The organism is Rothia sp. HMSC062H08 (genome assembly GCF_001810775.1).
Lineage (GTDB): Bacteria > Actinomycetota > Actinomycetes > Actinomycetales > Micrococcaceae > Rothia.
In genome coordinates, this window is the sequence record NZ_KV802651.1 from 217,256 (window position 1) to 298,320 (window position 81,065).

Sequence of the window (81,065 nt, forward strand, 5' to 3'; positions counted from 1 at the left end):
GGGGGGGGGGGGTCTCTTGCCAGTACTGCGGCAAGTCTGTCGTGGAGGGACATTAAAGCGTAGTAAAATATTAATATCTATCTTCTTTGTTTGACACATTGTTTGATAGATTTCTCGAGGCCCCTTCAGTTTCTTATGCGTCAGGAACTACACGAAGGGGCCTCCTGCTTTAAGTGTCAAATAAGGGGCCTTCTCAATCGATGGTGATGTGGGGTATGGGGTTTTTGCTCTCTAAGCCCGGCTATCCCCAGAGATAGGGTGGAGGAGACTGAAATCATAGTCGGCAAACTCTTGCGCTACATACCTGCTTCCTGTACAGTGTTAAGACTGTGTGGCTGTATCCAAATAGCCGCACAACCACGGGCTTCTCGTGCCAGTGCATAATGCCGCTATTTACGGGTGGGATACGCCCGCTTCACGCGGGTCCAAATGCTTCTGGCATGGGTTTGCCCCAGGCGTTTCCGCTAACCCCTTCCATAGAGTTGGGGCCCGGGGCGTCAACCAATCCCGTAAAAATGTTCCGCAAGGCTGGCTCGCGCCTAAAGCGAGTCGGAACCGGCGAGACGACAGGAGAAATATGATTCAGCAGGAGTCGCGACTGAAGGTCGCCGACAACACTGGTGCGAAGGAAATCCTGACCATCCGTGTTCTCGGTGGTTCCTCGCGTCGCTACGCAGGCATTGGCGACATCATTGTCGCAACCGTCAAGGATGCAATCCCCGGCGGTACCGTAAAGAAGGGTGACGTTGTTAAGGCAGTCGTCGTCCGCACCAAGAAGGAAACCCGTCGTCCCGACGGCTCCTACATCAAGTTCGACGAGAACTCCGCAGTGATCCTGAAGAACACTGATGGTGATCCCCGTGGTACCCGTATCTTCGGCCCCGTGGGTCGTGAGCTTCGCGACAAGAAGTTCATGAAGATCGTTTCGCTGGCTCCGGAGGTGCTCTAATTCATGGCTAAGATCAAGTCCGGCGACCTGGTTCAGGTTATTTCCGGTGCAGATAAGGGCAAGCAGGGCAAGGTTCTGAAGGTTCTCCCCAAGGAAAACCGTGTGATTGTTGAGGGCGTCAAGGTCGTCACCAAGCACACCAAGGCTAACCCCCTGACCGGCGCAGCAGGCGGCATTCAGAAGGTTGAGGCACCGATCCACGTTTCTAACGTTGCGATTGTTGACCCCGAGACCAAGAAGCCGACCCGTGTTGGTTTCCGCCTCGAGACTGTAGAGCGTGACGGCAAGGAGCGCACCGTTCGCGTGCGCGTTGCTAAGCGTTCGGGTAAGGACATCTAATGACCGAAACCAAGATCACCCCCCGCTTCAAGACCAAGTACGCTGAGGTCGTCGTTCCCGCTCTGCAGGAAGAGTTCAAGTACGAGAACGTCATGCAGACCCCGAAGATCGTTAAGGTCGTCGTAAACATGGGTGTTGGCGAGGCAGCTCGCGACGCAAAGCTCATGGACGGCGCAATCCGCGATCTCACCGCAATCACCGGTCAGAAGCCGATTGTTACCCGCGCTAAGAAGTCCATCGCACAGTTCAAGCTGCGCGAAGGTATGCCCATTGGCGCACACGTCACCCTGCGTGGCGACCGCATGTGGGAATTCCTGGACCGCCTCGTCACCCTGGCACTGCCCCGAATCCGCGACTTCCGCGGCCTCTCGGACCGCCAGTTCGACGGTAATGGTAACTACACCTTCGGTCTGACCGAGCAGTCCATGTTCCACGAAATCGATCAGGACTCGATCGACCGCGTGCGTGGTATGGACATCACCGTGGTGACCTCCGCGAAGACCGACGAAGAAGGCCGTGCAATCCTGAAGGCACTGGGCTTCCCGTTCAAGACCAACTAACGACTACGTTGTAGGTCCAGACCCCGTTACCGCGGGGTAGGGAAACCACAACGAGGAAGGGCTAAAGCCCACAATGACTATGACTGATCCGGTCGCAGATATGCTGACCCGTTTGCGTAACGCAAACTCCGCATACCACGACACCGTATCCATGCCCTACTCCAAGCTGAAGGCTCGCATTGCTGAGATCCTGAAGGCTGAGGGCTACATCGCCGACGTGAAGGTTGAGGATGCAAAGGTCGGCAAGACCCTGACCCTCGTCCTCAAGTACGGTCCGTCCCGCGAGCGTTCCATCGCTGGCGTGCGTCGTATTTCCAAGCCGGGCCTGCGTACCTACGCAAAGTCCACCAACCTGCCCCAGGTTCTGGGTGGCCTCGGCATCGCAATCCTGTCCACCTCTTCGGGTCTGCTCACTGACAAGCAGGCTGCGAAGAAGGGCGTGGGCGGCGAAGTCATCGCTTACATCTGGTAGTCGGTTAGAAGAGAAAGGAAGAGAATAATGTCACGTATTGGACGTCTCCCCATCTCGGTTCCCGCCGGCGTTGAGGTTAAGGTCGATGGCAACCTGGTTACCGTTAAGGGCCCGAAGGGCGAGCTCTCCCACAAGGTAGCTTCCCCCATCACCGTGGCTCTGAACGAAAACGAGATCGTTGTATCTCGTCCGAACGACGAGCGCCTGTCTCGCTCGCTGCACGGTCTGACTCGTACCCTGATTCAGAACCTGATTATCGGCGTTACCTCCGGCTACGAAAAGAAGCTGGAAATCGTTGGTACCGGTTACCGTGTGACCCCGAAGGGTAACGACCTGGAGTTCGCTCTGGGCTACTCCCACCCGATCAACATCACCGCTCCCGAGGGTATTACCTTCGCAGTGGAGGGTGCTAACAAGCTGACCGTGTCGGGTATCGACAAGCAGCTCGTTGGTCAGGTTGCAGCAAACATTCGTGGTCTGCGTAAGCCCGATCCCTACAAGGGTAAGGGTGTTCGCTACGCAGGTGAGCACATCCGCCGCAAGGTCGGAAAGGCTGGTAAGTAAACATGGCTATCAAGTCGAAGGCAGCGCAGCGTGCACGTCGTCACGCTCGCATCCGCAAGTACGTTTCGGGTACCGCTGCGCGTCCGCGCCTGTGCGTCACCCGTTCGACCCGTCACATGTTCGTTCAGGTTATCGACGATGTCAAGGGCGTAACCCTGGCATCCGCTTCCACCATGGAAGCAGAGCTGCGTGCAGCTGACCTGGACAAGACCGCTAAGGCAAAGCGCGTTGGTGAGCTCGTAGCAGAGCGCGCCAAGGCAGCTGGTGTTGAGGCAGTCGTGTTCGACCGCGGTGGTAACAAGTACCACGGCCGTGTTGCAGCCGTTGCTGACGGTGCACGCGAGGGAGGTCTTGCACTCTAATGAGCGAGCAGAACGTAAAGGAAACTCAGGTGAGCGAAGCAGTAGTAGCTGAAACCGCTGAGACCTCCAACCAGCGCGAGGAGCGCCGCAACAACCGCGGCGAGCGTCGTGGCCGTGGTGAGCGCCGTAACAACCGCGCTCGCGAGGAGGAGAAGGACAAGTACATCGAGCGCGTTGTGACCATCAACCGCGTTTCCAAGGTCGTCAAGGGTGGTCGTCGCTTCAGCTTCACCGCACTGGTCGTCGTTGGTGACGGTAACGGCCTGGTCGGCGTTGGCTACGGTAAGGCTAAGGAAGTTCCCGCAGCAATCTCCAAGGGTGTCGAGGAAGCAAAGAAGAACTTCTTCCGCGTTCCCCGCATCGAAGGCCGCACCATCCCGCACCGTGTGCAGGGTGAGGCAGCTGCAGGCGTTGTGATGCTCCGCCCGGCAACCGCTGGTACCGGTGTTATCGCAGGTGGCCCCGTGCGTGCAGTACTCGAGTGCGCAGGCATTCACGACGTGCTGTCCAAGTCGCTCGGTTCCTCCAACCAGATCAACATCGTTCACGCAACTGTTGCAGCACTCAAGGAGCTCGAGGAGCCCCTGGCAGTGGCAGCCCGCCGTGGCCTGCCCACCGATGAGGTTATCCCCAGCTACCTGCGCAACACCAAGTCTGAAAAGGCAGGTGCGTAGTAATGGCCAAGCGTATTCAGCCCAGCGACGCAAAGCTGGAAATCACCCAGGTCAAGTCCTATGTTGGTCAGAAGCAGAACATGCGCGACACCCTGCGTTCCCTGGGCCTCAAGCGCCCCGGCAACAAGGTAGTCCGCACTGCTGACCCCGTCACCGTTGGCATGGTTAACACCGTTGCTCACCTGGTGAAGGTTGAGGAGGTCAAGTAAAGATGGCAGAAGCTATCAAGATTCACGATCTGCGCCCGGCACCGGGTGCCCACAAGGCAAAGACCCGCGTTGGCCGCGGTGAAGGCTCCAAGGGTAAGACCGCAGGTCGCGGTACCAAGGGTACCAAGGCACGTTACCAGGTTCGTGCAGGCTTCGAAGGCGGCCAGCTGCCGCTGCACATGCGCCTGCCGAAGCTGCGCGGCTTCAAGAACCCCTTCCGCACCGAGTACCAGGTTGTTAACCTGGACCGCATCCAGGAACTGTTCCCCAACGGTGGCGACGTCACCGTCGAGGCACTGGTTGCTAAGGGTGCCGTTCGCAAGAACGAGCTCGTGAAGGTTCTGGGCAACGGCGAAATCTCCGTCAAGGTGAACGTTGTTGTTGACAAGGCATCGGCTTCCGCTATTGAGAAGATCGAGGCCGCTGGCGGTTCTGTAACCGTTAAGTAGTCTTCAAGACGAGAAAGCCCCCGTCCGTACACTGTACGGCGGGGGCTTTTTGCTGCTCGGAAAGACTCACAACGGGATATATTCCTGTATTCGTATATTTGAACGCTTGGTGTGCGCCACATTTGGCGTTCAAAAATCACGCTAAGAGAATATAAAAGCTACATAATCTGCTAGGGAGTTATCGTTACCCGCTCCAAACACGATAGACTGGAAGATGTGTTTACTGCGCCCTAAAACTCTTTGAGAGGGATGGGCGCCCCATAGACTTACAGGAGGACATGTGCTGAGCGCATTCGGGCGAGTCGTCAAGACCGCCGATTTGCGGCGTAAGCTGCTGTTTACCCTGGCAATGATTGTGCTGTACCGCGTGGGCACTTTCATCCCCGCGCCAGGCGTTTCCTACGGAAATGTACAGCAGTGTCTGAACGCCAATGTTACAAGCGGTGGCGTCTACGATATCGTCAACCTCTTCAGTGGTGGCGCACTGCTGCAGCTTTCGATCTTTGCCCTCGGCGTGATGCCGTACATTACCGCGTCCATTATCATCCAGCTGCTACGCGTGGTCATCCCGCGATTCCAGGAGCTGCACGATGAGGGCGCGCAGGGTCAGGCAAAGCTCACCCAGTACACCCGCTACCTGACCATCGCTCTTGCTCTGCTGAATGCAACCACCATCGTCTCGATGGCACGCTCTGGCGTTCTGCTGGGTAACTGCCCGGGCATCATCCCCCAGGACGACGTACTGCACATCCTGCTGATTATCGTCACCCTGTGTGCAGGTACCACCGTCATCATGTGGATGGGTGAGCAGATTACCGAGCGTGGCGTCGGCAACGGTATGTCCCTGCTGATCTTCACCTCCATCGCTTCCTCCTTCCCGAGCGCTCTGGGCTCCATCCAGCGCACCCACGGTTGGGGTATCTTCGCGGCTGTCTGCGGTATTGGCCTGCTGGTCATGCTTGCCGTGGTCTACGTGGAACAGTCCGTTCGCCGTATCCCCGTGCAGTATGCAAAGCGCATGATTGGTCGACGCACCATTGGCGGCACCAGCACCTACATCCCGCTGAAGGTCAACATGGCCGGCGTGATCCCGCTGATCTTCGCGTCCTCCCTGCTGACCCTGCCCGGCCTGATTGCCCAGTTCAACACCCCCACCGACGGCTCCACCCCGCCGGACTGGGTCAACTGGATTAACGCATACCTGGTGCGCGGCGATCACCCGCTGTACATTGCTCTCTACTTCTTCATGATTATTGGCTTCGCGTACTTCTACGTGGCGGTCACCTTCGACCCGGTAGAAGTAGCGGACAATATGAAGAAGTACGGTGGCTTCATTCCCGGCATCCGTGCGGGTAAGCCCACCGCGCGTTACCTCAGCTACGTACTCAACCGAATTACGTTGCCTGGCGCACTTTACCTGGGTGTAATTTCCATGATTCCCCTGGTAGCGCTTATCCTATTCAACGCAAACCAGAATTTCCCGTTCGGCGGCGCCTCGCTGCTGATCGTGGTGGGTGTTGGTCTTGATACTCTCAAGCAGATCAACGCTCAGCTCCAACAACGAAACTACGAAGGACTGCTCCGATGAACCGTCTGCTCATCGTCGGCCCTCCCGGTGCAGGTAAGGGCACCCAGGCCGTCAAGATCGCTGAAGCGCTGAAGATTCCCGCGATTTCCACCGGTGATATCTTCCGTAAGAACATCAAGGAAGAGACCGAGCTGGGCAAGGAAGCGAAGTCGTACATCGACTCCGGCAACCTGGTTCCCGACTCTGTCACCAACAACATGGTGCGCGCACGTCTGGAGGAAAGCGACGTCGTCAACGGCTTCCTGCTCGACGGCTACCCCCGCAACACCTCCCAGGTGCACGAGCTAGACTCCATCCTCGAAGCCAAGGGTGAGAAGATCGATCGAGTTCTCCTGCTGGTTGCAGACAACGACGAACTCGTTGAGCGTCTGCTCAACCGCGCAGCAGAGCAGGGTCGTACCGATGACAACGAAGAGGTCATTCGTCACCGCCTGAAGGTCTACGAAGAAGAGACCGCACCGCTGATCGCAATCTACCGCGAACGCGGCATCGTCAAGGAAGTTAACGGCCTCGGCGAGATTGCTGAAGTCACCGAGCGCATCCTCGACGCTCTGAAGTAATCTTCTGCTGTACCCCCGCAATTTGAGGTGCATGATGCATCACAAAGACTTGCGGGGGTACAGTGCTGTCTGTAGAGTTCTAAGCTTGGGCGCACCGCCCCTATACCTAAGGAGCCAGAATGGCACGAGTCGAAATTAAAACCAATGCACAGCTTCAGCAGATGGCTCGTGCAGGAGTCATCACCAGCCGCGCGCTCGATGCGGCAGTGGCGGCAGCTCGCCCCGGCGCAACCACCGCAGAGGTGAACGCCGCTTTTGAACGCACCATGCTGGAACTGGGTGGCACCTCCAACTTCTACGGCTACTACGACTACCCGGCAACCGTATGCACCTCCGTCAACCATGAGGTCGTTCACGGCATCCCCGGCGACTACGTGCTCAAGGACGGCGACATCCTTTCTATCGACGGTGGCGCATACGTTATCGACCCCGCAACCAACCGCCAGTGGCACGGCGACTCGGCACGTACTGTGCTGGTCGGTGACAATGTGAGCGAAGCACGCGCAGAGCTCTCCGCCGTCACTCGCGAGGCAATGTGGCACGGCATCGCCGCTCTGGCAACCGCAAAGAAGGTCGGCGAAATCGGCCTTGCCATCGAAGCATATGTGACCGAAGAATACGGCGATAAGTACGGCATTATTGAAGACTACGTGGGCCACGGCATCGGTTCCCAGATGCATATGGCACCGGACGTACTGAACTACGCAGTGCGTGACATGGGGCCGAAGATCAAGCCCGGCATGGCTTTCGCTATTGAGCCGATGCTTGTGACTGGTTCCATCGAGACCAAGGTGCTCTCCGACGACTGGACCGTTGTAACCGTTGACGGCTCCGATGCCTGCCAGTGGGAGCACTCCGTTGCTGTGCATAGCGAAGGTATCTGGGTCCTGACTGCAGAAGACGGTGGTGCAAGCGAACTTGCTCGCTTTGGCGTAACCCCGGTTCCGATCCCCGCCTAAGTCCCACCACTAGGGGAGGGGTATCCACCTTTAGCTGCCCCACCTCCACCCGAAGAAACCGGCGAATCCGGTCCGGTGCGTGATAGCGCATCCGAAAGCATCCACATCACAAGGAAGAAGCTCCATGAGCGAAACTCTCAATAGCGGCGAGGCAACCGCACCCGCTGCGACCAAGGTGCCGGTTGAAATCTCGAACGTTCGCCCCGCACCCGGCCAGATTGCCCTGAAAGCACCGCGCCGTGCGAAGCCGCCCAAGCATATCGCTGACTTCGACATGGCTGGCCGCCGTGAATTTCTGAAGGAACTTGGCTACCAGTCGTTCCGTGCATCCCAGCTGTCCAAGCACTATTTTGAGCGTCTGGTCACTGACCCCGCTGAGATGACTGACCTGCCGGCTAAGGACCGCGAGCAGATGGTTGCACAGGCGATGCCTCAGCTTCTGACCCCGGTCCGTACCCTCGAGGCTGACGGTGGCGACACCCTGAAGGTTGTGCACCGCCTCTTTGATGGTGCGCTCATTGAGTCTGTCATCATGCGTTATGACAACCGCGTGACCATGTGCATCTCTTCGCAGGCTGGCTGCGGTATGAACTGCCCCTTCTGTGCGACCGGTCAGCAGGGTTTGACTCGCAACCTGTCCACCGCGGAAATTGTGGAGCAGGTCGTTGCCGGTGCCCGCTACCTGAAGCAGATGAAGGGCCTGGAAGAAGCAGAAGGCGGTTCTGAGGATACTCGTCCGCTGCGTGTTTCCAATATTGTCTTCATGGGTATGGGCGAGGCGCTTGCTAACTACAAGGCAACCATGGGTGCTGTGCACCGCCTGATTGACCCTTCGCCCGAGGGCCTCGGTATTTCTGCTCGCGGTCTGACCATGTCGACCGTGGGCCTGGTGCCGGGTATTCGTAAGTTTGAGCTGGAGAAGTTGCCCATTACTTTGGCGCTGTCTCTGCACGCTCCGGATGATGAGCTGCGTGATGAGCTGATCCCGATTAACCAGCGCTGGAAGGTCGACGAGACTCTGGACGCTGCGTACGACTACTACCGTACGACCGGCCGCCGCGTCTCCATTGAGTACGCGCTGATTCGCGATATTAACGATCAGGGCTGGCGTGCGGATCTGCTCGGTAAGAAGCTGGCGCAGCGCGGCCGTGGTTGGGTGCACGTGAACCCGATTCCGCTGAACCCGACCCCGGGTTCGAAGTGGACGGCATCCCGTAAGGGCGTTGAGCAGAACTTTGTGGAGCGTCTGCGTGCCCACGGTATTCCGACGACTATTCGTGATACTCGCGGTTCCGATATTGATGGAGCATGCGGTCAGCTTGCCGCTAAGGAAGACTAAGCAGTTGAGCTGTGACCGGTGAACGGTGCCCCTTTCCTGCGGAGGGAAGTCAATAAGACTTTCAGGAACGTGGGGGAGGGGCTTCTTCCTTTTAAACATTAAGTGCCTGATGTCATAAAAATCACGGTTGTTTTTCCACGGCCTTTGCCGTAGAGTTAACAGTTGGTTGTTTGTGCCAGTGTTAAGTGCGCCTTAAAACGCCCTATCGCCTCACCGAGGTGAGCTCACAAACAGAAGATACAATTGCCCGCCGCACCTGCGACGGGCACCGACGTTAGCGGAGGATATGGCTAAGAAAGACGGCGTCATCGAGATTGAAGGCTCTGTGGTTGAAGCTCTGCCCAACGCGATGTTCCGTGTTGAGCTGGATAACGGCCACAAGGTTCTCGCACACATCTCGGGCAAGATGCGTCAGCACTACATTCGCATCCTGCCTGAGGACCGAGTAGTAGTGGAACTGAGCCCCTACGACCTTTCCCGAGGTCGTATCGTCTACCGTTACAAGTAAACCCGAGATAAACGTCGCCCCTGGCGGCGTTTAAATCGTGTTCAAAGGGATAACGCAGTTCCCCAACGTAAGTGAGGGAACCTCTTATCTCGCCAGTAATCAAGTTGCAATCAAAAGGAATGCGATGAAGGTCAAGCCGAGCGTTAAGCCGATCTGCGATAAGTGCAAGGTGATCCGCCGTCACGGTGTGGTCATGGTGATCTGCGAAAACCCGCGCCACAAGCAGCGCCAGGGCTAATCCCTAGCAGCTGACTTCATAACCGCCCCAACAGGGGGCGGAATTGTCATAGGCACCGCTCCGAAGCAACGCCCACGAGGCGACTTCGGATACCTCCGGACTCAGAGGCCGGGGACCGGGTCAGAACAACCCGGGCAGTGATGCTATAGACCTCTGGAAAACAACAAGGAGAAGCCAGTATGGCACGTCTCGCTGGAGTTGATATTCCCCGCGAAAAGCGCGTGGAAGTTGCTCTCACTTACATCTACGGCGTGGGCAAGACCCGTGCACACGAAACCCTCGCTGCTACCGGCGTCAACCCTGACACCCGCGTCAAGGACCTGACTGACCAGGAGCTCGTGGCACTTCGTGACTTCATCGAAGGCAACTACAAGGTTGAAGGTGATCTTCGCCGCGAGGTTGCAGCTGACATCCGCCGTAAGGTTGAAATCGGTTCCTACCAGGGCCTGCGCCACCGCCGCGGCCTGCCGGTTCACGGTCAGCGCACCAAGACTAACGCACGTACCCGCAAGGGCCCGAAGCGTACCGTCGCAGGTAAGAAGAAGTAAGCAACGTTGCTCTGTTGGATATCTCTATCCGACCAACGTATTAGAAAACCTTTGTAGGAGAATCAAAAATGCCTCCCAAGACTCGCGCTGCGGCAGCTCGTAAGACCAACCGCCGCAAGGTTAGCAAGAACATCGTTGCTGGTCAGGCTCACATCAAGTCGACCTTCAACAACACCATCGTCTCCATCACCGATCCCACCGGTGCAGTGATCTCCTGGTCCTCCGCTGGCGACATGGGCTTCAAGGGCTCCCGTAAGTCCACCCCCTACGCCGCACAGCTGGCTGCTGAGGCTGCTGCAAACCGCGCCAAGGAGCACGGCGTCCGCAAGGTTGACGTGTTCGTCAAGGGCCCTGGTTCCGGTCGCGAAACCGCAATCCGCTCCCTGCAGGCTGCAGGCCTCGAGGTCGGTTCGATCCAGGACGTTACCCCCGTTGCACACAACGGTTGCCGTCCCCCGAAGCGCCGCCGCGTCTAATTAGGTCCCTGACCTAATCCCTCGACGGGTACGCTCCACGGAGCTGTACCCGGAGAGTACAGACACCCGTCTGCTTCCTAAGATATGTTTTCCCCAACCTGTGGGCTCATATAGCGGAGCTCACCGAAAGGAAACAAAGTGCTTATTGCACAGCGCCCCACTCTGACTGAAGAGGTCGTAGCGCCCAACCGCTCGCGCTTCACCATCGAGCCTCTGGAGCCCGGTTTCGGCTACACCATGGGTAACTCCCTCCGCCGTACTCTGCTGTCCTCCATCCCCGGCGCCGCTGTTACCAGCGTCCGCATTGATGGCGTACTGCACGAGTTCAGCACCGTTCCCGGCGTGACCGAGGACGTCACTGAGATCATCTTGAACATCAAGAAGCTCTCCATCTCTTCTGAGAACGACGAGCCCGTCGTGGCCTACCTGCGCAAGCAGGGCGAAGGTGAACTGACCGCAGGCGACATCGAGGTTCCCGCTGGCGTGGAGATCCACAACCCGGAACTGCACCTGGCAACCCTGAACGCCTCGGCAAACTTCAACGCTGAGCTGGTTATCGAGCGCGGTCGCGGCTACGTGACTGCAGCTCAGAACAAGGTCGGCGATGGCGAGATTGGCCGTATCCCGGTTGACTCCATCTATTCCCCGGTTCTGAAGGTTACCTTCAGCGTGAACGCGACCCGTGTTGAGCAGCGCACCGACTTCGACAGCCTGACCCTGGACGTCGAAACCAAGGAAGCCATCGCACCGCGTGACGCCGTTGCTTCTGCAGGCAGCACCCTGGTCGAGCTCTTCGGCCTGGCACGTGAGCTGAACATTGCAGCTGAGGGTATCGAAGTTGGCCCGTCGCCCGCCGACGAGTCCATGGCCGCTGATCTGGCGCTGCCGATCGAGGACCTGAACATGTCCGTCCGCTCCTACAACTGCCTCAAGCGCGAGGGTATCCACACCGTGGGTGAGCTCGTGACCCGCAGTGAAGCTGACCTGATGGACATCCGTAACTTCGGTGCTAAGTCCATTGACGAGGTCAAGGCAAAGCTCATCGAGCTCGGCCTGGCCCTGAAGGACTCCCCTCCCGGTTTCGAGCCTGCTGCACGCCCGCTTGATGACGAAGACGGTTCCGGCGAATAATTTCGACCGAATAGTTCACCCGGTTCCACCGGGATCAGTCAAACTTGATTCCCTAAGAGGCTCCGCTGCTGGGGCGTTAGGGAACGCAACTATGGAGATTTAACTATGCCTACTCCCACTAAGGGTCCCCGCCTCGGCGGTTCCCCGACCCACGAGCGCCACATGCTCAACAACCTGTCGGCGCAGCTGTTCCAGCACAAGCGCATCACCACCACCCTGACCAAGGCAAAGCGCCTGCGTCCGGTGGCAGAGCGCTTCATCACCTTCGGTAAGAAGGGCGACCTGGCTGCTCGCCGTCGCGTGCTGCGTTCCATCACCGACAAGTCCGTCGTGCACGAGCTCTTCACCGTTATTGCTCCGGCAATGGCAGAGCGCCCCGGTGGTTACACCCGCATCATCAAGATCGGTAACCGTAAGGGTGACAACGCTCCCATGGCAGTCATCGAGCTCGTCATGGAGCCCGTTGCAACCAAGGGTGCAGTTGCTGAGGCAACCAAGGTTGCTGAGAAGGCAGCTGAGGCTCCCAAGGCTGAAGCAGCTGAGGGCCTGCCCGCAGGTTCTCACGCACCCCTGGAGTCCGGCGAGGCTCCCGAGGGCTTCGAGGTTAAGGGTAACGCCGATTCCATGAAGTACCACGTGCCCGGTTCCCGCTGGTACTCCAGCACCAAGGCTGAAATCTGGTTCGACTCCGCTGAGTCGGCAGAGGCTGCAGGTTACGCCCCCGCAGGTGGCGCAGCAGCACAGAAGGTTTCCGAGTAATACGGATCCCAGCTGATTTAGGCTAAGCCTAAAATATGTCAATCCGCCGTCCACTGTTGTGGGCGGCGGATTGGTGTATCTGCATACTTAACGAGGAGACGGTTCTTTGCGCATTCGCTATACAAGAGCCGGCCCGTATTCTTCAACCGTCCTTTACCGCTGAAAGGCACACCAATGCATAACGCTACTGCTTTAGAGAACCGTGAAGCGCAGCCCTTCACTGCTACGCACCGCGTGCGTATTGATTGTGCCTACGACGGTTCTCTTTTTAGCGGGTGGGCTGCCCAACCGAACCTAGTTACCGTGCAGGGGGTCATTGAGAACGCCCTTGAACTGATTTTGCGGGCGCCTCACCGCGTGGTGGTCGCGGGCCGAACCGATGCCGGTGTGCATGCGGAAGCCCAGACCCTGCATTGCGATTTGAACGATGAGGATTGGACTCGCCTGCAAGGTCGAACGGGGGAGGACGACCCGACGGCTGCCCTGGGGCGCCGCCTCACCGGCGCTCTTCAGCGTTGTCTTTACGATGCGGAAGAGCAGTTGAACTTGCCGAAGAATGTCCGCGGCATTTTGCAGGGCGCTATTCAGATCCACCGCGTGACTGGGGTTCCCTTCGATTTTGATGCGCGCTTCTCGGCTACCGGTCGCCGCTACGTATATCGCATTGCAGATGGCGCGGCGGACGGTCTTAATCCTCTGCACCGTACCTACACCTGGGCGGTACCTGAGCACCTGGATTGTGCTGATCTTAACCAGTCGGCGCAGCAGCTACTCGGCCTGCGTGATTTTCTCTCCTTCTGCAAGCCGCGTGAAGGCGCGACCACGATTCGTGAGCTGCGAGAGCTTAGCTTCACTCGTGCTGAAAGTGGCCTTATTGAGGTGCGTGTGGTGGCTGATGCCTTCTGTCATCACATGGTGCGTTCACTTGTGGGTGCGTTGGTGCTCTACGGCACGGGTAAACGTGACGCGGCCTGGTTGCGTGAGCGGATCGAGAACCCGGGACGCGAAGCTTCGCTGACTCTTGCGCCTCCGCATGCTCTGGCACTAGCTGAGATTTACTACCCTGCCCCGGAGTTGTATGGAGAGCAGGCGGAACGTGCTCGAGCAAAGCGAGAGGACCACGAAGCGCAGAGCGCTTAACGCCCTGTATATATTGAGCCCCGTCACACGCCGGAAGTGATGAGGGGCTCAACGGAGGAGCGCAATCGTCGAGGGTGAATTACACGGATGGAATTTAAAATGTGTTTAAGACAAAAAAGCCCTATTTTTAAGGCTTTGGCGGTGGATTAAGCACTCGACGTCCTGTATAGTCTTGATATGTTGTGCGTGTTCTACCCGAGCGCGCTCTAAATCGCTGTCTAGTTGCAGGACGTTAAGGCGGTCTAGAGTACGGGCAGAACGGGCGGCAGCTCGGTCCTCACCCGGGTGTTCGTCATGCACGTAAGTAAAAGGCGCGATACCCAACTAAGCGCCGTATGTACATTTCGAGACAAAGGCCAATATTTTGCGCACTTATACTCCCAAGCCCGGCGAAGTCGAGCGCCAGTGGCACGTCATTGACGCCACCGACGTTGTTCTCGGCCGCCTCGCAAGCCAGACCGCTATCCTGCTGCGCGGTAAGCACAAGCCGACTTTTGCTCCCCACGTTGACACCGGTGACTTCGTTATCATCGTGAACGCTGAGAAGGTCGCCCTGACCGGTGCAAAGCTCGAGCAGAAGCGTGCATACCGCCACTCGGGTTACCCCGGCGGTCTGAAGTCCGTGAACTACGCAGAGCTGCTTGAGACCAACCCCGTTCGCGCGGTTGAGAAGGCTGTTAAGGGCATGCTGCCCAAGAACAAGCTTGCTGCACAGCAGCTCAAGAAGCTGAAGGTCTACGCTGGCCCCGAGCACCCGCACGCGGCACAGCAGCCCAAGACCTACGAATTCAACCAGGTCGCCCAGTAATTCGGGCCTACGAAGAAACAATAGGAGAAATCGTGGCTCAGAACGAAGAGCAGATCGTAGTCGAGGAAGAGCTGACCAGCTACACCTCGGAGTCCGCTGCCCCCGCAGCGGCTAAGGCAGCACGTCCGGCGCTGACCGTTGCAGGCGCAGCAGTTGGTCGCCGCAAGGAAGCAGTGGCACGCGTTCGCGTTGTGCCCGGTTCCGGCAACTGGACCATCAACGGTCGTAGCCTGGAAGACTACTTCCCCAACAAGCTGCACCAGCAGGACGTCAACCAGCCCTTCAAGCTCCTGGAGCTCGAGGGTGCATACGACGTCATCGCACGCATCAACGGTGGTGGCCCCTCCGGTCAGGCAGGTGCTCTGCGCCTGGGTATCGCTCGTGCACTGAACGAGATCGACCGCGAGAACAACCGCCCCGCACTGAAGAAGGCTGGCTACCTGACCCGTGACGCACGCGTCATCGAGCGTAAGAAGGCTGGTCTTAAGAAGGCACGCAAGGCTTCGCAGTTCTCCAAGCGTTAATCGCTGGTTTTTACGAAGCGTTACGCCCCGCTTCTCCTTCGGGAGAATCGGGGCGTTTTGCGTATCTACTCACTATGAGCGTTACAAGGTTATAGGGTGCATATAACTGTTACGTTTGTTCATCGAAGAGCACACCGGTAGAGTTAAAGAGTCAAAGCAGACAGGAAGAAAAGAGTACTCATGGCAGAGCAGAATCCCTCCACCCAGCCCGAAGAGAAGGCTGTGGAGGCTCCTCAGACTGAAGCCCACCACCACGCCGCTGAAGGCGCACACGCACACACCGGTTCTGAGAAGAAACAAGCCATCAAGGAAGCCCTGAAGCCCCAGGCACGCCGCACCTCCGTTGTCGAGGACTACTCGGCAGAGCTGGACGAAATGGCTTCCCTCACCCGCGCCCTCGGCAAGGACAAGAAGGACGACGAAACCTCGCAGGCATGGAAGAAGGGTTACCCCTACGACACCAAGCTCAGCCGTAAGGCATACGAGAAGGAAAAGCGTGCCCTGCAGATTGAGCTGCTGAAGCTGCAGCTCTGGGCTAAGTCCACCGGTCAGAAGATCCTCATCATCTTCGAAGGCCGTGACGCAGCAGGTAAGGGTGGCTCCATCAAGCGCTTCACCGAGCACCTGAACCCCCGTGGCGCTCGCGTTGTGGCACTGGAGAAGCCGACCGATATCGAGCAGACTCAGTGGTACTTCCAGCGTTACATCAAGCACCTGCCCTCCGGCGGCGAAATCGTTCTGATGGACCGCTCCTGGTACAACCGTGCCGGCGTTGAGCGCGTTATGGGCTACTGCACCCAGGCACAGTACTTCGAGTTCATGCGCGAAGTTCCGGACCTGGAGCGCATGCTGGTGAACTCCGGTATCCACATCATCAAGTTCTGGTTCTCCGTCACCCGCGAAGAGCAGCTTGCACGCTTCACCTCCCGCCGTACCGACCCGGTTCGCCAGTGGAAGCTTTCCCCCACCGACCTGGCATCCCTGGATAAGTGGGACGACTACACCGCGGCGAAGGAAGCAATGTTCTTCTACACCCACACCGGTGATGCCCCCTGGACCGTTATCAAGTCCAACGACAAGAAGCGCGCACGTCTGGAAGCAATGCGTTACGTGCTCTCTCAGTTCGACTACCCCTCCAAGGATGAGGCAGTCGTGGGCGAGCTCGACTCGCTGATCGTCCGCTCTGCATCGCACGTTTTCGAGGATGAGTCCGGTGACTCTCCGGACGGCTTCCCGGTCGTCAAGTAAGCGTTGATAGATAGGGGAGAGCAATAACTCAACCCTGCGGCGATAGAACCGCCAAACAGCTTGCACTATGAAGGTGCCTGCCTCTCTTTTCCCTCTCTGGGAACTGAGAGCAGGCACCTTTACGTGTCTATAGAAACATTAGCTATGAAGCAGATATGTAGCCGCTGAAAATCACTTTCTGATTATGAAGAATTTACGGTGTATGCGCCTAAGCGGAGTTACGCACAACGTAAAATAAAAGGGTGACTGAACGACTTTTTGGAACCGACGGCGTACGCGGTCTGGCAAACGATGTAATTACTCCCGCCCTGGCTATGGAGCTCGCGCAGGCGGCTTCTATTGTCCTGGGCTTTGACACGGTAGAAGAGGGTGTACGCCCCCGTGCCGTGATCGCAAATGACTCCCGCTCCTCTGCAGACTTCATTGTCTCTGCGATGAAGGCTGGCTTCGCTAGCGCAGGTGTTGACGTGCTGGATGCCGGTATCGTCCCCACCCCCGCGGCAGCTTACCTGGTGGCACATACCGGTGCTGACTTCGGCGTGATGATTTCTGCATCGCACAACCCCGCAGCGGACAACGGTATTAAGTTCCTGGCCCGCGGTGGCCAGAAGCTGGAAGACTCCGTTGAGGACGCTATTGAGCGCGTCTACCGCGAGAAGTCCTTCCGCTACCCGACCGGTGGTGCTGTGGGTACCGTCAAGCCCCTGGAGGACGGTACCGAGGCTTACGTGAAGCACCTGGTCTCCACCCTTCCCGAAGGCAAGCCCCTTGCCGGCATGAAGATTGTTCTGGACTGCGCAAACGGTGCAGCCTACGCGGCATCCCCGGCAACCTTCGAGGCGCTGGGCGCAGAGGTCATTGCACTGGCCGTAGAGCCCAACGGCACCAACATCAATGACGGTGTGGGTTCCACCCACCCGGAGAAGTTGCAGGCAGCTGTCGTTGAGCACGGCGCGGACCTCGGTATCGCCCACGACGGCGACTCCGACCGCTGCCAGGCAGTTGACGAAAAGGGCAACCTGGTAGACGGCGACCAGATTATGGCTATCCTGGCTGTTGCGGCTAAGCGCGAAGGTAAGCTCGCAAAGGACACCCTCGTCGCGACCGTGATGAGTAGCCTGGGTCTGGAGCTGTACCTGCGCGAGCACGGTATTACCCTCGGCCGTACCGCGGTCGGTGACCGCTACGTCCTCGAGTCCATGCGCGAGCACGGCTACAATCTGGGCGGCGAGCAGTCCGGTCACGTCATCATGAGCGACTACGCAACCACCGGTGACGGCGTTCTGACCGGCATCCAGCTGGCTGCAGAGGTGGCTCGTAGCGGCCAGACCCTCTCCGAGCTGGCATTGCGTATGCAGCCCACCCCGCAGCGTCTGATCAACGTCAAGGGCGTTGACCGTGCCGCTGTGAAGACCAATGAGGCGCTCGCTACTGCTGTCAGCGAGGCTGAAGGCGTACTGGGTGAAAGCGGCCGCGTGCTGCTGCGTGCATCCGGCACCGAGCCTCTGGTGCGCGTCATGGTTGAAGCTGCAACCCAGGAGCAGGCTGATGAGGTTGCTCAGCAGCTGGCTGACGTTGTAGCTAAGGAACTGGCACTCTAAACGTATTCTTCCGGTGCGAAGACCGCAGTGGAGGATAGAGAAGGGCTGGGAAGGTGTTACCTTCCCAGCCCTTCTTCGTTATCTTGGGCGGGGGAGGGGGGGGGGGACGAGGATACGGAAAACCCCCGTATCCACAGGGGATACGGGGGTCTAAAAAATTAGTGGTAGAGAGCAGAGAAATTACTTCTTTGCCAGAGCGTCGCGGATCTCCTTCAGGAGGTCAAGCTCGGTCTCTTCCTCTTCTTCAGCAGCCTCGTCTTCAGCCTTCTTCTTAGCCAGTGCGAGTTCAGTCAGCTTCTGAGTGGGCACAACAACTGCGAAGTAGACAGCAGCTGCAATCAGGATGAAGTTGACAATAGCGGTTAGGAACACGCCAACCTTGATCTGGCCGAAGACCAGGAACTCGTCGAAGTTGGGGGAGCCAACCAGCATGGAGATAGCCGGCATCAGGACGGCCTGGACAAGCGAGGTCACCACAGCGGTGAAGGCGGTACCCATAATCAGACCAACTGCGAGGTCGATGACGTTACCGCGGATCAGAAAATCTTTAAAACCCTTAAGCATGAGATATAGAATAGCGCCTTTTCACCTCAGAAAATGCCATATTCTGAGAAAATTTTCATTGTAAAGCATGTGTTTTTCTTCACAGTGGTCCTATGGCGCCCGATACTTAAAGTCTAGCTCACATGAACCTGAGCAAAAATCTCTAAAACCTGCGAAAAACCGCGGATTTACGGGGTGTGTATGCGAAAAAATATGCATCTACTGTGCCTATTTATCTCCGGTACGGAAGCTTGAAAGACGATACACATCACCACTTGGCGCACCGACCAAAGCCGAAAGATTAGCCTCGACCCTAGCTCGCACTTGCATAATCGGGTGCCGCACCCGTACCGATAAACTCCTCAAAAGTCTTCGCACCCGAAGACACATACTCCTGGGCAATCTGCACACCCACATAGCGGTAATGCCACGGCTCAAAACGATAACCGGTCACCGATTGACGACCATCAGGGAAGCGCAAAATATATCCGTAACGCGGAGCGTTCTTCGCCAACCACTGACCAGCCAGCGTATCGCGATAACACTCCTCCAAACGGCAACCCTCAGGAGAAGCAAAATCAATCGCCAAGCCCGTCTGATGCTCCGAATAGCCGGGACGAGCCGATAACTGGTCCGCCACCTGTTGACCGTTCACCGAAACCCAATACTGATAGGTCTGCTGCTGCACCGCATACGAACGATACGCGCTAGAAACAAGCAGAGTCACGCCATCAGTAGCAGCCGCATCAATCATCGTATCCGCTGCCTTAGCCGCCTCAGCGCGCAATTGATGACCGTAGAACTCCACCAGGTCATTCGGCTCCCAATCCTGCTGCGCAAAGGGACGCATCTTATTCACGAGGCAACGCAAAGAATCCGGCTGAGACTCAACACTCGGCTGAGCAAGCGCCAACGGGGAAGAAGACACGCTCGCAGAAGCCGAAGCACTTGCAGAAGCACTGGTAGCAGAAGCAACAGGGGAGGGCGCGGCAGAAGATGCCGACGCAGCGGAAGAGGCGCTAGAAGAAGCCGCCGAAGCCGCCGCAGACTCAGAAGCACTCGCAGCAGAAGATGAAGAAGACGCACCCTGACCCTGCGAGCCACAAGCCGCCAACAAGGCGGTACCGCCAACCCCCAAAGCGGCACCCAAGAGAGTGCGGCGGTTCAGCGCAGAACTATTAAGAGACTCCTGAGCGGTAGACGTACGGTGCAGAGACTTCACAATAACTCCTCATCATGGCGTAGATGCAAACAAAAAGCGCCAGAAGCCTAAACCCACCCCGCGAGGGAGTGGAGCCTCCGGCGCCTTCTACTAGAATGCACCACAAACGCGCTACACAGGCAACTAAAAGCCGCACACGAACGATAAAAACCTAAAGAACCTCTAGTTCTTACGCAGAAGAACCTGCTCCACGGTATGCTCGGCGCCCTTCTGCAGAATCAAATGCGCACGAGCACGAGTAGGCAAAACATTCTGCAACAGATTCGGCTCATTCACGCTCTTCCAAATGCCGGTCGCAACCTCAACCGCCTGCTCATCGCTCAGCTCCGCATAACGCTTGAAATACGACTCCGGATTCGCAAAAGCCGAAGAACGCAGAGTCAAGAAACGATTCACATACCAGCGCTCAATATCTTCAGTGCGGGAATCCACATAAATAGAGAAATCAAAGAAATCACTCAGCGTCAGATCAGAAGTCTCCGGCCCCTCAGCCTGAGAAGGCGCCAAAACATTCAAACCCTCAAGAATCAGCACATCCGGTGCCGTGACCTCAATATGCTCATCCGGCATGATGTCGTAATACAGGTGCGAATACTTCGGCGCCACCACACGCTCAGCACCGGACTTCACCTGCGACACAAAATTCAACAGAGCACGGCGATCATAAGACTCCGGGAAACCCTTACGGTGCATAATGCCGCGACGCTGAAGCTCCGCGTTCGGGTACAAGAAACCATCCGTCGTCACTAGCTGAACATTAGGAGTAGACGGCCAGCGACTCAAAAGAGCCTGCAAAATACGCGCCGTGGTCGACTTACCCACAGCAACAGAGCCCGCCACACCAATAATGAACGGGACACGCCGCTGAGACACATGTAGAAAATCATTCGTCATATGGTTCAGTGAAGAAGCAGCAGTCACATACAGATTCAGAAGACGAGAAACCGGCAGATAAATACGCTGCACCTCTTCAAGGTCGACAGTTTCACCCAGGCCTCGAAGAGACTCAATTTCCTCAGCGCTGAGGGGAACAGCAATCTCATCGGCTAGGTGCGACCAACGGGAACGGTCTAGATGCATGAAGCGGTCATCGCTAGAAAAATACGGTGCGGTGCTCATTTATCTAAGTGTACGAACTTTCAGCCCGCGGGGAAAATACCCGCCCTCACGGTTTGTTTGAAGAAATAAATTTATGAGAAGAAAAGGACAAAACCCAATAAAGCTAGGAAAGCCACAATAAACGTGACGTATAACGGTATTTCACCGTGCGCATATCTGGATACTTGTGGGATAAACTTATAGCATGTGTGGAATCGTAGGATATGTAGGTCTGGACACTGCTCCGGACGGTAACAAGTTTGATCACAACGCATACGATGTGGTCCTCGAAGGTCTGCGCCGCCAGGAATACCGCGGCTATGACTCTGCTGGCGTGGCAGTTGTAAGCCCCGACGGCATCGTATTCCGTAAGAAGGCAGGCAAGCTCCTGAACCTTGAGAACGAGGTCAAGGAACACCCCCTGCCGGACTCCCAGATTGGTATCGGTCACACCCGTTGGGCAACCCACGGTGGACCCACCGACAACAACGCTCACCCCCACGTTGTCGACAACGGCCGCCTCGCCGTCGTTCACAACGGTATTATCGAAAACTTCGCCGAACTGCGTGCCGAACTGCTCGCCGAAGGCGTAGAGTTCGCATCCCAGACCGACACCGAGGTAGCTGCAGCAACCATCGCAAGCATCTACAACAAGCTCGGTACCGGTGACCTCACCGAGGCAGTACGCGTCGCATCCAACCGCCTCGAAGGTGCATTCACCATCCTGGCTATCCACGCCGACCACCCGGACCGCGTCGTGGCAACCCGCCGCAACTCCCCGCTGGTCATCGGCCTGGGCGAGAACGAGAACTTCCTCGGCTCTGACGTCTCCGCGTTCATTGACTACACCAAGGAAGCCGTCGAAATGGGTCAGGACCAGATCGTGACCATCACCGGCAGCGACTACTCCATCATCGACTTCGAAGGTAACCCCGCAGAGGGCAAGCCCTTCCACATCGAGTGGGACGCAGCAGCAGCCGAAAAGGGCGGCTACAACTCCTTCATGGAGAAGGAAATCCACGAGCAGCCCGCAGCTGTTGAGCAGACCCTCATGGGCCGCCTCGACGAGAACGGCAACCTGACCCTCGACGAGCTGAACATCGACGACTCGGTGCTACGCTCGATCGACAAGATTATCGTCGTCGCATGTGGTACCGCAGCATACGCAGGCCAGGTGGCACGCTACGCCATCGAGCACTGGTGCCGCATCCCCACCGAGGTTGAGCTCGCACACGAGTTCCGCTACCGCGACCCCATCGTGAACGAGAAGACCCTCATCGTGGCACTCTCGCAGTCCGGTGAAACCATGGACACCCTGATGGCAGTGCGCCACGCACGCGAACAGGGCGCAAAGGTTGTCTCCATCTGCAACACCCACGGCTCGACCCTGCCCCGTGAATCCGACGCTGCGCTGTACACCCACGCAGGCCCCGAAATCGCAGTGGCATCCACCAAGGCATTCCTGGCACAGATCACCGCAGCATACCTGCTTGGCCTGTACCTGGCACAGCTGCGCGGCAACAAGTACAAGGACGAAATTGCTTCGATCCTTGCCGAGCTGCAGAACATGCCCGCAAAGATCCAGAAGGTCCTCGACAACGACACCCAGGTCAAGGAACTGGGCGTCGAAATGAAGGATGCCTCCTCCGTGATCTTCCTCGGCCGCCACGTGGGCTTCCCCGTCGCAATGGAAGGCGCACTCAAGCTCAAGGAAATCACCTACATCCACGCTGAAGGCTTCGCAGCAGGCGAGCTCAAGCACGGCCCCATCGCACTGATCGATGAAGGCCAGCCGGTCATCGTAGTGGTTCCCTCCGCAAACGGTCGCGACTCCCTGCACGGCAAGGTCGTCTCCAACATCCAGGAAGTGCGCGCTCGCGGCGCCTTCACCATCGTCATCGCCGAGGAAGGCGACGAGGCCGTCAAGCCCTACGCAGACCGCCTCATCACCGTCCCGGCATGCCCCTCGCTGCTGCAGCCCCTGCTGGCAACTGTGCCCCTGCAGATCTTCGCATGCGCACTGGCAGAAGCTAAGGGCCTGGACGTTGACCAGCCGCGTAACCTCGCAAAGTCCGTGACCGTGGAGTAGTCCTCAGAAGTAATCATCTGGAGTAATCCTCGGAAATCGCCTCGGCGATAACGAAAGGGCGGTGGTTGAGTTCTCTAAGAACTCAACCACCGCCCTTGTCGTTTAATCGGGCGGTTATTCGTGGATTAACCAACACAAATGACGCTGTGAAACAGGCATCAACCATGCGTCATATTTGACGCTATCCCACCTAAAAGAAACGAATCTCGCTAGACTTAAAACAAGAGAAACCGCAAACAGGACGCGGTTACCACCCCTACCGTAAAAGGTGCAGCTCATGATCATGGGAATCGGCGTAGATACCGTCAACATTGAACGATTCGAGCGAATCGTGACCGAAACACCAGCCTTCGTCCGCCGCGTCTTCACCCCCAACGAACGCACCCGGAACGTACGCTCCCAAGCCGTACGATTTGCCGCCAAAGAAGCCGTCGCAAAAGTACTCGGAGCACCCGCCGGACTCAACTGGCAAGACTGCGAAGTCGCCACCGCCGAAAGCGGCCAGCCCTACCTCATCATTCAGGGCACCATCGCCCGCCGAGCCAAAGAACTCGGCATCAACCGCATCCACCTCTCGCTGACCCACGACGAACCCATGGCCATCGCCATCGCAACCGCCGAATACCTCAGCGACGCAGAACTGGCGCACCTGCAAAAGTTCAACCCCGAAAGCTACCGACTCAGCGTCATCGCCGGCGACGACACCGACGAAAACTAACGCCACCGACGATTAACGCAGAGCCACATCAACACCACACCCGGTGACCCCTAAGGCCCGCACGGTGCCACCCAAGGAGACAGCAATGAAGCTCATCTACACTGCTTCCCAGGTACGCGAAGCAGAAAAGCCCTACATCGAAGCCGCCGACTACGACGGCTACCTCATGCAACGCGCCGCAGACGCCGTCGCAGCCGAAGCACAGGAGCTACTCCACGGCAAAGACACAGCAAAAATCCTGCTGCTCATCGGCCCGGGCAACAACGGTGCAGACACCATCTACGCCGGCGCCCGCCTCAGCGCCAAGGGACACCGCGTTGATGCAGTCATCTTCGACTCCAGCGAAAAGAACCTCGAACTCATCGCCCGCGAAGGCGGCGAAGGCACCCGCGTGCTCGACCCCGAACATACCCTCGAACAGCTTGCAGGCTACGACCTGACCATTGACGGCATCCTGGGTACCGGCTCCAGCGGCGCCGTACGCGGTAGCGCCGGTGAATACCTTGGCGTACTCCGCGCCGCGCAGCTCGACGGTAAGCTCGGCGCAGTCCTCGCCGTCGACACCCCCTCCGGAGTCGACAACAACCGCGGAACCGTGCACGAACCCTCCCTGCGTGCCGACCGCACCGTCACCTTCATCGGTCACAAGCTGCCGGCAGGCACCAGCCACAGCGTCCACTCCGGAGACATCAAACTCTACGACCTGGGCGTGCCCGAAGCCCTCGACGCCCACAAGCCCGCCCTGCGTGTTCTCGACCGCGAAGACTACCGCGAACTCATCGAAATCCCCGACGAGCACTCCCACAAGTACACTCGCGGCGTACTCGGCATGCTCACTGGAAGCCTCGAATACCCCGGCGCAGCCCTCATGAGTGTGCGTGCTGCCCTCAACACCGGCGTTGGTATGGTTCGCTTCGGTGCCAACTCCCACGAGCTACGCCAGCTCATGATTGCCCACAACCCCGAAACCGTCTACTTCAGTGGCGCCCCCGCCCTGCAGAGGGTCACCGTCTGGGCCGGCGGCTCCGGCTCTAGCCACGACTCGCTGGACAAGAACCGCTACCTGCTCCACTCGCCCGAACCCGCCATCCTCGACGCGGGCGCCTGCGACCTGGCGGCAGAATACCTGGCAACCGGTAAGCACCTCGGCTCCCACAAAATCCTCACCCCGCACGCCGCAGAGCTCGAACGCTTCCTGCGTATCGTGCACGAGCTCGCCCCCGAAACTTGGAAGAAGCACCTGGGCGACGCCATCGTACCCAGCCGCAAGGATATCGACGCAGAACCCTTCCGCTGGGTGCGCGCCGCCTCCGAACTTTCCGGCGCCACTGTCATGCTCAAGGGCGGCTACACGCTCATTGCGGCACCCAACGGCGCCACCTACAGCGTTGCCGGAGGAAGCCCCTGGCTCGCCACCGCAGGCAGCGGCGACACCCTCACCGGCATCTACGGCGCCCTGCTTGCCCAAACCGTAGCCGCCTTCGACGTCCGCGGAGAAGCCCTGGAAGACTGCACCTACGCCTCCATCGGTGCGCTCGCAGTCTACCTGCACGGTGAAGCCGCACGCGCCAGCACCACCGGAAGCGTCAAGGACGCGCTGCTGGGTCCCGCCCCGGCAACCCGCGTCGCGGATATGCTCCCCGAAGTCATTGCGCGACTCATCGCCGAATAGGGCAGAGGCGCCCAGTACGCCGCCTCCAAGCTAACGCCCTCAGGCGACCCCTGAGCGTCTCTCAAAGAACTAGGCAGAAGACACAAAGAAGGGGCGTGAATCCACCGGAAATGGATTCACGCCCCTTCTGTGCGTTTATATCAATGGATGATGCCAAGCTGCCTGTGCCGGAACAGCATCTTCAAAAACGGCATACATACCAGCGAGAGACCCCCAACTCTTCTTAGTACGCGCCTTCCTTAGCGAAAACCGCACGGACAGTACGCAGAAGAATAATGAGGTCACCGGTAAGCGACCAGTTCTCAACATAGTAGAGATCCAGACGAACCGACTCTTCCCAAGAAAGGTCACTACGGCCAGAAACCTGCCACAGACCGGTAATACCGGGCTTCACCAGCAGACGGCGGTACGCAATGTCCTCGTACTGCTCAACTTCCTCAACCAGCGGAGGACGCGGACCCACCAGCGACATATCGCCAATGAACACGTTCCACAGCTGAGGCAACTCATCAATCGAGTACTTACGGATGAACTTGCCGATGGGGGTAATACGCGGGTCGTCCTTCATCTTAAAGAGCACACCATTACCCTCGTTCTGCTCCAGGAGGCGCTTCTTAACCTCTTCGGCGTCAGTACGCATCGAACGGAACTTCACCATCTTGAACATTTCACCGTTCAGACCCACACGGTTCTGCAGGAAGAAGACCGGACCGCCATCACGCTTGACCAGCAGCGCCACCACCAGGAACAGCGGAGACAGCAGAATCAAACCCAGACCCGAAGACACAACATCCACAGCGCGCTTGAAGAACGCCGACAGACCGGTAATACGCGGAGTCGACACGTGCACCAGCGGCAGACCATTCAGCGGCTGCATGTGCATACGCGGACCAGCAATATCGGTCGTCGCAGGAGCCATAATCAGCGAAATATGCGCGTCAGCAAGCTTCCAACCCAGCAGACGAACCTGATCCGGGCTCAAGTGGTGACCATTCGTAACCGCGACCATGTGAATATCGTTCTCGCGGATGGCCTCCATAATGTCAGCCGGAGAAGTGCTGTAACCAAGCACCGGAATCGGAGCGCCAGCAACAGTAGTACCCGGGGTGAAACCGGGCAGGTAGAACGCAGCGGGGGACAGGCCGGAAGCAACCACATCCTTCAGGTTCTTGTACAGGTGCTGACCGGTCGTCACATCAGAAATAATCATGACGCGAGTCAACGCACGACCGCGAGTACGCGAACGCACCAGACCCTGACGAATCAGCCAACGCTCAACGAGCAGAAGGAACAGACCCAGCGGGTAAGCAATCAGCAGGTACATACGGGTGACGTCAACCTTAAGGAAGAACGCCACAATAATCAGCAGGCAGAAAAAGTAAGTAGTACCGCGAGTAATGAGGCGGTACTCCTCAGTGCCGAACCCCATGATGCGCAGGCTGCGGGAGCCGTTCACCTGGAGGATAAACCACCAGCCGACAACCATACCAACGCCCAGGAAGATGTAATCAATAGCGGGAATACGGCCATCCAGGGCGTTAATAGGCCAAACGTTCACATAGGGCAGGTCAGCATTCTCCCACCCGAAACGAATCAGATGCGCAGCGACAACCGCAATAGCAATGGCGAGAAAATCGCCAAAGTAAAGGGCACGCTGAACCTTGGGATGCCAGCTTCGCTTGACGACGAAGTCTGAACCCCACATTTTTTTAAGACGATCTTGTACTTTCAACGGTGTAATCTTCCCCGGAAATTTGTCCTGTGTCGTGGACTGAGAGCGGCGAATAGGCACATTTACCCCTAATTATCGGTGAATAGGGAATCGTGTCCTAGTCTTTGTCCTGATGAATGAGTGAACCCTTAATCTTACTGAGTGAAAATAATGGCAGAGACTACGGCAAAGGCGCTGGTAAGACGCCTAGTGGAGCGTTATATGAGCCCACAGAGCGCATAAACGTGTTCCGTAAACTATTCTACGGGGTCGGGGGTCTTCCGTCTCGAAGAATGAAGAGGCAAAGTCGCTCCGGTGTGATGAAATCAATCACAGAAAAAGAAGAGAATAAGAGCCTCCGGGAAGAATGCCTAGTGGAGCTAAGAAACTCCCAAAACTACCGGTATGTTTCACGCACCTGCAGAAAAACAATAACCGGCATATAAAAAGACAAACCCCGGAGGCTCAATAACAAACCCTACGCACACGGCGTAAAAGGGACATTAAGGACGCTCAAGCCCCGCACGATCCAAAATGAAATCAATCATCGGCTCATAACGGCGCGGCGGAACGTTATCGTCCATCGGCACGCACACCGGCAAATCTCCCTGCTCAGCCGCAACAAACAGACCCGGATCATTACAATCCGCAATGCCAATCGTCAGCAGCTTACGAGTAGACGCCGCATAACCACCCATACCGTGATCCGAAACCACCAGGTCCGGGGTCACGCCACGCGCCTTCAACTGATCCAGCGCGATGCGCATCGGGCCGGGGAAATGCGTATGCTGCAGGTTGCCGTACTGCTCAAACATCACGACATCCATAATCTGGCGGACGTCGCCGTCCAGGAAACGCTCGCCCTCCTCAATCTGAAGAACCTCAGCACCAGCAGCCTTCGCCGCCGCAGCCATCACCGCGTACATGGGGAACAGACCCGCCGGGTGACCGGTCGCAAACAGAATACGAGAACCCGCACGCACCGCCTCGCCAAAGATACGGGCGTACTCCTCCAGCGCGCTGATGCACTGCTCGGCACCAATAGTGTCCTGACCGTGAGTATGCGAACGGTCCGGGTTCAGACCCGCGCGGCGGACCATCACCTCAAACACCGAATCGTAATCCCACTCGCGGGTCCACTGCACACCAAACTCAAGGTGCTCATTACCATCCAGGAAACCCTGAATATGGTCCAGGTTATTCTCTCGGGCGGTCGCTACCTCACCGGTAATACGCACCGAATCCAGGTACGCGGCGAACTCATCGCGGCTCATGGAGAAAGACATTAAAACTCCTCACAACGTGAAAAATACATTACTGCGAGATACCCTGACGTACCTCGGCATAAGCTTCAAGGGTTCGGCGCGCCGTCTGATCCCAACCCATCGTGCGGGCACGCGCCGCGGCGTTCGCACCCAACGAATGACGCAGATACGGGGCACGCACCAGACGCTCAATAGCCGCAGCCCAACGCTGCGGAGTACGAGGCGCCACCAGCAGACCCGTACGGTGGTTCTCCACCGCATAGCGCAGACCGTCAGCATCCGTAGCGAGCACCGCCGCGCCGCATGCCTGCGCCTCCAGCGCCACCAAACCGAACGTCTCAGATGAGGACGGGGACGCCACAATATCGGCGGCACGGAAAATGTTCGCCAACTCAGACGCCGGAACCGGGTCCTTCAAATGCACCCGATCCGCCACACCCAGCTCAGCTGCACGCTGCAACAGGCGGCGCTCATAATCCGAATCGGAACGACCAATAATATCTACGTCCACCTGCAAGTCATCGGGGAGCAGCGCGAGTGCCTCCACCAGCAGATGCGGGCCCTTCAACGGCTGAGGCCTACCGGCAAAAACAATGCGGCAACGAGTCTCAGAGGTGTCATTGAGCGGATGCACGCCAGGAATCGTATGGAAAATCGAGGTGTCAACACCCGGCGGGATAGTGGCAAGCTTCTGCGCGTCCGTACCGTAATACTCGCCCATCTGCTGCGCCTCCAGGGGAGTATTCACAATCACCCGGCTCGCGGAGCTACTCATCAGGCGCTCGGCGGCATAGCGCTCCTCGGGTTCGGGCGCCTCACCTTCGCCGCGGCGCGCATCCTTGGCAGCAGCCGTCGTATGCGGAGTAAAAAGAACAGGAACCGGGAAGCCAACGCCCTGAGCCGACCACAGGTCGGATGCACGAGCCGCAGCCTGACCCGACAGCCAATAGTGGGCGTGAATAATATCCGGGGTGTACAGTGCCTGCTCGACGCACGCCTGCGCAAAATCATCGGTGACCGCAGCCAGCTCGTTCTTCGAAAGACCACGGGCGGAGGGCAGATCAAGACTGTGGCGCACAAGGCGCTCGCCGGGCTGAGGAGGCTGACGGAACGGCGAATCGGTCGGAAGCGCCTCACCGCGATCCAGGGTGAAAACCTCAACCCGCAGCTCCGGATCCAGTTCCAGCATGGCATGCACCGACCGGGCAATATAGACGTTCATGCCGCCTGCATCTCCGCTACCGGGCTGCGCAAAAGGGTCGGTGTGCATGGAATACACGTGAACCGTCCGAACCGGCGGCAGAGTGCTCATCGATGCTTTCCTCTCTAAAGGGGTACCTGACCTAGTGTAGCGCGACAGGACTTTCGCACAGCGGGAGGTCTAGAATTTAGTAGAAGAGAGGCTGCTCAAGTACAGCCTGTAGTACCCGCCCGTCAGAAACGAAGGACCATGACTCACCCTCAGCAGCCTGCCGAACCGCTTTACTGCCCGCCCTGCGCTCCCGGCCAGGTGGAACGTAGCGCCACGATTGATCTTGACGCGCTGGAACATAATGTGCGCCGACTCAAGGAACTCATTGGCGACCGCGTGCTCATTGCAGTGATTAAGGCGGATGCGTACGGTCACGGCGCGTACCCGGTGGCACGTTCGGCTATTGCAGCCGGCGCTGACCTGCTGGGTGTGGTGCACGTGAACGAGGCGCTGGAACTGCGTGCTGACGGTATTGATGCGCCGCTCATGGCGTGGCTGCACACTCCCTCCACCGATTTTGAGGCGGCTCTGCAGGAGAAGATCCGTCTGGGTGTTTCCGGTTGGGACCTGGAGGCGGTAGCCGCCGCCGCTGAACGCACCGGCGAGCGCGCTATCGTGCATCTGAAGGCTGATACCGGTCTGGGTCGTAACGGTGCTACCGCGGCGGATTGGCCTGCACTGGTGGCTCGCGCCGCCTCCCTGGAGGAAGCCGGTCTGATTACGGTTGAAGGTATTTTTAGCCACCTGGCGGTTGCGGATGAGCCGACCCGCGCCGAGACTGCACAGCAGCTCGATACCCTGGATACGTTTGTGGCCCAGGCACGCGAGGCTGGCCTGGACCCGAAGATTGTGCACCTGGCGAACTCGCCGGCGACCCTGACCGCCTCCCTGGAGGGCTGGGATACGGAGGAGCGTCTGCTCGGTGACGGTGTGCGTTGCGGCCTTGCTCTGTACGGTCTTTCCCCGCTGCCGGGTGTTACGTCTGAAGACTTGGGTTTGAAGCCCGTCATGACGGTGAGTAGCTACATTGCCGCCGTGAAGGAAGTTCCTGCAGGTCAGGGCGTTTCCTACGGTCTGCGCTACCACACTCCCAAGGCAACCACCCTGGCGCTGGTGCCGCTCGGCTACGCTGACGGCGTGCCGCGCATTGCGGAGAACGCGCCGGTGCGCATCTACCCGGGCGCGCAGAACGCGGAGAACGGCTCCGTGCCTAACAATACGGAAGGTAAGACCTACCGCGTGGTCGGCCGCATCGCCATGGACCAGATGGTCGTTGACCTGGGCGAACCCGGCCTGAGCGACCCCGCCCTGGGCTACCTGGGTGCGCCCGCCATCCTTTTTGGTGCCGGTGAGAACCCGCCCGTGGAAGAGTGGGCGGATGCTGCGCAGACCATTAACTACGAAATCGTGACCCGCATTTCGTCCCGCGTGGAGCGCCTCTACGTTGGCGGCTCCTGGGTTGAAGCTGAGCTGAACGAGCTGTGGGGTACCGGGCAGGAGCAGGAGGGCTAATGAGCGCTGAGTACATTTCTGCCGCACTCGATCTGGATGTGACCGGCCCCGACCATACCCGCCGCCTGGCGCTCACCCTGGCGCAGCACCTGAACGCCGGGGACGTACTGTTGCTCTCGGGCGAGCTTGGTGCGGGTAAGACCACGTTCACCCGCTCCCTGGGTGAAGGCCTGGGCGTGCGCGAAGGCGTTATCTCACCGACCTTCGTGCTCTCGCGCGTGCACCCGAACCTGCCGGACGGCCCCCGCCCCGGCGGCCCCGACCTGGTGCACGTGGACGCCTACCGCCTCTCCAGCGCCGAAGAGCTCGACGACCTGGATCTGGAGTTCTCCCTGCCGCGCTCTGTGACCGTCATTGAGTGGGGCCGCGATAAAGCTGAGCACCTGAGCGATTCCCGCCTGGAGCTGGACTTCACCCGCCTGACCGGCGCGGATGCACGCTTCGCCTACTCGGGCGCCGAAGAGTTCAGCTGGGACGACGAAGACGAGGACGAAAGCGACGAGGACGCGGACACCCCCGAACCTCGCCTGCTGCGGGTGCGCGCCTTCGGCCCCCGCTGGGAGCACGCTTTTGACGCCCTGAAAGAGGCCCTGCAGAGCGCCTAGAGCCCGCGCGTTAGAATGATAGGGTGCTAGTACTTGCCCTTGATTCATCCGCCACCGCATCTGTGGCGCTCGCCCGTGTGCACGGCTCCGAAGCCGGTGCGTCCTTCGAAATCCTTGCCCACTACGAGAGTGAAGATACCCGCTCCCACGCCGAGGTGATGGGCCCCTACGCGCAGGCGGCCCTGCAGGACGCTGGCGTGCGCGGCGAAGATTTGGATGCGATTCTGACCGGTACCGGTCCGGGACCTTTTACGGGTCTTCGCGCCGGTATCGTTACTGCGCGCGCTCTGGGTTTTGCCTGGTCGGTGCCGGTGTACGGCATGATGAGCCTGACCGCCCTGGCTGAGCGTGCTGTGTCTGGCGTGGTTGCCAGTGAAGCTGCCGGGGGCGCAGCTGGAGATACAGCCGGGGAAGAGAACGTAGAACGAGCGTTCGCCTCTGCTGAAAGTGCTGAGCTTGTAGAAGGTGCTGAGCTGCTCGTACTCTCCGACGCGCGCCGCCGCGAAGTCTACTCCGCCCGCTACCGCGTGAATGCCGAAGGCTACAGCCTGGTGGACGGCCCGAACGTATGCCCCGCCTCCGAAATTCTGCCCGGTGGGGCTCCCTCCTATGCCTACGGTTACGGTGCTGGCCTGTACGCCGAGGCCCTCGAAGAGCACGGCTGGACCATCGTTGATTCTGCCCGCGAGGTTCACCCCCACGCCGAGTACCTGGTTGCCGCCGCGGCACGCCTGGGCGTAGAGAACCTGAGCGAGGACACCTCCGCCCAGTACCTGCGCGACTCGGACGCAAAGGTCCCCGCCGCAATGCTCGCCCGCCAGCAGAAGCAGGCCGCGCAGTCCGCCGCACAGGCTGCGCAGACTGCCGCGCAGAAGGAGAGCTAAATGAGCGCTACCGAAAATATCGTGCGAGACGACCTGGCACTGAATAACCTTGCGCTGAATAATCTGGCACTGAGTAACCTGGCTCTGGGCGCCCGCCTGCGCGTTGCCGAACTTGCCGACGTGCAGGCCATGCACCGCATGGAAACCGCCCTGTTCCCCGCCGACGCCTGGCACATCGACATGTTCCTCGAAGAGCTGATCCACCCGACCCGCACCTACTACATGCTCGAGCTGCCGGTGGAGAACCCGGAAAGCGACGAGGGCAGCTGGCGCACTATCGGCTACTGCGGAACCATGGTCGTAGCCGACACCGCCGACGTTCAAACCATCGGCGTGCTCCCCGAATATGAGGGCAACGGCTTCGGCCGCGCCATGCTTGAGCAGATGCACGAGCGTGCCCGCGAGCAGGGTGCCGAGCGCATCCTGCTGGAGGTGCGTGCCGACAACCCGCGCGCTCAGCGCCTCTACGAACGCAACGGCTACCGTGCGATTCACGTACGCCGCGGCTACTACGATGACGGAACCGACGCCATCATTATGGAATGTACGTTCTAAATAGTCCGTTGGGCTAAACGGCAATCCCCTCAATAGGGGCGAGCATTCGCCGCTCTCTACACTTGCCCTCTACGCCACAGCATCCCTACGCCACGGCATCCTTACCTCACTGCAACTAGAAGCACTACGCGCAGACAGCGCAACAGAAAGATGAACTATGAGCACTCGCGAACCCCTCGTTCTGGGCATCGAATCCTCCTGCGACGAGACCGGAATCGGCATTGTGCACGGTGCACAGCTGCTCAGCAACACCATCTCCTCCTCCATGGAAGAGCACGTGCGCTTTGGCGGCGTGATCCCCGAAATCGCCTCCCGCGCTCACCTGGACGCCATGATTCCCGCCCTCAAAGCGGCACTTGCCGAAGCGGACATCACCCTCGATCAGGTGGACGCTATCGCCGTCACCGCGGGTCCCGGCCTAGCGGGCGCACTCATGGTGGGTGTCTCCGCGGCGAAGGCGCTCGCTATTGCCACCGGCAAGCCCCTCTACGGCATTAACCACCTGGTCGCCCACGTTGGCGTTGGTCTGCTTGAGGATAACGGCACCGAGGACGGCTCCGACCTGCTGGCGAATGCCGGTTCCGGTGGTCTGGGTGCGCTGCTGGTATCTGGCGGTCACACCGAAATCCTGCAGGTGCGCGACATTACCTCCGATGTGCGTCTGCTCGGCGCAACCCTCGACGATGCCGCAGGCGAGGCCTACGACAAGGTCGCCCGACTGCTGGGTCTGGACTACCCGGGTGGCCCCGCGATTGATCGCGCCGCCGCCGAGGGTAACCGCAACGCCTTCGTGTTCCCGCGCGGCCTGTCGAACCGCAAGTTTATGGGCACCGCCGAGGAGCCCGGTGCGCACCGCTACGATTTCTCCTTCTCCGGCCTGAAGACCGCCGTGGCGCGCGTGATTGAAAGCTTTGAAGCGGCCGGTGAAGAGGTACCGGTTGCCGATATCGCCGCGTCTTTCCAGGAGGCGGTCGTGGACGTCATCACCAAGAAGGCGATGCTTGCCTGCCGCGAGCAGGGCATGAAGACCCTGCTGCTCGGCGGTGGCGTGGCGGCTAACTCGCGTCTGCGTGAGCTGCTTGCCGCCCGATGCGCCTCCGAGGGGGTGCGCCTGATTATCCCGAAGTTCACCCTGTGCACCGATAACGGCGCGATGGTTGCGGCGCTGGGTGCCCGCCTGGTCGCTGCCGGTCGTGAGCCCTCGGGCGTGGACTTCACGACGGACTCCTCTCTGCCGGTGACCACTGTCTGCTTCTAAACAGCAATGCGAGCCCGTTGATGCGGCTCGCCTCGAAAATACTCATAGAAATGCCTCGGCACAGTCTCACAAAGGACTGCGCCGAGGCATTTTCTGTATTCAAACTTTAGCTGGGGGCGGCTCTAACGCAGCGCTCGCGCACGAGACTGCGCGGCAACATCCAGCGCTACCTCACGCAGAGAGCCGGTCTTCTCAAAGACCGCACGCTGACGATCCGAGCCCGTACCCTCGGCGAGGATGCGGCGCACCTGCGCCAGCTCTACCTCGCAGTCAAGGTCGCGTGCCACCGGCTCCAGTTTGGGCAGAAGCAGCTCAAAATCTTCACGCAGGGTACGCTGTGCCGGCTCGTTGGAGACCACGATCTTAGCCTCCAGGCCGTAGCGGGCAACGCGCCACTTATTCTCCTGCGCGTGCCAGGGGGCGAGCACCTCAATGCTATCACCCGCCTCAATACGGCGGGAGAAGTACTCCACCAGGCACTGCGTGAACGCCACGATCGCCGCAACATCCGGCAGGGAGGCGAGGCCATCGCAATAACGCATCTCAATAGTGCCGTAACGCGGAACCGGGCGAACATCCCAACGGTCCTCGCTCGGGTCGTTAATCACGTCGGTTGCCACGAGTGACTCCAGGTACTCGCTGTACTGCTCCCAGGTATCAAAGTGGAAGGGCAGACCGTTCGTGGGCAGCTGCTGGTAAAGCTGGGTGCGGTGCGAAGCGTAACCGGTATCGACTCCATCCCAGTACGGGGAAGAGCACGAAAGCGCCAGCAGATGCGGACCGTAGTTGGTCAGCGCGTCAATAAGCGGCAGAACCTTATCGCGGGAGTCAATGCCCACGTGCACGTGCACACCGTAAATGACCATGTGGCGACCCCAATACTGGGCGCGCTCGACCACACGCTGGTAGCGTTCCTTCGCCACGACCGGCTGGTCAGCCCAGTGGGAAAAGGGGTGAGTGCCGGCGGGGTAGAACTCAATGCCGAGCTCATCGGTGATTTCACGGATGATGTCAGTGAGCTCCTGCAGTTGACGGCACGCCTCAGCGACGGTGCGGCAGATGCCGGTCACCACCTCGAGGGTGTTCTCCAGGAACTCGCCGGTCACGTGCGCCCGGTCGGAGGCGGGCTCAAGCAGCTCGGGGCGGCGCTCGCGCAGGATGGATAGCACCTCGCTGGCGCGCTGGGTCAGTGCGCCGCTTTCACGGTCGATAAGCGCAATCTCCCATTCCACGCCGAGAGTGGACTGCGGGGAGGAAGCAAAGTCGATCATATGGCCTTTCCTGCGTCTGGAAATAGTGTCGTGCACAGTGCCGACTGCGGAAGCGATTATCGGTGGGCTCTGCCCGGCTGTGCGCTAGCCTGTGAGAGCTGGCTCCTTGAGGGAGTACCTCTACTAGGCCGCGTATCTTTGATCAGGCACAGTATCTTTATCCGGCACCGTATCTAGTGTACGGTCTTGCGGTTCCCAGTGCCCTGTCGAGTGCAGAATCCGGAACGGTACCGTAATGAATCGTCATGAACGGTAACCTGTCCTCGGGGCTGGGCAGTCAGGGTTGAGTAGTCAAGGCTGGTTAGTTAGGGCTGGCGAGGTTGGAGCGGGCGCACGTGCCAGCCGACGCGTCGTGAATCCCTACCCGAACCGATGCGGGTAAAGACCAGCGTTGCCGGACGGTACGAGGACTCCTGAGTACCCGAAGAAGAATTAGCGTTCTTTTTCTGTTTCTTCTTGGAAGGCTTAGAACCCGCAGAACCCAGTAGTCGCGCCCGCAACTGCTCCGGAACAATATCCACGCCACGCTTCTTAATAGTCAGCGCCGTAAAGCCCTGCTCACGCACCCAATGCTTCAGCTGCTTCTCCTGCAGGGGAATCTCCTCCAGCACCTCGTAGCAGGCAACCAGCGGATGCGCCACCGGCTCGGCAGAACACAGGTACGCCAGGTGCTCATCCAGCAGGTGCGCGCCAATACTCTGCGCAAACTCAGCGACCAGGTGCGAGCGCACAATCGCCGGGGCAGGCTCCAACAGGTATTCACCGGGCTGAGGTAGGGACACCGGAACGTCAACGCTCTGCTGTGCCTCTTCCGCCGTCAAGGGGCTGCGGAAGTTCACCGCCTCGTAGGGAGGCAGTAGGGCGCAGGTTTCGGCGGTGCCTCCGGTGGATCCTTCGGTGGAGCCTTCGTTGGGGGTAGCCTCTTCCGCAGGCATCTCGCGCGCAGGGGTTTCATGCACAGAGGTCGCCGTGCGAGCCACCCCCTCCTGAGCCAGCGCGTTAAACCAGAGCACCAACTCGGCGAGGGAACCCTCCGACTGGATCCACTCCGCCTCAACGCGCGGGTTGGGGTTCGCCTCCGACGCAATATCTTCGGGTGAGGGGATGCCCTCATGCGGAAAACCGGGGCCCAACTTCACGCCCATCGGCACGCCCGTACGAGCCAGATTCAGCACGAACGAGAACGGGGGAGAGAACGCCTCCGGATCAAAAAGACGCTCCGTCTGAGCCTTCTTCGCGCCCCGCAACTCGCGGCGTGCCGGGTCCATCCACACAATGCCCACCGGCTCACCGGCTGCGTCCAAAAGCTCACCGTGCGCATAATCGGTCACATCCCCCGAATACACGCGCGCCTGCGGGCAAAACTCTAGGTTCTTCGCCGCAAAAGAAGCCGTCAGCGGGTCCAGCTCCACCGCAACCACGGCACCGCGATCTGCCGCATACACGGCAGAATCCGAGGCGATACCGCACCCCAAATCAGCCACCGTGCCGGTAACCGGGCGCAGACGCTGAGCACGATAGTGCGCAATCACCGGGCGGGTTGCCTGCTCCGCCGCCTCCTGAGTGATCATGAGCGTGCGGGCGCGCTCGCCGAACTTGGCGCGCGCACGGGTACGAGCCTGCGCCAGCGAAATAATCTGTGCAGACTCCTCGGGGCTAAAACCTCGCGAACGCAAAGAAGTAACGGCGCTGAGCGTATCTGAACCCAGCGGGTAGAGCTCGTCGGCTGCCGCGAGTGCTTCGGCGCTGAACGGAAGCTCGGCGGCGGGTGTAAAAGGGGATGCGGGAATAGGCATGCTCCTCATTTTACGGGGTGCCGGTTTTGAGAGGTGGGGAGCCCGATTTGCCCAGCTTTTTGCTCAGCGTTCGCCTTGCGGTGAAACACCCCGGCAGAGGGGTGCTTTTCTTGACCGAAAGCACAGGTGAAACTAGAGTTGAGGTAGCACTCGAGACAGTCATCGGGCGCGCCACTGCGCCGCTGTCTCGCATCAAACGTAAATCCACAACCCGGAGGAACCGATTATGGCTATCAAGCCCCTGGAAGACCGCGTCGTTATCAAGATCGAGCAGGCTGAGCAGACCACCGCATCCGGTCTGGTCATCCCCGAAACTGCGAAGGAAAAGCCGCAGGAAGCACGCGTTGTCGCCGTTGGCCCGGGCCGCGTGGATGAGAAGGGCAACCGCATTCCCGTAGACATCAAGGAAGGCGACGTTGTCGTGTTCTCCCGCTACGGTGGCACCGAGGTTAAGTACCAGGGCGAAGAGTACCTGATTCTCTCCGCACGCGACGTTCTGGCAATCGTCGACTAATACTTTCAGATGCTCATGCGCCGTACCGCTCATCCGGTACGGCGCATGAGCTATCATCTGCCCCTTAAAAATTTCCTTTCTGTGACGCACTAGGAGTAGCGAACACATGGCTAAGCAGCTTGAATTCAACGATGCCGCCCGCAAGTCCCTGCAGGCTGGCGTCGATAAGCTGGCAAACGCGGTCAAGGTAACCCTCGGCCCGCGCGGGCGCAACGTTGTGCTCGACAAGCAGTGGGGTGCACCCGTCATCACCAACGACGGCGTGTCCATTGCTCGCGAAATTGAACTGGACGACCCGTACGAAAATCTGGGCGCCCAGCTGGCGAAGGAAGTCGCCACCAAGACCAACGACGTAGCCGGTGACGGCACCACCACCGCAACCGTGCTCGCACAGGCACTGGTCAACGAGGGCCTGCGCAATGTTACCAGCGGCGCGGCACCCGCCGACGTCAAGCGCGGCATTGAGGCTGCTGTGGAGGCTGTTTCCGCACGCCTGCTCGAGAACGCACGCCCCGTGCAGGGCCCCGAGGTGGCGCACGTTGCCGCTATCTCCGCCCAGTCCGAGCAGATCGGTGAGCTGCTGGCTCGCGCCTTCGAGAAGGTCGGCCAGGACGGCGTCATCACCATCGAAGACGGCTCCTCCACCGAAATCGAACTGGACATCACCGAAGGTATGCAGTTCGACAAAGGCTACCTCTCGCCCTCCTTCGTCACCGACGCTGAGCGCGGCGAAGCAGTGCTGGAGAACAGCCTCGTGCTGCTCTACCAGGGCAAGATTTCCACCATCGCAGAAATCATGCCCGTGCTCGAGAAGATCGTTCAGGCGAAGAAGCCGCTGACCATCATCGCAGAAGACGTTGACGGTGAGGCGCTCTCCGCACTGGTCGTGAACAAGCTGCGCGGCACCATCAATGTGGTCGCTCTGAAGGCTCCCGGTTTCGGTGACCGCCGCAAGGCAATCATGCAGGATTTGGCAATTCTGACCGGCGGCACCGTCGTGACCGGTGAGCTCGGCATTGACCTGCCGCAGGTCACCCTGGAGCACCTGGGCTCGGCACGCCGCGTGACCGTCACCAAGTCCCACACCACCATCGTGGACGGTGGCGGCGACCCCGAGGCAATCGAGGACCGCGTGCAGCAGCTGCGCCGCGAAATTGAGCGCGTGGATTCCGAATGGGACCGCGAGAAGCTCAAGGAGCGCCTGGCTAAGCTCGCCGGCGGCGTGGGCGTTATCAAGGTCGGTGCCGCAACCGAGGTTGAGGCGAAGGAACGCAAGCACCGCATCGAGGATGCTGTGTCCTCCACCCGTGCGGCCCTGGAAGAGGGCATTGTCTCCGGCGGCGGTTCCGCACTGGTTCACGCGCTGAAGGCACTGGACGGCATGGACCTGGGTAACCACGACGCAAACGTGGGTGTACAGATTGTTCGCCGCGCCCTGGTTCAGCCGCTGCGCTGGATTGCTGAGAATGCTGGTGAGGACGGCTACGTCATCGTCTCCAAGGTCTCCGAGCTGCCCGTGGGTCACGGCTTCAACGCCAAGACCGGCGAGTACGTGGACCTCATCGAAGCCGGCGTGATTGACCCGGTGAAGGTGACCCGTTCGGCTCTGCAGAACGCCTCCTCCATCGCGGCTCTGGTGCTGACCACCGAGACCCTGGTGGTTGAGAAGCCCGAAGAAACTGAAGAAGACTAAATAGTGTGTGTGCCCGGTGCCGCCCCTCCATCATGGAGGCGGTACCGGGCACTCGCTGTCGGTAGGCTCGGGTGCGCTCGCCTCTGAGCGTGCTAGAACCTGCCGGCAGCCTCCCTCTGAGGGGCGCTTGCTATGAGTGCTTCTCAGCAAAGAAACCTTTAGCGGTTTACTATAGAAGGTAAGCTGCTCCCGTTTGCGCTCAAACCACCTTGTGAGGTGCGAGCAGACGGGTCGTACCGCATCTTGACATACGCAACGTATAGGCTGAGCTTCTCACCGATGAAGCCAGCATCCGAAAGGTAGACAATGACCATTCCCACCGCTCTGTCCGAGGATCCCTTCGGCTTCACCGGCCTGACCTACGATGACGTGCTGCTGCTGCCCGGCAACACCGACGTCATTCCCTCCGATGCGGACACCTCCACCCGCCTGTCCAAGCGCATCACCCTGAACACCCCCATCATTTCCGCCGCAATGGACACCGTGACCGACTCCGCTATGGCAATCGCTATGGCACGTCTGGGCGGTATGGGCGTTATCCACCGCAACCTCTCCATCGAGGACCAGGCTGCACACGTGGACCGCGTCAAGCGCTCCGAGTCCGGCATGATCATTAACCCCGTCACCATCGGTGCTGACGCAACCATCGCCGAATACGACGAGGTCTGCGGCTACTACAGGGTCTCCGGTCTGCCCGTCGTCAGCGAAGAGGGCGTGCTGGAAGGTATTATCACCAACCGCGATATCCGCTACATCTCCCGCTCCGACTACGAGGGCATTCGCGTCCGCGACATCATGACCCCCATGCCGCTGGTCACCGCGCACCCCAGCGTCACCAAGGACGAAGCATTCGCGCTGCTGTCCCACAACAAGATTGAGCGTCTGCCCCTGGTCGACGACGCAGGCAAGCTCGCCGGTCTGATTACCCTCAAGGACTTCGTCAAGACTGAGCAGTACCCCAACGCCACCAAGGACGAGGACGGCCGCCTGCGTGCCGGCGCCGCTATCGGCTTCTTCGGCGACGGCTACGAGCGCGCAATGACCCTGGTCGAGGCAGGCGTTGACGCACTGTTCGTGGACACCGCAAACGGCCACTCCCAGGGCGTGCTCGACATGATCGCCCGCCTGAAGAAGGACCCCGCCGCAGCACACGTGGACGTCATCGGTGGCCAGGCCGCAACCCGCCTGGGCGCACAGGCAATCATCGATGCCGGCGCTGACGGCGTGAAGGTCGGCGTTGGCCCCGGCTCCATCTGCACCACCCGCATTATCGCCGGTGTTGGTGTTCCCCAGGTGACCGCTATCAACGAGTCCGCTAAGGCAGCAATCCCGGCAGGCGTGCCGCTGATCGCTGACGGCGGTATGCAGCACTCCGGCGAGATCGGCAAGGCACTGGTTGCAGGCGCTGACTCCGTGATGCTCGGCTCCCTGCTTGCCGGTACCACCGAGTCCCCCGGTGAGCTGATCTTCATGAACGGTAAGCAGTACAAGGCATACCGCGGCATGGGTTCGCTGGGCGCAATGCAGACCCGCGGCCGCCACAAGTCCTTCTCCAAGGACCGCTACTTCCAGGCTGACGTCTCCAGCGAAGAGAAGCTGATCCCCGAGGGTATTGAGGGTCAGGTTCCCTTCCGCGGCCCGCTCTCCGCAGTGATTCACCAGCTCGAAGGTGGCCTGCGCCAGACCATGTTCTACGTCGGTTCCCGCACCATCGAGGAGCTCAAGTACAAGGGTCAGTTCGTGCGCATCACCCCCGCAGGTCTGAAGGAATCGCACCCGCACGACATCATGATGACCGTTGAGGCACCGAACTACCGCGCCTAATACGCATCACCAACGATGATTCGCCGCATGGTGTGCACACCATGCGCCGTTGAGCCCGCCCTATACCCGTTCAGGTATCGGGCGGGCATCGGCGCGAATAACGCCCAGCGGCACCCCTCAAACCGAATTCGAAAGGATTCACCCCATGTCTGAAATTCAGATTGGCCTCTCCAAGAACGCCCGCCCCACCTACTCCCTGGACGATGTGGCGCTGGTGCCTACCCGCCGTACCCGCGACCGCCGCGACGTCGACACCTCCTGGCAGATTGACGCCTTCAAGTTCGACACCCCCATCATTGGTGCGCCCATGGACTCGGTCATGTCCCCGGCGACTGCCATTGCACTGGGTAAGCTGGGTGGCCTGGGCGTGCTGAACCTCGAGGGCCTGTGGACCCGCTACGAGGACCCGCAGCCGCTGCTTGACGAGATTGTCGAGCTGCCCGAGGCGGACCCTGCCTCCGCAACCACCCGCATGCAGCAGATTTACTCCGAGCCGATTAAGCCGGAACTGATCACTGCACGCCTGGAAGAGATTCGTGACTCCGGCGTGGTCGTTGCAGGCTCCCTGAGCCCGCAGAACACCCAGGAGCACTACGAGACCGTGGTGAAGGCGGGCGTTGAGCTGTTCGTCATCCGTGGCGCGTCCGTCTCTGCTGAGCATATTTCCACCTCGCACGAGCCGCTGAACCTGAAGAAGTTCATCTACGAGCTGGACGTTCCGGTCATCGTTGGTGGCGTTGCTGGCTACTCGCAGGCTAAGCACCTGATGCGTACCGGCGCAGCCGGCGTGCTGGTGGGCTTCGGCGGCGGTTCCGCACAGACCACCCGCCAGGGCCTGGGCATCTCCGCACCCATGGCAACCGCTATCGCCGACGTGGCTGCGGCACGTTCGGACTACCTGGATGAGTCCGGCGGCCGCTACGTGCACGTGATTGCTGACGGCTCCCTGGGCCGCTCCGGCGACATGGTGAAGGCTCTCGCACTGGGCGCTGACGCTGTCATGCTGGGTGCTCCGCTGGCTCGCGCATCCGAGGCTCCCGGCCAGGGCTGGTACTGGGGCAACGAGGCGCACTCGCTGGACTTCCCGCGCGGCGTGCGCACCCCGCTGGGTGTTGTCGGCTCCCTGGAGGAAGTCCTGTACGGTCCTTCGCACCACGTGAACGGCACCAGCAACATTGTCGGTGCGCTCAAGCGCGCAATGGCTAACTGCGGTTACCTGGATCTGAAGAAGTTCCAGAAGGCTGACCTGACCGTGGTCCCCGCGTACCGCGGCTAAGGTAGCTTCATGAATCACCGCTTGGCGGTTGGCAGGTTTGTGGTCTGCCGGTCGCCGGGCGGTGCTTTCTATACGCACGCTCTACTCCCGTTAGAGCATGTAGCGGCACCCCGGGATGGGGGAGCGGCTACGTACCGTCGGCGGCGTACAGCGATAGCGTAAAATAGATATATCCCCGCGCAAGTGCGCGGATTAGTACCAACACGTTGAGGTAATTTTCGTGACCAACTCTGTGAACCTGGACCAGCTCGAAGAGCGTCCCGTCCTGGTGGTAGATTACGGTGCACAGTACGCACAGCTCATTGCTCGTCGCGTGCGTGAGGCCGGCATCTACTCCGAAATCGTCCCCCACTCCATGAGCACTGAGAAGATGCTCGCCAAGAACCCGGCAGCCATCGTGCTCTCCGGTGGCCCCTCCTCGGTCTACGCCGATGGCGCCCCCAAGGGTGACAAGGCCCTGTTTGAAGCTGGCGTGCCGATCTTCGGTATCTGCTACGGCTTCCAGGTCATGGCCCAGACCCTCGGCGGCACCGTCGCCCAGACCGGTCTGCGCGAATACGGCGCAACCGACGCTGTGATCTGCGCTGAGAACTCCTCCTTCCTGACCGGCACCCCCACCACCCAGAACGTGTGGATGTCTCACGGTGACTCCGTGACCGAAGCCCCCGAAGGCTTCGAGGTGCTGGCAACGACCCCCGGCGCATCCGTGGCAGCATTCGTGGACGAGTCCCGTAAGCTCGGCGGCGTGCAGTGGCACCCCGAGGTGAAGCACTCCGACTACGGCCAGGTCGCCCTGGAGAACTTCCTCTACAATGTGGCAGGCCTGAAGCCCACCTGGTCCACCAACAACATTATTGAGGAGCAGGTCGCAAAGATCCGCGAGCAGGTCGGTAGCGACCGCGTCATCTGCGCGCTCTCCGGCGGCGTTGACTCCTCCGTGGCAGCTGCACTCGTGCACAAGGCTGTCGGAGACCAGCTCACCTGCTTCTTCATCGACCACGGTCTGCTCCGTGAAGGCGAGCGCGAACAGGTCGAGCAGGACTACGCAGCATCCATGGGCATTAAGGTCATCACCATTGACGAGTCGGAGCGTTTCCTCTCCGCACTCGAGGGCGTCACCGAGCCCGAGGCAAAGCGTAAGGCTATCGGCCGCGAGTTCATCCGCTCCTTCGAAGAGGCACAGCGCAAGCTGATTGCCGAGGCTGGCGAAGAGGGCGCAGACATCAAGTTCCTGGTTCAGGGCACCCTGTACCCGGACGTTGTCGAGTCCGGCGGCGGCGACGGCACCGCAAACATTAAGAGCCACCACAACGTGGGTGGCCTTCCCGACGACCTGACCTTCGAACTGGTTGAGCCGCTGCGCACCCTGTTCAAGGACGAGGTTCGCGCTATCGGTCGTGAGCTCGGCGTTCCCGAGAAGATCGTGGCACGTCAGCCGTTCCCCGGCCCCGGCCTGGGCATCCGCATTGTCGGCGAGGTTAATCGCGAGAACCTGGAGACCCTGCGTGCCGCTGACGCTATCGTGCGTGAAGAGCTGACCGCAGCAGGTCAGGATGAGCACATCTGGCAGTGCCCCGTGGTTCTGCTGGCTGGCGTTCGTTCCGTGGGCGTTCAGGGTGACGGCCGTACTTACGGCCACCCGATTGTTCTGCGCCCGGTCTCTTCGGAAGACGCAATGACCGCTGACTGGTCGCGCCTGCCGTACGACCTGCTGGCTAAGATCTCGAACCGTATTACCAACGAGGTCAAGGACGTTAACCGAGTGGTGCTGGACGTTACCTCCAAGCCCCCGGGAACCATTGAGTGGGAGTAATCCCGCTTTGGGCTACCTAGCTTTGTAGCTGGGAGCCCGTGAAGGAGCCGCCCGGTGCATCCGTTTGTGGATGCGCCGGGCGGCTTCTATGTGCGTATGTACGTTACAGGTGCCAGGGAAGAACGAAATATAATGTGCTTATATATGCTTCGTCTGACAAGTGCAAGAGTACTAAACTGACGTCATAAGGAGGAGCTAAAGATGTCAAAATCTGATAACGAGCATAATCAAAAGCAAGAGCATGAATCCTCCCCCTATGAGTTTTTCGTCAGTTTTCCCACCCCTGCAGATGACGCAAACTGTTCTAAAGAATTCCCAGTGGCGGAACGCTCTGCCGCGCAGCGTCCAACCCCAGACTTTTAGCTTATAAGTAAGCCGCCCGGTGCATCCTGTTGTGGATGCGCCGGGCGGCTTCTTGCGTAAGAACATGTAGAAAATTTCTGGGCGGATATTTTTTTGAATTTATAAAAAATCGTCTATTTATTTAAACCGCGAGTCTAAATAAAAACGCACTCCAAATAAATGCCCTAAAAAACTACACCAAGAAATAAAACGGTTTAGTGCGGGTGGTTCGGGTGACGAATCGAATCACGCCAATGAGCGCTCGACCCCAACCCAAAATGCAGAGCAAAAAACGTGCCAAAACAGCAGAACCCAAACGCGCACGCCATGTACACGCCGTAGGTTAGCATCATAAACTCAGAATCGTGACTCACACCCGAGGCGACATTCAACGCCAACGAGACGCCCAGAATCACAAGCCACGCAGCGCTCGCAGCCGCAATCAGCCACGAGATAGCACTCAGCACCGGGTGCGGGACCCTAAACGTACGTTCAGGACCGCTCATAGACGCTACGGGCGCAGCAGAAGCAACAACAGGCTCAGCCACTGCAGTCGAAGCGTTCACTGCTGAGGGGGCCGCAGAAGAGCGCCACGGAATATGCACACCGGCGTGCTGCCCCTGTGCCTCCGCGGGGTTCTTTGCAGAGCGGTGGGGGACGCCTCCAGATTCGGGAGGAGAAGAAAGATACGGTTGCTGCATTGCGGGCTCCTGAGCGTTAACCCTCGCATGAGAAGAAACAACAGCGCGTCTAATGATGCGAGAAAATGAGTGTCGGCGATAGATTGAAAGAATACGGTGAGGACATATTCTTTCTATATTTCAAGACTAGAAGCGAACCGCATAAAAAACGAGGGTTTAGCGGAATATGATGCAATATGACGCGAAAAATCCGAAAACCACAGAGAAAAAATAGTCAACCTCAACCTGAAGGTTCAGGGTAGGGTTATTAGACACACCCCATCGCGGCGAAAAACAGCAGAGCTACAGCGAAAGGAACGAGCATGGGAATTATCCTCCCACTCATCTACCTAGGCATAGGTCTGGGGCTCGCGCTATTGCTACCCGAACGCTGGAGCACCCGCCTCAAAGAAGACGCCTCAACCCTGCTGACCCGCTGGATCATTCCCGCCGTCATCATCTACACTGTCGCAACCAGCCGTCCCGAACTGTTCTTTGTCGCCGCCTCCACCATGGTGTTGATGCTCCTCGGCGTGCTCTGTGCCGGGCGCATCACCGGCGACCCCGTGCAGAAGCTCGCCTTCGTCTACCTGAACGCGGGACTCTTCGGCATCCCTGTGGTTGCCGGATTCTGGGGCGAGGAAGCCGTGCGCGTGTACATTGGCGCGTATATCGGCAACTCCATCATGGGCAATATCCTGGGCACCTCGCTGCTACGCGGTGGTTCCAAGACAGAGGCCGGGGTAGGGGAGGGCAACGCACCGGATGCACGAGCCGCTAGGAGCCGTGGCGGAACCCTCCGCACCGTACTGCGGGGTCTGCGTACCAGCCCGCCCGTTATCGCCGTGGTGGTGGGACTGCTCTGCCTGCCCGCCGGGCCCATCCTGAGCCAGCACGGGGCGGGTTTCTACCGGGTGCTCACCTGGGTTTTCAGCTTTATCGGAATGATCGTGCTGGGCATGTGGCTCGGCGCCGCCAAACTGCACCGCGCCGACCTGACCCGCGCCGCCGGATGGGCTCTCCTACGCGCCGGGCTCGTGAGCGTCTACAGCGTCGGCGTGCTGGCGCTTGCCCGCTGGGCACACGATACGGCGGGCGTGCACTTCGACCAGCTGCTCGCGCATCCGCAGGTGCTCTTCATCCTTGCGGTCCTGCCGCCAGCCGCGAACATCGTCATCTTAGAAACCCACTACCGGCACGAAGGAACCGCGGCCCCCGTCATTGCCGCCGGGGCGGTCGTCAGCGTGGGAATGATTGCGCTCGCCGTACCGATTCTGCAGCTCGTATTCGCCAGCTAAACAGAGCCAAGAAAGCACGCCGGGATCACCAAGAAGACAACAAAAAGACAGCAAAAGGAGGGCGGGGGCATAAGCCTCACCCTCCTTCTACTGTCTATTCACCTTATCGGCACGCGGTAGCACTCAACGAGCTACAGCGCTTAGCGTACGATGTGGTACACCTTCGCCTCGTAGGGGCGCAGGGTCGAACCCGCATCGTCCTTGTAGTTGGAGCTCACCAGCTCAACACGAGCGCCAGCCTCACGAGCCTCGTTCAGCAGGGCGAAGTCACGCTCCTGCTCCTCAGCGGTGAAGTTCGAAACAACCAGCAAAGACTCGTTCGCGGGGCTGCCATCCGCACCACCGGTACGGGTGTACGCGTACACAGCCTCGTCCTCGTTGTGCGGAACCTGAACCGAATCCACCGGAGCGAAGGATGCGTAAACCATCAGGTCCTTCAGCTTGCCGCGGCGCAGAGCCACCAGCTGCTGGTAGTGGTAGAAGATCGAATCCTCATCAGCCAGAACAGCCTCAGCGTTAATCGCCGGGTAGTTCGGGTTCACAGCAATCCACGGGGTCACGCCCTCGGGGCTGAAACCACCGTTAGCGGAAGCATCCCATTGAACCGGAGTACGAGCGTTGTCGCGACCCTTGATGTAGATAGCCTGCATCGCCTCTTCGTGGCTCAGACGCTTGTGGTCAACGTGCATGTCCTCGTAGAAGCGAATCGAGTCACCATCGCGGTAATCCTCAATCGAATCGAACTTCACGTTGGTCATGCCGATTTCTTCACCCTGGTAGATGTACGGGGTGCCCTGCATGAAGTGCAGGGTGGTCGCCAGCTGCTTAGCGGACAGGGTGCGGAACTCATCCGAATCGTTACCGAAACGGGAGACCACGCGCGGCTGGTCGTGGTTGTTCCAGTACAGCGAACCCCAGGCGTTACCCTCCAGAGTGGTCTGCCAGTCGTTCAGGATGCGCTTGAGCTCGGTCAGCTTGTACGGCGCGTAGGACCACTTGCCGCCCAGGGAGCCGTTCGGGTCGTTATCCACGCCCATGTGATCGAAGTGGAAGATCATGTTCAGCTCACCGGTGTGGTAGCCAGCCCACAGCTTAGCGTCCTCGGGGCTGGTTGCGCTGGTCTCGCCCACGGTCATCACGTCGTAGCGGCTGAAGGTCTCGCGGGTGAGCTCCTTCATCCACGGGTGCACCATGGTGCCGTTGGAGATGACGAACGGAATCGAGGAGGTGTGCTTCTCAAAGTCGGTGGAGGGATCATCCGGGAAGCCCTCGGGCTTGGAGATGATGTTGATAGCGTCCAGACGGAAGCCGTCAACGCCCTTGTCCAGCCACCAGCGAACCATGGAGTACAGGTCCTCGCGAACCTTCTCGTTCTCCCAATTCAGGTCGGGCTGCTCCTTGAAGAAGATGTGCAGGTAGAACTGGCCGGTCGCCTCATCCCACTCCCACGCCGGGCCACCGAACTCGGACGCCCAGTTGTTCGGAGGAATCGGGTTGCCGTCCTCGTCGAAGCCCTTGGGGTCGCGCCAAATGTAGTAGTCGCGGTAGGGGTTGTCCTTGGAGGAGCGAGATTCCTTGAACCAGGGGTGCTCATCGGAGGTGTGGTTGGCGACCAGGTCCATCAGGATCTTGATGCCGTGCTTGTGGGCGGTCTCAAGCATCTCGTCGAAGTCTTCCATGGTGCCGAAGTCACTCATGATGGCGAAGTAGTCAGAGATGTCGTAGCCGTTATCCACGTTCGGCGAATCGAACACGGGGGAGAGCCAGATGACGTTGATGCCCAGCTTAGCCAGGTAGGGCAGCTTCTCGGTGATACCCTTCAGATCGCCGATGCCGTCGCCGTTTGCGTCGTTGAAGGAGCGGGGGTACACCTGGTACACCACGGCTTCCTTCCACCACTGGCGGCCCTCGTAGGAGGGAACCTCGTATGCCTCGGAGTTGCTCATAATTGCCTTTCTGTACCGGCGGGTTACGCCGAAGAGGAAAAAGGTGTCTGTGATTGAAGTATAGGGCGAGGGGGACCGGAATGTCTGTGCCGGATCCCCCTCGCGCATTACATTTTTGGGGCGTGCCTACTTAGCGTTACCGAAGAGGTAGACCTTCGCCTCGTAGGGGCGCAGCAGGGTGCCTTCGTCGGTGAACTCGCGGTTCTCATCGCGGTAGTTCGAGCTAATCAGCTTCGGGGTGTTCTCGATTGCCTTCAGCTCAGTCGGGGAGAGAGCCTGCGAGTTGGTCAGCACCACCGAATCCAGGTTGCCGCCCGCGTAGTTCAGCTGCACGGTGTCATCGGTGAAGTTGGCGACGACCAACAGGGCGCGCTCGCCGGTTGCAGCGGCGTCCTCATCGGAGTTCACGCGCAGGTAGGCGTAGACCTGGTTATCCTCTTCATCCAGGAGGCGGTACTCGCCGGTCAGGATGATCGGGTACTCGCGGCGCAGGCTAATCAGATCGCGGTAGTGGTAGAACACCGAATCCTGGTCGGCGAGCTCTGCCTCCGCGTTGATTTCGGTGTAGCGCGGGTTCAGCTTCAGCCACGGGGTGCCGGTGGTGAAGCCTGCGTTCTCACCGGCGGTCCACTGCATGGGGGTGCGTGCGTTGTCGCGGCCGGAGGCACTGATGTAACGCAGCATGTCCTCGGCGGAGACGCGGCCCGACTCTTCAACGTACTTGCGCCAGGAGTCGTGAATCTCCAGGTCGTTGTAGTCCTTCACATCGTCGAAGAAGACGTTGGTCATGCCCAGCTCTTCACCCTGGTAGATGTAGGGGGTGCCCTGCATCAGGTGTAGCACGGTGCCGAGCATCTTGGCGCTGACGGTGCGGTACTCGGGGGAGTCGTTACCGAAGCGGGAGACGGTGCGCGGCTGGTCGTGGTTGTTCCAGTACAGGGAGTTCCAGCCGCGGCCGTGCAGGCCCTCCTGCCAGTGGGTGAGGACCTTCTTGAGGTCAACCAGGTTGAAGCGGCGGTCGGACCACTTGCCGGTCACGCCACCCTCGGAGGCGTCCACATCCATGTGCTCGAACTGGAAGACCATCTGCAGCTCGTTGCGGTCGAAACCGGTGTAGAGTGCGGCGTCGTCCACGGTCACGCAGGGGGTTTCGCCCACGGTCATGACCGGGTACTTGCTCAAGACCTCGTGGTTCATCTCCTGCAGGAATTCGTGCACGCGCGGGCCGTTGGCTGCGACAGCCAGGGAGTTGTCGAGGCCGCCAGCGAGGACTGCCGGGTCCTCGGGGAAGGAGAGGTCCTTAGAAATCAGGTTGATGACGTCCATGCGGAAGCCGTCCACGCCCTTGTCCAGCCAGAAGCGCATGATGTCGTAGACCTCTTCGCGGACCTTCGGGTTTTCCCAGTTCAGGTCGGGCTGCTTGATGGAGAAGTAGTGCAGGTAGAACTGGCCGGTCGCCTCGTCCCACTCCCATACGGAGGGGCTGAAGCAGGAAATCCAGTTGTTCGGCGGGATCGGCTTGCCGTCCTCGTCGAAGCCCTTGGGGTCGCGCCAAATGTAGTAGTCGCGGTAGGGGTTGTCCTTGGAGGAGCGTGCCTGCTTGAACCATTCGTGCTCGTCGGAGGTGTGGTTGACGACCAGGTCCATCATGAGCTTGATGCCGTGCTCGTGCGCGGTTTCGAGCAGCTTGTCGAAGTCTTCCATGGTGCCGAACTCGGTCATGATGGCACGGTAGTCGGAGATGTCGTAGCCGTTATCGTCGTTCGGGGACGCGTAGATGGGGGAGAGCCACAGCACCTGAATGCCCAGGTCGGCGAGGTACGGAATCTTCTCGGTGATACCGGGCAGGTCGCCGATGCCGTCGCCGTTGGAGTCGTTGAAGGAGCGGGGGTAAATCTGGTAGACAACGGGTTCCTGCCACCACTGGGTCTGGGTCGTCATTGTTCTTCCTTCCCTTGGTATGGATGAGTGTTGTGTGGTGCCGCTCTGCGGGCGGCTAACGTCTGATGCCCCTTTAGGACTGGCTGGTGAGGGGCGTAAGGAGGCTCTCCGGCGCCCAGCTGGAGGGGTCAATCTCTAGCAGCAGGCCGCTGTGGTCGGAGATCGCCTCGGGGGAGTTGTCACGGAAGACAACCGCGTGGGATACCACGTCGACCAGGCGGTCAGCGAAGACAAAGTCGATGCGCTTGGCATCCGTGCTACCTTCCCAGCCGGCGATTTCGCGGTGGACGGTGTTCTCGCCGTCGGTGTGCTCCGCTAGGGATCGGGTATCCACCATGCCGCTGGAGGTGACCAGCGCGTAGCCTTCATTGCTCAGATGTGCTGCGGAGTTGAAGTCGCCGCCGAGCAGTACCGGTGCGGTGCGGGCGCACTCGGCAAGCTCCTGCGAGAGGTGTGCGTATTCCTGCGCGAAGAGGGGCTCGCCGTCGAAGTCCCACCAGGACATGTGGGTGGTAGCGCACCAGAAGGTGCCCGTCTCAGTTTCGATGAGCGTTGCCTGTGCTGCGCGGCGCTGCACCTGGTGGTAGCCGTAGCCGGGGGACATATTGATGGGCTTGATACCGCGAATCGGCAGGCGCGAGAGGATAGCTACGCATTCGTCGTAACGGTCCCAACCGATGTGGGTTTCGGTGAGGGTCCACTCGTAAGTGGCACCCATTTCGTTGAGCGCCTGCACGAGCAGCAGGGCGTAGTTGTCTTCGCGGACCGGAACGCCGGCGCCGCCGCGGTAGTTGAGGGGCTCCTTCACCACGGGGGTGGAGGTGAGCTGGTTGACTTCCTGCAACGCAATGACGTCCACCTGCTGTTCAATAATGAACTTGGCGAGGGTACGGATCTTGGCAATCTGGTGGATTTCGCACCAGCTGTGCGTATTGAGGGTGAGGAAGCGCATGTATTAAGTCCGGGGTATGTGTGAGGTTGAAGAATGATATGCGCACCGCGTATTGAGGTGGTGAGTGTTTATGCACTCTGACCTCTATGGGCGCACTGTTTATGCTATCGATTCTGTGCGCTAGGTAATAGGGAAAAAGTCTCATCTGCAGCAAGTATTTTTAACCAGTGCCGGGATATGTTTCAGGTTCTGAAAAACTCTTTCAAAACTCACAGTTTTTGTACCTGTGGGCAGGTATGACCTGGCATTATTGTTTCTGTCTAAAACACATTCGGCATTTAGCGCACGCAGGATATGTGGCACCCGTCTCATATACTTTCGTTTGAGGGTATAAAGATACGGCGTTGCCACCGCAGACCGGCAACGATCGCCGGCACCTGCGTCCGCTCACTCGACAACCCGAAAGGGCGTATAGCCTCATGATGGAAAAAGTACAGAGGTTCGGCTCTGCCATGCTGGCACCCGTTCTTCTCTTCGCATTCGCTGGCCTCGCGGTCGGTATTGCGATCATTGCACAGAACGGCGACCTGATTCCCCTCGCTGCTGACAAGGAAAGCGCGTGGAACCACTTCTGGTCCGTTTGGGAGTCCGGCGCATGGACCGTCTTCAACCAGATGGAACTGCTCTTCGTGATCGGTCTGCCCATTGCACTGGCAAAGACCGCTAACGCACGTGCAGTGATGGAAGCTGCAATGGTCTACCTGACCTTCAACTACTTCGTCGGCGCCATGCTCAAGGTATGGGGCAAGGGCGGCACCGGTTTCTTCGACCTGGACTACACCACCGACATCTCTGAGAGTGCGGCAGGTACCGGTCTGAAGATGATCGCCGGTATCAAGACCATGGACACCGGTATCTTCGGTGCAATCATCATCTCCGCAATCGTGGTGTGGGTACACAACCGCTGGTTCGACAAGAAGCTGCCCGACTTCCTCGGTATCTTCCAGGGTTCCCAGTACGTCTACGGCGTCTGCTTCTTCCTGATGATGCCCGTGGCATTCCTGTTCTCCTGGCTGTGGCCCTACGCTCAGCACGGCATCTCCTCCCTGCAGGGCTTCTTCATCGCATCCGGCGCACTCGGCGTGTGGGTTTACACCTTCCTCGAGCGCTTCCTGATTCCGACCGGTCTGCACCACTTTATCTACTCCCCGTTCGTCTTCGGTAATGTTGTTACCCCGAACGGTATTGCTAAGGACTGGCCGACCCACCTGACCGAGTTCGCAAAGAGCGACAAGCCCCTGAAGGAACTGTTCCCCGGCGGCGGCTTCGCACTGCACGGTAACTCCAAGGTCTTTGCACCCATCGGTATCGCAGCGGCATTCTACACCACTGCTCGTCCCGAGAAGCGCAAGGAAGTTCTCGCTCTGATGATCCCCGTCTGCCTCACCGCGATCCTGATTGGTATCACCGAGCCCCTCGAGTTCACCTTCCTGTTCCTTGCACCCCCGCTGTTCCTGGTCCACGCAATCCTGGCAGCATCCATGGCAGCAATCATGTACCAGCTGGGTCTGGTTGGTTACATGGGTGGCGGTCTGCTCGACTTCCTGTTCCAGAACTGGATCCCGCTGTGGGCAAACCACTCCGGCACCTACCTCATGCAGATTGGTGTGGGCCTGTGCTTCACCGTCCTGTACTTCCTGATCTTCCGCTTCATGATTCTGAAGTTTGACTTCAAGACCCCCGGTCGTGAAGAAGACGGCGGCGAGACCAAGCTCTACAGCAAGGCAGAGTACAAGGCAGCTAAGGCTGCTGAGAAGAACGGCGGCGCAGCTGCTGAGTCCGCTGACGGCGACCTCTACGCACCCCGTGCAGCTGGCTTCCTCGAACTGCTCGGTGGCGCAGAGAACATCACCACCGTGAACAACTGCGCAACCCGCCTGCGTGTCTCCGTTGCTGATGAGTCCCTCGTCAGCCCCTCGGATGCAGACTTCAAGAATGCAGGTGCTCTGGGCCTCGTCCGCAAGGGCAAGGCATTCCAGGTCATCGTCGGCATGGACGTTCCCCAGGTTCGCGAGCGTTTCGAGACCATGGTGAACGAAGCTAAGACCCTCTCCTAAGAGGAATCAGCTTTCAACCGTCTGACGGCATAACGCCTCATAAGGTATAGACTTCGCCGGCGGTATCGGATAACACCGATGCCGCCGGCGAAGCTGTATCCAGGCTCGCACCCGGACTCAAATCTGCACGAGGCACCCACCCAAAGTGAGAGACGACCAACCTCGCCCACCCTGGCCGATGACCCTAGAGCGTGTACTATTTATATATTGCTCACCATCGGATTCAGGAGCTTTGAGTGGATTTACAAGACGTCGTGAATGCGAACCAGCACCGATTCAGTGAAACTGAACGGGAAATTTTGGCATTCATGCTAGAAAATGAAGAGTTCGTTGCGGAGTCAACGATCAACTCTTTGGCACATAAAACTTATACTTCGACCAGCTCAATTATCCGCCTGACGAAGAAGCTGAACTTCTCCGGATTTGCTGAGTTGAAGTACTTCATTAAGTCCTCTCTGAACCGCAGCGAACCCTTCAACCCGCGGTTCATTGAGAGCGGCCGCGAAGACATTCAGCGCACCTATGACTACCTCGAGCACATGGAGCTGAGCGGACTGCTCAAGCGCATCCATGAGGCTCGCACTGTGTACTGCTTCGGTACCGGCTACGCTCAGCGCAATGCTGTGCAGGAATTTACCAAGTCCATGCAGGTCTGCGGTAAGTTCTGCCAGGTCATCCCGGCACGTAATGAGTTCGAAAGCGCCATGAACAATATGACCCAGGACGACGTGGTCATCATTGTGTCCTTCTCCGGTCAGACCGAGAACATGCGCGAACACATTAAGATGCTGGCGCTACGCCGCATCCCCATGATTGCGGTGACCGCCATTGGTGTGAACTACATGTCCTCGCACGCCGAGTACTCCCTGCACTACCAGACGACCCCCACCCAGATCAGCACCCAGCGTAAGCCCTACTACTCTTTTGTTGCGCTGTCGGTGCTGCTGGACTACATCGTGCGCCGTTACATTGAACACGTTGAGAATGAGCGCCGCGAATCCCTACAGGACCAGGTGGATGACGCCCTCAACGCTGGGGATGAAACCGACGCCTGATAAGGCATTACTGTGCCCACCTGCTCCTTCACTCACTCCTCCTGAATCCGACCGAATCCGCCTGAGACCATCTGAAAGAGACACCCAGTGACCGCAATTTTCGCGCTCATCGAAAACACCGAGAAGATGCGTAAGTACCTGTTCTGGTACCTCATGATCATCCCCGCGCTGCTACTGCTGTGGATTGTGCTGGGTGCAGCGAACTCCCAGATGGACTTCCAAGCAGCCCTGAAGATTCCCTTCTTCACCGTGGCATTCCTGAACGCATGCCTCAGCCTGTTGCTGGGCGGCACCCTCAAGCTCGCGGGTGCAGAGAACGAACGCACCGAACGAGCCTACGCCCTGTACCTGACCATTCTGTTGGTCATCATCGGTAACCTGCCCGGCGCGATTCTGAGCTTCTTCCTCTTCCGCTCCCTGCGCTTCGGCAACCTGGAAGGCGAGCTGGCGCCCAAGTACCGCTGGGCGCTTCTGCCCGCCCTGGTCTTCTACGTACTGGTGACCGTAGTGCTGCTCGTCGCCAACATCGCAATGTGGTCGAAGTAAGCACCCGGCGTATTAAGCACATCGGCGCATTAAGCACGCAGGCGCGCACTGACACCCGCCCCGCTTGAAACACAGCATGAGGCACACCGGGCAGAGGACCCCGGAAGAACCACCATCTTCGGTGTGTACGCGCAAACGTACACCGCACTGACCCACAAGGACACTCACGACGTGAACCAGATTCCCGAGCCTACCGACGCGCAACACGCACCCGGCGCCCCGGCTGATACCGCTCAGCCCGCCGCAGCCGCCGCGACCTCAGCAGAGGAAACCCACGAAGTAGCCGACGAAATCAACATCGCCGAGCTGCCCGCACACCTGAACCCCGCCCACGAGGACTTTGACCCCTCGGCGGGGCTTGAGCGCTGGGCGGAACAGATGGACGTCTACACCGGTCCCGACGCGATGCTCGACTTCAACCAGGTCGACTACGTGCACATCGACCTGTCCGAGGCGAACCCCTCCGGCCTGGCACAGCTGCTCGCCGGACGTAAGACCCGCCTCTCCACGATTCTGCGCGAGAAGTCGCAGCTGGAGGCGGGCATGCGCTCCGCACGCACCCTGCGCACCAAGATCTACGAGCTCGCCACCGACCACGGCCTGGACTCCGGCTACTTCGTGGCGGGTACCGCCTCCTGGCTTTCGCACGATACCCGCGAGGATGCCGCCGCCTACGAGAAGCGTTTCATCGCGCCGATTCTTATGGCGCCGCTGAGCATCACCCCGCACCCGAAGGACGACGACTTCGAGCTGCGCCTCGCCGGTTCCGCACGTCTGAACCCGGCGATGGTTCGCCAGATTAAGCAGGAGTACGGCATCGACCTGGGCACCATGGACGTGGCGCAGCTGGCGAACTCCATGTCCCGCCTGGACCCCGAGCCGGTCATCGAGCGTATGCGCGCCTCCGCAGGCCGTATTCCGGGCATGACCATTGAGTCGAAGTACTTTATTTCCACTTTCGCTGACCTGAAGGAAAGCCTGGGCGAGCTGCCGCACACCGCCATCACCCCGCTGGTGCGTGACCTGGCGGCGCTGAAGGTTCCCGGCGTGAAGCCGCGCGAGCTCAACGCCCACAACCTGCAGCAGCCCCTGGACCAGCGCGACCCGGCAGAAGAAATGCTCCTGCTGGACGCTGATGCGAACGCCCAGGAAATTGTCGACACCGCGGTCAGCGGATTCTCCTTCACCATCACTGCGGCGCCCGGCACCGAGCCGCTGCGTACCGCCGTGAATATTGCATCCGCCCTGATGGGTCGCGGTAAATCCGTGCTCGTGGTGGGCGAGAAGCGCTCCACCCTCGCTGAATTCTCGGCGTTGCTCAAGCGCACCGGTATTGAGAGCCTGCGCTACGACCTGCTTGCCGAACACGATGCTGAGGCTCAGCGCGCCGAGTTCATTCGCGCAATCGTGCGTAATGAGGGCGCCGAAGAGCCTAACTCTGAGGACCTGAACGAAGAGCTTGTGGCGACCCGTGCCGCGCTGCTCGACCACACTCGTGCCCTGCTGAACAAGGACGCCAACTGGCAGATTTCTGTCTACTCGGCGCTGCAGCGTCTGGCTGAGCTGACCGCCTCCGAGGACGGCCCGGCAACCCGCGTGCGTTTTGACCGCCCTATGCTCGATTCGCTCTTGGAGCGTGAGCAGGTGCGTGCCGAGCTGGTGCGTCTGGGTGAGATTGATGGTTTTGCGGCGGCTTCGCGCACCTCCCCGTGGTACCGTGCCCGCCTGGTCAATGACGAGGAAGCCGCCGAGGCGTACGCCCTGGTCATTACCCTCAAGTCCTCCCTGCTGAACCTGCGTGAGGCGATGAACCAGACCAGCGCCATGCTGGGTCTGCGCCGCGGCCGCACCATCGCTGAGTGGGAGTCGCAGCTGGCGATTCTGATGCGTATCCGTGAGACGCTCAAGCGTTTCCGTGCGGATGTCTACGACCGCCCGGTGACCGACCTGATTGCGGCGACTGCCTCCGGTTCGTGGCGCCGTGAGAACGGCATCGAGATGAGCAGTATGCAGCGTTCCCGCCTGCGCCGCGCGGCGAAGGAATACATCCTGCCCGGCGTGAATATCGGTGACCTGCACGAGCAGCTGAAGGTGGTTCAGGCTGAGCGTGCCGAGTGGATTCGCCACATTGAGGCGCCCCGCACCCCGCAGATTCCGCAGAACCTGGATCAGCTGGCCGACGCCCTGAACTCCCTGGTGTCCGAGCTGGCGGGCTTGGGTATCGTGCTTGCCGATACGATCGACGGCACCGACTTTGTGCGCACCGACCTGGACGTTTTGGACGCCCGCCTGGACGCCCTCATGGACGACCGCGTCCTGCTCATGACCCTGCCCGAACGTGACGCGCTCCAGCAGAAGCTTCACGAACGCGGCCTGTCCGAGCTGCTGGATGACCTGTACGCCCGTCAGGTACCGACCGAAGTTGTCGCGGCCGAGCTGGAGCTCGCCTGGTGGCAGTCCGCGCTGGAATACCTGCTGGAACGCCACGAGGGTAAACTGCTGGACGGCGACCGCCTGCGAGACACCGAATCCCGCTTCCGTCGCGCCGACTACGCCCACATGACCAGCGCCCCGGCCCGCCTTCTGGCAAAGGTCGCGCGCGTGTGGACCGACCGCATCGAATCCGAGCACGACCAGGCGGCCTACCTGAAGAGCCAGCTGCGCGGCTACGAGTTCGTGCTGGAGGAGCTGCTGACGCACGCGCCCGTCATGGCGCGCACCCTGCTGCCCCTGTGGACCGCCAGCCCCTTCGCCCTGGCCCGCAAGGTGCCGGCCTCGATGCGTTTTGACGCGGCCATCCTGCTGGACTCTGAATCCACCCCGCTGGCGGCCAACCTGCCGGCTATCACCCGCGCCGACCAGGTGATCGCCCTGGGCGACCCGCACTCGGGATACCCCTCGCCGTTCATCGTGTCCGCACCGACCTTCGGAGCGCCGGACCCCGCCGATGAACAGCTGGACAGTACCTTCGACGTGCTCGCCACGGTACTGCCGAACCGCACCCTGGCCATGCTGCACCGCAGCATGGACCCGGTGATTCTCGACTACCTGAACCGTGAGTTCTACGATTCGCAGCTGCACGCCGCCCCGGTGAGCCGCGCCTCCTCGCAGCCGGCCGCAACCCTGACCGTGGAGTACATCGACACTCGCGGCAAGGTGAGCGATAACGCGAACCTTGATTCGCCCGGCGTTGAGGTCGAGCGCGTCACGAACCTGGTGCTGGAGCACGCCTACCGCACCCCCGACCGCTCCCTCGCGGTCGTGACGGCCAGCCCCAAGCATGCTCAGCGCGTGGCCGAATCGGTGCGTCACGCCCTGAACCTGTACCCGCAGCTCGCCCCGTTCTTTGCCGCCGGCGAGGAGTCTTTCCGCGTGGTCGACCTGACACGCGCCGAGACCCTCGAACGCGACACCGTAATCTTCTCGCTGGGTGTGGGACGCGCCCGCCTGGGCCAGGCCTCCTATGACCTGGGTCAGCTCTCCACCGAGCACGGCCGTCAGGGCTTTGTCGTGGCGCTGACTCGCGCCCGCCGGGCCCTGCGCATCGTTTCGTGCATCGACCCGACCGAGCTGGACCCGCAGAAGCTACACCACGGCGCGGTCGACTTCTACCACCTGCTGCGTGAGCACGCGGAGCGCCAGGCCCGCGAAGAGGCCGAGGCGAAGGCACAGCGCGTGCCGGAGACCCTGCCGCGTAACGCGTTCTTGGCCGCCGACGACGCGGACACCCCGGATTTGGGCGACTGGCTGCTGAACGATTTGGTGGCGCGTCTGCAGGCTCGCGGTGTGCGTGTGACCCGCGGTGAGGGCGATATCGCTCTGATTGCGCACGCCCCGGAGAAGCTGGCGGCTGAGCCGGTTCCCGCGCTGGGTGTGGCTCCCGTGGTCTCTTCGAACCCGAGTGTTCCGGCGGCTATGCCGCTGGTGGCGTGCTCCGATGGTGAGCCGAATTATGCGCGTGCTTCGGTGCGTGAGCGTACCCGCCTGCTGCCGGAGCGTCTGAGCCGCACGGGCTGGAACTACATTACGCTGGGCACCCTGGAGGTTTTCGCCGATCCGGACGCTGTGGTGGCGCGCGTGCTGCACTACCTGGATATGGATGAGGGCGCTGAGGTTCGTGGCTAGTTATTCGTCGACGCCGAAGCCTCGCCGCGGTCACCGTCGTGTGAGCGGCGGCGGCTCGGTGAGCGGGGCTGAGCCTCTGCTGGTGGGTGTGACGACGCCTCCGGTTGTGGCTTCGGGTACTTCCTCTGCCGCGGGGGCTTCCCCGAAGAAAGCTGATGCCCAGAAGCAGAACCCCCAGAAGGCGAGTTCTCAGAAGGCGGCTGCTTCTGCGCAGCCGCTGACCCCGGAGGAGCGTGAGCGTCTGGAATGGATGCGTCAGCAGCGTCCTCCGCACTGGGGTAACAATATCGTGTAGCGTCTTCCTGAGGGAGAGCACTTCTTAAAACGCCGAGGGGCGGGGCAACCTGTGTTGCCCCGCCCCTCTTTTGGGCTGGTGTGGGACCCCGTTTAGGAGTTGCCCTTGTCGGTGCTGTAGAAGCCGGAGCCCTTGAAGGTCACTCCGACGGTGTTGTAGCGCTTGCGCAGGGTTTCTTCGCCGCACTGCGGGCAGATGCGCAGTGCATCGTCGCTAAAGGACTGGCGCTGTTCAAAGACGTGGTTGCAATTCTTGCACTGGTAAACGTAGACCGGCATTTTGTCCTTCTGTATCCGTTTTCGCTGGGATGGTTTATTAACGTGGTTTGAGTGTACCGCTTTTGAAAGGTTGGGAGCTATTTGCGTTTTCTTCTCAAATAGCTATTTCTGTTTCTTTTCGTCTTTTTCGTGAGTGATTTTGTTGGTGTGTTCCTGCATATCTTTGCGTTTTTGCATAAAGATTTGGGTGTCAATCAAGAGCGAATCGGGCGTGGGTGAGCCGGGTGCTTTTAGCCCTGCTGGTGAGCGAGGAAAATGCCCCGCTCGGTGAGAATCACCGGTAGAATAGCGTCCCACTGGTCGTAGGGAATGGTTTCGTAGATTTCGTCGCTGAAGACAATGCCGATGCTCCGGCCGGTGAGCTGCTGGTCGCTGAGCAGGGGGATAATCCGGTCGTAGTAGCCGCCTCCCTGACCGAGGCGGTGCCCGCCTGCATCAAAAGCAAGGGCGGGGATGAGACGCAGGTCGGCGTCAATGAATGCTTGCGTGTCTTGTTCTTCGCCTTCGGGTTCGGGGATGCCCATGGGGCTGAGCGGATGCTCAACGGTGGGGTCCCAGTGCACCCAGGCGAGTTTGCGACCGGGGCGTACGACGGGCACAAGGATGCGGTGTCCGTCCTTGTGCAGGCGGGTTAGCGCCTCGACGATGGGCGGTTCGGACTTGGTGGGCAGGTACGCCGCGATGGTACCGGGGGAGTGGACCCGCTGCGCAACCGCCTCGAGGATGTGGGCGGTGAAGAGCTCCTGCATCTGCTGCAGGCCGTGTTCGCCGCGGTGGCTGCGTGCGGTGAGGCGGCGCGGGCGGATTTGGGAGCGGAGAATGTCTTTGTCTAGGGAGATATCGTCTGCGCTGGCACCGGCGTCGGAGTTGCTGGTGGCGGGGGTTGTGTTGAGGTGCATGGTGTGTCCCATCGTCGTTGCGGGTCTTGTGTGAAGGGTTGGGGAGTGGCGCGTCCCGTAGGAAGTAAGGTGCGTTCACTCTATGCTGAGAGGTATCCGTGCGCAGGGTAAAACTGCCCTGGTGGGTGGTGAAAATTGACCTATATCTGCGGGGACGTGGATTCCACTTTTTAGTATAGGGTTTGAGAAAAATAGTGCTGAGTTCTGTGGGGTGCATTTTCTTTGCACACCGAAGAATGGGCCGCTGTGGATATGTAGTTAGTCACGTTGAAGATTTTTTCATGTCATAGTGTCTATAAATCGCCTTAAGTACTTTACAACTTAGGGTATTCTTGTGGCATGGCTACTGAAATTAAGTCTGTTACTAAGGCAGTTATTCCTGCTGCTGGTCTGGGCACCCGATTCCTGCCCGCAACGAAGGCAACCCCCAAGGAAATGCTCCCCGTCGTTGATCGCCCCGCGATTCAGTACGTGGTGGAGGAAGCAATCCGTGCCGGTCTGAACGACGTTCTGATGATTACCGGCCGTAACAAGCGCGCTCTCGAGGATCACTTCGACCGCGTTCCCGTTCTGGAGCAGCAGCTCGCTGAGCAGGGTAAGGACGCCCTACTCGCATCCGTGGTAGCTACCAATGAGATGGGTGGCGACCTGCACTACGTGCGTCAGGGCGACCCCAAGGGTCTGGGCCACGCTGTTCTGCGCGCAAAGCGCCACGTTGGTGACGAAGCATTCGCTGTTCTGCTCGGCGATGACCTGATTGACGAGAAGGAAGACCTGCTCGCTCGTATGGTGGAGGTCCAGGAGCGCACCGGCGGTTCTGTCGTTGCTCTGATGGAGGTTCCCCGCGAGGCTATTTCTGCTTACGGCGCAGCTGCTATTGAGGCTGTTGAGGGCGAAGACGGTTTCGTTAAAATCACCGGCCTGGTTGAGAAGCCTGCTGCTGATGAGGCTCCCTCGAACTACGCTGTGATTGGCCGTTACGTTCTGAGCCCGAAGGTCTTCGAAGTTCTGGAGAACACCGCTCCGGGCCGCGGCGGCGAGATTCAGCTGACCGACGCTCTGCAGACTCTGGCTCAGGGTGAGGGCGAAGGCGAAGGTGTCTACGGTGTGGTCTTCTCCGGCCGCCGTTTCGACACCGGTGACAAGCTGTCCTACCTGAAGGCAAACGTTATTCTTGCTGCCGAGCGCCCCGAGTTCGGTGACGACCTGCGCGCATGGCTGAAGGACTTTGTTGCAGAGAACTGCTAATTACTCTGCACCCGCTCTCTAAAGAGGGCAACCGATAAATACCAACCACGCTGAGGAAGGCGTTCTTTCCGGTGGGGCGTTTTAGCCCCAAGGGAGGGCGCCTTCCTTTGCGTCGTATGTGTCTATTATGTGCTTGGGGTGCTACTGGGCGAGGGCCCAGGGTGTGCCTTGTGCAGGGACGCGACGACGTTGTAGTGTGCATATTCCTTCAGGGGTATATGTGCATATCCAGCCCGATTCTTGCCGCTTATGGAAAGCATTGGGAATATAAGGGTATGATTAAAGTCTAGGGATAAAGGGACGATAGAGGGCGACCTGAATATGACGCTTTTGAACACCTCCGGCGTGTTGGTAATTCTGACCGTGATTTTGCTGCTGTGGTTTGTGCCCAGGAGCCTGCGTCGCGCGCCCGCTGGCCCTGTCATGGAGCCTGAACGTCCCCTGATTAGTGCTGAGCGTACCGCGGAGGATATTCTCGCCTCCGCCGGTGTGTTGCTGAACGAGTCGGAGGCGTACCAGTCTTCCGATCATGCGGTGGCGCCGGGTACCTCCCTACCCTCTTCTGCTCTTCCACAGGCTTCTTCCCGTTCCTCTCACGCCGTAGAGGATGCTGTTCAGCCTGCCCCGGATACGGCTTCTATTTCGCAGATTCGTGATTCTTCCCCGACTGCTCCCTACACCGATGAGATTCCGGTGGTGGAGGAGTCGAAGCCCTCGCCGCTGTCCTACTTTGATACCTCGAGCCTGAGCGGTATCGCCCTGCTGGTTGCGGCTGGTCTGGGCGTGCTTGCCCTGGTCACCGGCCTGTTGGCGCTCTTTGGAGTTCTGGCGTGGGGTTGGGCTGTTCTCTTCCTGATTCTTGCCGGTGGTGCGTGGGCTGTAAGCCGTTTTGGTCTGCTGGAGTCTCTTAGCAACCAGATTAAGGCGAACCGCGATGAGCGCCACGCCAAGGCAGAAGCAGAAGATGCCGAGGATAACAACGCTGAGGCGTATGAAGAGTCTGACGACGAAAAAGCTTACGATGACGCTTCTGAGCCTGTAGAGGATACTGAAGCGCCGGAAGCTGAAGCTGTCGAAGAGCCTGCACATCAGGCTCGCCCCGCAACCCGTGAGACTACTGTCCGCAACGTGAGCCGTGAGGCGGCACGCCCGAGCCGTGCGCACATTGCGGTGGAGTCCTCCGATGAGGCTCCCGAGGCGGCTCCTCGTGCGGAAGCGCCTGCTGCGGCACCTGCTCATTCTTCTCGTCCCGTACCTGCCCGTTCTGCCCGCCCGGCGGAGGCGCCCGCAGGTCACCGTCAGGAGCGCCGCCAGCAGCGTCCGAGCCGCTTCCAGCCGATTCGCCGCGGTAGCGTGCTCTTTGACCAGGAGAGCGGTTCCGCTACTTCCTCCGGTGCACCGCGTACTGCTGCACAGCCTCAGGTGGCTCAGGCTCCGGTTGTTCCGAGCCAGCCCGCTCAGCCCCAGCCGGTGCAGCCTCAACGCGCTCAGCGCGTGCCGTCTGCTCAGCCTGCACAGCCCGCTCAGGCACCCGTACAGGCTCCCGCCAAGCCGGTAGCAGCTCAGCCTGCACCAGCCACCCAGGCACCTGCACAGCCGGTAGCAGCTCCTGCTCAGCAGCCAGCTATTCAGTCGGATCAGCCGGTGGCTCGCCAGGCTCTGCGCGACGGCTCGCCCGTCCGTCAGGCACCTGCGGCACCTGCTACTCAGGCTCCCGCTCAGCCGATTCCCGAAGAGATTCCTCTGCCTGATGTCCTGGACGATTCCGAGTTCGATGCGCTGGATATCGCCTCGCTGAACGATTCGGTTCTTTCGACCGGTGCTACTGCGACCGGCGGTGTTCGTTCGACGAACCGTCACCCCGGTGCCGGCTCCTCCTTTGAGGCGGTTAGCAACACCTGGAACCCGGTTCAGCTGCCTAAGCCGCTGAGTGCACTGCACCGCCAGGACAAGAACCAGGGTAAGAAGTAGACTTTGCTCCAGACACGCATAAAACCCCGACAGTTCACACTGTCGGGGTTTTTGTATGCCTGGGGATGATTGGGAAGAAGTTAAAAAGAAAAGGAACCCCGTCCATGGGGTTCCTTTTCTAGCATCACACACAGGAAGAAAGTCTTCTAGACCGATTAGGAAGGCCTTCCCACAAGGCCTGCCCTATTCGGTAATAAAAATATATCCTAATTCCCGTGCGGGTGACAAGCTGAAAATAGCGACACCCTGTCAATAAACTAAGGTTGCCCTAAGTAAAATCCGCGCCATTGCAGGCGACAAGGGGCAATAACCCCCGGCTGAAAAAATTTAAAAAAATTTTCTGACCCCTCCAAAAGTCGAATAAGAAGCCTCAAAAAACCTTCAATCAGGTTAATATCGCCCACTCATGAGAGAATAGCCGGGTGAAAGATTGGTTTGACGCACTCCCAATTGAGGTTGCCCTAGCTTTCATGTGGGTGGTCGGAATCGTCCGCACCAGCATCGTGTACGCTCTTGGCGCGCTCGCTGCTGAAGGCGGCGCCCGCCTCGACCGCATCCGCAAAGCAATGGACAGCCCGCTCTACCGTAAAGCGCGCCGCTTGATTAACCGGTGGGGCGTTATTGCTGTGCCCCTCTGCTTTCTCACCGTGGGTCTGCAAACCGCGGTCATCATCACGACCGGCTTCACGAAAATGCCTCTACGCCGTTGGGTTCCCGCGATGCTGGTTGGAACCTTCATGTGGGCGTGTATTTACACCACGATTGGCTTCGCAATTCTTGCGGCCCTCGGCCTGGAGCCGTGGATGTTCCCCCTCGCCCTTGCCATTGTTATTACGGTGATGGTCATTGTGGCTCAGCTGCGCGAACGCCGCATTAATCGCGAAACCGTTGAGAACACTGCGGATAACATCGCCGAGAACTAGTCCTACCTCCAGCAGGGGATAGGTGCACTATCTCGCCGGGTTGTGCCCGCTCACCTGCCCTCAATACCCCCGCCCAAGATGTGCTAGCGTGGAGGGATGAGTTCATCCGCATCCTCCACTGCAGGCACCCCCGAAGAGCAGCCCGTCAACGACCCTGCCCTCACCGCAATCGACCCCGAGCAGAACGCGTCCGAAAACGCTATCGACGAGGTAGAAACCGAAGCGCCCACCGAGGCCCCCACTCGCGTGTACCTGCATCCCGAGCAGCTGGCGATGATCCAGACCCCGGAGGCTCTGCCCGTCCCCGTGCTGCAGCGCTCCGTGCTGCGTGTTAGCTACGTGCCGGCAATCATGCCCGGTAAGTGGTTCAACCGCTGGCATGAGCGTTTCGGTGACCGCGTGCAGCTGGCGGAGGTGCCCGTGCGTGAGGCGCGCGGCCTGGACTCCCTGCATCAGGACCTGTGCCTGATTGATCCCGCCGATAACCCCGCCGCTGGATCCTCCGTTGAATCCGCCGCTGGGTCTGCAGAAGAGGGAACCGCCGTCTCCGAAGCATCCGCGGTCTCTGAGGCGCCTGTCGAAGGTATCGAGCACGCCCCCATTGAGCCTAAGCACGTACCCGAGAATCCCTTCGCGCACATGAGCATTGTGCGCCCCGACCGCGAACCGGCAAGCACCGACGGCGAGAAGTACCACAGCATCCGCCTCTACGAGGAGCTGCCCGTGGTCATTCTGCCCGTGGACCACGTGCTCACCGTGCTCGATGAGGTGCCCGTGGAGGAGCTTGCCGAGGAGTTCCTGCTGCAGCCCGCCTCCGATATTCCCGCCTATGAGGAAGTCTCCCGCGCATGGCGTGAGAGTGCCGGCCGCATCGTGCCCGAAGGTCTGACCGATAAGGAAACCATCGAGCTGGTTGCCGCCGGTGTGGGCCTGTACATTGTGCCCATGTCCATTGCGCGTTTCTACCACCGCAAGGACCTCACCTATCGCCCCGTTGCGGGCCTGGACCTCTACCCGGTGCACCTGGTCTGGCCGCGTGCCCCCAAGGGCGAGCCGCGCAGCGAAGAGCTCGAAGCGCTCCTGCAGGACTTCATCGGCATTGTGCGTGGCCGCACCGCAACTAGCGAGCGCGGTAGCGAAACCCGGCAGGCACGCGCCGAACGCATTGCCGCCGAAAAGGCAAAGGAAAAAGCGAAGGCACGAGCCGCCAACGCCCGCCGCGAAGCACGCGATAAAAAGCGCGCTAACGCCAAGAAAAACGGCAACGCGCGCCAGCACGCTCGACAGTCCGCCAAAGCTGCCAGCGCACGCCGCGGCAAGAAACGCTAAAGAACGATAGACGGTAAAATCAAACCATGGCATTAGCAATGGAAACCCGACCCGCAGCCTACGCAGTCATCATCGAGCAGGGCAAGCTGCTCATGACCCGCTGGGTGCCCGAAGACCGCGCGCTCAGCCCCCTCTGGTCCCTGCCCGGTGGCGGCATGGAACCCGGTGAACAGGCCGACGAAACCGCGCTACGAGAGACCCTCGAAGAGACCGGTTACAGCGTCGCCATTGAAGACATTCTGGGCGTGCACGCCGGACACTTCCCTGTGCGCTCCACCCAGAAAGACCCGCAAGCGCTACCCTTCTGCGCCCTGCGGGTGGTTTTCCGTGCCCACATTGTCACCGGCGAACTGCGCCACGAAATCAACGGCTCCTCCGACACTGCACGCTGGGTACCCATCGCTGAGCTGGACACCATCCGCTACGGCACCCTCATCGACGAGGTAGCCTCCATGATGGGCTACTCCAACGCCGCTAGCTGGGCACGCGAATACCGCGAATTTCTTGCCGATGAAAACGCACGGAAGCTTCCCTAATGAACCGACTGACCCTCACCCGCCGTGCGGCTCTCACCTCCCTGGCGCTCATGCCGCTGCTCGCCGCCTGCGGGAATAATGACGCTACCCCCCAGGTGGACCCTTCCGCGTCCAGCTACGGCACTCTGCGCATCGGCTACGGTGCTCTGCGTGAAATGCGCGCCGTAGCGCACGTGTACGCGCGCGCCCTGCGACAGATTGGCTACTCCGTTGAACTTGTTGACACCGACAACAGCCGCGCTACCGCCCTGCGCGGGCTCATGGTTCCTTCGGCTAACTCCGCCACCCCTACCGCTACTCTGCCCGACGATGAGGAAACCGGTAGCACCACTGCCGCCGCCCCTGAAGCGTTGGACCTGGTCATCGACTACAGCGGCGACCTACTGCTCTACCTGACCGACGACGGCAAAATCAGCCCCGCCGCCGCCCATAACGAACGCATCGCCGCCTCCGTGAGCGCCTCCGCTCAAGCGGCAGGCGTGACCCTGCCCCCGGCAGCTACCCCCACCGCGGAGGAGAGCACCGCCTCCGCGCATGCTACGGACGGTACCGCAAGCCCCACCGCAAGCTCCACCCGCTCCGCAGACCCCATCAACCTGCGCGCCATGAGCACCACCGACATGACCAACGCCATCTCGCGCATCCTGCCCGAAGAGCTCATGCTTCTCAACGGTGCTAGCGCCACCAACAAGGATGTGCTGGTCACTACCCGCGCCGTGAGTGCCCGCCACAAGCTCAACTCCCTCGCGAACCTGCGTGAGGTGCAGTCTTCCCTGGCGTTCTCCATCCCGACCGGGTACTCCAGCGGCACCTACGGCGTGGATTCTTTGCGTAGCCTCTACCGTTACCGTGTGCACGACCCGAAGATTCAGGACGACCCCGCCGAGCGCGTCAACGCCCTCACCGCAGACACCGTGCAGGTGACCCTGCTACACAGCAGCGACTCCGCGATTGAAGAGAATCGCCTGGTCACCCTGGAAGACCCCTCGACGGCGCTTTTGCAGCAGCAACTGGTGCCCATTATTCGCCGTACCCTGCCAGATAGCGCCCGTACGGCAATTAACCGCGTATCATCTACATTAGACACGGGTAACCTCTCGTTCCTGTTGCGTCTGACTAGCGGTTCCAACCCCATCGCAGATGATGACGCAGCACAATTCATTTTGGATCACCCTAGAAAGTAAATCATCATGACGAAGTACCGTCAGTCCTCAAAGTTGAGCAACGTCCTGTACGACATCCGCGGCCCCATTCTGGATGAAGCCAATCGCATGGAAGCGATGGGCCACCGCATCCTCAAGCTGAACATTGGTAACCCCGCACCCTTCGGCTTTGAGGCGCCGGATGCCATCATGATGGATATCATTCGTCACCTGCCCGAAACTCAGGGCTACTCTGACTCCCGCGGCCTCTACTCGGCACGTACCGCCATTGTGCACCACTACCAGAACCGCGGCATCATGAACCTCGACACCGAATCTATCTACTTGGGTAACGGTGTGTCTGAGCTGATCCCGATGACCCTGCAGGCACTGTGCGAGACCGGCGACGAAATCCTGGTCCCCATGCCCGACTACCCGCTGTGGACCGCAGCCACCGCGCTGGTCGGCGGCAAGCCCGTGCACTACCTCTGCGATGAGGAAAACAACTGGTACCCGGACATCGAAGACATTAAGTCGAAGATTACCGAGCGCACCAAGGGAATCGTGGTTATTAACCCGAACAACCCCACCGGTGCCGTCTACCCGCGTTCCGTGCTTAAGCAGATTGTGGATGTGGCACGCGAACACGGTCTGGTCGTGTTCTCTGATGAGATTTACGAAAAGATTACCTACGATGGCGCAGAGGCCATCAACATGGCGACCCTCACCGGCGACGACGTGCTCTGCCTGACCTTCTCCGGCCTGTCCAAGGCATACCGCGTCTGCGGTTACCGTGCGGGTTGGGTCGCTATCACCGGCCCGAAGAAGGACGCCGCAAGCTACCTTGAGGGCATCCACCTGCTCGCCTCCATGCGCCTGTGCGCCAACGTTCCGGCACAGCACGCCATCCAGACCGCGCTCGGCGGCTACCAGTCCATTAACGAGCTGATTGTTCCCGGCGGCCGCCTGTACGAGCAGCGCACCCTGGCGCACAAGATGCTCAACGAGATTGACGGCATCAGCTGCACCAGCGCGGACGGCGCTCTGTACCTGTTCCCGAAGATTGATGTTGAGCGCTTCGACATTACCGACGACGAGCAGTTCGCTCTGGACCTGCTCAAGAGCCAGAAGATTCTCTTCAGCCACGGCCGCGCGTTCAACTGGAAGGACCCGGACCACTTCCGCCTGGTGTTCCTGCCCGATACGCAGACCCTCACCAGTGCCCTGGAGCGCCTGGGTAACTTCATGGCTGACTACAAGCAGAAGCACTAGCCTTCCCGCCTCTGCTACATATAGACAGAAATAGCCTGCCCCGCAGTTCTGATGAGCTGCGGGGCAGGCTATTTTTGTTTGACGGCTGGCGGATGTGCCAGAGCGGGTGCTGGAAGCGGCTTTAGTTTGCCAGGTTCTCCTGACCAGCCTGTGCGCCGCGTGCCGCGTTCAGGCGCTCCTGCGCGCCCTGCAGCCACGCCTCGCAGCGGGCGGCAAGCGCCTCGCCACGCTCCCACAGGGCGATGGAGGTCTCCAAATCACTGGCGCCGGACTCCAGCTGGCGCACGACCTGCTCCAGCTCGGCACGCGCCTGCTCGTAGCCGAGGGTTTCGACGGGTGCGCCCAGCTCGGCGCTGTTGAAGCTAATGTTCTCGCTCATTGAGGAACCTTTCAGGGGTAAAAACTAGGGGTAAAACGTAGGGGTATCGAGGTTTAGGAGATGTTTGAGGGATCCGTAGAAGTCACGGCCGCCTGCGCCGAACCGGTCGCCGCACGCACCGTAATCTGCTCGCCCTCGCTCAGCCCCGAAGCGTCACGCACAATAGCGCCCGCGGCATCCTGAACGATGGAGTAGCCGCGGTTGAGCGTCTGCGCAGGCGAGAGCGAACGCACCCGCGCCAACGTATGCGACAGAGTCGCCGACTCACGCTCCAAGCGGTGCTGCACCGAACGGTGAGCGCGCTCGCGTAGCTGGCTCAGCTCCTCCACACGCATGAGCAGGGAGGACTCCGGGTGGGTGAGCACCGGGCGGCTTCGCAGCTGGGCAATGTAGTTCATCTGCATGCCCACGTAGCCGAGTACCGCGCGGTCCAGGCGGGCGCGGGCCTCGGTGATGCGGGCGGTTTCCTCCGAAATATCGGGCACGATGCGCTTACCCGCATCGGTGGGGGTGGAGGCGCGCAGATCGGCAACCGCATCGAGGATGGGGGAGTCTGCCTCGTGACCGATTGCCGAGACTACCGGGGTGGCCGCCGCCGCGACGGCGCGGATGAGCGCCTCCTCAGAGAAGGGCAGCAGGTCTTCGAAGGAGCCGCCGCCTCGGGCGATGACGATGACGTCCACCTCCGGGTGGGCGTCCAGTTCGGCGAGCGCGGCAATGACCTCAGCCGCCGCGCCTTCACCCTGCACGCGGGTATTGCGCACCTCGAAGACCACGCCGGGCCAGCGCAGGGAGGCGTTGCGGATAACGTCCTTCTCCGCGTCAGAATCGCGACCGGTAATCAGACCCACACGATTCGGCAGCATGGGCAGCGGCTTCTTCCTCGCGTCAGAGAACAGCCCCTCAGCGGCGAGAGCTTCACGTAGACGCTGCAGCTGCTCGTGCAGGTTGCCGGTGCCGACCGCGTACACTTCCTTGCCGATGAGGGAGAGCTTGCCGTTCTTCCACAGGCTCGGCTTGGCGCGGGTGACGATGCGAGCGCCTACGGTCACATCAGCCGCCAGGCCGCTACCGGCACGCCCGAAGAGCGCGAGGGTGAAGGAGAAGTCTTCGTTGAGGTCTTTGAGCTCCATGAAGACGTTGCCACCGCGGCCGTTGAGGGAGGCGACTTGCGCCTCCACCCAGAGCTCGGGAACCTTGTCTACGTAGTTTTTGAGGTTCTGCGCGAGCAGGGCGAGGGGCCAGGGGTTGGTGGCGGTGGTTTCCTGAGACTTCCCGGGAAGCTGCCGCTCGTGCACGGGCGGCACCACCAGCGCGGGTGCCGGCTGCGCTGCGGAGGGGTTGTAGAAGTTCATAATCTCTATTGTCCCTGATTGGTCGGTTATGCGCCTGCGCACAGGTCAGCCTGGCGACTCGGGTAGCTTGCACGCAGTGCAGGCAGAACTTAGCTTCTGGCGCATTCTGCGGGTCTGAATCGGCTTTGAACACTGTGAGCGGGTACCCTAGGCTCATGCGCTCACCCGATCAGTCAGCACATCAGAACAACGCCCTCAACACCGCCGCGGCTTCGTCAGCGGCGGGTACTGGCGCGCAAAACTACCCGGCGGACGCGACCCGAGTCGTCGATACTCGGATTACCCGCACGGACGGCTACTATACGGCGGATGAAGACACCACTCTGCTACAGCCCACGCGCACGCTCGGCCACGCCGCAGCCCCCACCAAGGCTGAACTGCATGCCGCCCCCGAGCCTCCTTTTGCGGCAGGTTTGCGGAGGTTCCTGACCGTTGTGCTGTGCGCCCTGGCCCTGGTGACCGGTCTGGGTGCAACCGCGGGTGCCTGGGTGAACTCCAAGCTCATGTCAGAGCGCGGTTTCTCGCAGATTTCCTCCAACCTGGCGGAGGATTCGCAGCTCGCCTCGCGCATCGCGGACGGCGCAGTCGAAGACCTCATGAAGTCGGAGGCTATGACAACCTTCCTCGACGGCACCAAACAAAGCGGCTTATACTCCATTCTTGTAAAGCCGACACAAGACGGCATACGTTCCATGCTCAACCGTTCCGCGGCTGAGCTGTCAAAAACTGAAGAATATCGAAGCCTCTGGAAGGAAATAGCCGAGGAAACTCGCCGCTACAACCTTGAACACCAGGACGGCCCCGCCGTCATTGTGCTCACCCCCTTCTACCGTGCGCTGGACGCGAAGGTCGGCTCTATCGGCTCCTTCGACCCTGACCTGACCAAGCTCGGCCCTGAAACCCTCAACATTGACCGGGTGAAGGACGGCAACAGTCAGCAGGGACAACAGGAGCAGCAGGAGTGGTTCCTGCACGCCGGCATTAACCGTGCCGCCGCGCTGGGCAAATCCACCATGCCGCTGACCGTCATCTCGGTGCTGAGCCTGCTGCTGGCTACGTTGCTGGCGCCCAGGCACCGCATCCTGGTGCCGGTGGTTACGGCTCTGCTCTACGCCCTGCTGGGCTGGGGTGCCGCAGCCTGGTTTGGTGCCCAAAGCCCCGAATCCCTGGGAATTACCAGCCACAGCACCGCCGGAACGGCGCTGATTACCGGGGTATGGAACCAGCTTGCACCGTCACTGACCGGGCACTTGCAGGCGGCGGCAAGCTACGGGCTGGTCATGGCGATCCTCGCCCTGCTGCTCGGTATTCTGATTCGCCTCATCGCCCTGGGACGTAGCCCTGCGAGCGGTGCCACAGTCATCACACACTAAAAGTCCGAACAACGTAGGATAGTAACCATGTCCACTGAAACTATTGCCCTGGGCCTGCCGCCCGTACCCCGCGAGCGCCGCAGCCGCGCCGACGTTGAAGCCGCCGCGCCCGTCACCGGTGAGAAGAAAGTCCTGCTCGCCACCCCGCGCGGTTACTGCGCAGGCGTTGACCGTGCCGTGATTGCTGTTGAGAAGGCGCTGGAGCACTACGGTGCGCCCGTCTACGTGCGCAAGCAGATTGTTCACAACCGCCACGTGGTGGAGACCTTGGAAAAGCAGGGCGCTATCTTCGTTGATGAAGTGGATGAAGTTCCCGAAGGTTCCGTGACCGTGTTCTCGGCGCACGGCGTGTCCCCGGCGGTGGTTTCCGCAGCCGGCGACCGCTTCCTGAACACTATTGACGCGACCTGCCCGCTGGTGAACAAGGTGCACCGCGAGGCTGTGCGCTTCGCCAAGCAGGACTACGACATCCTGCTCATCGGTCACACCGGCCACGAAGAGGTCGAGGGTACCGCCGGTGAGGCGCCCGAGCACATCCAGATCGTGAACTCGCCCGACGAGGTGGATCAGGTGACCGTCCGCAACCCGGAGAAGGTCGTCTGGATTTCTCAGACCACCCTGTCCGTGGATGAGACCCTGGAAACCGTGGCGCGTCTGCGTGAGCGTTTCCCCTCCCTGCAGGATCCGCCCTCGGACGACATCTGCTACGCAACCTCTAACCGCCAGGGCGCCATCAAGGAGATTGCACCGCGCGCCGACCTGGTGATCGTGGTTGGTTCGGCGAACTCCTCGAACTCCGTGCGTCTGAAGGAAGTGGCACTCGAATACGGTGCTAAGCGTGCCGAGCGTGTGGACTTCGCACACCAGGTGGACGAGTCCTGGTTTGAGGGCGTGGCAACCGTGGGCCTGACCTCCGGCGCGTCCGTGCCCGAGGTTCTGGTTCAGGAGGTGCTGGCTCTGCTCGCCGAGTACGGCTACAACACCATCGAAGAGGTGGAGACCGCGAAGGAAGATATTCTCTTCTCCCTGCCGAAGGAGCTGCGTTCCGCCCTGAAGAATGACGAGAACGTAGGCCGCCAGCTCGGTGGCCGCGGCGCTAAGCCCACTCGCTAAGACTTTTAGCTTATGACCCCGTGTCTTCTTCCCCGTGTGGGGAGAAGACACGGGGTTTTTCGTGCCTGAGGATGCACGGTTTGGGGCAGCGGTATGCGCCGGGTTCCGCTCGTGGGGGAGTAGAGGGGGACGCTTATGCAGCGTCGCGCTCACGCTACGCGGGGGAGTGCCCCCTCTTCAGCGCCTGGGGGCGCTTCGAGGACGGAGCCCCCGCTTCGTGTGACCGCCTCCGCTGCACCCTCGTTGCCCAGGGCCTATTACCCCGGAAATTACCGCGTCATATCAACCCCTCCGCGAACTCATGACATTTGTCATGGGCAGGTCATGACACTCTGTACCGCACCGGTGCGAAAACCGGCGGTGTAATAGAAACATGAACACCGCAGCACTTCAGAATAGCAAGCAAAACACCGCAGAAACCGTTATTTCCGCCCGCTCCCTCCGCCAGGTTTTCTCCACCCGCGCGGCAGGCACCGTGGTCGCCGTCAACTCGATTGACCTGACCGTCAAGCGCGGCGAAATCATCGCACTGCTCGGCCCCAACGGCGCCGGCAAGACCACCCTCATCGACATGATTCTTGGTCTGACCCAGCCCAGCGGCGGCGAGTTGAGCGTCTTCGGTCGCAACGCCTCCGAGGCGGCACGCGCCGGTCTACTCGGTGCGGTTCAGCAGACCGGTGGCCTGCTCAAGGACCTGACGATTCGCGCCACGGTTGAGATGATTGCGGCGCTGTACCCCAAGCCTATTGACGTGGATGAGGTACTCGCCGGCGCCGACCTGGCCGAGATTGCTAAGCGTAAGGTCGGCAAGTGCTCGGGCGGTCAGCAACAGCGTCTGCGTTACGCCCTGGCGACCATGCACTCGCCGGAACTGCTGATCCTGGACGAGCCGACCGCCGGCATGGACGTGAATGCGCGCCGCACCTTCTGGGAGCGCATGGAAGCCATCGCCGAGCGTGGAACGACCATTCTTTTTGCGACGCACTACCTGGAAGAAGCACAGAACTTCGCCCAGCGCATCGTGCTCATGGAATCCGGCTCTATCATCGCTGACGGCTCCTCCGACGAGATTCGCGCCCTGACCGGCCACCGCCACCTTTCCTTCCTCGCACCCGCACCCATCACCGACCTGGATGTGCCGGTCGAGGTGACCGAAGAGTCCGGCGGGTACCGCCACCGCATCTCCGTGCTGGAGATTGAGCAGGTACTGCGCACTCTGCTGAACAACTACAGCATCAGCGACCTGGAGGTCACCAAGCCCTCCCTGGACGAGTCCTTCACCCTGCTGACCGAGCAGGCCGCCGCCTCCAAGGCATCCGACGCCTAAACACTAGACCGCCTCAACACCACACGCCGCCGCTACACACCTCAAGGAAAACATCATGCTCCGCTACGCACTCTACGACATCCGCGCTTCTATCCTCTCGACCGACCGTTTCTTCTTCGGCGTGGCACTGCCCATCGTCTTCTTCCTGCTCTTTGGCGCGATGCAGGACTACTCCTCCCAGCCGATGGGTGACGGCAACGTAGCAGCGTACGTCATGATTGGCATGGCGCTGTACGGCGCCGTGCAGAACACCGTGGCGATTAGCGGTAGCACCGTCACCGAGCTCTCCAGCGGCTGGAACCGCCAGCTGGCGCTGACCCCGCTGACCACCGGCAAGTACCTGGGCGCGAAGGCTCTGACCGCCCTGGTGATTTCTGCGGTGCCGGTGATTGCGGTGAACATTGTAGGCATGTTTACCGGCGTTGAGATCCCTGTGAACCAGCAGCTTGCCGCCGGCGCGCTGACGGTGCTGTGCGGTCTGGTGTTCGCCTTCTACGGCATCATGATGGGTCTGCTGATTCGTAACGAGAACGCCGTGTCCATTGCGAACGGTCTGCTGGTGATTATGAGCTTCTTCGGTACCGTGTTCTCCCCGCTGAGCACCGACCTGCTGAAGTACGCCCGCTTCACCCCGCTGTACGGTGCTGCCGAGATTGCCCGCTACCCCTTCGCCGCAGGTCAGACCATTATTCTGGGTGGTGAGGACTGGTTCGTGACCGAGCCGCTCTGGTACGCCGTAGTGAGCCTGGTCGTGTGGGCGGCTATCTTCCTGGGTGTTTCTGCCCTGCTGATGCGCCGCGCAACTCGCCGCTAAACGCTTCTTCCCGCCGCAGCCTTGAACCTCGAGGCTGCGGCGGAATCCGTATCCACTCGCACCGAACCCGCGCTGTACCCGTTGAAGCCGCCGCACCGGTGATATCTGCACCCGCGGTATTTGCACGTTAGGCTAGAACCATGACCGAACCCCACACCCACACCCATTCCTACGAGAACGAACACCCCCACACGGAGAACGAGGCGGCACCCTCCGCCGCGAAGCGCACCCTGGGCAAGAACCGTTTCCGCTTCCTCTACCGTGAACGCCGCGGCAGCGTGAACTGGCTGGCGCTGGGCTTTAGCGCCCCGTGGCTGGTGTTTCTGCTCATGCCGCTGGATAGCTTCCTCACCGCCCCGGAACTGGCGTCGGTGCGTTGGACCGGCGTGGCGCTGATTGCGCTGTTCGCGGTGGTGAACTGCTCGGCGTACGCGGTGCCGTGGCTGGTGCCGGTCGCCTCCACGGTGCGTCGAAGCGTCATCTGGACGCTACTGATGGCGCTGCCTGTGGCTGGCCTGACGGCGCTGCGGCTGGAATCGGCGTATATGGTGTTCTTGTCGTTCAGCATGTACTTTGTGGCGTTCTGGATTTTTGGCACAATCGCCCCCTACCCCCTGCGCTTCGGTGTGGCCGCGACGATTGCCCTGGCCTGCTGGCTAATTTTTATGGTGGGTACCAGCTTTGACGTCACCGCGCACGGCGGAATTGCCCTCTTTATCGGTGCGCCGATGGTGGGCATGCTGGGCTTCTCCTACCTGATTGAGCTGGGCGAACGCGCGGACGTGGCGCGTGCATCCCTGGCGCTCTCCGAGGAGCGTGAGGAGATTGCCCGCGACGTGCACGACGTGCTGGGCCACTCCCTGACCGTCATCACCCTCAAGGCTGAGCTGGCGCAGCGCCTGCTGGAGATTGACCCCGCCCGCGCCGGCGTCGAAATGGAGGCAATCGCGCAGCTGTCTCGCGCATCCCTGGCGGAGGTCCGCTCGACCGTCACCCGCCTGCGCGTACCCGACTTCTCGGGTGAGATTGAGGGTGCGGGTCGTGCCCTGCAGACTGCCGGTATCCGCGCCGAACTGCCGGATGCTCAGAGTGCGCTCGCGGTGGCTGGCGTGAACGCGAAGCTGTTCTCCTGGGTTCTGCGTGAGGCGGTCACGAACATGGTGCGCCACTCGGGTGCGAACGCGGCGCGGGTGCGTCTGAGCGCAACCGGTTTGGACATCCTCGATAACGGCGTGGGTGCGGGCGATGCCCGCGGTAACGGCCTGACGGGCATGGCTCAGCGCGTGGCGGCGTCCGGCGGTAGCGTGGTGATCGAGGCGGCACCCGAGCAGTGGCTGGCGGAGAACCCCGGCGGTGGGGTGGGTACGCGCATCCGTGTGAGCATGGACGGCGACACCTCACTGCTGTAAATAGGTGCTGTAGATTGTGGAACTTGGCGCCGCGCCCTGGACGGGGGAGCTACCCGCCCCTGTATGGTGGTGGTAGACAACCTCACGCGGTTGTTCCGCCCGCCATTATCACCCCGTCTTCGCCCCCTGGGAGGCTCCCATGATTCGTGTTCTGCTCGCTGACGATCAGCAGCTCATCCGTGAGGCTCTTGCCGCCCTGCTGGGCCTGGAGGTTGACCTGCAGATTGTGGGTCAGGTCGGTAGTGGTGATGAGGTGCTGGGCGCTGTCGCCCTGTTGAAGCCGGACGTGGTGCTGCTGGATGTGCAGATGCCCGGTACTTTGCTGGCTGATGGTATTGAGGCGGCTGCGGCGCTGCGTGATGCGGGTGCGGTGAGTGAGTCGGGTGAGCCGGTGCGCACGCTGATTGTGACGACGTTTGGCCGCCCGGGCTATGTGCGCCGTGCGCTGGAGGCTGGTGCGAGTGGTTTCGTGGTGAAGGATACGGGTGCTCGCCAGTTGGCGGAGGCGATTCGTCGTGTGCATGCGGGGTTGCGTGTGGTGGATCCGTCGTTGGCGGCGGATTCTTTGGTGACGGGTGCTTCTCCGTTGACGGAGCGTGAGGCGCAGGTGCTGCGTGAGGCGGCGTCGGGTGGTACGGCTCAGCAGATTGCGTCGGCGTTGTTTTTGTCGGCGGGTACGGTGCGTAATTATTTGTCGGCGGCGATGGCGAAGACGGGTGCGTCGACTCGTCAGGATGCGGTGCGTATTGCCACGGAGAACGGCTGGCTCTAACTCGCTGCTTCTCAATAATTCGGGCGGGGGAGCGATGATGCTTCCTCGCCTCAGTTTTTCGCCTTCACTTTCTCCTAACCGGTGCCTATCCCTGCACTCGGGGCGGCTCCTGCGTGAACACGGTAGAATGGTAGTGTCTATGCCCGCAGGCGCCCCGCACCCGTTTCTTCTTGAGACTGGCGGTGTTGCGCTTGGAAGCGGGCACCATTTTCGCCCTGTGCCCGCCCGCACCCGCCGCATCACGTACGCGGCGCATCCTGAGTGTTTGGCGGGGTACATGATTCGAAGGAAAACTTGTGGCTCTAACTATCGGCATTGTTGGCCTGCCTAACGTGGGCAAGTCCACCCTGTTCAACGCTCTGACCGGCAACACCGTGCTGGCGGCTAACTACCCGTTCGCGACCATTGACCCGAACGTGGGCGTGGTGAACCTGCCGGATGCGCGTCTGAACCGTCTGGCTGAGATTTTTGGTTCGGAGCGTATTCTGCCTGCGACTGTTTCGTTCGTTGATATTGCGGGTATTGTGAAGGGCGCTTCTGAGGGTGAGGGTCTGGGTAACAAGTTCCTCGCGAACATTCGTGAGGCGCACGCTATCGCCCAGGTGGTACGTGCGTTTGATGACCCGGACGTCATTCACGTGGACGGCAAGGTTGACCCCGCCTCCGATATGGAGACCATCAATACTGAGCTGATTCTGGCTGACCTGCAGACTCTGGAGAACGCTATTCCGCGTCTGGAGAAGGCTGTGAAGATTAAGAAGGGTGACGCCGCTCAGCTGGAGGCCTACAAGGCTGCGCAGAAGATCCTGGAGGATGGTGACACCATCATTTCTCGTGCGAAGGACGCGAAGCTGGAGCTGGCTCATTTGAAGGAGCTGAACCTGCTGACTGCTAAGCCGTTCATTTACGTGTTCAACGCGGATGAGGGCATTCTGGCGTCTGAGGAGAAGCAGCAGGAGCTGCGTGACATGGTGGCGCCGGCTGAGGCTGTGTTCTTGGATGCGAAGCTGGAGGCTGATCTGGTGGAGCTGTCTGAGGAGGAGGCTCGCGAGATGCTGGAGATGAACGGTCAGGATGAGTCCGGCCTGGACCAGCTGGCTCGCGTGGGCTTCTCGACCCTGGGGCTGCAGACTTACCTGACTGCTGGCCCGAAGGAGGCTCGCGCCTGGACTATTTATAAGGGTGATACTGCGCCGCAGGCTGCTGGCGTGATTCACTCTGATTTTGAGCGCGGCTTCATTAAGGCTGAGGTTGTGTCGTTCAAGGACCTGGATGAGGCTGGCTCCATGGCGGAGGCGAAAGCTCGCGGTAAGGTCCGTATGGAGGGCAAGGACTACATCATGCAGGACGGCGACGTAGTCGAGTTCCGCTTCAACGTCTAATCTACGTCGGTTCCAAATACCATAGGGGTAGAAGAATAATGGATACAAGATTACTCGTACCTTCATTTGCAGAAGATACTGAGAAGTTCCTTATGACTGGGGCTGGAGACCTCCGGAACACAACAACTTTCGCAGATAACATGAAGCGTCCTGTTCACAGATGGTTCCGATACAGCGCTGGCTACTCAGCAGATTGGGCCGGTAGCTTGATGCGGCATTGGGGAGCGCAAACGGTACTTGATCCTTTTGGAGGCTCTGGAACAACTTTGCTCGCTGCGCAAGAGCAGAAAATAGAATCTGTGGCTACAGAAGCCCATCCAATGGTCGCGCGTATCGCAAGTGCAAAGCTTTTATGGACCGAAAATCCAGATGAGCTACGCGAACGTGTAGATGAGGTATTGGCGGCAGTTAAAATAGATCGTCCAGTTCAGGTACCTACAGCACCTCTTATTGCCAAGTGTTTCCCTGACTCAGCATCATTACATACACTTTTGAGGATTCGCGATGAGGTATTGAACCAGCAGAATACGGATGGAATCGCTGAACTATTATGGCTTGCGTTCATCTCGATTATCCGTGCATGCTCTCCGGCAGGCACTGCGCAATGGCAGTATGTATTGCCGAATAAAACCAAAAGTCGCGTAGCTGAACCGCTAAGTGCTTTCGCGTCTGCTGGTGAGCTTTTTGCATCAGATATGGAAAAACGACAATTTTTGCTTGGGGATAACCCTGCAACGGCTACCATACTTCATTCTGATGCAAGAAATCTGGTAGGTGTTAAGGATAATTGGGCTGAAGCGGTAATTACATCCCCCCCTTACGCTAATAATTATGATTATGCTGACACTCTTCGCCTGGAGCAGATTTTACTTGGAGAAATTGAAGGGTGGAAAGACTTGCGAGAACTACGAACTGTTTTGTTACGATCCGCTACACAAAATATGGGGCGTTGGAATGCAGAAGAGGCCCTTGAATCTCCTCTGATGAGTCCTATCATGAATGAATTTATGCCTGTGTATGATGATCTTACAAAAGCTCGTAAAGAACGTGCAGGGCATAAAGCATATAACACAATGCTAGCTGGCTATTTTTATGATAATGCAAAGGTATTTCACTCGCTGCGACGTGCGACTAAGACAGGAGCAAAAGTGTGCTACGTAGTGGGAGATTCAGCTCCGTATGGTGTTCACGCTCCAGTAGAAAAATGGCTTGGCGAGCTTGCTGTAGCAGCAGGGTTTAACTCCTGGTCATTTACTAAAGTTCGAGATCGTAATACTAAATGGAAAAACCGTAAGCATAATCATCCTCTGCATGAGGGATATCTATGGATTGAGGGATAATATGGCTACTTCACCTTCGCACGCGTTGGGGCAAATTGCTGGCTATATGATGGAACAAGCTTTTTACGATATGCTTCTTCCTATTGCTTATGAATTTGACCTATATGTTGACCGCCAAGGTCCTAGACCTGCGCGAGGCCAAAAGAAGAAAGTTACATGGGTCGATGTGCACCAAAATAAACATGACCTAGACTTCGTTTTGGAACGTGGAGGTACACAGGAGATTATCGGCACTCCTGTTGCCTTTATCGAAAGTGCTTGGAGGCGCTACACAAAGCATTCAGTTAATAAGGCTGGTGAAATTGCTAATGCGCTTATCCCGCTGAGGATAACTTATCATTTTGCTAATCCTTTTCTTGGTGCTTTAGTGGCAGGTGAATGGACTCAAGG

At 59.9% G+C, this 81,065-nt stretch carries 76 protein-coding genes; 60 read left to right on the forward strand and 16 right to left on the reverse strand.

Features of this window, described 5'->3' with window-relative positions; translation table 11 throughout:
- Positions 1-577 precede the first annotated feature (577 nt).
- The 24 genes from rplN to glmM all read left to right on the forward strand — a co-directional run bounded on the left by rplN (position 578) and on the right by glmM (position 18,005).
- Positions 578-949, forward strand: a complete 372-nt coding sequence (gene rplN / locus HMPREF2765_RS01230; RefSeq protein WP_005504986.1) for a 50S ribosomal protein L14 — start codon at positions 578-580, stop codon at positions 947-949.
- A 3-nt stretch (positions 950-952) separates the two neighbouring features.
- Positions 953-1,288, forward strand: a complete 336-nt coding sequence (rplX, locus tag HMPREF2765_RS01235) for a 50S ribosomal protein L24 (RefSeq protein WP_005504988.1) — start codon at positions 953-955, stop codon at positions 1,286-1,288.
- Positions 1,288-1,848 (forward strand): 50S ribosomal protein L5, encoded by a 561-nt coding sequence (gene rplE, locus HMPREF2765_RS01240; protein ID WP_005505001.1) that lies wholly within the window; start codon positions 1,288-1,290, stop codon positions 1,846-1,848. The genes rplX and rplE overlap by 1 nt, the downstream gene beginning before the upstream one ends.
- 73 nt (positions 1,849-1,921) lie before the next feature.
- Positions 1,922-2,320 (forward strand): 30S ribosomal protein S8, encoded by a 399-nt coding sequence (rpsH, locus tag HMPREF2765_RS01245; RefSeq protein ID WP_005505003.1) that lies wholly within the window; start codon positions 1,922-1,924, stop codon positions 2,318-2,320.
- Between the two features lie 27 nt (positions 2,321-2,347).
- Positions 2,348-2,884: a 50S ribosomal protein L6 gene (gene rplF / locus HMPREF2765_RS01250; protein WP_005505004.1), complete on the forward strand. Its 537-nt coding sequence runs from the start codon at positions 2,348-2,350 to the stop codon at positions 2,882-2,884.
- Between the two features lie 2 nt (positions 2,885-2,886).
- Positions 2,887-3,246 (forward strand): 50S ribosomal protein L18, encoded by a 360-nt coding sequence (gene rplR / locus HMPREF2765_RS01255; RefSeq protein WP_005505006.1) that lies wholly within the window; start codon positions 2,887-2,889, stop codon positions 3,244-3,246.
- 29 nt (positions 3,247-3,275) lie between these two features.
- A complete protein-coding gene (rpsE, locus tag HMPREF2765_RS01260; protein ID WP_171840195.1) occupies positions 3,276-3,920 on the forward strand; it encodes a 30S ribosomal protein S5 in 645 nt (214 codons plus the stop codon).
- 2 nt (positions 3,921-3,922) lie between these two features.
- Positions 3,923-4,129 carry a 50S ribosomal protein L30 gene (rpmD, locus tag HMPREF2765_RS01265; RefSeq protein ID WP_004005265.1) on the forward strand — a complete coding sequence of 69 codons (207 nt, stop codon included), beginning with the start codon at positions 3,923-3,925 and terminating at the stop codon, positions 4,127-4,129.
- 2 nt (positions 4,130-4,131) lie between these two features.
- On the forward strand, positions 4,132-4,578 hold the full coding sequence (gene rplO, locus HMPREF2765_RS01270; RefSeq protein WP_005505008.1) for a 50S ribosomal protein L15: 447 nt from the start codon (positions 4,132-4,134) through the stop codon (positions 4,576-4,578).
- Between the two features lie 280 nt (positions 4,579-4,858).
- Complete coding sequence (gene secY, locus HMPREF2765_RS01275; protein WP_012903060.1) at positions 4,859-6,166, forward strand: preprotein translocase subunit SecY; 1,308 nt, start codon at positions 4,859-4,861, stop codon at positions 6,164-6,166.
- Positions 6,163-6,726, forward strand: a complete 564-nt coding sequence (locus HMPREF2765_RS01280) for an adenylate kinase (RefSeq protein WP_005505015.1) — start codon at positions 6,163-6,165, stop codon at positions 6,724-6,726. The genes secY and HMPREF2765_RS01280 overlap by 4 nt, the downstream gene beginning before the upstream one ends.
- A gap of 119 nt (positions 6,727-6,845) precedes the next feature.
- A complete protein-coding gene (map, locus tag HMPREF2765_RS01285; RefSeq protein ID WP_049341779.1) occupies positions 6,846-7,685 on the forward strand; it encodes a type I methionyl aminopeptidase in 840 nt (279 codons plus the stop codon).
- Positions 7,686-7,809: 124 nt separating this feature from the next.
- Entirely contained in the window at positions 7,810-9,024 is a 1,215-nt protein-coding gene (rlmN, locus tag HMPREF2765_RS01290; RefSeq protein ID WP_044150213.1) for a dual-specificity RNA methyltransferase RlmN, read from the forward strand.
- Between the two features lie 286 nt (positions 9,025-9,310).
- A complete protein-coding gene (gene infA, locus HMPREF2765_RS01295) occupies positions 9,311-9,532 on the forward strand; it encodes a translation initiation factor IF-1 (protein WP_005505018.1) in 222 nt (73 codons plus the stop codon).
- A gap of 124 nt (positions 9,533-9,656) precedes the next feature.
- A complete protein-coding gene (gene rpmJ / locus HMPREF2765_RS01300; RefSeq protein WP_004005257.1) occupies positions 9,657-9,770 on the forward strand; it encodes a 50S ribosomal protein L36 in 114 nt (37 codons plus the stop codon).
- Positions 9,771-9,949: 179 nt separating this feature from the next.
- Positions 9,950-10,318 (forward strand): 30S ribosomal protein S13, encoded by a 369-nt coding sequence (gene rpsM / locus HMPREF2765_RS01305; protein WP_005505026.1) that lies wholly within the window; start codon positions 9,950-9,952, stop codon positions 10,316-10,318.
- A 68-nt stretch (positions 10,319-10,386) separates the two neighbouring features.
- Complete coding sequence (gene rpsK / locus HMPREF2765_RS01310) at positions 10,387-10,794, forward strand: 30S ribosomal protein S11 (RefSeq protein WP_005505028.1); 408 nt, start codon at positions 10,387-10,389, stop codon at positions 10,792-10,794.
- Positions 10,795-10,932: 138 nt separating this feature from the next.
- The gene (locus HMPREF2765_RS01315) at positions 10,933-11,925 is read left to right on the forward strand and encodes a DNA-directed RNA polymerase subunit alpha (protein ID WP_005505031.1); all 993 of its coding nucleotides are present in this window, start codon (positions 10,933-10,935) and stop codon (positions 11,923-11,925) included.
- Positions 11,926-12,030: 105 nt separating this feature from the next.
- A complete protein-coding gene (rplQ, locus tag HMPREF2765_RS01320; RefSeq protein ID WP_005505032.1) occupies positions 12,031-12,684 on the forward strand; it encodes a 50S ribosomal protein L17 in 654 nt (217 codons plus the stop codon).
- Positions 12,685-12,858: 174 nt separating this feature from the next.
- The gene (truA, locus tag HMPREF2765_RS01325; RefSeq protein WP_070604078.1) at positions 12,859-13,824 is read left to right on the forward strand and encodes a tRNA pseudouridine(38-40) synthase TruA; all 966 of its coding nucleotides are present in this window, start codon (positions 12,859-12,861) and stop codon (positions 13,822-13,824) included.
- 364 nt (positions 13,825-14,188) lie between these two features.
- Positions 14,189-14,632, forward strand: a complete 444-nt coding sequence (gene rplM, locus HMPREF2765_RS01330) for a 50S ribosomal protein L13 (protein WP_005505035.1) — start codon at positions 14,189-14,191, stop codon at positions 14,630-14,632.
- A gap of 32 nt (positions 14,633-14,664) precedes the next feature.
- Positions 14,665-15,156, forward strand: a complete 492-nt coding sequence (gene rpsI / locus HMPREF2765_RS01335; protein WP_005505036.1) for a 30S ribosomal protein S9 — start codon at positions 14,665-14,667, stop codon at positions 15,154-15,156.
- Between the two features lie 180 nt (positions 15,157-15,336).
- Positions 15,337-16,404, forward strand: coding sequence for a polyphosphate kinase 2 (gene ppk2, locus HMPREF2765_RS01340; protein WP_049353767.1), 1,068 nt, complete (start codon positions 15,337-15,339; stop codon positions 16,402-16,404).
- Between the two features lie 242 nt (positions 16,405-16,646).
- Positions 16,647-18,005, forward strand: coding sequence for a phosphoglucosamine mutase (gene glmM, locus HMPREF2765_RS01345; RefSeq protein WP_070604079.1), 1,359 nt, complete (start codon positions 16,647-16,649; stop codon positions 18,003-18,005).
- Between the two features lie 180 nt (positions 18,006-18,185).
- Here glmM and mscL read toward each other — a convergent pair whose 3' ends face one another.
- The 3 genes from mscL to coaA all read right to left on the reverse strand — a co-directional run bounded on the left by mscL (position 18,186) and on the right by coaA (position 20,889).
- Positions 18,186-18,569, reverse strand: a complete 384-nt coding sequence (gene mscL, locus HMPREF2765_RS01350; protein ID WP_049341785.1) for a large conductance mechanosensitive channel protein MscL — start codon at positions 18,567-18,569, stop codon at positions 18,186-18,188.
- A 292-nt stretch (positions 18,570-18,861) separates the two neighbouring features.
- Positions 18,862-19,770 carry a M15 family metallopeptidase gene (locus HMPREF2765_RS01355; protein ID WP_049341787.1) on the reverse strand — a complete coding sequence of 303 codons (909 nt, stop codon included), beginning with the start codon at positions 19,768-19,770 and terminating at the stop codon, positions 18,862-18,864.
- Between the two features lie 162 nt (positions 19,771-19,932).
- The gene (gene coaA, locus HMPREF2765_RS01360; RefSeq protein ID WP_070604080.1) at positions 19,933-20,889 is read right to left on the reverse strand and encodes a type I pantothenate kinase; all 957 of its coding nucleotides are present in this window, start codon (positions 20,887-20,889) and stop codon (positions 19,933-19,935) included.
- Between the two features lie 184 nt (positions 20,890-21,073).
- Here coaA and glmS point away from each other — a divergent pair, with 184 nt between their 5' ends.
- The 3 genes from glmS to HMPREF2765_RS01375 all read left to right on the forward strand — a co-directional run bounded on the left by glmS (position 21,074) and on the right by HMPREF2765_RS01375 (position 25,347).
- Positions 21,074-22,957, forward strand: coding sequence for a glutamine--fructose-6-phosphate transaminase (isomerizing) (glmS, locus tag HMPREF2765_RS01365; RefSeq protein WP_070604081.1), 1,884 nt, complete (start codon positions 21,074-21,076; stop codon positions 22,955-22,957).
- A 277-nt stretch (positions 22,958-23,234) separates the two neighbouring features.
- A complete protein-coding gene (locus HMPREF2765_RS01370; protein WP_049349274.1) occupies positions 23,235-23,675 on the forward strand; it encodes a holo-ACP synthase in 441 nt (146 codons plus the stop codon).
- 85 nt (positions 23,676-23,760) lie between these two features.
- Positions 23,761-25,347 (forward strand): bifunctional ADP-dependent NAD(P)H-hydrate dehydratase/NAD(P)H-hydrate epimerase, encoded by a 1,587-nt coding sequence (locus HMPREF2765_RS01375; protein WP_070604082.1) that lies wholly within the window; start codon positions 23,761-23,763, stop codon positions 25,345-25,347.
- Between the two features lie 223 nt (positions 25,348-25,570).
- Here HMPREF2765_RS01375 and HMPREF2765_RS01380 read toward each other — a convergent pair whose 3' ends face one another.
- The 3 genes from HMPREF2765_RS01380 to HMPREF2765_RS01390 form a co-directional block, all read right to left on the reverse strand.
- On the reverse strand, positions 25,571-27,052 hold the full coding sequence (locus tag HMPREF2765_RS01380) for a sugar transferase (RefSeq protein ID WP_044150222.1): 1,482 nt from the start codon (positions 27,050-27,052) through the stop codon (positions 25,571-25,573).
- A 509-nt stretch (positions 27,053-27,561) separates the two neighbouring features.
- Positions 27,562-28,344, reverse strand: a complete 783-nt coding sequence (locus HMPREF2765_RS01385) for a phosphatase (protein ID WP_070604083.1) — start codon at positions 28,342-28,344, stop codon at positions 27,562-27,564.
- A 28-nt stretch (positions 28,345-28,372) separates the two neighbouring features.
- Positions 28,373-29,635, reverse strand: coding sequence for a glycosyltransferase (locus HMPREF2765_RS01390; protein ID WP_049363214.1), 1,263 nt, complete (start codon positions 29,633-29,635; stop codon positions 28,373-28,375).
- A gap of 138 nt (positions 29,636-29,773) precedes the next feature.
- On the opposite strand from HMPREF2765_RS01390, the gene alr reads away from it, so the two are divergent.
- From alr to tsaD, 5 genes are all read left to right on the forward strand, one after another.
- On the forward strand, positions 29,774-31,087 hold the full coding sequence (gene alr / locus HMPREF2765_RS01395) for an alanine racemase (RefSeq protein ID WP_070604084.1): 1,314 nt from the start codon (positions 29,774-29,776) through the stop codon (positions 31,085-31,087).
- The gene (gene tsaE / locus HMPREF2765_RS01400; protein ID WP_060824446.1) at positions 31,087-31,692 is read left to right on the forward strand and encodes a tRNA (adenosine(37)-N6)-threonylcarbamoyltransferase complex ATPase subunit type 1 TsaE; all 606 of its coding nucleotides are present in this window, start codon (positions 31,087-31,089) and stop codon (positions 31,690-31,692) included. Before alr ends, tsaE begins: the two co-directional genes overlap by 1 nt.
- A gap of 23 nt (positions 31,693-31,715) precedes the next feature.
- Positions 31,716-32,576 (forward strand): tRNA (adenosine(37)-N6)-threonylcarbamoyltransferase complex dimerization subunit type 1 TsaB, encoded by an 861-nt coding sequence (gene tsaB, locus HMPREF2765_RS01405; protein WP_070604085.1) that lies wholly within the window; start codon positions 31,716-31,718, stop codon positions 32,574-32,576.
- On the forward strand, positions 32,577-33,131 hold the full coding sequence (gene rimI / locus HMPREF2765_RS01410) for a ribosomal protein S18-alanine N-acetyltransferase (RefSeq protein WP_049346428.1): 555 nt from the start codon (positions 32,577-32,579) through the stop codon (positions 33,129-33,131).
- A 157-nt stretch (positions 33,132-33,288) separates the two neighbouring features.
- Positions 33,289-34,389 carry a tRNA (adenosine(37)-N6)-threonylcarbamoyltransferase complex transferase subunit TsaD gene (gene tsaD, locus HMPREF2765_RS01415; protein ID WP_049341808.1) on the forward strand — a complete coding sequence of 367 codons (1,101 nt, stop codon included), beginning with the start codon at positions 33,289-33,291 and terminating at the stop codon, positions 34,387-34,389.
- Between the two features lie 122 nt (positions 34,390-34,511).
- Here tsaD and HMPREF2765_RS01420 read toward each other — a convergent pair whose 3' ends face one another.
- Entirely contained in the window at positions 34,512-35,660 is a 1,149-nt protein-coding gene (locus HMPREF2765_RS01420; protein ID WP_070604086.1) for a glutamate--cysteine ligase, read from the reverse strand.
- A 305-nt stretch (positions 35,661-35,965) separates the two neighbouring features.
- Positions 35,966-37,456 (reverse strand): class I SAM-dependent methyltransferase, encoded by a 1,491-nt coding sequence (locus HMPREF2765_RS01425; RefSeq protein WP_246824905.1) that lies wholly within the window; start codon positions 37,454-37,456, stop codon positions 35,966-35,968.
- Positions 37,457-37,682: 226 nt separating this feature from the next.
- Here HMPREF2765_RS01425 and groES point away from each other — a divergent pair, with 226 nt between their 5' ends.
- The 6 genes from groES to HMPREF2765_RS09235 all read left to right on the forward strand — a co-directional run bounded on the left by groES (position 37,683) and on the right by HMPREF2765_RS09235 (position 44,939).
- Positions 37,683-37,970, forward strand: coding sequence for a co-chaperone GroES (gene groES, locus HMPREF2765_RS01430; protein WP_005505066.1), 288 nt, complete (start codon positions 37,683-37,685; stop codon positions 37,968-37,970).
- Positions 37,971-38,076: 106 nt separating this feature from the next.
- Entirely contained in the window at positions 38,077-39,663 is a 1,587-nt protein-coding gene (gene groL / locus HMPREF2765_RS01435; RefSeq protein WP_049327584.1) for a chaperonin GroEL, read from the forward strand.
- Positions 39,664-39,969: 306 nt separating this feature from the next.
- Positions 39,970-41,487, forward strand: a complete 1,518-nt coding sequence (gene guaB, locus HMPREF2765_RS01440) for an IMP dehydrogenase (RefSeq protein ID WP_070604088.1) — start codon at positions 39,970-39,972, stop codon at positions 41,485-41,487.
- Between the two features lie 145 nt (positions 41,488-41,632).
- The gene (locus HMPREF2765_RS01445) at positions 41,633-42,763 is read left to right on the forward strand and encodes a GuaB3 family IMP dehydrogenase-related protein (RefSeq protein ID WP_005505070.1); all 1,131 of its coding nucleotides are present in this window, start codon (positions 41,633-41,635) and stop codon (positions 42,761-42,763) included.
- A 220-nt stretch (positions 42,764-42,983) separates the two neighbouring features.
- Positions 42,984-44,576 carry a glutamine-hydrolyzing GMP synthase gene (gene guaA / locus HMPREF2765_RS01450; protein WP_012903093.1) on the forward strand — a complete coding sequence of 531 codons (1,593 nt, stop codon included), beginning with the start codon at positions 42,984-42,986 and terminating at the stop codon, positions 44,574-44,576.
- A 201-nt stretch (positions 44,577-44,777) separates the two neighbouring features.
- Positions 44,778-44,939, forward strand: coding sequence for a hypothetical protein (locus HMPREF2765_RS09235; RefSeq protein WP_168163554.1), 162 nt, complete (start codon positions 44,778-44,780; stop codon positions 44,937-44,939).
- Positions 44,940-45,133: 194 nt separating this feature from the next.
- Here the strand turns inward: HMPREF2765_RS09235 and HMPREF2765_RS01455 are convergent, their stop codons facing one another.
- Entirely contained in the window at positions 45,134-45,619 is a 486-nt protein-coding gene (locus HMPREF2765_RS01455) for a hypothetical protein (RefSeq protein WP_049341814.1), read from the reverse strand.
- 302 nt (positions 45,620-45,921) lie between these two features.
- Between HMPREF2765_RS01455 and HMPREF2765_RS01460 the strand changes: the two genes are divergently transcribed.
- Positions 45,922-46,896, forward strand: a complete 975-nt coding sequence (locus HMPREF2765_RS01460) for an AEC family transporter (RefSeq protein ID WP_049356382.1) — start codon at positions 45,922-45,924, stop codon at positions 46,894-46,896.
- 140 nt (positions 46,897-47,036) lie between these two features.
- Here HMPREF2765_RS01460 and HMPREF2765_RS01465 read toward each other — a convergent pair whose 3' ends face one another.
- The 3 genes from HMPREF2765_RS01465 to HMPREF2765_RS01475 form a co-directional block, all read right to left on the reverse strand.
- Positions 47,037-48,842 carry a glycoside hydrolase family 13 protein gene (locus HMPREF2765_RS01465; protein WP_070604089.1) on the reverse strand — a complete coding sequence of 602 codons (1,806 nt, stop codon included), beginning with the start codon at positions 48,840-48,842 and terminating at the stop codon, positions 47,037-47,039.
- 126 nt (positions 48,843-48,968) lie between these two features.
- Positions 48,969-50,783: a glycoside hydrolase family 13 protein gene (locus tag HMPREF2765_RS01470; RefSeq protein WP_070604090.1), complete on the reverse strand. Its 1,815-nt coding sequence runs from the start codon at positions 50,781-50,783 to the stop codon at positions 48,969-48,971.
- A gap of 73 nt (positions 50,784-50,856) precedes the next feature.
- Positions 50,857-51,735 carry an endonuclease/exonuclease/phosphatase family protein gene (locus HMPREF2765_RS01475; protein ID WP_049346414.1) on the reverse strand — a complete coding sequence of 293 codons (879 nt, stop codon included), beginning with the start codon at positions 51,733-51,735 and terminating at the stop codon, positions 50,857-50,859.
- Between the two features lie 419 nt (positions 51,736-52,154).
- Here HMPREF2765_RS01475 and HMPREF2765_RS01480 point away from each other — a divergent pair, with 419 nt between their 5' ends.
- The 5 genes from HMPREF2765_RS01480 to HMPREF2765_RS01500 all read left to right on the forward strand — a co-directional run bounded on the left by HMPREF2765_RS01480 (position 52,155) and on the right by HMPREF2765_RS01500 (position 59,813).
- Positions 52,155-53,792 (forward strand): alpha-glucoside-specific PTS transporter subunit IIBC, encoded by a 1,638-nt coding sequence (locus tag HMPREF2765_RS01480; RefSeq protein ID WP_070599077.1) that lies wholly within the window; start codon positions 52,155-52,157, stop codon positions 53,790-53,792.
- Between the two features lie 254 nt (positions 53,793-54,046).
- Entirely contained in the window at positions 54,047-54,847 is an 801-nt protein-coding gene (locus tag HMPREF2765_RS01485; protein ID WP_231840311.1) for a MurR/RpiR family transcriptional regulator, read from the forward strand.
- 87 nt (positions 54,848-54,934) lie between these two features.
- Positions 54,935-55,393, forward strand: coding sequence for a hypothetical protein (locus HMPREF2765_RS01490; RefSeq protein ID WP_012903100.1), 459 nt, complete (start codon positions 54,935-54,937; stop codon positions 55,391-55,393).
- Positions 55,394-55,516: 123 nt separating this feature from the next.
- The gene (locus tag HMPREF2765_RS01495) at positions 55,517-59,518 is read left to right on the forward strand and encodes a DEAD/DEAH box helicase (RefSeq protein ID WP_070604091.1); all 4,002 of its coding nucleotides are present in this window, start codon (positions 55,517-55,519) and stop codon (positions 59,516-59,518) included.
- Entirely contained in the window at positions 59,511-59,813 is a 303-nt protein-coding gene (locus tag HMPREF2765_RS01500; RefSeq protein ID WP_141744676.1) for a hypothetical protein, read from the forward strand. The genes HMPREF2765_RS01495 and HMPREF2765_RS01500 overlap by 8 nt, the downstream gene beginning before the upstream one ends.
- A 92-nt stretch (positions 59,814-59,905) precedes the next feature.
- Here the strand turns inward: HMPREF2765_RS01500 and HMPREF2765_RS01505 are convergent, their stop codons facing one another.
- Together HMPREF2765_RS01505 and HMPREF2765_RS01510 are read right to left on the reverse strand one after the other, a co-directional pair.
- A complete protein-coding gene (locus tag HMPREF2765_RS01505) occupies positions 59,906-60,091 on the reverse strand; it encodes an FmdB family zinc ribbon protein (RefSeq protein WP_005508445.1) in 186 nt (61 codons plus the stop codon).
- Positions 60,092-60,321: 230 nt separating this feature from the next.
- Positions 60,322-60,990 (reverse strand): 5-formyltetrahydrofolate cyclo-ligase, encoded by a 669-nt coding sequence (locus tag HMPREF2765_RS01510; RefSeq protein WP_246824906.1) that lies wholly within the window; start codon positions 60,988-60,990, stop codon positions 60,322-60,324.
- A 339-nt stretch (positions 60,991-61,329) separates the two neighbouring features.
- Here HMPREF2765_RS01510 and galU point away from each other — a divergent pair, with 339 nt between their 5' ends.
- From galU to HMPREF2765_RS01545, 7 genes are all read left to right on the forward strand, one after another.
- A complete protein-coding gene (galU, locus tag HMPREF2765_RS01515) occupies positions 61,330-62,238 on the forward strand; it encodes a UTP--glucose-1-phosphate uridylyltransferase GalU (RefSeq protein WP_005508447.1) in 909 nt (302 codons plus the stop codon).
- Between the two features lie 321 nt (positions 62,239-62,559).
- Positions 62,560-64,209 carry a hypothetical protein gene (locus HMPREF2765_RS01520; protein ID WP_070604093.1) on the forward strand — a complete coding sequence of 550 codons (1,650 nt, stop codon included), beginning with the start codon at positions 62,560-62,562 and terminating at the stop codon, positions 64,207-64,209.
- Between the two features lie 422 nt (positions 64,210-64,631).
- Positions 64,632-65,132 (forward strand): DedA family protein, encoded by a 501-nt coding sequence (locus tag HMPREF2765_RS01525; protein ID WP_049353331.1) that lies wholly within the window; start codon positions 64,632-64,634, stop codon positions 65,130-65,132.
- A 96-nt stretch (positions 65,133-65,228) separates the two neighbouring features.
- The gene (locus HMPREF2765_RS01530; RefSeq protein WP_053088884.1) at positions 65,229-66,461 is read left to right on the forward strand and encodes a LysR substrate-binding domain-containing protein; all 1,233 of its coding nucleotides are present in this window, start codon (positions 65,229-65,231) and stop codon (positions 66,459-66,461) included.
- A gap of 26 nt (positions 66,462-66,487) precedes the next feature.
- Positions 66,488-66,997: an NUDIX domain-containing protein gene (locus tag HMPREF2765_RS01535; RefSeq protein WP_005508451.1), complete on the forward strand. Its 510-nt coding sequence runs from the start codon at positions 66,488-66,490 to the stop codon at positions 66,995-66,997.
- Complete coding sequence (locus HMPREF2765_RS01540; RefSeq protein WP_070604094.1) at positions 66,997-68,181, forward strand: glycine betaine ABC transporter substrate-binding protein; 1,185 nt, start codon at positions 66,997-66,999, stop codon at positions 68,179-68,181. The genes HMPREF2765_RS01535 and HMPREF2765_RS01540 overlap by 1 nt, the downstream gene beginning before the upstream one ends.
- 6 nt (positions 68,182-68,187) lie before the next feature.
- Positions 68,188-69,411, forward strand: a complete 1,224-nt coding sequence (locus HMPREF2765_RS01545) for a pyridoxal phosphate-dependent aminotransferase (RefSeq protein ID WP_049349325.1) — start codon at positions 68,188-68,190, stop codon at positions 69,409-69,411.
- 121 nt (positions 69,412-69,532) lie between these two features.
- Here the strand turns inward: HMPREF2765_RS01545 and HMPREF2765_RS01550 are convergent, their stop codons facing one another.
- Both HMPREF2765_RS01550 and xseA read right to left on the reverse strand, forming a co-directional pair.
- Positions 69,533-69,790, reverse strand: a complete 258-nt coding sequence (locus HMPREF2765_RS01550) for an exodeoxyribonuclease VII small subunit (protein ID WP_049327598.1) — start codon at positions 69,788-69,790, stop codon at positions 69,533-69,535.
- Between the two features lie 53 nt (positions 69,791-69,843).
- Complete coding sequence (gene xseA, locus HMPREF2765_RS01555) at positions 69,844-71,145, reverse strand: exodeoxyribonuclease VII large subunit (protein ID WP_049360474.1); 1,302 nt, start codon at positions 71,143-71,145, stop codon at positions 69,844-69,846.
- Positions 71,146-71,300: 155 nt separating this feature from the next.
- Between xseA and HMPREF2765_RS01560 the strand changes: the two genes are divergently transcribed.
- From HMPREF2765_RS01560 to HMPREF2765_RS09240, 9 genes are all read left to right on the forward strand, one after another.
- The gene (locus tag HMPREF2765_RS01560) at positions 71,301-72,518 is read left to right on the forward strand and encodes a dehydrogenase (protein WP_070604095.1); all 1,218 of its coding nucleotides are present in this window, start codon (positions 71,301-71,303) and stop codon (positions 72,516-72,518) included.
- A gap of 27 nt (positions 72,519-72,545) precedes the next feature.
- A complete protein-coding gene (locus HMPREF2765_RS01565) occupies positions 72,546-73,631 on the forward strand; it encodes a 4-hydroxy-3-methylbut-2-enyl diphosphate reductase (RefSeq protein ID WP_070604096.1) in 1,086 nt (361 codons plus the stop codon).
- Positions 73,632-74,004: 373 nt separating this feature from the next.
- Positions 74,005-74,958: an ABC transporter ATP-binding protein gene (locus HMPREF2765_RS01570; RefSeq protein WP_070604097.1), complete on the forward strand. Its 954-nt coding sequence runs from the start codon at positions 74,005-74,007 to the stop codon at positions 74,956-74,958.
- A gap of 55 nt (positions 74,959-75,013) precedes the next feature.
- Entirely contained in the window at positions 75,014-75,772 is a 759-nt protein-coding gene (locus tag HMPREF2765_RS01575) for an ABC transporter permease (RefSeq protein WP_070604098.1), read from the forward strand.
- A gap of 140 nt (positions 75,773-75,912) precedes the next feature.
- On the forward strand, positions 75,913-77,181 hold the full coding sequence (locus HMPREF2765_RS01580; RefSeq protein ID WP_070604099.1) for a sensor histidine kinase: 1,269 nt from the start codon (positions 75,913-75,915) through the stop codon (positions 77,179-77,181).
- A 139-nt stretch (positions 77,182-77,320) separates the two neighbouring features.
- Positions 77,321-77,953, forward strand: a complete 633-nt coding sequence (locus HMPREF2765_RS01585) for a response regulator transcription factor (protein ID WP_005508461.1) — start codon at positions 77,321-77,323, stop codon at positions 77,951-77,953.
- A gap of 296 nt (positions 77,954-78,249) precedes the next feature.
- The gene (ychF, locus tag HMPREF2765_RS01590) at positions 78,250-79,335 is read left to right on the forward strand and encodes a redox-regulated ATPase YchF (RefSeq protein WP_070604100.1); all 1,086 of its coding nucleotides are present in this window, start codon (positions 78,250-78,252) and stop codon (positions 79,333-79,335) included.
- A 92-nt stretch (positions 79,336-79,427) separates the two neighbouring features.
- Entirely contained in the window at positions 79,428-80,675 is a 1,248-nt protein-coding gene (locus HMPREF2765_RS09140; protein WP_168163555.1) for a site-specific DNA-methyltransferase, read from the forward strand.
- Position 80,676: 1 nt separating this feature from the next.
- Positions 80,677-81,065, forward strand: a 389-nt coding sequence (locus HMPREF2765_RS09240; protein ID WP_210390858.1) for a hypothetical protein, incomplete at its 3' end; no start/stop codon positions are given.

Coding starts and splice junctions, on each gene's coding strand:
- rplN (WP_005504986.1), top strand. CDS start 578: ATGATTCAGCAGGAGTCGCGACTGAAGGTCGCCGACAACACTGGTGCG.
- rplX (WP_005504988.1), top strand. CDS start 953: ATGGCTAAGATCAAGTCCGGCGACCTGGTTCAGGTTATTTCCGGTGCA.
- rplE (WP_005505001.1), top strand. CDS start 1,288: ATGACCGAAACCAAGATCACCCCCCGCTTCAAGACCAAGTACGCTGAG.
- rpsH (WP_005505003.1), top strand. CDS start 1,922: ATGACTATGACTGATCCGGTCGCAGATATGCTGACCCGTTTGCGTAAC.
- rplF (WP_005505004.1), top strand. CDS start 2,348: ATGTCACGTATTGGACGTCTCCCCATCTCGGTTCCCGCCGGCGTTGAG.
- rplR (WP_005505006.1), top strand. CDS start 2,887: ATGGCTATCAAGTCGAAGGCAGCGCAGCGTGCACGTCGTCACGCTCGC.
- rpmD (WP_004005265.1), top strand. CDS start 3,923: ATGGCCAAGCGTATTCAGCCCAGCGACGCAAAGCTGGAAATCACCCAG.
- rplO (WP_005505008.1), top strand. CDS start 4,132: ATGGCAGAAGCTATCAAGATTCACGATCTGCGCCCGGCACCGGGTGCC.
- HMPREF2765_RS01280 (WP_005505015.1), top strand. CDS start 6,163: ATGAACCGTCTGCTCATCGTCGGCCCTCCCGGTGCAGGTAAGGGCACC.
- map (WP_049341779.1), top strand. CDS start 6,846: ATGGCACGAGTCGAAATTAAAACCAATGCACAGCTTCAGCAGATGGCT.
- rlmN (WP_044150213.1), top strand. CDS start 7,810: ATGAGCGAAACTCTCAATAGCGGCGAGGCAACCGCACCCGCTGCGACC.
- infA (WP_005505018.1), top strand. CDS start 9,311: ATGGCTAAGAAAGACGGCGTCATCGAGATTGAAGGCTCTGTGGTTGAA.
- rpmJ (WP_004005257.1), top strand. CDS start 9,657: ATGAAGGTCAAGCCGAGCGTTAAGCCGATCTGCGATAAGTGCAAGGTG.
- rpsM (WP_005505026.1), top strand. CDS start 9,950: ATGGCACGTCTCGCTGGAGTTGATATTCCCCGCGAAAAGCGCGTGGAA.
- rpsK (WP_005505028.1), top strand. CDS start 10,387: ATGCCTCCCAAGACTCGCGCTGCGGCAGCTCGTAAGACCAACCGCCGC.
- rplQ (WP_005505032.1), top strand. CDS start 12,031: ATGCCTACTCCCACTAAGGGTCCCCGCCTCGGCGGTTCCCCGACCCAC.
- truA (WP_070604078.1), top strand. CDS start 12,859: ATGCATAACGCTACTGCTTTAGAGAACCGTGAAGCGCAGCCCTTCACT.
- ppk2 (WP_049353767.1), top strand. CDS start 15,337: ATGGCAGAGCAGAATCCCTCCACCCAGCCCGAAGAGAAGGCTGTGGAG.
- mscL (WP_049341785.1), bottom strand. CDS start 18,569: ATGCTTAAGGGTTTTAAAGATTTTCTGATCCGCGGTAACGTCATCGAC.
- coaA (WP_070604080.1), bottom strand. CDS start 20,889: ATGAGCACCGCACCGTATTTTTCTAGCGATGACCGCTTCATGCATCTA.
- glmS (WP_070604081.1), top strand. CDS start 21,074: ATGTGTGGAATCGTAGGATATGTAGGTCTGGACACTGCTCCGGACGGT.
- HMPREF2765_RS01370 (WP_049349274.1), top strand. CDS start 23,235: ATGATCATGGGAATCGGCGTAGATACCGTCAACATTGAACGATTCGAG.
- HMPREF2765_RS01375 (WP_070604082.1), top strand. CDS start 23,761: ATGAAGCTCATCTACACTGCTTCCCAGGTACGCGAAGCAGAAAAGCCC.
- HMPREF2765_RS01380 (WP_044150222.1), bottom strand. CDS start 27,052: ATGTGGGGTTCAGACTTCGTCGTCAAGCGAAGCTGGCATCCCAAGGTT.
- HMPREF2765_RS01385 (WP_070604083.1), bottom strand. CDS start 28,344: ATGTCTTTCTCCATGAGCCGCGATGAGTTCGCCGCGTACCTGGATTCG.
- HMPREF2765_RS01390 (WP_049363214.1), bottom strand. CDS start 29,635: ATGAGCACTCTGCCGCCGGTTCGGACGGTTCACGTGTATTCCATGCAC.
- alr (WP_070604084.1), top strand. CDS start 29,774: ATGACTCACCCTCAGCAGCCTGCCGAACCGCTTTACTGCCCGCCCTGC.
- tsaE (WP_060824446.1), top strand. CDS start 31,087: ATGAGCGCTGAGTACATTTCTGCCGCACTCGATCTGGATGTGACCGGC.
- rimI (WP_049346428.1), top strand. CDS start 32,577: ATGAGCGCTACCGAAAATATCGTGCGAGACGACCTGGCACTGAATAAC.
- tsaD (WP_049341808.1), top strand. CDS start 33,289: ATGAGCACTCGCGAACCCCTCGTTCTGGGCATCGAATCCTCCTGCGAC.
- HMPREF2765_RS01420 (WP_070604086.1), bottom strand. CDS start 35,660: ATGATCGACTTTGCTTCCTCCCCGCAGTCCACTCTCGGCGTGGAATGG.
- HMPREF2765_RS01425 (WP_246824905.1), bottom strand. CDS start 37,456: ATGCCTATTCCCGCATCCCCTTTTACACCCGCCGCCGAGCTTCCGTTC.
- groES (WP_005505066.1), top strand. CDS start 37,683: ATGGCTATCAAGCCCCTGGAAGACCGCGTCGTTATCAAGATCGAGCAG.
- groL (WP_049327584.1), top strand. CDS start 38,077: ATGGCTAAGCAGCTTGAATTCAACGATGCCGCCCGCAAGTCCCTGCAG.
- guaB (WP_070604088.1), top strand. CDS start 39,970: ATGACCATTCCCACCGCTCTGTCCGAGGATCCCTTCGGCTTCACCGGC.
- HMPREF2765_RS01445 (WP_005505070.1), top strand. CDS start 41,633: ATGTCTGAAATTCAGATTGGCCTCTCCAAGAACGCCCGCCCCACCTAC.
- HMPREF2765_RS09235 (WP_168163554.1), top strand. CDS start 44,778: ATGTCAAAATCTGATAACGAGCATAATCAAAAGCAAGAGCATGAATCC.
- HMPREF2765_RS01455 (WP_049341814.1), bottom strand. CDS start 45,619: ATGCAGCAACCGTATCTTTCTTCTCCTCCCGAATCTGGAGGCGTCCCC.
- HMPREF2765_RS01460 (WP_049356382.1), top strand. CDS start 45,922: ATGGGAATTATCCTCCCACTCATCTACCTAGGCATAGGTCTGGGGCTC.
- HMPREF2765_RS01465 (WP_070604089.1), bottom strand. CDS start 48,842: ATGAGCAACTCCGAGGCATACGAGGTTCCCTCCTACGAGGGCCGCCAG.
- HMPREF2765_RS01470 (WP_070604090.1), bottom strand. CDS start 50,783: ATGACGACCCAGACCCAGTGGTGGCAGGAACCCGTTGTCTACCAGATT.
- HMPREF2765_RS01475 (WP_049346414.1), bottom strand. CDS start 51,735: ATGCGCTTCCTCACCCTCAATACGCACAGCTGGTGCGAAATCCACCAG.
- HMPREF2765_RS01480 (WP_070599077.1), top strand. CDS start 52,155: ATGATGGAAAAAGTACAGAGGTTCGGCTCTGCCATGCTGGCACCCGTT.
- HMPREF2765_RS01505 (WP_005508445.1), bottom strand. CDS start 60,091: ATGCCGGTCTACGTTTACCAGTGCAAGAATTGCAACCACGTCTTTGAA.
- HMPREF2765_RS01510 (WP_246824906.1), bottom strand. CDS start 60,990: ATGCACCTCAACACAACCCCCGCCACCAGCAACTCCGACGCCGGTGCC.
- galU (WP_005508447.1), top strand. CDS start 61,330: ATGGCTACTGAAATTAAGTCTGTTACTAAGGCAGTTATTCCTGCTGCT.
- HMPREF2765_RS01520 (WP_070604093.1), top strand. CDS start 62,560: ATGACGCTTTTGAACACCTCCGGCGTGTTGGTAATTCTGACCGTGATT.
- HMPREF2765_RS01530 (WP_053088884.1), top strand. CDS start 65,229: ATGAGTTCATCCGCATCCTCCACTGCAGGCACCCCCGAAGAGCAGCCC.
- HMPREF2765_RS01535 (WP_005508451.1), top strand. CDS start 66,488: ATGGCATTAGCAATGGAAACCCGACCCGCAGCCTACGCAGTCATCATC.
- HMPREF2765_RS01540 (WP_070604094.1), top strand. CDS start 66,997: ATGAACCGACTGACCCTCACCCGCCGTGCGGCTCTCACCTCCCTGGCG.
- HMPREF2765_RS01545 (WP_049349325.1), top strand. CDS start 68,188: ATGACGAAGTACCGTCAGTCCTCAAAGTTGAGCAACGTCCTGTACGAC.
- HMPREF2765_RS01550 (WP_049327598.1), bottom strand. CDS start 69,790: ATGAGCGAGAACATTAGCTTCAACAGCGCCGAGCTGGGCGCACCCGTC.
- xseA (WP_049360474.1), bottom strand. CDS start 71,145: ATGAACTTCTACAACCCCTCCGCAGCGCAGCCGGCACCCGCGCTGGTG.
- HMPREF2765_RS01560 (WP_070604095.1), top strand. CDS start 71,301: ATGCGCTCACCCGATCAGTCAGCACATCAGAACAACGCCCTCAACACC.
- HMPREF2765_RS01565 (WP_070604096.1), top strand. CDS start 72,546: ATGTCCACTGAAACTATTGCCCTGGGCCTGCCGCCCGTACCCCGCGAG.
- HMPREF2765_RS01570 (WP_070604097.1), top strand. CDS start 74,005: ATGAACACCGCAGCACTTCAGAATAGCAAGCAAAACACCGCAGAAACC.
- HMPREF2765_RS01575 (WP_070604098.1), top strand. CDS start 75,014: ATGCTCCGCTACGCACTCTACGACATCCGCGCTTCTATCCTCTCGACC.
- HMPREF2765_RS01580 (WP_070604099.1), top strand. CDS start 75,913: ATGACCGAACCCCACACCCACACCCATTCCTACGAGAACGAACACCCC.
- HMPREF2765_RS01585 (WP_005508461.1), top strand. CDS start 77,321: ATGATTCGTGTTCTGCTCGCTGACGATCAGCAGCTCATCCGTGAGGCT.
- HMPREF2765_RS09140 (WP_168163555.1), top strand. CDS start 79,428: ATGACTGGGGCTGGAGACCTCCGGAACACAACAACTTTCGCAGATAAC.